This window comes from Pontibacter saemangeumensis, from assembly GCF_039541895.1.
Taxonomy (GTDB): Bacteria; Bacteroidota; Bacteroidia; order Cytophagales; family Hymenobacteraceae; genus Pontibacter; species Pontibacter saemangeumensis.
Genome location: NZ_BAABHC010000003.1, coordinates 57,074 through 172,416, shown reverse-complemented (window position 1 = coordinate 172,416; position 115,343 = coordinate 57,074). Strand labels below are relative to the sequence as shown.

Annotated in this window: 102 protein-coding genes (1 of these 102 cut by a window edge); 48 read left to right on the top strand and 54 right to left on the bottom strand. The window is 53.8% G+C overall.

All coding sequences use genetic code 11. From position 1 onward, the window contains the following. Positions 1 to 1,274: the 5' portion of a dihydroorotase gene (locus tag ABD920_RS04535; RefSeq protein ID WP_345157097.1), read on the bottom strand. Its footprint begins 61 nt before the window's first position; the window shows 1,274 of its 1,335 coding nt (coding positions 1–1,274); its start codon is at positions 1,272 to 1,274; its stop codon lies off the left edge, out of view. A gap of 164 nt (positions 1,275 to 1,438) precedes the next feature. On the opposite strand from ABD920_RS04535, the gene ABD920_RS04530 reads away from it, so the two are divergent. Together ABD920_RS04530 and ABD920_RS04525 are read left to right on the top strand one after the other, a co-directional pair. After that, positions 1,439 to 2,491 carry an AI-2E family transporter gene (locus ABD920_RS04530; protein WP_345157096.1) on the top strand — a complete coding sequence of 351 codons (1,053 nt, stop codon included), beginning with the start codon at positions 1,439 to 1,441 and terminating at the stop codon, positions 2,489 to 2,491. An 81-nt stretch (positions 2,492 to 2,572) separates the two neighbouring features. Further along, entirely contained in the window at positions 2,573 to 3,925 is a 1,353-nt protein-coding gene (locus tag ABD920_RS04525) for a DEAD/DEAH box helicase (RefSeq protein WP_345157094.1), read from the top strand. 274 nt (positions 3,926 to 4,199) lie between these two features. Here the strand turns inward: ABD920_RS04525 and ABD920_RS04520 are convergent, their stop codons facing one another. Next, the gene (locus ABD920_RS04520; protein ID WP_345157093.1) at positions 4,200 to 4,646 is read right to left on the bottom strand and encodes a small multi-drug export protein; all 447 of its coding nucleotides are present in this window, start codon (positions 4,644 to 4,646) and stop codon (positions 4,200 to 4,202) included. Between the two features lie 186 nt (positions 4,647 to 4,832). Continuing rightward, entirely contained in the window at positions 4,833 to 5,489 is a 657-nt protein-coding gene (gene upp / locus ABD920_RS04515; RefSeq protein WP_345157092.1) for a uracil phosphoribosyltransferase, read from the bottom strand. Positions 5,490 to 5,810: 321 nt separating this feature from the next. Here upp and ABD920_RS04510 point away from each other — a divergent pair, with 321 nt between their 5' ends. From ABD920_RS04510 to ABD920_RS04475, 8 genes are all read left to right on the top strand, one after another. Next, on the top strand, positions 5,811 to 7,469 hold the full coding sequence (locus ABD920_RS04510) for a hypothetical protein (protein WP_345157091.1): 1,659 nt from the start codon (positions 5,811 to 5,813) through the stop codon (positions 7,467 to 7,469). 242 nt (positions 7,470 to 7,711) lie between these two features. Next, positions 7,712 to 9,553, top strand: a complete 1,842-nt coding sequence (locus tag ABD920_RS04505) for an ABC transporter ATP-binding protein (protein ID WP_345157090.1) — start codon at positions 7,712 to 7,714, stop codon at positions 9,551 to 9,553. A gap of 122 nt (positions 9,554 to 9,675) precedes the next feature. Further along, on the top strand, positions 9,676 to 10,254 hold the full coding sequence (lpcA, locus tag ABD920_RS04500; RefSeq protein ID WP_345157089.1) for a D-sedoheptulose 7-phosphate isomerase: 579 nt from the start codon (positions 9,676 to 9,678) through the stop codon (positions 10,252 to 10,254). Between the two features lie 160 nt (positions 10,255 to 10,414). Beyond that, positions 10,415 to 11,071, top strand: coding sequence for a hypothetical protein (locus tag ABD920_RS04495; protein ID WP_345157088.1), 657 nt, complete (start codon positions 10,415 to 10,417; stop codon positions 11,069 to 11,071). A gap of 120 nt (positions 11,072 to 11,191) precedes the next feature. Further along, positions 11,192 to 12,730, top strand: coding sequence for a YifB family Mg chelatase-like AAA ATPase (locus tag ABD920_RS04490; RefSeq protein WP_345157087.1), 1,539 nt, complete (start codon positions 11,192 to 11,194; stop codon positions 12,728 to 12,730). Between the two features lie 242 nt (positions 12,731 to 12,972). After that, entirely contained in the window at positions 12,973 to 13,560 is a 588-nt protein-coding gene (locus ABD920_RS04485) for a porin family protein (RefSeq protein WP_345157086.1), read from the top strand. Between the two features lie 343 nt (positions 13,561 to 13,903). Next, complete coding sequence (locus ABD920_RS04480) at positions 13,904 to 14,566, top strand: porin family protein (protein WP_345157085.1); 663 nt, start codon at positions 13,904 to 13,906, stop codon at positions 14,564 to 14,566. A 154-nt stretch (positions 14,567 to 14,720) separates the two neighbouring features. After that, positions 14,721 to 15,371 (top strand): porin family protein, encoded by a 651-nt coding sequence (locus ABD920_RS04475; protein ID WP_345157084.1) that lies wholly within the window; start codon positions 14,721 to 14,723, stop codon positions 15,369 to 15,371. A 66-nt stretch (positions 15,372 to 15,437) separates the two neighbouring features. Here ABD920_RS04475 and ABD920_RS04470 read toward each other — a convergent pair whose 3' ends face one another. From ABD920_RS04470 to uvrA, 7 genes are all read right to left on the bottom strand, one after another. Beyond that, positions 15,438 to 16,808, bottom strand: coding sequence for a dipeptidase (locus tag ABD920_RS04470; protein ID WP_345157083.1), 1,371 nt, complete (start codon positions 16,806 to 16,808; stop codon positions 15,438 to 15,440). A gap of 105 nt (positions 16,809 to 16,913) precedes the next feature. Further along, positions 16,914 to 17,558, bottom strand: a complete 645-nt coding sequence (plsY, locus tag ABD920_RS04465; RefSeq protein ID WP_345157082.1) for a glycerol-3-phosphate 1-O-acyltransferase PlsY — start codon at positions 17,556 to 17,558, stop codon at positions 16,914 to 16,916. 164 nt (positions 17,559 to 17,722) lie between these two features. Then, the gene (locus ABD920_RS04460; RefSeq protein WP_345157081.1) at positions 17,723 to 22,489 is read right to left on the bottom strand and encodes a hypothetical protein; all 4,767 of its coding nucleotides are present in this window, start codon (positions 22,487 to 22,489) and stop codon (positions 17,723 to 17,725) included. Positions 22,490 to 22,508: 19 nt separating this feature from the next. Then, a complete protein-coding gene (gene prmA / locus ABD920_RS04455) occupies positions 22,509 to 23,339 on the bottom strand; it encodes a 50S ribosomal protein L11 methyltransferase (protein ID WP_345157079.1) in 831 nt (276 codons plus the stop codon). Between the two features lie 8 nt (positions 23,340 to 23,347). Then, complete coding sequence (locus ABD920_RS04450; RefSeq protein WP_345157078.1) at positions 23,348 to 23,725, bottom strand: 7(1) septoil knot domain-containing protein; 378 nt, start codon at positions 23,723 to 23,725, stop codon at positions 23,348 to 23,350. Positions 23,726 to 23,824: 99 nt separating this feature from the next. After that, complete coding sequence (gene tpiA, locus ABD920_RS04445; RefSeq protein ID WP_345157077.1) at positions 23,825 to 24,586, bottom strand: triose-phosphate isomerase; 762 nt, start codon at positions 24,584 to 24,586, stop codon at positions 23,825 to 23,827. Positions 24,587 to 24,902: 316 nt separating this feature from the next. Then, positions 24,903 to 27,707, bottom strand: a complete 2,805-nt coding sequence (uvrA, locus tag ABD920_RS04440; RefSeq protein WP_345157076.1) for an excinuclease ABC subunit UvrA — start codon at positions 27,705 to 27,707, stop codon at positions 24,903 to 24,905. A gap of 498 nt (positions 27,708 to 28,205) precedes the next feature. On the opposite strand from uvrA, the gene ABD920_RS04435 reads away from it, so the two are divergent. Together ABD920_RS04435 and ABD920_RS04430 are read left to right on the top strand one after the other, a co-directional pair. Next, the gene (locus ABD920_RS04435) at positions 28,206 to 29,243 is read left to right on the top strand and encodes a T9SS type A sorting domain-containing protein (protein WP_345157074.1); all 1,038 of its coding nucleotides are present in this window, start codon (positions 28,206 to 28,208) and stop codon (positions 29,241 to 29,243) included. A gap of 91 nt (positions 29,244 to 29,334) precedes the next feature. Continuing rightward, the gene (locus ABD920_RS04430; protein WP_345157073.1) at positions 29,335 to 29,475 is read left to right on the top strand and encodes a 30S ribosomal protein THX; all 141 of its coding nucleotides are present in this window, start codon (positions 29,335 to 29,337) and stop codon (positions 29,473 to 29,475) included. 69 nt (positions 29,476 to 29,544) lie between these two features. Here the strand turns inward: ABD920_RS04430 and ABD920_RS04425 are convergent, their stop codons facing one another. Continuing rightward, positions 29,545 to 30,819 carry an MFS transporter gene (locus ABD920_RS04425; RefSeq protein WP_345157071.1) on the bottom strand — a complete coding sequence of 425 codons (1,275 nt, stop codon included), beginning with the start codon at positions 30,817 to 30,819 and terminating at the stop codon, positions 29,545 to 29,547. A 325-nt stretch (positions 30,820 to 31,144) separates the two neighbouring features. Between ABD920_RS04425 and ABD920_RS04420 the strand changes: the two genes are divergently transcribed. The 10 genes from ABD920_RS04420 (at position 31,145) to ABD920_RS04375 (ending at position 38,615) form a co-directional block, all read left to right on the top strand. Continuing rightward, positions 31,145 to 31,579: a hypothetical protein gene (locus tag ABD920_RS04420; RefSeq protein WP_345157070.1), complete on the top strand. Its 435-nt coding sequence runs from the start codon at positions 31,145 to 31,147 to the stop codon at positions 31,577 to 31,579. A gap of 318 nt (positions 31,580 to 31,897) precedes the next feature. Then, positions 31,898 to 32,236, top strand: a complete 339-nt coding sequence (locus ABD920_RS04415; protein ID WP_345157069.1) for a hypothetical protein — start codon at positions 31,898 to 31,900, stop codon at positions 32,234 to 32,236. Between the two features lie 397 nt (positions 32,237 to 32,633). After that, positions 32,634 to 33,005 (top strand): group III truncated hemoglobin, encoded by a 372-nt coding sequence (locus tag ABD920_RS04410; RefSeq protein ID WP_345157067.1) that lies wholly within the window; start codon positions 32,634 to 32,636, stop codon positions 33,003 to 33,005. A 293-nt stretch (positions 33,006 to 33,298) separates the two neighbouring features. Continuing rightward, entirely contained in the window at positions 33,299 to 33,901 is a 603-nt protein-coding gene (locus ABD920_RS04405) for an RNA polymerase sigma factor (protein ID WP_345157065.1), read from the top strand. Continuing rightward, a complete protein-coding gene (locus ABD920_RS04400; RefSeq protein WP_345157063.1) occupies positions 33,876 to 34,109 on the top strand; it encodes a hypothetical protein in 234 nt (77 codons plus the stop codon). The genes ABD920_RS04405 and ABD920_RS04400 overlap by 26 nt, the downstream gene beginning before the upstream one ends. A 15-nt stretch (positions 34,110 to 34,124) precedes the next feature. Next, positions 34,125 to 34,805, top strand: a complete 681-nt coding sequence (nth, locus tag ABD920_RS04395) for an endonuclease III (protein ID WP_345157062.1) — start codon at positions 34,125 to 34,127, stop codon at positions 34,803 to 34,805. Between the two features lie 159 nt (positions 34,806 to 34,964). Next, entirely contained in the window at positions 34,965 to 35,552 is a 588-nt protein-coding gene (locus ABD920_RS04390) for an LURP-one-related family protein (protein ID WP_345157060.1), read from the top strand. Between the two features lie 282 nt (positions 35,553 to 35,834). Continuing rightward, positions 35,835 to 36,728, top strand: coding sequence for a M28 family peptidase (locus ABD920_RS04385; protein ID WP_345157058.1), 894 nt, complete (start codon positions 35,835 to 35,837; stop codon positions 36,726 to 36,728). A gap of 91 nt (positions 36,729 to 36,819) precedes the next feature. After that, positions 36,820 to 37,881, top strand: a complete 1,062-nt coding sequence (locus ABD920_RS04380) for an oxidoreductase (RefSeq protein WP_345157057.1) — start codon at positions 36,820 to 36,822, stop codon at positions 37,879 to 37,881. 62 nt (positions 37,882 to 37,943) lie between these two features. After that, positions 37,944 to 38,615 carry a metal-dependent hydrolase gene (locus ABD920_RS04375; RefSeq protein WP_345157056.1) on the top strand — a complete coding sequence of 224 codons (672 nt, stop codon included), beginning with the start codon at positions 37,944 to 37,946 and terminating at the stop codon, positions 38,613 to 38,615. Between the two features lie 118 nt (positions 38,616 to 38,733). Here ABD920_RS04375 and ABD920_RS04370 read toward each other — a convergent pair whose 3' ends face one another. The 3 genes from ABD920_RS04370 to gldB all read right to left on the bottom strand — a co-directional run bounded on the left by ABD920_RS04370 (position 38,734) and on the right by gldB (position 41,932). Further along, positions 38,734 to 39,213, bottom strand: coding sequence for a DUF4890 domain-containing protein (locus tag ABD920_RS04370; RefSeq protein ID WP_345157054.1), 480 nt, complete (start codon positions 39,211 to 39,213; stop codon positions 38,734 to 38,736). Positions 39,214 to 39,432: 219 nt separating this feature from the next. Continuing rightward, a complete protein-coding gene (locus ABD920_RS04365) occupies positions 39,433 to 40,638 on the bottom strand; it encodes a glycosyltransferase family 4 protein (RefSeq protein ID WP_345157052.1) in 1,206 nt (401 codons plus the stop codon). A gap of 289 nt (positions 40,639 to 40,927) precedes the next feature. Continuing rightward, on the bottom strand, positions 40,928 to 41,932 hold the full coding sequence (gldB, locus tag ABD920_RS04360; RefSeq protein WP_345157050.1) for a gliding motility lipoprotein GldB: 1,005 nt from the start codon (positions 41,930 to 41,932) through the stop codon (positions 40,928 to 40,930). Between the two features lie 74 nt (positions 41,933 to 42,006). Between gldB and ABD920_RS04355 the strand changes: the two genes are divergently transcribed. Continuing rightward, a complete protein-coding gene (locus ABD920_RS04355) occupies positions 42,007 to 42,678 on the top strand; it encodes a porin family protein (protein WP_345157048.1) in 672 nt (223 codons plus the stop codon). A 76-nt stretch (positions 42,679 to 42,754) separates the two neighbouring features. Here ABD920_RS04355 and ABD920_RS04350 read toward each other — a convergent pair whose 3' ends face one another. The 3 genes from ABD920_RS04350 to ABD920_RS04340 form a co-directional block, all read right to left on the bottom strand. Then, positions 42,755 to 44,350 carry an Rne/Rng family ribonuclease gene (locus ABD920_RS04350; protein ID WP_345157047.1) on the bottom strand — a complete coding sequence of 532 codons (1,596 nt, stop codon included), beginning with the start codon at positions 44,348 to 44,350 and terminating at the stop codon, positions 42,755 to 42,757. Positions 44,351 to 44,568: 218 nt separating this feature from the next. Continuing rightward, positions 44,569 to 45,438: a tetratricopeptide repeat protein gene (locus ABD920_RS04345; RefSeq protein ID WP_345157046.1), complete on the bottom strand. Its 870-nt coding sequence runs from the start codon at positions 45,436 to 45,438 to the stop codon at positions 44,569 to 44,571. Between the two features lie 60 nt (positions 45,439 to 45,498). After that, positions 45,499 to 45,819, bottom strand: a complete 321-nt coding sequence (locus ABD920_RS04340; protein WP_345157113.1) for an HU family DNA-binding protein — start codon at positions 45,817 to 45,819, stop codon at positions 45,499 to 45,501. 320 nt (positions 45,820 to 46,139) lie between these two features. Here ABD920_RS04340 and mutY point away from each other — a divergent pair, with 320 nt between their 5' ends. The 6 genes from mutY (at position 46,140) to ABD920_RS04310 (ending at position 54,083) form a co-directional block, all read left to right on the top strand. After that, on the top strand, positions 46,140 to 47,231 hold the full coding sequence (gene mutY / locus ABD920_RS04335; protein WP_345157045.1) for an A/G-specific adenine glycosylase: 1,092 nt from the start codon (positions 46,140 to 46,142) through the stop codon (positions 47,229 to 47,231). A 109-nt stretch (positions 47,232 to 47,340) separates the two neighbouring features. Next, positions 47,341 to 47,814 carry a single-stranded DNA-binding protein gene (locus ABD920_RS04330; RefSeq protein ID WP_345157042.1) on the top strand — a complete coding sequence of 158 codons (474 nt, stop codon included), beginning with the start codon at positions 47,341 to 47,343 and terminating at the stop codon, positions 47,812 to 47,814. Between the two features lie 126 nt (positions 47,815 to 47,940). Beyond that, positions 47,941 to 49,212 (top strand): gliding motility-associated protein GldE, encoded by a 1,272-nt coding sequence (gene gldE / locus ABD920_RS04325; RefSeq protein WP_345157041.1) that lies wholly within the window; start codon positions 47,941 to 47,943, stop codon positions 49,210 to 49,212. A gap of 19 nt (positions 49,213 to 49,231) precedes the next feature. Continuing rightward, the gene (gene gldD / locus ABD920_RS04320; protein ID WP_345157111.1) at positions 49,232 to 49,786 is read left to right on the top strand and encodes a gliding motility lipoprotein GldD; all 555 of its coding nucleotides are present in this window, start codon (positions 49,232 to 49,234) and stop codon (positions 49,784 to 49,786) included. 220 nt (positions 49,787 to 50,006) lie between these two features. Continuing rightward, the gene (gene recG, locus ABD920_RS04315; RefSeq protein ID WP_345157039.1) at positions 50,007 to 52,106 is read left to right on the top strand and encodes an ATP-dependent DNA helicase RecG; all 2,100 of its coding nucleotides are present in this window, start codon (positions 50,007 to 50,009) and stop codon (positions 52,104 to 52,106) included. A 513-nt stretch (positions 52,107 to 52,619) separates the two neighbouring features. Next, complete coding sequence (locus tag ABD920_RS04310) at positions 52,620 to 54,083, top strand: hypothetical protein (RefSeq protein ID WP_345157038.1); 1,464 nt, start codon at positions 52,620 to 52,622, stop codon at positions 54,081 to 54,083. Here the strand turns inward: ABD920_RS04310 and ABD920_RS04305 are convergent. The 7 genes from ABD920_RS04305 to ABD920_RS04275 all read right to left on the bottom strand — a co-directional run bounded on the left by ABD920_RS04305 (position 54,075) and on the right by ABD920_RS04275 (position 63,483). Then, positions 54,075 to 54,824 carry a glycosyltransferase family 2 protein gene (locus ABD920_RS04305; protein WP_345157037.1) on the bottom strand — a complete coding sequence of 250 codons (750 nt, stop codon included), beginning with the start codon at positions 54,822 to 54,824 and terminating at the stop codon, positions 54,075 to 54,077. The genes ABD920_RS04310 and ABD920_RS04305 overlap by 9 nt on opposite strands. Positions 54,825 to 54,993: 169 nt before the next feature. Continuing rightward, complete coding sequence (locus ABD920_RS04300; protein ID WP_345157035.1) at positions 54,994 to 56,790, bottom strand: acyl-CoA dehydrogenase family protein; 1,797 nt, start codon at positions 56,788 to 56,790, stop codon at positions 54,994 to 54,996. Between the two features lie 98 nt (positions 56,791 to 56,888). Further along, on the bottom strand, positions 56,889 to 57,236 hold the full coding sequence (locus ABD920_RS04295) for a four helix bundle protein (protein WP_345157034.1): 348 nt from the start codon (positions 57,234 to 57,236) through the stop codon (positions 56,889 to 56,891). Positions 57,237 to 57,281: 45 nt separating this feature from the next. Further along, positions 57,282 to 58,460, bottom strand: a complete 1,179-nt coding sequence (locus tag ABD920_RS04290) for a thiolase family protein (protein ID WP_345157033.1) — start codon at positions 58,458 to 58,460, stop codon at positions 57,282 to 57,284. A gap of 91 nt (positions 58,461 to 58,551) precedes the next feature. Then, positions 58,552 to 60,954, bottom strand: coding sequence for a 3-hydroxyacyl-CoA dehydrogenase/enoyl-CoA hydratase family protein (locus tag ABD920_RS04285; RefSeq protein WP_345157032.1), 2,403 nt, complete (start codon positions 60,952 to 60,954; stop codon positions 58,552 to 58,554). A 22-nt stretch (positions 60,955 to 60,976) separates the two neighbouring features. After that, positions 60,977 to 61,411, bottom strand: coding sequence for a MarR family winged helix-turn-helix transcriptional regulator (locus tag ABD920_RS04280; RefSeq protein WP_345157031.1), 435 nt, complete (start codon positions 61,409 to 61,411; stop codon positions 60,977 to 60,979). A 311-nt stretch (positions 61,412 to 61,722) separates the two neighbouring features. Next, positions 61,723 to 63,483, bottom strand: a complete 1,761-nt coding sequence (locus tag ABD920_RS04275) for an AMP-dependent synthetase/ligase (protein ID WP_345157030.1) — start codon at positions 63,481 to 63,483, stop codon at positions 61,723 to 61,725. A 247-nt stretch (positions 63,484 to 63,730) separates the two neighbouring features. Here ABD920_RS04275 and ABD920_RS04270 point away from each other — a divergent pair, with 247 nt between their 5' ends. The 4 genes from ABD920_RS04270 (at position 63,731) to murQ (ending at position 67,184) form a co-directional block, all read left to right on the top strand. Continuing rightward, positions 63,731 to 64,894, top strand: coding sequence for a formimidoylglutamase (locus tag ABD920_RS04270; protein WP_345157029.1), 1,164 nt, complete (start codon positions 63,731 to 63,733; stop codon positions 64,892 to 64,894). Positions 64,895 to 65,041: 147 nt separating this feature from the next. Next, the gene (locus ABD920_RS04265; RefSeq protein ID WP_345157027.1) at positions 65,042 to 65,302 is read left to right on the top strand and encodes a cytochrome b5 domain-containing protein; all 261 of its coding nucleotides are present in this window, start codon (positions 65,042 to 65,044) and stop codon (positions 65,300 to 65,302) included. Between the two features lie 65 nt (positions 65,303 to 65,367). Next, positions 65,368 to 66,231, top strand: coding sequence for a hypothetical protein (locus ABD920_RS04260; RefSeq protein ID WP_345157026.1), 864 nt, complete (start codon positions 65,368 to 65,370; stop codon positions 66,229 to 66,231). A gap of 134 nt (positions 66,232 to 66,365) precedes the next feature. Beyond that, on the top strand, positions 66,366 to 67,184 hold the full coding sequence (murQ, locus tag ABD920_RS04255; protein WP_345157024.1) for an N-acetylmuramic acid 6-phosphate etherase: 819 nt from the start codon (positions 66,366 to 66,368) through the stop codon (positions 67,182 to 67,184). Between the two features lie 86 nt (positions 67,185 to 67,270). On the opposite strand, the gene ABD920_RS04250 is transcribed toward murQ, so the two are convergent. Then, a complete protein-coding gene (locus ABD920_RS04250) occupies positions 67,271 to 68,374 on the bottom strand; it encodes a tetratricopeptide repeat protein (protein WP_345157023.1) in 1,104 nt (367 codons plus the stop codon). Between the two features lie 253 nt (positions 68,375 to 68,627). Here ABD920_RS04250 and ABD920_RS04245 point away from each other — a divergent pair, with 253 nt between their 5' ends. Continuing rightward, positions 68,628 to 69,197: a hypothetical protein gene (locus ABD920_RS04245; RefSeq protein ID WP_345157022.1), complete on the top strand. Its 570-nt coding sequence runs from the start codon at positions 68,628 to 68,630 to the stop codon at positions 69,195 to 69,197. Positions 69,198 to 69,285: 88 nt separating this feature from the next. Here ABD920_RS04245 and ABD920_RS04240 read toward each other — a convergent pair whose 3' ends face one another. From ABD920_RS04240 to era, 6 genes are all read right to left on the bottom strand, one after another. Then, complete coding sequence (locus tag ABD920_RS04240; protein ID WP_345157021.1) at positions 69,286 to 69,438, bottom strand: hypothetical protein; 153 nt, start codon at positions 69,436 to 69,438, stop codon at positions 69,286 to 69,288. A 189-nt stretch (positions 69,439 to 69,627) separates the two neighbouring features. Further along, positions 69,628 to 69,813 (bottom strand): hypothetical protein, encoded by a 186-nt coding sequence (locus tag ABD920_RS04235; RefSeq protein ID WP_345157019.1) that lies wholly within the window; start codon positions 69,811 to 69,813, stop codon positions 69,628 to 69,630. Between the two features lie 60 nt (positions 69,814 to 69,873). Then, on the bottom strand, positions 69,874 to 70,062 hold the full coding sequence (locus ABD920_RS04230; RefSeq protein WP_345157018.1) for a hypothetical protein: 189 nt from the start codon (positions 70,060 to 70,062) through the stop codon (positions 69,874 to 69,876). Between the two features lie 191 nt (positions 70,063 to 70,253). Further along, entirely contained in the window at positions 70,254 to 70,460 is a 207-nt protein-coding gene (locus ABD920_RS04225) for a hypothetical protein (RefSeq protein WP_345157017.1), read from the bottom strand. A 71-nt stretch (positions 70,461 to 70,531) separates the two neighbouring features. Beyond that, positions 70,532 to 71,845, bottom strand: a complete 1,314-nt coding sequence (gene der / locus ABD920_RS04220; RefSeq protein WP_345157015.1) for a ribosome biogenesis GTPase Der — start codon at positions 71,843 to 71,845, stop codon at positions 70,532 to 70,534. A gap of 68 nt (positions 71,846 to 71,913) precedes the next feature. Beyond that, a complete protein-coding gene (gene era, locus ABD920_RS04215; RefSeq protein WP_345157013.1) occupies positions 71,914 to 72,801 on the bottom strand; it encodes a GTPase Era in 888 nt (295 codons plus the stop codon). Positions 72,802 to 73,188: 387 nt separating this feature from the next. Between era and hemH the strand changes: the two genes are divergently transcribed. Then, positions 73,189 to 74,217 carry a ferrochelatase gene (gene hemH / locus ABD920_RS04210; protein ID WP_345157012.1) on the top strand — a complete coding sequence of 343 codons (1,029 nt, stop codon included), beginning with the start codon at positions 73,189 to 73,191 and terminating at the stop codon, positions 74,215 to 74,217. Positions 74,218 to 74,565: 348 nt separating this feature from the next. On the opposite strand, the gene ABD920_RS04205 is transcribed toward hemH, so the two are convergent. The 3 genes from ABD920_RS04205 to glmM form a co-directional block, all read right to left on the bottom strand. Continuing rightward, a complete protein-coding gene (locus ABD920_RS04205; protein ID WP_345157011.1) occupies positions 74,566 to 75,147 on the bottom strand; it encodes an LOG family protein in 582 nt (193 codons plus the stop codon). Between the two features lie 80 nt (positions 75,148 to 75,227). Then, positions 75,228 to 76,367, bottom strand: a complete 1,140-nt coding sequence (locus ABD920_RS04200; RefSeq protein ID WP_345157010.1) for a cysteine desulfurase family protein — start codon at positions 76,365 to 76,367, stop codon at positions 75,228 to 75,230. Positions 76,368 to 76,533: 166 nt separating this feature from the next. After that, on the bottom strand, positions 76,534 to 77,925 hold the full coding sequence (gene glmM / locus ABD920_RS04195) for a phosphoglucosamine mutase (RefSeq protein WP_345157009.1): 1,392 nt from the start codon (positions 77,923 to 77,925) through the stop codon (positions 76,534 to 76,536). Positions 77,926 to 78,612: 687 nt separating this feature from the next. Between glmM and mazG the strand changes: the two genes are divergently transcribed. The 6 genes from mazG (at position 78,613) to ABD920_RS04165 (ending at position 83,872) form a co-directional block, all read left to right on the top strand. Next, positions 78,613 to 79,422 (top strand): nucleoside triphosphate pyrophosphohydrolase, encoded by an 810-nt coding sequence (gene mazG, locus ABD920_RS04190; RefSeq protein ID WP_345157008.1) that lies wholly within the window; start codon positions 78,613 to 78,615, stop codon positions 79,420 to 79,422. 533 nt (positions 79,423 to 79,955) lie between these two features. Further along, positions 79,956 to 80,822: a MotA/TolQ/ExbB proton channel family protein gene (locus ABD920_RS04185; RefSeq protein ID WP_345157007.1), complete on the top strand. Its 867-nt coding sequence runs from the start codon at positions 79,956 to 79,958 to the stop codon at positions 80,820 to 80,822. Positions 80,823 to 80,846: 24 nt separating this feature from the next. Continuing rightward, on the top strand, positions 80,847 to 81,458 hold the full coding sequence (locus tag ABD920_RS04180; RefSeq protein WP_345157005.1) for an ExbD/TolR family protein: 612 nt from the start codon (positions 80,847 to 80,849) through the stop codon (positions 81,456 to 81,458). A gap of 22 nt (positions 81,459 to 81,480) precedes the next feature. Continuing rightward, positions 81,481 to 82,008, top strand: a complete 528-nt coding sequence (locus ABD920_RS04175; protein WP_345157004.1) for an ExbD/TolR family protein — start codon at positions 81,481 to 81,483, stop codon at positions 82,006 to 82,008. Positions 82,009 to 82,323: 315 nt separating this feature from the next. Beyond that, on the top strand, positions 82,324 to 82,836 hold the full coding sequence (locus tag ABD920_RS04170; RefSeq protein ID WP_345157002.1) for an energy transducer TonB: 513 nt from the start codon (positions 82,324 to 82,326) through the stop codon (positions 82,834 to 82,836). A gap of 196 nt (positions 82,837 to 83,032) precedes the next feature. Further along, complete coding sequence (locus ABD920_RS04165) at positions 83,033 to 83,872, top strand: energy transducer TonB (RefSeq protein WP_345157001.1); 840 nt, start codon at positions 83,033 to 83,035, stop codon at positions 83,870 to 83,872. An 8-nt stretch (positions 83,873 to 83,880) separates the two neighbouring features. Here ABD920_RS04165 and ABD920_RS04160 read toward each other — a convergent pair whose 3' ends face one another. Beyond that, a complete protein-coding gene (locus ABD920_RS04160; protein ID WP_345157000.1) occupies positions 83,881 to 84,048 on the bottom strand; it encodes a hypothetical protein in 168 nt (55 codons plus the stop codon). 203 nt (positions 84,049 to 84,251) lie between these two features. Between ABD920_RS04160 and ABD920_RS04155 the strand changes: the two genes are divergently transcribed. Continuing rightward, entirely contained in the window at positions 84,252 to 85,193 is a 942-nt protein-coding gene (locus tag ABD920_RS04155) for a PstS family phosphate ABC transporter substrate-binding protein (RefSeq protein WP_345156999.1), read from the top strand. Between the two features lie 52 nt (positions 85,194 to 85,245). Further along, on the top strand, positions 85,246 to 86,889 hold the full coding sequence (locus ABD920_RS04150) for a tetratricopeptide repeat protein (protein WP_345156998.1): 1,644 nt from the start codon (positions 85,246 to 85,248) through the stop codon (positions 86,887 to 86,889). Between the two features lie 300 nt (positions 86,890 to 87,189). Here ABD920_RS04150 and ABD920_RS04145 read toward each other — a convergent pair whose 3' ends face one another. From ABD920_RS04145 to ABD920_RS04080, 14 genes are all read right to left on the bottom strand, one after another. Then, positions 87,190 to 88,224 (bottom strand): RluA family pseudouridine synthase, encoded by a 1,035-nt coding sequence (locus ABD920_RS04145; protein ID WP_345156997.1) that lies wholly within the window; start codon positions 88,222 to 88,224, stop codon positions 87,190 to 87,192. A gap of 81 nt (positions 88,225 to 88,305) precedes the next feature. Then, the gene (locus ABD920_RS04140; RefSeq protein ID WP_345156995.1) at positions 88,306 to 88,914 is read right to left on the bottom strand and encodes an OmpH/Skp family outer membrane protein; all 609 of its coding nucleotides are present in this window, start codon (positions 88,912 to 88,914) and stop codon (positions 88,306 to 88,308) included. Positions 88,915 to 88,943: 29 nt separating this feature from the next. Beyond that, entirely contained in the window at positions 88,944 to 89,609 is a 666-nt protein-coding gene (locus ABD920_RS04135) for an OmpH/Skp family outer membrane protein (RefSeq protein ID WP_345156993.1), read from the bottom strand. 15 nt (positions 89,610 to 89,624) lie between these two features. Next, the gene (bamA, locus tag ABD920_RS04130; RefSeq protein WP_345156992.1) at positions 89,625 to 92,111 is read right to left on the bottom strand and encodes an outer membrane protein assembly factor BamA; all 2,487 of its coding nucleotides are present in this window, start codon (positions 92,109 to 92,111) and stop codon (positions 89,625 to 89,627) included. 11 nt (positions 92,112 to 92,122) lie between these two features. Further along, positions 92,123 to 92,866 carry an undecaprenyl pyrophosphate synthase gene (uppS, locus tag ABD920_RS04125; RefSeq protein WP_345156991.1) on the bottom strand — a complete coding sequence of 248 codons (744 nt, stop codon included), beginning with the start codon at positions 92,864 to 92,866 and terminating at the stop codon, positions 92,123 to 92,125. Positions 92,867 to 92,925: 59 nt separating this feature from the next. Then, positions 92,926 to 93,678, bottom strand: coding sequence for a type IX secretion system protein PorG (gene porG / locus ABD920_RS04120; RefSeq protein ID WP_345156989.1), 753 nt, complete (start codon positions 93,676 to 93,678; stop codon positions 92,926 to 92,928). Between the two features lie 87 nt (positions 93,679 to 93,765). Beyond that, the gene (locus tag ABD920_RS04115) at positions 93,766 to 94,761 is read right to left on the bottom strand and encodes a DUF6089 family protein (RefSeq protein WP_345156988.1); all 996 of its coding nucleotides are present in this window, start codon (positions 94,759 to 94,761) and stop codon (positions 93,766 to 93,768) included. 109 nt (positions 94,762 to 94,870) lie between these two features. After that, positions 94,871 to 95,764: an NAD kinase gene (locus ABD920_RS04110; RefSeq protein WP_345156986.1), complete on the bottom strand. Its 894-nt coding sequence runs from the start codon at positions 95,762 to 95,764 to the stop codon at positions 94,871 to 94,873. Positions 95,765 to 95,774: 10 nt separating this feature from the next. Next, a complete protein-coding gene (locus ABD920_RS04105) occupies positions 95,775 to 97,079 on the bottom strand; it encodes a BamA/TamA family outer membrane protein (RefSeq protein WP_345156985.1) in 1,305 nt (434 codons plus the stop codon). 96 nt (positions 97,080 to 97,175) lie between these two features. Further along, positions 97,176 to 97,841 carry a CBS domain-containing protein gene (locus ABD920_RS04100; protein WP_345156984.1) on the bottom strand — a complete coding sequence of 222 codons (666 nt, stop codon included), beginning with the start codon at positions 97,839 to 97,841 and terminating at the stop codon, positions 97,176 to 97,178. After that, the gene (locus tag ABD920_RS04095; protein WP_345156983.1) at positions 97,838 to 98,614 is read right to left on the bottom strand and encodes an alpha/beta fold hydrolase; all 777 of its coding nucleotides are present in this window, start codon (positions 98,612 to 98,614) and stop codon (positions 97,838 to 97,840) included. Before ABD920_RS04095 ends, ABD920_RS04100 begins: the two co-directional genes overlap by 4 nt. A gap of 51 nt (positions 98,615 to 98,665) precedes the next feature. Continuing rightward, entirely contained in the window at positions 98,666 to 99,235 is a 570-nt protein-coding gene (locus tag ABD920_RS04090) for an anthranilate synthase component II (protein WP_345156982.1), read from the bottom strand. Between the two features lie 204 nt (positions 99,236 to 99,439). Further along, entirely contained in the window at positions 99,440 to 99,958 is a 519-nt protein-coding gene (locus ABD920_RS04085) for a CvpA family protein (protein ID WP_345156981.1), read from the bottom strand. 129 nt (positions 99,959 to 100,087) lie between these two features. Continuing rightward, positions 100,088 to 100,549: a GatB/YqeY domain-containing protein gene (locus tag ABD920_RS04080; protein WP_345156979.1), complete on the bottom strand. Its 462-nt coding sequence runs from the start codon at positions 100,547 to 100,549 to the stop codon at positions 100,088 to 100,090. Positions 100,550 to 100,727: 178 nt separating this feature from the next. Between ABD920_RS04080 and ABD920_RS04075 the strand changes: the two genes are divergently transcribed. From ABD920_RS04075 to ABD920_RS04055, 5 genes are all read left to right on the top strand, one after another. Beyond that, complete coding sequence (locus ABD920_RS04075; protein WP_345156977.1) at positions 100,728 to 101,441, top strand: pyridoxine 5'-phosphate synthase; 714 nt, start codon at positions 100,728 to 100,730, stop codon at positions 101,439 to 101,441. Positions 101,442 to 101,444: 3 nt separating this feature from the next. After that, the gene (gene mnmH, locus ABD920_RS04070; protein WP_345156976.1) at positions 101,445 to 102,479 is read left to right on the top strand and encodes a tRNA 2-selenouridine(34) synthase MnmH; all 1,035 of its coding nucleotides are present in this window, start codon (positions 101,445 to 101,447) and stop codon (positions 102,477 to 102,479) included. Beyond that, entirely contained in the window at positions 102,476 to 103,528 is a 1,053-nt protein-coding gene (gene selD / locus ABD920_RS04065) for a selenide, water dikinase SelD (protein ID WP_345156975.1), read from the top strand. The genes mnmH and selD overlap by 4 nt, the downstream gene beginning before the upstream one ends. 92 nt (positions 103,529 to 103,620) lie before the next feature. Then, positions 103,621 to 104,388 (top strand): alpha/beta fold hydrolase, encoded by a 768-nt coding sequence (locus ABD920_RS04060; RefSeq protein ID WP_345156974.1) that lies wholly within the window; start codon positions 103,621 to 103,623, stop codon positions 104,386 to 104,388. Positions 104,389 to 104,614: 226 nt separating this feature from the next. Continuing rightward, positions 104,615 to 105,331, top strand: coding sequence for an SAM-dependent methyltransferase (locus tag ABD920_RS04055; protein WP_345156973.1), 717 nt, complete (start codon positions 104,615 to 104,617; stop codon positions 105,329 to 105,331). 231 nt (positions 105,332 to 105,562) lie between these two features. Here the strand turns inward: ABD920_RS04055 and ABD920_RS04050 are convergent, their stop codons facing one another. The 5 genes from ABD920_RS04050 to ABD920_RS04030 all read right to left on the bottom strand — a co-directional run bounded on the left by ABD920_RS04050 (position 105,563) and on the right by ABD920_RS04030 (position 115,281). Next, a complete protein-coding gene (locus tag ABD920_RS04050) occupies positions 105,563 to 107,056 on the bottom strand; it encodes a SusD/RagB family nutrient-binding outer membrane lipoprotein (RefSeq protein ID WP_345156971.1) in 1,494 nt (497 codons plus the stop codon). A gap of 32 nt (positions 107,057 to 107,088) precedes the next feature. Further along, positions 107,089 to 110,238, bottom strand: a complete 3,150-nt coding sequence (locus ABD920_RS04045) for a SusC/RagA family TonB-linked outer membrane protein (RefSeq protein WP_345157110.1) — start codon at positions 110,236 to 110,238, stop codon at positions 107,089 to 107,091. A 1,536-nt stretch (positions 110,239 to 111,774) separates the two neighbouring features. Further along, a complete protein-coding gene (locus ABD920_RS04040; RefSeq protein WP_345156970.1) occupies positions 111,775 to 112,557 on the bottom strand; it encodes a hypothetical protein in 783 nt (260 codons plus the stop codon). Positions 112,558 to 112,863: 306 nt separating this feature from the next. Beyond that, entirely contained in the window at positions 112,864 to 115,020 is a 2,157-nt protein-coding gene (gene feoB / locus ABD920_RS04035; protein WP_345156969.1) for a ferrous iron transport protein B, read from the bottom strand. Positions 115,021 to 115,029: 9 nt separating this feature from the next. Then, positions 115,030 to 115,281: a FeoA family protein gene (locus ABD920_RS04030; protein ID WP_345156966.1), complete on the bottom strand. Its 252-nt coding sequence runs from the start codon at positions 115,279 to 115,281 to the stop codon at positions 115,030 to 115,032. Positions 115,282 to 115,343: the final 62 nt, after the last annotated feature.

Genomic DNA, 115,343 nt, shown 5'->3' with positions numbered 1-115,343 from the left:
GCCAGGTGCCCCGAAACAAACGTGTGGGTGATGGTGCTGCCGAAGGTGTGGCCCTCGAACGGGGACCAGTCGCATTTGTAGTAGGTGTTCGCTTTGCTGACGGTATACGGCTTGTTCAAGTCTACCAGCACGAGGTCGGCCCAGTAGCCGGGGCGTATATAGCCCCGCTCGCGCACGTTGAACAGGATGGCCGGGGCATGGCACATTTTCTCCACCATCTTCTCCAGCGTCAGCTTGCCCTGCTTCACAAACTCCAGCATCATCTGCAGCGAGTGCTGCACCAGCGGCACCCCGGAGGGCGCTTTCTTGTATTTCGCCTGCTTCTCCTCCCACAGGTGCGGGGCGTGGTCAGTGGCGATCACATCCAACTTATCGGCCAGCAGCCCCTGCAGCAGGGCCGCTTTGTGCCGCGCCTCCTTCACGGCCGGGTTGCACTTGATCTGCGTTCCCAGCGTGTCGTAATCCTCTTTATCGAACCAGAGGTGATGCACGCAGACCTCTGCCGTAATGCGCTTCTGCTCCAGCGGGATGTCGTTACGGAACAGTTTCAGCTCTTCTTCTGTGGAAATGTGCAGGATGTGCAGGCGCGTGTTGTGCTTCTCGGCCAGTTTTACGGCCATAAACGACGACTTGAAGCAGGCGACCTCGTTGCGGATCTCGGGGTGGCACTTCACCGGGATGTCCTCGCCGTACTTCTCCTCATAGATGGCCATGTTATCGCGGATGGTCTGCTCGTCCTCGCAGTGCACCGTGATGGGCAGTTTGGCTTTGGAGAAGATCTGCTCCAGCGTCTCTTCGTTGTCCACCAGCATGTTGCCCGTAGAGGACCCCATAAATATCTTGATGCCGCAGACCGTGTTCGGGTTGGTGAGCAGCACCTCCGACAGGTTGTCGTTGGTGGCGCCCATATAGAAGGAGTAGTTGGCCAGCGATGTTTCGGCGGCGATGTCATACTTATCCTGCAGCAGTTCCTGGGTCACGGCATTGGGCACGGTGTTGGGCATCTCCATATAGGAGGTCACGCCGCCGGCCACCGCCGCCCTTGCCTCCGAGCCGATGGTGGCTTTGTGCGTCAGGCCCGGCTCCCGGAAATGCACCTGGTCATCGATCACGCCGGGCAGCAGGTGCAGGCCGGTGGCATCGATGGTTTCGTCGGCATCTGCGCTTATATCCTGTCCCACCTGCGCAATGCGCCCGTCCTGTACCAGCACGTCGGCGGTGATGCTTTTTCCTTCGTTTACAAGCTGTGCGTTCTTTATGAGGATACTTTTCATGTTGCTAAGATACGCGACGCGACGCTGAATGAATAGAAAAATTGTGCAATTTCACGATTTTTCAAACAGAGCCGTTACCACCGATGCGCGTTCCCGCGGGCGTATGGCAACAGACAAGGCAAAGCAAGAGTACATCCTTATAGACGCTACCCTTTGAAAGATATATGGAGCATCCTTTTTCCCTCCGACAGTTTAATCAGATACTCCTGGCGCTCCTGTTGTTTTTCGGCATCCTCTATCTGGGGCAGGTATTCATCGTTCCGGTGGCCATCGGCGGACTGTTTGCGATGCTGCTGGTGCCGGTTTGCAGGCAACTCGAGAAACAGGGGGTCCCGCGCACGTTGGCGGCCATCCTGTGCGTGCTCACGGTGGTTGTCGTGCTTGCCCTGCTGGTTGTGGTGCTCGTCGACCAGCTCACGGCGCTGGCAAACGACCTCCCACGCCTCGACCTTAAACTGGCGCAGCTGCTCAACGATATGCACAGGTTTATAAACGAAACGTTCGATATCTCCCAGGAAGCTCAAAACGAATACCTGCAGCAAAGCCTCCGAAGCTCCCTTCAGATCGTGGGCGTCTACCTCCGGAACCTGTTCCTCTTTGCCGGGTCTATCCTGGTCAGCTTTATCATCGTGATGACCTATACGCTGCTGTTCCTGCTCTACAGGAGAAAGCTGAAGAACTTTATCCTGCGGGTGACTATCCGGTATAACGCCAACGCCCCGGCCATCGTGGGCAAGATCACCAATGTGGCCAGTTCCTATATAGCGGGTGTTTTCCTGGTGGTCCTCATCCTCTCGGTGGTGAACACGGCCGGCCTGGCAGTGATCGGCATCGACCATGCCCTGCTGTTCGGGCTGGTGGCAGGCATCCTCAACATCATCCCCTACATCGGCTCCCTTACCGGCAGCCTGATTCCTGTCCTGTTTGCCCTGCTCACCAAAGACTCGCTCTGGACGCCGCTCGTTGTCGCCCTTTTCTTCATGCTCGTGCAGCAAATAGAGAGCTATATCCTCACCCCGAACATTACGGGCGGCGTCATAAAGCTCAACCCGATGGCGACGCTCATGGTGCTGCTGCTCGGGAGCGCTATATGGGGCATCGCAGGCATGATCCTTTTCGTGCCGTACCTGGGCATCGCCAAAGTCGTGTTCGACAACATCAACCCCTTGAAGCCGCTGGGCTATGTGCTCGGGAAGGACGAAAAGGGAGCAGGCTGAAGGCTAATCGAAAGGCCTTTGCCTCCTAACCATAAAATTACCGTACTTTTGTATGGTTACTAAAGTTAAAGGAGTACAGACATGGCAGAAGAAGCAGAGAAAGCAGTCCCCTCATTCGAAGATTTTAAGCTGAACAAGCAACTGCTGAGCGCCATTGCAGAAGCTGGCTTCGAAAAGCCGACTCCTATCCAGCAACAGGCTATCCCGCTGGCGCTGGCGGGCCAGGACATACTGGGCATTGCCCAGACAGGCACCGGCAAAACAGCCGCTTACCTCCTGCCCCTGCTCATGAAGGTTAAATACGCGCAGGGCCAGAACCCGCGCGCCCTCATTATTGCCCCTACCCGCGAGCTGGCGATGCAGATAGAGGAGCACATCGGGCTGCTGGCCAAGCACACAGACCTTCGCTTCGCTGCCATATATGGCGGCCTCGGCCCCAAAACCCAGATCGAGATTATCGGCAATGGCCTGGATATACTGGTGGCCACCCCGAAGCGCCTGATGGAACTCTACCTGAAGGGCGACCTGGTGCTGAAGGAACTGAAAACGCTGATTCTGGACGAGGCCGACAAGATGATGGACATGGGCTTTATGCCGCAGATACGCCAGATTCTGGAGGTGATCCCGCGCAAGCGCCAGAACCTGCTGTTCTCCGCTACCATGCCGGATAAGGTAACGACCCTTTCGGAGGAGTTTCTGGAGTTCCCGGTGCGGGTGGAGGTGACGCCGCAGGCCACACCAGTGGAAACCGTGAGCCAGGTGCTGTACCAGGTGCCGAACCTGCGCACGAAGATCGCCCTGCTGGAGCACCTTATCCAGGATGCGGAAAGCCTCAACCGCGTGATCATCTTCACCAGGAGCAAGAAGAACGCGGAGAGCGTATCCAAGTTCATCGAGCACCGGAACTACGGCGAGGTGCGGGCCATCCACGGCAACAAGGGCCAGAACACGCGCATCAACTCCATGGAGGCGTTTAAGGGCGGCGACGTGCGCTTTTTAGTGGCAACCGATGTGGCTGCCCGCGGCATTGATGTGACGATGGTGAGCCACGTGATCAATTTTGACGTGCCGTTTGTGTACGAGGACTATGTGCACCGCATCGGTCGCACGGGCCGTGCCGAGAACGCCGGCGCCGCCATCACCTTCGCCAACGAGGCAGAGATGTACCACATCCAAAAAATAGAGAAGCTGATCCGGATGCAGATCCCGCTGGAGCCACTGCCGGCAGAGGTGGAAGTGTTCGAGACGCCGTTTGAGGAGCAGCAGGAAATAGCCAGGGAAATCGATCACCTGAAGCGCAGCGAGAACCCCGACTTTAAAGGTGCTTTCCATGTAAAAAAAGGCATCCCGAAAGGCAAGCCAAAGAAAAGCAAAGGCGACCCGAAAGCCTCTTTCTGGAAAAAGACGAAGAAGAAGGGAAGCAAGAAGAAGTAAGCCGGCTGTCTTTATATATGCCATATAGGCTGCGCTCCTGCAAGAGAACGATGTAAGGACGGAGGTAACATGGCCGGTTCTCAACGGGTGGTCTGCCTCAGGCCAGCCTATATATAACTGGGGTGGGGATAATTCTCCTCACCTCCCTGCGGAGTTGTAAACCAGCTTTGGTTTAGCTCCAGGTCACAGACGCGAATCATAGAGCCGCTGGTTAGCGGCAACAAAAAAAGGAAGCCTATCCGCTTCCTTCCCATTCATACCAGAAAAATTCTTTTTAAAAGAACTTCGCGGCCAGGTCCCCAAACTGAAACACCATAAACGTGAGGGTGACGCCCCAGAAAAGGGAGCTCCAAAGCATGTGCACGTATATATGCTTGCGGGGGGCGCCCAACAGGGCCGCAACCAAGGTACCGAAAATAGGGGTGAACAGGATAGGCGTGAGAAAGGCGACGCCGGATACACCAAACCGGCTCCAGACCTGCACAATGCGGCGGCTCTTCTTGCAGAACACCGGCTTCTGCTGCGCCTTGCGGCGGCGGGAAAGCCATTTAGAGACCGCCTTCCCGATCAAAGAGAAGATAAGGACGCTCGTCATCATACCTGCCACCGTCAGCAGCACCGTCTCGAGGTAAGACAAGCCAAGCGAAATGCCCGTAACCGGTCCGCCAAAGAACTTCACCATGCTCACAAGGTACACTGACAGATATTTAAGTAACTCCACAAACATAGTTTAAAATTGCACTCGAAGGTAAACAATAATCACCAGCTTAATATATACGCAGGAAAAACATATATGCCATGTAATTAATCCAACAATATGATAGGATAATAAATTAAGACACAGGCATTTAGCCGTATGCATTTCTGTAGCTTGCTAAGTAACAGGCCGCTCCATGCAATAGTTCAGTTATATTTTCGGCCCGAAAGCCAGGTCGCCGGCATCCCCGAGGCCGGGAACGATATAGGAGCGCTCGTTCAGGCGCTCGTCCAGGGCCCCCAGCCAGATCAGGGCTTCCGGCATTTCCTGCTGCACATGCGCTATCCCCTCCGGGGCGGCAATGGCCGCGGCCACATGCACCTGCTTCGGCATGCCGTGGCGCACCATGCCCTGGTACGCCTTCACCAGGGAGCGGCCTGTCGCCAGCATGGGGTCCGCCAGGATCAGGATCTTGTCGTGCAGGTTGGTGGAAGCGAGGTAGTCCATGTTTATCTGCAGCTCTGTGTCCTCCTCCTCCACCCGGTACGCGCCCACAAAGGTGCTGTAGGCCCTGTCGAAATAATGCAGCATGCCGTTATACAGCGGCAGACCGGCCCGCAGGATGGTAGCCAGCACCGGCTGCTCGGCCAGCAGCATCGTCTGCATCTCGGCCAGCGGCGTGGTGAGTGTGGCCGGTGCGTAAGGCAGTGTCTTGGAGATCTCGTAGGCCAGCAGTTCTCCCAGCCGTTCCAGGTTGCGCCGGAAACGCATGCTGTCGCCGTGCACTTTTACGTCGCGCAGCTCGGCAATAAAATGGTTTGCCAGGGAAGGCGTGTCGGTGAGGATGCGGAGCTTGCTTTTTTCCATGAGCGGGAGCGTGAGTGTGTTATCGGATTAAAGATACGCAAGCCACCGGGGTTCCGCCAAAGCCTGCTTGAAATTTAGCGACCGAAGGCCCCACGGGGGCGATATACCACATGCTCTCCCGACGCAGGCGGATAGTTGTTCCAAAGGTTTATCCATAGTTGAGCTATATAGGCTGATGGGGCAGGCAAGGCCACATAGAACGGCATTAATGGTAGATGTTCCTGCTAAAGTATAAAAATAGCGGTGCTTTCCGGAACATTAAGGCAGCAAAATAGTACATTCGCACGTTCTTAGCTTCAATTCCCTAAACTGCTTATGCCCATGAGATGTGTACTTTGTGCTCTATGCCTGCTGTTGGCCACCGGTTTTACGGCACAGGCGCAGGATGTATATGTGCCCTACAACCCGGACGTGTACCACATGATAGACCGCTACCAGATAAAGTACGGGAACGAGGTGCCCGAACTGCAGACAGCCGTACGGCCCTATGGGCGGGCAGACGTAGCCGACCTGGCCGAAGTAAGTGTGCGCAATGCCCGCTCTGCCGCGGACCAGTTCAACGCGGAGTACCTGCTGCGCGATAACTGGAACTATACCACCGAGGGCAACAACAGTAGCCAGCGCCCTTTCCTCCGGTACTTCTACCGGAACAAAACCGACCTGTACCATTTCGAGAACGATCACTTTACCCTGCGCGTAAACCCGGTGCTGCACCTGGAGGTCGGGCTCGATAACCAGACCGACGGCGTACGCTACGTAAACACGCGCGGTGTGCAGCTGGAGGGCACCATTGACGAGCGCTTCGGCTACTATGCCTTTATCGGCGAGAACCAGGCGCAGTTCCCCGGGTACGTTGTTGACCGCATCGTGCGTGACCAGGTAGTGCCGCATGAGGTTTACTGGAAGCGCTTTAAGGGAGACGGGTACGACTTCATCACGGCGCGCGGCTACCTGAACTATGCGCTGAGCAAGCATGTGGAGATACAGCTCGGCCACGACCGGCACGTGATCGGCGATGGGTACCGCTCCCTCGTTTACTCCGATTACGCCCCGCCGGCTTTCTTCCTGAAGCTGAATACGCGCGTCTGGAAGCTGCATTACATGAACCTGTTCCAGGAGCTGATCTCGGAATACCGGCGCAACACCGGCGACAGGCTTCTGCCCAAGAAGTATATGGCCCTGCACCGCCTGGGCATCAACGCGACCGAAAACTTCAACGTCGGGCTGTTTGAGCAGGTGGTTTTTGCCCGTGACGAAGGCAAGTTTGAGCTGCAGTACCTCAACCCGGTTATCTTTTACAGAAGCATCGAGCAGGCGCTGGGCAGCGAAGACAACGCCATGCTGGGCGCAGACTTCCGCTGGAACATCGCGAACCGCGTGCAGCTATATGGGCAGTTGATGCTGGATGAGTTCCTGCTGAAGGAGGTGAAGGCGGGCAACGGCTGGTGGGCCAACAAGCAGGCCGGCCAGTTGGGCGCCAAGTACATCGATGCCTTTGGCCTGGGCAACCTCGACCTGCAGGGCGAGGTGAACATTATCCGGCCATATACCTACCAGCACCGGGACCAGTTCACCAACTACCAGCACTACAACCAGCCGCTGGCGCACCCGATGGGGGCGAACCTGTATGAGCTGATCGGCATTATACGCTACCAGCCCATCCCGCGCCTGAACCTGACGGCCAAAGCCATTGCCACCCGCTACGGCCAGGACACCGACAGCCTGAACTATGGCGGCAACGTGCTGCTCCCCTATACCAGCCGCGTGTCTGGCTACGGCAACGAAATCGGGCAGGGCGCTACCACCAACCAGGTGTTTGTAGACCTGACGGCCACCTTCCAGCTCCGGCACAACGTGTTCCTGGACCTGAAGCAGGTCGTGCGCCGCTCCGACTCTGAGGTTAACACCTTGGATAGTAACACCTACTTTACGTCCTTCGCCTTCCGCTGGAACATCCCGCAACGGGTGCACGAGTTTTAAATCAACCCACCTAGCATATAGAAGGAGAAGAGGCAGAGGGGAAACGTTCTGCCTCTTCTCTTTTCTGCCATTCTTCCTTTTAATAAGTATCTTTGCAGCGGCCGGAACGAAAGAATTGACAGTGCCGGCCATATATAGCATCATCAAACCAAAGCGGTGGCGCCAGTGGGTGCTGCCATAGCAGTTGCTGGCCGGCAAGCAGGGCTTTGTGCAGCAGGCACGGCGGCAATATTATATAGCGCATGAAGACGTACCTTCGCATCCTGCAGTTTGCCAAACCGTACAGCCGGTTTGTGCCGCTGTACTCCTTATATACCATACTGGGGATACTCTTCGGGCTTTTCAACTTCACGCTCATCATCCCCTTGCTGAACGTGCTGTTCGGGGAGGTGAGCCCGGAGGAAGCCGCCGCCATGACGGCCACCCGGCCGGAGTTCAGCCTGAACATCGAGTACCTGAAAGATTTCTTCAACTACTATTTCGGGCAGATCATACTGCAGGAGGGGCGCGAGGGGGCGCTGCTGTTTGTGTGCCTGCTGGTGGTGGTGTCGGTGTTTATGGCCAACCTGTTCCGTTACCTCGCCTTCCGGATTGTGGGCGCGCTGCGGGCGCACGTGGTCCGGAACATGCGCCAGACCATCTACGAGCGCATCACGGAACTGCAACTGGGCTATTTCTCGAACGAGCGCAAAGGCGACCTGATGACGCGCCTGACGGTGGACATACAGGAGGTGGAGAGCTCCGTGGTGAGCACCCTGACCACGGTGGTGCGGGAGCCTATTACCATCATCGCCTTTTTTGTGATCCTGTTCACCATGTCGGTGGAGCTCACGCTGTTCACGCTGCTGCTGCTGCCCATCTCGGGCGGCATCATCGCGGGCATCTCCAAGCGCCTGAAGCGCCGCGCCAGGCAGGGCCAGGACTCGCTCAGCTTTATCCTCACCATCATCGACGAGACACTCAGCGGCATGCGCGTGATCAAGGCTTTTAACGCGGAGCCGTTCATCCTGAACAAGTTCCACCAGCAGAACAACCGCTACGCGCGCATCCAGCGCTCCATCGCCAACAAGCGCGACCTGGCCTCGCCGCTGTCGGAGTTTATGGGCGTGACGGTGGTGGCGGGCCTTTTATATTATGGCGGCAACATGGTGCTGAACCAGCAGTCGGAACTGACTCCGGCGGAGTTTATCACGTATATCATCCTTTTCTCGCAGGTGCTGGTGCCGGCCAAGGCCATGTCGTCCTCGTTCAGCAACATCCAGCGGGGACTGGTGTCCGGCGACCGGGTGCTGCAGGTGATCGATACCAGGCCGCAGATCGTGAACAAGCCGAACGCAAAAGTGCTGCCGGCCTTCGCGGAGCAGATCGAGTTCAGGGATGTAGGCTTCGGCTACGGCGGCAAGCCGGTGCTGAAGGATATAAACTTCACGATCGAGAAAGGCAAAACCGTGGCGCTCGTCGGCCCGTCGGGAGGCGGCAAGTCCACGCTCGCCGACCTGCTGCCGCGCTTCTACGACCCCACTTCGGGCGCCATCTATATAGACGGGCACGATATCCGGGATTATACCATGGAGTCGGTGCGCGACAAGATCGGTGTGGTGACGCAGGAGTCGATCCTCTTCAACGACACTATTTTCAACAACATCGCCTTTAACAAAACCGACGCCACCGAAGAGGAAGTGATCGCGGCCGCAAAAATCGCCAACGCCCACGAGTTTATCGTCAACGCCGAGAACGGCTACCAGACCATGATCGGCGACCGCGGCGGCAAGCTTTCGGGCGGGCAGCGGCAGCGCCTGAGCATTGCCCGGGCCATCCTCAAAAACCCGCCCATCCTGATTCTGGACGAGGCGACCTCGGCCCTCGACACGGAATCGGAGAAACTGGTGCAGGAGGCCCTGACAAACCTGATGAAGAACAGAACCTCCATCGTGATTGCGCACCGCCTCAGCACCATACAGCACGCCGACGAGATACTGGTGCTGCAGCAGGGCCGCATCGTGGAGCGCGGCACGCACGAGGAGCTGCAGCAGCACAGCGGCGGCCTGTACGCCCGGCTCACCCAGATGCAGCTCACGGCATAAGGATGGCAGCGTGTGTGCACCTTATAATATATGGCACCTCCACCTAAATACACTCTTTATATATAGATCACTATATAAATACCTTAGCAGAAAAAGCGGCTGAACAGCCAACCACCGTATATATGACACCAACCTCCACCATACTAACAGAACTGAAGCAGGCGCAGGAAGTGCTGAATGCATTTTTGAGTGATGAAAAGAATATCGCCGCCGTCAGCCGGGCGGCTGATACCATGGCCGAAAGCATCCGGAATGGCGGCAAGATCCTGAGCTGCGGCAACGGCGGCTCGATGTGCGATGCCATGCACTTTGCCGAAGAACTCACCGGCCGCTACCGCAACGACCGCCGCGCGCTGCCTGCCATCGCCATCTCGGACCAAAGCCACATGAGCTGCGTGAGCAACGACTATGGCTACGATGCCGTGTTCTCCCGCTACCTGGAGGCGCTGGGCAACGCAGGGGATGTGCTGCTGGCCATCAGCACCAGCGGCAACTCGGGCAATGTGCTGAAAGCGGCGGAGACTGCCAAAGCCAAAGGCATGAAGGTAGTGGGCCTGACGGGCAAAGACGGCGGCAAACTGGCCCCGCTCTGCGACGTGGAGGTGCGCGTGCCGCACGCCGGCTACGCCGACCGGGTGCAGGAAATCCATATCAAGGTCATCCATATCCTGATCCTGCTGCTGGAGCAGAAACTGACATAGTATTGAAGACGTCGCGGTGTGCGCAGTTCCCGCGAGTGTCTGGGGCGAAGGCCGCTGCTACCAAGGCATGAGGAGACGCTTGACAACTTTATATATAGCTTCCCTAAATCACGTACCGTATAGAGGTGCAACTGATTTATAACCCCTGCGATCACTTCTCATGAAGCACTACTCCCTGTTCCTAATACTTGTCCTGATGGTATTCGCCTGCCAGTCCCGCGAGGATAGCGAGCAGGAAGCGAACAGCAGTACCGCACCGGCCACAGACACTGCAGCGGCAGCGATGCCAGCGCCCGCCACACCCGACTCCGCCTACCTGATCGTGCCCGGCGAAAGCATCGGCCGGATCAGGTTGGGGATGCCTGCGTCCGAACTCTACGCTGTCATGGGGAAGGCCGACAGCGGCGACGCCGCCATGGGCAAATCGCTGCAGTTCTGGATCAGCAAAGGCGGTGGGCAGCCACGGCAGTATGTGGCCGCCTATACCGTTAACAGCTTCGATGAAGCCGGCAGCCCCCCGATGGTGCAGCAGGTGCAGGTCACTTCGCCGCAGTTCCGCACTGGCAGCGGCCTCGGGCCGGGCAACACGCTTGCTGAGATCCGGAAAGAATTCAGCCAGGTGGAGCCGCTCGCCTACTACACCAACCAAGAGCAGCAACAGGTATATATAATTGACGAGCAGGCCCGCGGCATCGCCTTTGAGGTAACCGTGCCCGACAGCATATGCACTGCCGTGACCGTACACGCAAAAGGCACGGACGTGACCGGCACTTACCTGCCGGTGCACCCGGATATGACCCGACTGAAGCAACCCTGAACCTGCGCTTCCTACAAGATCAGTATGGTTTTCATTATTTGGAACAGGAATATGAATCAATTGCACTTATCCCTTGTTCCGACTCCAGAATTCACCTATTATACTTCCTAAAGAGAAAGTATGCTCATCAAAACCTATGGAAGTGCCGTGCAGGGCGTGAACGCCTACACCATCACCATTGAAGTAAACGTAAGCGCCGGCACCAAGTACTTCCTCGTTGGCCTACCCGACAACGCCGTGAAAGAGGGCGAGCAGCGGATCGAGTCCGCGCTGAAGCAATATGGCTATAAGATCCCGCGCCAGAAGATCGTCATCAACATGGCGCCCGCCGACATCCGGAAAGAGGGCTCTGCCTATGACCTGACCATTGCCATGGGTATTCTGGTAGCCTCGGGCCAGATGTCCGCCGACAGGGTTTCAGATTATATCATCATGGGGGAGCTGTCGCTGGACGGTTCGCTGCGCCCGGTGAAAGGGGTGCTGCCCATTGCCATACAGGCCCGTAAACAAAGCTTCAAAGGCATTATTCTGCCTGCCCAGAATGCCACCGAAGCGGCTATTGTCAATAACCTGGACGTGATTGGGGTAACCACTATTTTAGAGGCGATCGAGTTCCTGGACGGCAAGCGCGAGATTCCGCCGGTGGTGATCAACACCAGGGAGATTTTCCAGGGCACGGTGGACCTTTACGCCGCCGACTTTGCCGATGTGCAGGGGCAGGAGAACATCAAGCGGGCACTGGAGATAGCCGCGGCCGGGGGCCATAACGTCATTATGATCGGCCCGCCGGGCGCGGGCAAAACCATGCTGGCCAAGCGCCTGCCTTCTATCCTGCCGCCGCTCTCGATGCAGGAGGCCCTGGAGACAACCAAGATACACTCCGTGGCCGGCAAGCTGGGCGAGGCCGCCTCGCTGCTGACCACCCGCCCCTACCGCTCGCCGCACCACACCATATCAGACGTGGCGCTGGTAGGGGGAGGCGGCAACCCGCAGCCTGGCGAGATCTCGCTGGCGCACAACGGCGTGCTGTTTCTCGACGAGCTGCCGGAGTTTAAGCGCTCGGTGCTGGAGGTGATGCGACAGCCGCTGGAAGAGCGGCGCGTTACGATCTCCCGTGCCAAAACCTCCCTTGATTTCCCGGCCAATTTCATGCTGGTGGCTAGCATGAACCCCTGCCCCTGCGGTTATTATAATGACCCGAACAAGGAATGTGTGTGCGGCCCCGGCGTGGTGCAGCGCTACCTGAACAAAGTGAGCGGCCCGCTTCTGGACCGCATCGACCTGCATGTGGAGGTAACGCCCGTGACATTTGACCAAATTACCGCCACACGCAAAGCCGAGGGTAGCGCCACCGTGCGGGAGCGTGTGGAAGTGGCCCGCAAGCTGCAGACGGAGCGCTTTAAGGAGATGCCCCAGGTGCACTCCAACGCGATGATGCCTTCGCAGATGGTGAAGGAGGTCTGCCAGATAAACGAGGCCGGGCGCACCTTGCTGAAAACAGCCATGGAACGGCTTGGCCTCTCGGCCCGCGCCTACGACCGCATCCTGAAAGTAAGCCGCACCATAGCTGACCTGGCCGACAGCGAGACCATAAAAATTGAACATTTAGCTGAGGCCATTCAGTACCGGAGCCTTGACCGCGAAGGCTGGGCCGGTTAGGCGAACCGCTATACCTAAGGCATTATTTAACAATAATTTAACGGCAGCGGCAGCTTTCGGTAGCTGCCGCTGCCGTTGTTCCGGCAACGGTCGTTTTAGCCTCGCTACTTGCACTGGTTTATCGCAAAAAATAAGGTGAACTTCTATACTTTTCCAAACTCTCTGCGTAATAGCCTTACGTCGGGCAGCAATTCTTTTTCCTGCCGTCCCGGTTAACAGTGTTTTTCACGAACAGTCAAGCTATGAAAAAGACCCTTTTATTATTTGTTTTTGTTTTAACAACCGTAGTTGCCGCACAGGCGCAGTCGCCACGTTTTGGGGTGCGTGTGGGAGCCAATTACTCCGGCTTGTCCGGCGATGACCCTACCGCATACACAGACAGAATGTTCGGCTTCCATGCAGGTATTACCTCGCAGTTCGCTGTTAGTTCTGACAACTTCTTTGCCATCCAGCCTGAGGTGCTTTTCTCGAAGAAAGGCGCAGAGTCGAAAGACGATAACCGAAAGATAAAACTGAGCTACATCGATGTTCCTGTTCTGGCTAAGATAAACGCCGGGCCCCTGTATTTCGAGGCTGGCCCGCAGGTATCGTTCCGGATAGGCGGTGATATAGAGCAGGACGGAAATAACATTGTAGACGACCTTGATTTTTATAAATCAACAAGCTTTGGATACGCCGCCGGTGTGGGCCTGGCCTCTACGCCGCTTGGCCTGAGTGTGGGCGTTCGCTATAACGGCGATATCTCCAAGTTGAATGATACGGATAACATATCCGATAGACGCAATGATTTGTTTATGCTGACCGTGGGCTATATGTTCCCGAGCAGATAAGCAGCAGGCAGAACTAGTACAATCTAAAACTATGAAAAGAAAGCCCGGCTTAGGCCGGGCTTTCTTTTTGCCCATCAATTCAGACTCTTTGCCTCTTGTTATATACAACTGACATACATTTGTTGCTTATATATAGACACGTTCTATTTTTTGGCCTGCTTGTTGTAATACCCCTCTTGCATGCATGCACAGGCCGACCCGCTGCAAACAAGGGATTTTTTCCCTGGGTAAAGTCGTAGCGGGTTTGGCCACCCACAGTAGGTAATTCACAAAATCGTAAACCTGAAATTTCAATTTAACCCTATGCTGCCCGTTGGTAGCATATACAACAACCTTTCTACTTATGAAAAAGATATTATTCGCATTTGTTTTCGTGCTGGGCTCATTTGCAGCCGCACAGGCTCAATCTGGTATTGGTATCAGAGGTGGGGCAAACTTTTCTAACCTGGACGGCGACCTGAAGAATGAATCCAGGTACGAGAACAAGGTGGGCTTCCACGGCGGCCTGACCTTCGGCATTCCGGTTGTCGAGAACTTCTTCTTTGTTCAGCCAGAGCTGCTTTACTCCACCAAAGGCTTCAAGTACGAGGACAATGAAATTGATGTACCGGGCTTGGGCAATTTAGAAAGAGAAGGTAAGATGAATTACAATTACATTGATGTACCAGTGCTGGCTAAGATAAAAGCGGGCCCTATCTACTTCGAGGCTGGTCCTCAAGCGTCTTACCTGCTTAGTGTAAATAACAAAACAACTGAAAAGTTAGATGGAGAGCCTTACTCATCTTCTACAAAAGAACGTGACATAGACGGGCTGAAAAGGTTTGAGATCGGCTACGCAGCAGGCATCGGTTTTGCGACCAACAGCGGCATTAGCCTCGGCGTGCGCTACAACGGCAGCCTGACGGACTTTGTTGACAAGAACCCGGAGGAGTATTTTGAAGGTGACCTGACAAACGCCCGCCACTCTACCATTATGGCAACCATCGGCTTTACGTTTAACCGCTAATATCCCGCTCTATAATTTATGTATCAGACTGGCTTTGCCCCTTGGGCAGGGCCAGTTTTTTTATGCGGTTATATATAGCGCTTCACCAACCATTTGCAGCCCGCCGCAGTAAATAAGCCTGTACTTACCTACCTGAACCTCAGACCCCAATCCTATGAAAAAAGCCGTGCTTGTTCTTTCTCTTTTGCTCGCCCCACTGCTCCTGGCACAGGCCCAGTACGCCAGATTTGGCGCGAAAGGCGGCGGCGGCTTTGCTAGTCCCCACGGCGACGATGGCTCCTCTGACTACACCAATTACCTGGGCGTGTACCATATAGGTGGCATCGTGAGCTATGAGTTCGTGTCACGGATTGCGGTGCAGGCCGAACTGCTGTATGCGCAGAAAGGGTTTACCTACGAAGACTTTATATATACCCGGAATGATGATGTGAGTGGCGATTTGCGGCTGCACTACCTGGAGTTGCCCCTGCTGTTTAAACTGCAGAAAGGCGGGCTTTTTGCGGAGGCCGGCCCCTACGCCGGCTACCTGCTGTCTGCCAACGACAGGTTTGAAGTCAGCACGCAAGGCCCAGACCCTGACGTGGCCCCGCCGCCTTTCTACGACTCAGACCGCCTGCAGCGCTTCGACTACGGCTACACCGTCGGCATCGGCATTATGCTGGACAACGGCTTTTTCATGAGCTTCCGGAACACGGGCGGTTTCCGCTCCATCACCAAAGACCTGGACCAGAAAAACCTCGACTTCCGGCTGAGCATCGGTTACCTGATCGCACCGCCCAACCCGGTTGATATGATGCGGCGCTAACGCAGGAGGCCCGGCTATCTGCTATAGCGGGCCTCCAGTGTATTATAGGTATATATAGCCTTTGAATTATCGGTGCGCTTGCTGCATCGCGGCAAAGTGCTTGTAGAAAAGTGGGATTGTTTCGATGCCCTTCATATAGTTGAAAACCCCGAAGTGCTCGTTCGGCGAGTGGATGGCATCGGAGTCCAGGCCAAAGCCCATGAGCACGGAGTCCAGACCCAGCTCTGACTTGAACATCGCCACAATTGGGATAGAGCCGCCGCTGCGCACCGGAACCGGCTTTACCCCAAAGGTTTCTTCGTAGGCCCTGGATGCAGCCTGGTAGGCGACCGAGTCGGTAGGCGTCACCACCGGCTCCCCGCCGTGGTGCGGCTTCACCACCACCTTCACGCTTTTCGGGGCGATGCTCTCAAAGTGCCTCCTGAACTTCTCTGTGATTTCCCCGGAAGACTGGTTCGGGACGAGCCGCATTGATATCTTGGCGTAGGCCTTCGAGGGAATCACGGTCTTAGCGCCCTCGCCGGTATAGCCGCCCCAGATGCCGTTCACATCCAGCGTCGGGCGGATGGAGTTGCGCTCCATGGTCACATAGCCCGCCTCGCCGTGCACGTCCTCCAGGTCCAGCGCCTTCTTGTATTTCTCCAGGCTGAACGGCGCCCGCGCCATCTCTGCCCGCTCCTCCTGGCTCAGTTCCTGCACGTTGTCGTAAAAGCCCGGGATGGTGATATGGTTGTTCTCGTCGTGCAAAGAGGCGATCATCTGGCACAGGATATTGATCGGGTTGGCGACGGCCCCGCCATACAGGCCGGAGTGCAGGTCGCGGTTCGGGCCGGTTACCTCCACCTCCACATAGCTCAGGCCGCGCAGGCCGGTGGTAATAGAGGGGGTGTCGTTGCCCAGCATGCCTGTGTCCGAGATCAGGATCACATCAGCGCTCAATTTATCCCTGTTCTCCTTCACAAATCTGCCCAGGTTGGACGAGCCTACCTCCTCTTCGCCTTCAATCATAAACTTGACGTTGCAGGTCAGGTTGCCGGTCTGCACCATGGTCTCAAACGCCTTCACGTGCATATACATCTGCCCTTTGTCGTCGCAGGCGCCGCGGGCATATATCTTGCCGTCTTTGATCACGGGCTCGAAAGGCGGCGAGGTCCAGAGTTCATACGGGTCTGCCGGCTGCACGTCGTAATGGCCATATACCAGCACCGTTGGCAGGCTCGGGTCCACCATTTTCTCGCCATACACAATAGGGTAGCCCGCTGTTTCGCACAGCTCCACTTTGTCGGCGCCAGCCTCTTCGAGCCGCTCCTTCACAAACTCCGCCGTGCGCAGCACGTCATTTTTGAACATCGGGTCGGCACTCACCGACGGGATGCGCAGCATGTCGAGCAGTTCGTTTATAAAGCGGTCTTTGTTGTTGTTTATATAGTTGTTCATAGGTATATGGCTGCTTGTTGATGCAATAAAGTTAAGATAAAAAAGCCATCCGCGCGGGGCAAGATGGCTTTCGGATTTTGTATGGCATAAAGGGCATATAGGCGCTTACCGCTTGCGGCCCAGGTGTATGTTGGCCTTGCTCTCTTCGCCGGAAAGCAGGCGGTTGATGTTTTTGCGGTGCGTCAGCGCCACCACGGCGAACAGGACAAAACCGAAGATGATCAGGATAGGGTTTTCCGGGTGAAACCGGGGCAGCAGCAGCAGGATCGGAAAAGCCAGCGCGGCGATCATCGAGCCCAGCGACACGTACTTAGAAGTAAAGAGCACGATCACGAAAATGGCGATGCACATCAGCGCCACCACCGGCTCAATGGCCAGCATCATGCCCAAGAGCGTGGCCACGCCCTTGCCGCCTACAAAGCGCTCATATACCGGGAATATATGGCCAACCACACTCAACGCCCCGAAAATGAGCTGGTAGATGACCAGGTTCTCCGGTTCGATGACGTTGAAGATGATGAGAAAACCAGCCAGCGAGGTGGCGGTCCATCCCTTGAATATATCAATCAGCATAACGGCAGCCCCCGGCTTTTTGCCCAGCACCCGGAAGGTGTTGGTGGCCCCGGAGTTACCGCTGCCGTGCTGCCGGATGTCGATGCCGTAATAGGCTTTCCCGATCCAGACGGCCGTTGAGATTGAGCCAATTAAATATGCTGCTATACCGAGTACAGCTATCAGTAAGATATCCATGCATGATCTGTTTTATCCCAGGGCCCGCGCCCGGCAGTGGCTGCTTCGCCATCGCTGCTGCGGCGGCGCGCAAAAGAGCCCAAATATAGTCAATTGTTGATTTCCTGTCCAGCGCTACCCCTTCCCGCCCATTATATACGCTAACTTGATGCTTCGTGGTTATTTTACTCTATACCGGCCTCTTCCTCAGCATCTTCTTCTTCGTTGCGCTTCTTCTTTCGCTTCTTTTCTTTTTTGGGCTGGTCCTCCAGGAAATCGAAATTGCCGGTGGACTCCGGCACTATTTGCTCCGAAGCAACCTTGAAGCCGTCTTTGCCAGCTAAGTAAGCGGTGCGGAAGTGCTCCAGGAACTGGTTCTTATCAAAGGCCTCGCCGGCATATACCCCGTAGTTGCCCGTAGCCCCGCGGCTGCCTTTCGACTTGGAGTCCACTACTTTGTTGAACTTGTCGTCGGAAGAAGCCAGGGTCATGGCGTTCTCAAAAAAGCTGAAGTAATACCAGGTGTAGGGGTCCGCCTGCAGGTACAGGTTAACGGCGGGCAGCCCGTTCATATCCTGCCGCATCTCCAGGTAGCCGTCCATGCGTGCGTTTATATCTTCTTTCAGGATGTTGGAGAGGTTAATGTCGCCCACGCTGTACCAGGCGTTCTGCTCCTTGTCCCACTGCAGCTTTACCTCGCTCAGCACGAGGCTGCGCACCAGTTTCTTCGACAGCTTGGGCAGCGGCACATAGGCGGCAGCCGACTGCTGCACGTAGCGGCGCACTTCTTTGTCGCCTACAAACTCGCCCAGTTTGTACAGCATTGCGTCGTTGGCCGCCGTTGTGGAGATGCCCCCGACCGCGTTGCCCCGCAGGGTGGCCGCCATGGCAGCCAGCGCCTGCTCCGGCACCGTCATGTCGAAAACCAGGAAGGCGTCCAGGTCATATTTACTGCTGTCGGCGTTCGCATTTCCGCTGCCGGCCGCCTCCACGGTAAAGTTCTTCAGCGGCTTCAGCAGGTTTAGTTTGCCCTCGAAGTGCACTGTCCTGGTGGCTTCGTTGTAGTGCAGCACGTTGCCTTCGTAGGCGGTGCCGTAGGCCCGCGCCTCCTGGCCCAGCTTAAACTCTTTCCGCTCCTTGTTGTAAGAGAGCAGCCCGTCTACCCTGAACAGGTCCAGGTCGTCCTCCGCCTGCTTCTTCGACACGAAGGTGCTGTAGAACTTGCCCGAGCCCGCGGCGATATGAATGCCCGTGTGCAGCGGCGTGCCATCGGCTGCCTTTGGGTTGATGATCGGGATGCGGACGTTTGCGGGGTTCAGCGTGTCTTTCTTGTAAGGGAACCAGTCCGAATCAGCCGCGTTGCCGGTGAAGTTCAGCTTCAGCTCGCCCTCAAAGTCGAGGTGCTGCCTTGGTGCCCGCATCGTCACGTTGCCCCTATACAGGATGCGCGGGAAGATATAGAACGGGATGTCTTCCTCCATACGGGCGGTGGCCCTTGTATACACGGCCTTCTTCTTGCCTTCCGCGTTGCCATATATAAAGTCGGCGAACTGCAGTTGGAAGGAGTCTGCGGCGGCATTCTGGTAATCCAGCACAGCGTCGCCTTTCATCTCCAGGCGCGAGAGCACGTCAATATTGCCTTTATATAGCTTGTGGAACTGCTGCGTAGAGTCTGCGAGCACGCGCGCGTTGCGCAGCGTCTGGATAGTGGCGTCGGCGCCCACTGCCACCCGGCCGATGTCCGGCACCACGTGCATGTCGGCCACGGCTATATAAGGCACGCCGCCCGCCAGCAGGTTGTTGCTCTTCAGGTCATACTCGCCGCTGGCAGCCATGAAGCGCAACCCCTCCTGAGCGGGGTGCATGGAGTAGAACCAGTTCCGGCCCCCGTTCTCGTCAGACTTCAGGCTCACTTTCTGTTGGCTCATGTCCCAGCGGGCACTGCTCATCGACGTTTTATACTGCGCTTTCGGAAACTCCATGCTGGTCGTTCCCTTCTGCTCGCTTTCAAAATCCACGAGGCCTTTGGTCATATCATAGGCAATGGCCATATCCTGCGCCTTCACGGCCGGCCGACCTTCCACATCCGATTTCACAATCATCTGCGCATTGTTTCCAGTGAAGCTTCGCTGCTTAAACAGCAGCTTTTCCGATGTCACATTCGCCACCGGGTTGTCCAGTATTCCCGCAGCGTATAGCCCTCCCAGGGAGAGTTTGGCGACGCCCTTGAAGGTGAATTCCTCTTTATATACCTTCAGGGGCTCCTCCGCCGTCTGCAGGTACATGGTGTCGGCCAGCGGCTGCCAGTTCATCTGGAAACCGGCAAGGGTCGCCACCGGAAACTCCACCCCGTTTTGCTGCCCCTCCGCAATCCGGACCGTTTTGCCGCGCTTGGCTGTCACACCGTTTTTGTAGTAGGTATAATCCGGGGCCTCCAGCGTAGCGCCCAGGTATTGCAGGGTGCCTTTGCTCTGGATACCGGCCGAGCTTAGCATAATAGTGTCGAACACCATTCCCTTGCCTCCGTAGGCAGGCAGGCCCTTTGCCCCCGGCTGGTAGAAGAAGCCGAGCGTCTCGTCCGGCATCATGACCATCTTTGTTTTGATGGGCGGGAAAATCCCGCCGGAGTTAAAGGTGCCGTCGAAGCCGATGGAGTTGCTGCCAGAACTCAGGCTGTCCAGTTTAAACGGCGGCATTTCGAAATACACGGTGCTGTCGTAGGCGCCGCCGGCCACGTCAGGCCGGGCAAAAGCGACCCGCGCCCCGGACACCGCATCGAACTTGGGGTACTCCGCATAGAACTTCTCCCCCGACTTGTTGTTGGGCTTGTTTATATATAACGTGCCGGACATGCCTCCTGCATTGCTTGTCAGCACCTGGTCGCTCACCTTGCCGTTACGCCCCCGGTGTTTGCCCGTCACCAGCGCCACGGTGTCTATTTTGGCGAGCTCAAGGAGGAAGTCGTTGTAGTTGAACTTGAACTCAGTGCCTTTGATGGCGAGCCGGCTGGCATACACCTGGCCATCGAACTCTACGTCGCGGTTTTTCAGGATACGCACCTCGTGGCCGCGCGGCAGGATATACACACTGGCCGTATCGTTATTAAACACGATCTTCTCCACGCCCCGCACTGTCAGCTTATTGTTTTCCAGGTCGAGGGTGGCATTGCGGCCGGATGGCACCACGGATTTAATGATCAGGTGGTCATAGTCTTTCGCATCGCGGGAGGAGCCCACATAGTGCAGCGCCTTTGGCTTTAACTCGATATACCCTGAGGCCGGGTCATAGTTCATATAGCCCTGGTACGACATGGCCATGGCCGCCTCCTTGATCGCATTCTCGTTGACCTTGGTGGCCCTGGCGACGTCTGCGGCATAAAAGTCTTTCTTCTTCGCCTTCGTGGCATAGCCTACCAGGAGCTGGAGCGGGTGGAACGGCGACACGCCCACCAGGCGCTGGTAACGGCTATTGGAAAAGTACTCCGTGGACTCTACCTGCACCGGTACGAGCGTTTTCGTGTTCAGGACAGAAAACTCAATGTTCGGTTCGCTCAGCTTCCACTGCAGGCGCTCCGCCGTGAGCTCTATCTGGTGGAAATTGTCATAGAACGGCATGTCCGCATAGGGCCCCTTGTCTTTGGTCAGCGTCAGCTCCTGTGTGGCCCTGGAGTAGCGGAGTTGCATGGCCGGGTGCGTCAGCGAGTCGTTCTGCTGGTATATAGCCACGCCCGCACGGCTTGCCAGCAACAGCGAATCCTCGAAGGAGTAGCTGCGGGCCAGGGCCCTGAATTTGCGCTTCCCGTTCTGCGACACCACAATCTCGGACAGGCTGCCATCCAGCGGCTTGCTGCCGATCAGGTTGCCGACCAGCGAGAAGCCCCCCTTGTAGGCAATGTTAGTGCCCATGTTCCGGAGCTGTGCATCGCTGGTGAAGGAGGTGAACTTCGGATAGGGATAATTGCCGGTTTTGCGCTTGCTGCTGATCCACTCCAGTGCACCATCCACCGGGGTGGCCAGCACAGCCGGGAACGTGACCACGACATCGGGTGCCTTGAAACCGGCGAAAGAGGTATTGAAATTGTACTTGCGCAGCTCGGCAGAGGCGGGCTCGCCCTTTACCTGCCAGGCAAACTTACCGCCTTCGCCCACAAACAGGTTGGTTGCCAGCATCAGCTGCCCTTCCGTCTCCGCGATGGCCGCAGAGTCCCAGGGCGTCACGAAAACAAGGCTCGTTTTCTCCAGCTTCAGCACCGGTCCGCTCACGTTGGGCTGCTCAGGCACAAAAAGCCGCTTCTGGCTTTCTTTGCGCGCCTTGGCGGTTTTCTGCTTGTCTTCTTTTTTAGGCGCGGGGGTTACGGTGCCCCATCCGTCGTCCTCTGCTGCTTGTTCCCCGGTGCTCGTTTCATCGTCCCAGGAGGTGTCCTCCCAGCCGCTGCTGCCGGACGCGTCGTCGGCTTTGCTGGCGCCTTCGTAGGCAAAGCTGAATCCGCCACCCGTTGTCCGGAGGCTGTAGTAAGAGTTCTGGTAAAGCCGGTTGCTGGCCAGGAAGAGGCTGGCCGTGCTCAGGAACTGATCGAGGCGCTTGGAGTCTTCCTGCTGCACGGCCTTGTCGGTTACCTCCAGCATCTTGTCGAGCTGGTCGGGGCGCATGTGCTGGGTATTGATGCCTGCCGTCACCATGGTGTAAAACAGGCCGAAGCGCGTGCTGGCGATTCGCTTGCGGTACATGCGCTGGCTGATGTCCATCACCTGCTGCTGCTGCTTTGCAGTCAGCTTCCCGCTGCCCCAGACCTCGGCCAGGTCAGCCGAAAGCTTTTCGGCGCCCGGCACCTTGCCCGCGGCCAGCATCGCTTTCACATCGCCGATAAACTCGGCGGGCTTATCAGAGAGTTTCGACTGCGCCTGCGCTGTCAGAACCGCAAATAAAAAAAGGAAGGGTAAAAGTTGTTTCATAAGGGCAAGGGTAGATTTGTTAGCGTGCGTGGAATATGGCGGACACCCAGTTGTTCTTCACCCGGTGTGATTGGTATTGCAGCCCCAGCCCTTCTGCTTTCTGCTGGAGTATCGGTAAGTCCTCGGTATAAAAGCCGCTCAGCAGCAGCCAGCCTTCCGGCTTCAGCACCGCTTTATATGCGGGCATATCTTCTAATAGAACGTTTCTGTTGATGTTCGCCAGTATAATATCAAACGGATTTTCAGCGGCGACGGTCTCAACGCCACCGAGGCGCACGTCAATCTGGCCATAGTTGTTCAGTTCCGCGTTTTCCCGGGCGTTTTCCACCGTCCAGTCCTCAATATCCACCGCCACAAGCTCCGCTGCCCCCAGCTCGCCTGCCATGATCGCCAGGATGCCGGTACCGCAGCCCATATCCAGCACGCGCTTGCCCCGGTGGTCCACCGTCAGCTGGTTCTCGATCATGAGCGTGGTGGTTTCGTGGTGGCCCGTGCCAAACGACATCTTCGGGTTGATGACGATATCGAACTTCGCCTCCTCCGGCCTCGGGTGGAAAGAGGCCCGCACCGACACCTGCCCGCCGATAAACAGCGCCTCAAAGTTGCGCTCCCACTCCTCGTTCCAGTTCTGCCGCTCGATCTTCTGTACGGCATATGTTACCTGCACCTGCCCGGCATAGCGCTGCAGCGTTTCCTGCAGGGCCGCCTCGCTGTACTGCTCTTCCTCGATGTAGGCGCTGAAGCCGTCTTCCGTCTCCACAAAAGCGTCAAAGCCGAGCTCTCCGAGTTCGGCTGTCAGGATGTCCGCAAAGGCGGCGTCTACTTTCAAAGTTACTTCTATAAAATCCATGGTAAAAATTAATCGCGGCAGGTGGCTGAAGAACGCACATCCGTATAAAACACCGTGAAATCGGCCTGGTAGCGCTGATCCGTCACGTAAAGTATATGGTTCGCAAACGCCTTGTGCGGCGTGATAAACCAGATGCCCGGGCCATCGGCAAACAGCTTGTTGTTCTCGCGGTACACCACCAGGTTGGCAAAGGCCTCCTCCTCATTCAGGAAGACGATGGCAGACGCGGTGTTTTTGTAGCGAGGGTCGCGCTCCAGGTAAACGGCCCCGTAAACATGGCAATAGTCTTTGGCTGCGCTCACCCCGCTGACAGGTGCAGGTGCTGTTGCCGGCGTCACGAAATGCGGCAGCAGCGCCATCCAGCCCATCCACAATATCTGCATCATTATATATAGCATATTAATTTCAAAGGTAGATATAAGTTACATAAAAAAGGGTGCCAATTTCAGCAATTAGCACCCTTTTTTACACTTTATTTTTATACTTTAAAAAGACTTGATGATGGCTGTAAAGTCCCTGGACTTAAGCGAGGCACCTCCTATCAGGCCACCGTCTATGTCTTCCTGCGCGAAAAGCTCCTGCGCATTGCCCGGGTTACAGCTACCGCCATATAGAATAGTGCAATTATAGGCCGCCTCCGCATCAAACATGCGCGACAGCTGCTCGCGTATATAGGCGTGCATTTCCTGCGCCTGCTCTGAGCTGGCTGTCTTGCCCGTACCAATGGCCCAGATCGGCTCATAGGCAATCACGATCTGGTCAAACTCCTCGTTGCTCAGGAAAGAGACGCTGTCTTTCAGCTGCTGGCCCACATACTCGAAGTGGTTGTCGGCATCACGCTCTTCCAGCGGCTCGCCACAGCAGAAGATCGGCTTCAGCCCCTGGGCGATGGAAAGCTTCATCTTCTTGTACAGCGTCTGCGCGTCTTCGTGATGGTACAGGCGGCGTTCGCTGTGCCCGATGATCACGTACTCCACGCCTACCGACTTGAGCATGGCCGCCGACACCTCGCCGGTATAGGCCCCGCTTTCGTGCTCGCTCACGTTCTGGGCCGCCAGGTGCATTTTATCATTACCCTGCACCAGTTTACCCACGCTCTGCAGGTACGGGAAAGGAGGCGACACAATGACGGTCACATCGCCGCTCACTTCGTCTTTCACCATGTTATCGATCTCCGATACCAGCGAAAGCGCCTCCTCGTATGTTTTATTCATCTTCCAGTTGCCTGCAACAATCTTCTTTCTCATGTTTTATGTGTTTGTTAATGATGATCTTATATATACTCTGTTTCGTGTTTTTTGCTACTGATGTGGCAATTTAACAATTTCCGGTTTAACCCCACCCCAACCCTCCCCTAAAAACAGGGGAGGGAGTTGTAGCTGCTTTGTTGCTAATATTTTTTGGCTACAGACGAGCACATTTTCGCTTTCCGCTTGCAATGAAAACCTTAGTAAGAAAGAAGAAAAGCAGCCTCCCCTCCTGTTTTTAGGAGGGGGCGGGGGGAGGTAAAAAAGCCGCAGCAACATCCGTTACTGCGGCTTCCATATATAAACCAGTTTTCTTCTAAACTTTCCCCCGCAGAAACCGGGCGGTGTCATTATGTTCCAGCTTCACCATCTCCTCCGGGGTGCCTTCGAAGAGCAGGTGGCCGCCGTTGGTGCCGCCTTCCGGGCCGAGGTCGATGATCCAGTCGGCAGATTTGATGATATCCATGTTGTGCTCGATGATGACAACCGTGTTGCCGTTCTCGATGAGCGCGTTCATGGAGGTGAGCAGCTTGCTGATGTCGTGGAAGTGCAGGCCGGTGCTGGGCTCGTCGAAGATAAAGAGGATGTTCTCGTGGTGCGAGGTAGCGCCCTTCGTGAGGAAGGAAGCCAGCTTCACGCGCTGCGCCTCGCCCCCCGACAGGGTGTTGCTCGACTGCCCGAGCCGTATATACCCCAGGCCCACATCATCCAGCGGCTTCAGGCGCTCTGAGATTTTCGGCTGGTCCGCAAAAAAGCTGATGCTGTCGGCGATGGTCATATCCAGCACTTCGGATATGTTTTTCTCTTTGTATTGGATGTCGAGCACGTCCTGCTTGAAGCGCTGGCCGTGGCAGCTCTCGCAGGTCAGGTAGATGTCGGCCATAAACTGCATCTCGATCTTTACCTGCCCCTCGCCCTGGCATACCTCGCAGCGGCCACCCTCGATGTTGAACGAGAAGTGCGACGGCTTAAACCCGCGCGATTTCGCCAGCGGCTGATCGGCATACAGCGCCCGGATGGCGTCATAGGCCTTCACGTAGGTCACCGGATTGGAGCGCGACGACTTACCGATCGGGTTCTGGTCCACGAACTCCACGTGGTCGATCTTGCCGTAGTCGCCGGCAAGCTTGTCGAACTTACCCGTGGACTCCGAAGAGCTGCCGTGCAGTTTCTGCATGGCCGGGGCCAGTATTTTTTTCACCAGCGTCGATTTGCCGGAGCCGCTCACGCCCGTCACCACCGTCATCACGCTCAGCGGAAATTTCACGCTCAGGTTTTTCAGGTTGTTCTCGCGGGCTCCGATCACCTCAATCGCGTTGCGCCACTTGCGCCGGTGCGATGGCACCGGCACTTCCATGCGGCCGCTCAGGTATTTGGCCGTGTAGGTGTCCACGCTCCTGGTCATTTCCTCGAATGTGCCCTGGAACATCAGGTTGCCGCCACCGGATCCGGCCTCCGGGCCGATGTCGATGAGCTGGTCGGCCGCTTTCATCATCTCCTCCTCGTGCTCCACCACAATCACGGTGTTGCCCAGCTGCTGCAGCGTGCGCAGCACCCCGATCAGCTGCTCCGAGTCTTTCGGGTGCAGGCCAATACTCGGCTCATCCAGGATGTACATCGATCCCACCAAAGCACTGCCCAGCGAGGTGGCCAGGTTAATGCGCTGGCTCTCGCCACCGGACAAGGTGTTGGAAAGGCGGTTGAGTGTAAGATAGCCCAAGCCTACGCGCTCGAGGTAACTCAGGCGGTTGGCCACCTCCGTCACCAGCCGGTCGGCCACGTTCCGCTCGTGCTGCGTCAGCTCAATCCCTCTGAAAAAGGGCAGCACCTGCGTGAGCGGCATCAGCACCAGGTCTGTGATGCTCTTGCCGTTCACTTTCACGTAGCTGGCATCTTTGCGCAGGCGCGAGCCACGGCACTCCGGGCAGGTGGTGCGGCCACGGTAACGCGACAGCATCACGCGGTACTGAATTTTGTGCGTCTGCCCTTGTATATGCCTGAAAAATTCATTGAGGCCCTCGAAGTATTTGTTGCCTTTCCAGAGCAGCTCCTGCTCCGCCTCCGTCAGCTCGTTGTAGGGGCGGTGGATGGGGAAGTCGAAGCGGATGCCGTTTTTCACCAGCGGCTGCAGCCACTCGTTCATCTTATCGGAGCGCCAGGGTGCGATGGCCCCCTCATATATGGTCAGGCTCTTGTCGGGGATCACCAGGTCCGGGTCGATGCCGAGCACGCTGCCGAAGCCTTCGCAGGTCTGGCAGGCGCCGTAGGGGTTGTTGAAGCTGAAGAAGTTCACCGACGGCTCCTCGAACACCATCCCGTCCAGCTCGAACCGGTCAGAGAACACGCGCTCCTCTTCGCCATATATTACCCGGCACTCGCCGTGCCCCTCGAAGAAAGCCGTCTGCACCGAGTCGGCGATGCGGAACTGGAGGTCCTCGTCCGATTTATATATCACCGCACGGTCCACGAGTATATAGATGTGCTTGCCCAGCTTCGGCTTTTTCTGCTCCAGCAGCTCCTCGATAAAATACACCTCACCGTCGGCGTAGATGCGGGAATAGCCTTTCTGCAGCAGCAAGTCCAGTTCCTTGGCCAGCGTGCGATCCGTGTGCTGGTGCAGCGGCGCCAGGATCATCACGCGCGCCTCGTCCTCCAGCGAGAAAATAAAATCCACCACATCAGCCACCGAATCCTTCTGCACCACCTCGCCGGTTACCGGCGAATAGGTTTTGCCGATGCGGGCGTAGAGCAGCTTCAGGTAATCGTATATCTCGGTGCTGGTGCCCACCGTGGAGCGGTTGTTCTTGATGCTCACCTTCTGCTCGATGGCGATGGCCGGGCTGATGCCTTTGATATAATCCACGTCGGGCTTGTCCATGCGGCCCAGGAACTGGCGCGCGTAGGAGCTGAGGCTCTCCACGTACATGCGCTGCCCCTCGGCATATAGGGTGTCGAAGGCGAGCGAGGACTTGCCGGAGCCGGAAAGGCCCGTGATGACGATGAACTTGTTGCGGGGCAGCGCGACGCTCAGGTTTTTGAGGTTGTGCACCCGCGCCCCTTTAATGATGATGTTCTGACGGGCGTCAAGCTCGTCGAGGTTATAATCGGGAATGTTTGCCATATAGAAAGCGGCTCTCCGAAAGCTGTTCCACACATCCTTCGGAAGCCATTTTTGCTCCTTGCGTTAATTTGTAAAGATACGAATAGATAACCTCAAATTGAAGGCCTTTGTTGCACCGGCTGCTGCAGTTGAGCGTGCCATATATAACACCGGCTGTGGCAGAATCGTTACCCGCGCCTTTCTATATGCCGGCACCGGCACACGCGCCTTTTTCCATGCTCCATGACTGCTGGACTTTAATAATTAAAAATAGCAGAACAGGCATATCAACAGCTTGTTATCTACGTACAACAGCATAGAAGGCTGACATGGCCTGCCTTCGGACTACAGGCTTCCACAGCGATTCCTGCCAATTGGAGCTGCTCCCCTTACAGCTCACTCAAAACACCGCTCCCTGCTATTACAGCCTGTACGTTTCAGGCTTCTGCTACGTCACTCACCCTTCTTTCGGCGGCACCTGTGCTGCTATATAAGCTAAACTTTAACGCTATATGACCTATGAAAATATTTACGCTTTACAGGTCACTGATCTGTCTCTTCCTTCTTTCTTTTATCTCGCTGCCCAATGCCAAGGCGCAGCTTGTTGAGGAGGGCGTTTGCTCCTACGAAGACAACTGTATTTTTGCAGAATTTATAGCCGTACAGGAAGCAAGCCCCACCTCAACCAGCCTGGTTATTGTACTAAACGCTATTCTCGCCCAGGGCGGCCCCTGCAACAACATAGACGGGCTGATCTTTACTCCCGTAGGTGGAGTTCCCATCTTACGGACACGGGCGCAGCTCGCCGCCGACCCGTTTGTAGAACTCACAGTAAACAGGGCCCTGTTCACTACCACGCCCGATGTACTGATTTCCAGCTTCTTCTACATCTCCATTCCCGTTTTCAGCATTCTCATTCCGGTACCCACTGACGTTGTAGACCTGCAGGCCAGGATCGACTCAGACGACCCGTGCTTACCCATCACCCCGCTGCCGGTGGAGCTTATCAGCTTTGACGGTGCTGTGAAGAAAGAAGGCGTAGAGCTAAGCTGGAGCACCGCCAGCGAGCAGGACAACAGCCACTTTGAGATTGAGCGCAGCGCCGACGGCAAGGTGTTTGAGCAAGTAGGCAAAGTGGATGGCCACGGCAACTCCACCACAAAGATCAGCTACCGCTTCACTGACCATACCCCGCTGACCGGCCAGAGCTATTACCGGCTGAGACAGGTTGATTTCAATGGCCAGCACGAGTACTCGAAGGTAATTGCGGTGTCGGTTGGGGCGGATGGCGCGGATGCGCTGCAGGTGGTGCTCGCCCCGAACCCCTGCCCGAACGGCAACTGCCAGATCAGTATACGCAATGCCGTCGGAGCGCAGGAAACACGGCTTGAGCTGACAGATTTGTCGGGGCGGCTGCTGTACACCACCACCGTGCGGCACGCCAGCAACAGAACCACCGTACTGCCCATGCAGGCGCTGCAAGGCTATAAAGGCCTGTATATACTCTCCGCCGTATCGGGCGGCAAGGTGGTGCGCCAACGGGTAGTGCTGGAGTAAAGCCTGCGGCCCCTGCAATTAAGTTGAACCTGCCCGGGTGTGATGCTCGTATGGGGAGGTAGCAACATACACGTACTAACAGAATTATTTTATGGGAAAAGGTGATGTAAAATCAAGAAAAGGGAAAATAACAAAAGGCACGTACGGAAACAGGCGCCCACGCGCAGCCAACAAAAAAACAGGCGAGGCTGCTGCCCCTACTCCCCCTAAAAAAGCAGAGGCTGCCAAGTAACGAGCGGCAAATCACGATCGCAGCGACCCGCCCTATCATGAGATAGGGCGGGCCGCTGTGCTTTTCAGGCTATGCGAGTTCGGGTGTCGCGCCCTGGTCAAGGCTTAGCACACGCAGTTTGTCTGCTTTAACAGCGGTGACACCCACTACCACCAGCGTCATAACTCCGCCGAACAGCACCGCGGGCACCACCCCCATCAGCTTCGCTGTGAAACCCGACTCAAAGGCCCCGATCTCGTTGGAAGAGCCGACAAAGATATTATTCACCGACGACACGCGCCCTTTCATATACTCCGGCGTGAGGGTGTGGATAAGGGTGGAGCGGATGATGACGCTGATGCTATCGAAGGCGCCGCTCAGCGCCAGCAGCACCAGCGAAAACCAGAAGTTAGTGGAGAGCCCGAACAGCACGATACACACGCCGAAGCCCGCCACGCACCACAGCATTTTCTTGCCGGCGTTTGCCGCAATGGGGTGATAAGCCATGATAACAGCCATCAGCACAGAGCCAACGGCTGGCGCAGCCCGAAGAAAGCCAAGCCCCTCGGGCCCCGTCTGCAGAATATCGGAGGCGAAGATGGGAAGCAGCGCCACTGCCCCGCCGAACAGCACTGCGAAAAGATCGAGGGAGATGGCGCTCAGGATGACCTGGTTTCCGAACACGAACCGGATGCCGGAGCGCAGGCTTTCGGTCATGTTTTGCGGGTTGGTGTTTTCCGGCAGCGGCTTGGAGCCGATAAAGGCAAAGGCGGTGAGCGAGAGCAGCACAAGCGTGGCATCGGCAGCGTAGGCCGCCGTGCTGCCGGCGAAGCCGTATAGCAACCCGCCGATCGCGGGTCCGGTGAGCGAGGCCGCCTGCCAGGTGGTGCTGCTCCAGGTGATGGCGTTGGCGTAAAGCTGCTTGTTCACGACCAGCTGCGGCATGAATGCAAACAGCGCCGGCCCCATGAAACCCCGGGCGATGCCGCTCACGAAAATAACCCCGTATATAGGCAGCACCCCGTACCGCGCCAGCACCTGGCTTGCGTCCAGCGTGAAGAACAGCAGCGCGGCAGAACAGAGCAACAGCACCGTCACCACCACCATGATAATCCTCTTGCGCGAAACCATATCGGCCAGGTAACCGGCGTAAAGCGACACCACGATAGAGGGTATGGCCTCGGCCAGCCCCATCAGCCCCAGCGAGAGCGGGTCCTGCGTGATATCATATATCTGCCACCCCACGATCACGGCTTGGATTTGCATCGCCAGCGTAATGCACAGCCGGGCTGTGACGTACAGCCGGAACTCCGGCAACCGGAGCACGGCATATGGGTCGTGTGTGGCTCTGAACGCCTCTTTCATGCTGCCTCAGCTGTATAAGGGTACGCTGCAAAGCTACAGCAAACCCGTTAAAAAACAGCTGCCGCAACGCCCGGATCGCACGCATTTATATATGCCCGTTTCGCTGGCCGTTTTTCATTGCCTGACGTATAAGAAATGCCTGCAAGACCCAAGCAGTCTGCACGTTAACAAGGTCCCAGAGCCATTCTTCTCTGGCAAAAGGCACTCACGAAGCGAAGTACTTTATCTTTATATAGCTCTTTCCGGCGTTCGATTTTATTCTGGCGACACCTCCAGAGCGAGCCTGGTAGTGCATGAGTTTGAACGACGCTTAAACTTACCGCCTATGACTGCCCCCGAGAAAGTAACGCTGCCCTTCCTGCAGGCTGACTTTCAGAAAGACCTGCAGGTGCTCTTCTGCCGCTGGCGCACGCCTGTCACCTTGGTCCAGTTTATGGAAGGCTACACGGCCGTGCTGCAGCTGGCCGGTCAGAAAGGGGCGCGCTTTTGGCTCCACGACCTGCGTCTCCGCAATCTCAGCGGGGCAGACGAGCAGCAATGGTTCTCGGCCATATTCATACCTGCCCTGAAGCAAACGCTGGGAAGCACGAATTTTAGCGCGTACCTGATGTCGCCGCTGCAGTATGAGCAACTTATAGCAGGTGCTGGCCCCGAGGCGGCAGGAAACACCTGCAGCAATTGCCTGGCCCTGCACTACTTCACCAACGAGCACGATGCCCTCGAGTGGCTGCACCTCTGCCGTCACCGCGTAGCCGTTTAGCACCAGGCCCGCCCGCTCCGCACCACCGTGTGCTCAAAGCAGAGGCATCAAAATAAGGCCTGAACGAAACAAGCTATGCCTTAATTCAGTATAAACATTTTACGATAAACTTTCCTTATACATTGTTTTAAATAGCACCCAGCTATAGATAATCAGGTGAAGGGCAGCCTATCCATTATCATAAGGTTATAAAAGCTGCGTTATCATTAACATTCTGTAAACTACCATATCTTAAGCGAACGCATGTACTGCGAATGCGTAGCTTTACCCTGGTAGGCGGCCCTGAATATTTTTTCACAACCCTTAATTATTTTGCACATGGAAGTACTTGATATCCGAAGCTTGCTGGAAAACATCGAACGAAAGGTGTGCCAGCAGGAGATTACGACTGACGCTGATGTAACGAAGCTGATAAATACGGAAATAGCGAAAGCCCTTAACCTGAAATATAAAAAGGAGAAGGAGACACAGGAGGACGCGCTGAAGCATGTGTCCTGCACCACAGTAACCTGCTACCTCGAGCACCTGAAAAACGTGGAGGAGAAACTTAAGATGCCAACACATATCTCCGCGCAGTGCTCGCTGGTGGAAGAGCGGGAGATCAACCGCCGCCTTTTGCTCATTCTGAACCGTATTAAAGGCTACAGCCGAAAGTAAGCCCCCGGGCATTTTTGATTTTTCAACCATATATCCTTCGGTAAGATCCCCATCTCTTTCGAAGGATTTTTTATGCCCATCCGTTTCTGGAAGAAGGCAAGAACTCCATATAACGTTATCTCACCTTCTGTAGCCTGCTTCTTTATATATTCCCATATATACCCAGCCACCGTTGCAGAAACGTCGCCTCCCCTGCCGCACTAAAATTCGCCGCACGGTGACTCAGGTCATTTTTCAAGTTACAGGATCTCCCTAATCTTGCAGGATGCTGGTACCGCGCCTTAATATGACCGCTCCGGCCCAAAAACTTTTAGGAGCGGGTAATGCGGGAGCGGGCGAAACCTACGCGAAGCGACAGGTTTTAAATTCGTCCGGATAAAACAGGAGAGGAACAGAGATGAAAAAAGACATAGAAACCGAGGAAGACATTAAGCTGCTGGTTGACACTTTTTACGACAACGTGAACCAGGATGAACTGCTTTCGCCCGTTTTCAACGATTTTGCCCAGGTAGACTGGCAGCACCACCTGCCCGTGATGTACAAGTTCTGGAGCACGGTGCTTTTCGGCAGCATGGCGTACAAGGGCCAGCCCTTCCCGAAGCATATGCGCCTCCCCGTAGAAAAGGAGCATTTCAGCCGATGGATCGCGCTTTTCACCCAAACCATCGGCGACCTTTTTGAAGGGCCTAAAGCCACGGAGGCAAAACAGAAGGCAACGAACATCGCCTATATTTTCCAGATGAAGCTAGGCCTGATCGGGCAATCTTAAGCTGCCGTCTCTACGTAGATACCGGCACCACCCACATTGGTGGGAAACGCTGCTTACAATGGCACGGCGCTTGTTACAGAAAACAGGGAAAAACCTTGCATAAACCGGCCTAACGACAGGGGTGTGGGTGGCGGTATAAAAGCAAAATATTTTTTTCGGCAATAGCAGGACCGGTGCTTGCACAATCAAAACGCATTCTATATATTTGATTTACTCATCACAAAAAATTTGTTCTAACTAGTAAACGCTACAATATGATATAAAGCTCTACGTTAACCTAATGTAGCTTTAACATGAATACATCCACCCTTATAAGCGATTCTGCTTTAGTTTCGCTTTATATCGCAGGCAAAGAGAGTGCGTTTGAACAACTAGTAAACAGGCACAAGAACAAAGTCTACACAACGATCTTTTTAATAGTTAAGGATTCTTATACAGCCGAGGACCTGTTGCAGGATACGTTTATCAAAGCGATCCACACCATGAAAGGCGGCCGGTATAATGAGGAAGGCAAGTTCTCCTCCTGGATCTGCCGTATTGCCCATAACCTGGCAATCGACCATTTCCGTAAAGAGAAACGCAGCCCGATGATCACGCTGGAGGACGGCAGCAATGTGTTCAACAACATGTCTTTTTCGGAGGACTCTGCGGAGTCTGTCCAGATAAAAGAGGACACGCATGCCCGCTTGCGCGAGCTTATCCAAACGTTGCCCCAAACGCAACGGGAAGTGCTTATGATGCGGCATTACGCGGAAATGAGCTTCCAGGAGATAGCGGACGCTACTGGTGTGAGCATCAACACTGCCCTGGGCCGTATGCGCTACGCGCTGATAAACCTGCGGAAGAAGATGCAAAACAACAATATAGCATATGATAAAAACCTCTACTCAGAATGAGCTTATCCAGTATGTATACAACGAATTGGCCGATGACGCCTTCGAGCAGCTGGAAGTAGCTTTGGTGCAGGACAAAGAGCTGGCAGCCAGCTGTTCCGAACTGCTCCTGATGCAACAGCTCCTGGATGATGCCGCCAAAGCGCCGCGCCAGCAGGCCATCGACAACATTTTAAATTACTCAAAAAGCTTAAGTTTGCAGTCTAACTGACTGCAAACTTTTTTTATGCGAAGGAAGGAACGCTACACGCGCCTGATCGAGTACTTTACGGAGCATTTCCCGGAGCCGGAAACGGAGCTGGCGTACCAAAACCCGTATGAGTTGATCCTGGCCGTGGTGCTGAGCGCGCAGTGCACCGATAAGCGCGTGAACATGGTGACGCCCGCCCTTTTTGAGGCCTACCCTACCCCGGCGCACCTGGCAACGGCCGCCCCCGAGGAAATCCTGCCCTATATCAAAAGCATCTCGTACCCCAACAACAAGGCAAAGCACCTGGCCGGGCTCGGGAAAATGCTGGTGGAAAACTTCAACGCGGAGGTGCCCAGCACCGTGGAGGAACTGGTGAAACTGCCGGGCGTGGGCCGCAAAACCGCCAACGTCATCGTCTCCGTTATCTGGAACCAGCCCGCCATGGCCGTAGACACGCACGTGTTCCGGGTAAGCAAGCGCCTGGGATTGGTAACAAAGGCCTCCAAAACGCCTGTGGACGTAGAGAAGCAACTGGTGGCGAACCTGCCCACCGAACTGGTGTCCAAGGCGCACCACTGGCTTATTCTGCATGGCCGCTATATCTGCCTGGCCCGCCGCCCCAAATGCGAAGCATGCCCCCTCTCCCACTTCTGCGCCTTTTTCCAGAAGAATTTCCCCAACATCCCCGACGATCCGGAGAATAAGCTGGGCGGGTAAATCGTAGTCTCTCTTTCCTCATGTAAGAATATCTTCCAGCATGTTTATTCATTCAGGCTTAGTGGTGTGTTATATATATTAGAAAATCTTTATATTTAGCTTTTAACAAGTACCGGCTATGCCGGAAAACTGAAGCTAACGAAACAAACCTTTCGCACGATGCACCCTGTACTGAACAGAAACCTATTCTTCGTAAAAGAACACACCGGCATGTTCAAGGCCGCCAACAACTTCGATATATATGACCCGGAAAACCAGCAGATGCTGATGACATGCCGGGAAGAGAAGCTGGGTATCTTTACGCGCATCCTCCGTTTCACCGATTACAAAAGGATGACGCCTTTCAACATTGTGGTTAGTAACACCAGCGGCGAGAAAGTGCTGACGGTGAAACGAGGCGCGTCTTTCTTTTTGTCGAAAGTGGAGGTGCTGGATGAGCACGACAACGTGGTAGGCAAGCTGAAGCAAAAGCTTTTCTCATTTGGCGGCAAGTTCAGCGTGTTAGACGCGAACGAGAATTTCCTGTTCTCCCTGAAAGGCAAGTGGACCAGCTGGGATTTTAAGTTTATGAAAGACGAGCTGGAGTTTGCGCGCGTCACCAAAAAGTGGGCCGGCATCGGCAAAGAGTTCTTCACCTCCGCAGACAATTATATACTGAAGGTGGAAGAACAGGTGCCGCAGGACAACAACATCCGGGTGCTGCTGCTGGGTGCCGTGCTGTGCATTGATATGGTGCTGAAAGAGTAGTTTATATATGCCACACGCTGTTCTGACTGATGCTACATAGAATCTATATATGTAAGCGTATTTATGATGAGCACAAAGCAGCCTGCTGTGGACCAAGCGTTCCGGCAGGCTGCTCTTGTTTTGAGGAAACTGCGCCTTGCCTGCTGTTGCACGTGTAAAGCGGCTCCCTTCTTTTCTATATATGCTATCGATATAAATTAGCAGGAGGCGACAGCGCAACCCAATTGCACGTAAGGTCTGTAAGGAATGGTCCATATTTCACTTTATCAAAGCGAAAAGGCGATGGCATTACAACCTGACATACAGCGTCTTTATCAGGATGTGGCCTTTCTGATGTCCATCCAACCCGCCCGCAACTACCGGAACAGGCAATCCCTGGAGGTAGCCTCGCGCCATATATATGACGAGCTGCACAAACTGGATTTCGACCAGATCGAATACCAGGAGTTCACGGTGCGGGGCGGGGAAAAGTACCGGAATGTGTCAGCTATATACAGAGGCACGCGTCAGGACAGGATCATCATCGGGGCGCATTACGACGTGTGCGGCGACCAGCCGGGAGCCGACGACAACGCCAGCGCCGTGGCTGGCCTGCTGGAAACCGCCCGGCTTCTATATGCCTACCAGCAGCGGGAAAAGCTGAATTATACACTCGAGTTTGTCGCCTACTGCCTGGAGGAGCCGCCTTTTTTCGGGTCCGATGAGATGGGCAGCGCCGTGCACGCACGCCGGATGGTGCAGGAGAAAGTTCCGGTGTTATATATGATCGCGTACGAAATGATCGGTTACTTCAGCGACGCCCCTGACTCGCAGCACTTCCCTGACCCTTCCCTGAAAAAGTTTTTCCCGACCACGGGCAACTTCGCCGTGGTAGCAGGCAGCAGCTCGCAGAAAAAAGTAGCCGACACGCTGGCCGCGCGCATGCAGAAGCACTGCAACATTCCTGTGTTTCCGGTGGCATTCCCGGTGACGGATGGCCTGGCAAACCTGTCGGACCACCGGAGTTACGCCAGACTTGGCTTCCCTGCGGTGATGGTGAACGACACGTCTTTTTTGCGGAACCCGCACTACCACATGCCAACCGATACCATCGACACACTTGACTTTGAGAGAATGGGCGAAGTGGTGAAAGGCGTGACGGGCATGCTGGTTTCGCTGAGTGAGGAGAGGCGCTAAGGCAGCTTTACGGCCCCATAAGCTGCAATCGCCCGAAATTCTGCTTAACTTACCCCACAGCAAGACATTATATACTGAGAACCTTCTTCTTATGAGCAAAACCATAAACGTTGGCCTGCTGGGCTTCGGCATGTCCGGCAGCGTGTTCCATGCCCCCTTTATCACCCATGTGCCGGGCCTGCACCTCTCCAAGATCAGGGAGACCCGACCTGAAAACATCGCTGTGGCCCAGGCGCGCTACCCGGAGGCCGGGATCGTGCAGGATGCCAGGGCTATTTTTGAGGACACGGCCATTGACCTCGTGGTGCTGGCCACGCCCAACGTCTCGCACCTGCCCCTGGCAAAAGCAGCGCTCGAGGCCGGCAAGCACGTGGTGGTGGAGAAGCCGTTCACCGTTACCTCCGCCGACGCAGACGAACTGATGGAGCTGGCCAAAAGCAAGGGCAAACTTCTGACGGTTTACCAGAACCGCCGCTGGGACAGCGACTTCAAAACAATAAAGAAAATCTTAGCGGGCAACCTGCTGGGCAACGTCGTGGAGTATGAGGCGCACTTCGACCGGTTCCGGAATTTCCTGAAGCCCAACACCTGGAAGGAAGAAGACGCCCCCGGCTCCGGCATTCTCTACGACCTGGGCTCGCACCTGATCGACCAGGCGCTTTGCCTTTTTGGCACGCCCGAAGCGGTATCCGCTGACCTGCGCACGCAACGCCGGCACAGCCAGATCACAGACAGCTTTCACCTCCTGCTGCACTACCCTGCGCTGCGCGTGATCCTGAGATCCGGCATGCTGGTGCGCGAGCAGGGGCCGCGCTACAAGATCTATGGCGACAAAGGCTCGTTCCTGAAATATGGCCTGGATGTGCAGGAGGCGGCTCTGAAAGAAGGCAACGCGCCGAAAGGGGCAACAGATTGGGGCAAAGAGCCGGAGGATATATGGGGCAGGCTCAACACGGAGCTGAACGGGCAGCACATCATGGGTAAAGTAGAGAGCGAAGCAGGTGACTATACCGGGTTCTACCAGAATGTGTACGGTGCCCTCACGGGCGATGAAGAGCTGGAGGTAACGCCCGAGCAGGCGCGCAACGTCATCAGGGTGATAGAGTTAGCCATGCAGAGCGATGCAGAAAAAAGAACGCTGAAGTATATATAGGTTATGAGGGCATTTTTTACATTTGCTTTCCTGATGCGCCACCTCAACTCCTATATAAAACTATGTTCATCGGTCATTTTGCTGCTGGCTTTGCAGGCAAAGCCGTAGCGCCCAAAGCCTCGCTGGGCACGATGTTCCTGGCCGCCCAGTTCCTGGACCTGCTCTGGCCCACGCTGCTCCTCCTGAACCTGGAGCATGCTGCCATCGCGCCCAACCCGGACAACATCACGCCGCTCGATTTCACCCACTACCCCATTTCGCATAGCCTGCTGCTGGTTTTGGGCTGGGGGCTGCTGTTCGGGTTGGTGTACTGGCTGCTCCAGAAAGACAGAAAAACGGCACTTGTGCTGGGCCTGCTGGTAATCAGCCACTGGTTCCTCGACCTGGTGGTGCATGTGCCGGACCTGCCGCTGTGGCCGGGCAACTCGCCTGTGGTGGGCCTCGGCCTCTGGCATTCGCTCCCCGGCACGCTGCTGGTGGAAGGGCTTTTATTTATCGGCGGCATATGGCTGTATCTCAGGGCCAGGCCTGCCGTTTCGAAAGCGAAAACGTATGCGCTGTGGGCGCTGGTTGTTTTCCTGGTGCTGGTATATGCGGCCAACGTGTTTGGGCCTCCGCCAACCGACATCACGGCTGTAGCATGGGCCGGGCAACTGCAATGGATTCTGGTGCTTTGGGGCTATTGGGCCGACCGTAAAAAAGCCGCCCCCGCTCTGACACCGGAAGCCATATAAGCTATAGCATAAAGGCCCGTGCTATATATAAACCGGGACAGGCCGGATATAAAAGCGCCGCCAAGCTGTAAGATTTACAGCTTGGCGGCGCTTTTATATATCATGGTTCCTGCTACACTTAGCTTCGCTCCTGCTGGTGCTGGCGGTTTTGTCTGTTTCTATGGCCATCATGGCCTTTTCTTTCCTGATGCTGCACCCGCATTTCCTTGCGCTGCTCCTGGTACTTGGCGTATTGCTTTTTGGTGAGGATGTCCTTCAGTTCTGCATCCCACTTCTCCCGGGAAGCTTTCATCTCCCGGCGCTGGTTTCTGTCGCGCTTTTCTCCTTCATTATGATGCGCGCGCATGGCCTCCCGTTCCTGCATCTGCTTAAGATGGAGCGCCTGTAGTTTCCTGGTCTGGGATTTATTCAGTCCAAGTTCCTGGCTCATTTTCTCTGTCCGGAGGGTAGCACGCTCTTCCGGGGTCCGGTTGCCTTTCCTGTCCTTACCGTCCCGCTGTTCGGTATGGTGGCTTCTTTCCTTTTTTGGTGCCTGCTGTGCCACAGCGCTGCCAGCAACCAGTATACCTAACGCAAGCACTACAAATGCCTTTTTCATCTTCTTTGTCTTTTAAGGGTGAAGGATTGATTTTGCGCAAAAGACCGGGTCCGGAGATTTGCTTCCTTATCTTTCTATCTATAACCAAAGCATGTGCCACATTTCTGAAGCGCGGGGCAACGTCCGTAAAGAAAAAGGAAGAAAGGGCAGAGGAAACATAAATGATGATTCACCCTCTATATGATGAAGGATAAAGAAGCAGGAACGCTACTTCACCCGCTACGGCAGCTTAAGCGCCACCCGCTGCAGCACTTCCTCCACGCCTAACACCAACTGCTGCCGGTCAAACAATTTCCGGGAAATGGTTTGTCCCTGCACACCTGCCTCCTTCAGTGCCCCGGGTCGCGCCAGCACCGTCTTTAGTACCTGCGCCATAGCTTCCGGCTGCTCTGCCGGCGTGTACCAGCCGCACCCATGCTGCTCTACAAAGGTTTTCGTCCAGCCGGGGTTTGTCACCAGCACGGGCGTGCCACAGGCGAGGCTGTCATATAGCTTTGCGGGGGAGTTGCTCGCCAGCACGGGCAGGTTGTTGAACGACACGACAGACAGCGAGGCGAGTTTGAAAAGTTGGAAGATCTCTGCCCGCGGCTGCGGGGGCAGCAGCAGCAGGTTGGGCACCCGCTGCGCCAGCTGGTGCAGTTGCGGCTCGTAGTACCCGCTGCCGGTAAAGATGAACTGAATAGCGGGGTTGGCGGCCATCTGCTCCACCACCTGCAGCAGCGTCGGGATGTCGTTGGCGCGGCCGTAGGTGCCGGCGTACAGCACCACCTGCTTCCCCTGCAACCCATGCTTCTGCCGCAGCGCCTCCACTTCCGCTGCCTGCACCGCGTCCACGAGTTGCAGATCGGTGCCGTTGTAGTTGGTGGTGATCTTGTCTGGGCTGATGCCCATGCTGCGCACGTAGGCGGTCATATCCGGGGAGAGGGTGATGATATGGCTGGCGCTGTGGTAAAGCCTTTTTTCCAGCTTATATAGCCGCTGCTTCAGCCACCGGCCCTTCACGGCCCCCATGGCAATCGGGAAGCTGGGCCACAGGTCCTGCACCTCAAACACCCACGGTACCCCCCGCAGGCGCGCCACCCGCGCGGCAATCCAGGGCGTGGTGAGGGGGGTGGAAACGGCCCAGATCACGTCCGGCTTCTGCAACCGCATAGCTGCCTTGAAAGCTCTGCCGGCAAACCCCGCAAAGGAACGCAGCCGCCGGGTAATGCCCATTTTATTCGCGTATGGCACCCGGCACTCGTAAAGCTCCACCCCCGCCGGCACCCAGGGATAGTTGGCCGTGATGCGCGTGCGCCGCCACCCGTCGCTTGCCACCAGGCTCACCCGATGCCGCTTCGCCAGTTCTTCCAGAAAGGAGTAATGGCGGCAGGTGGCAGGGCAATCCGGGCTCTGGTGGTGCTGGTTTAAAACGGCGATGTGCATGCGTTGATTGATGGTTGCTGCTCGGTGATTGATGGTTGGTGGCGGTTAGTTGTCAGTTATTGGTTGCGTAGAATCTCCCGACTGGTTCAGGGTTATATATAAACATGTATCTCTGTATCGATAAATTTAAAGCATATATGGAGAACCCGGTAAGCATATATACCTGCTGGAAATTATATATGAACTTCTGCTCTATCCATAGATGCATATGACTCTCATGATCTTCTCTCAAGTATCAATCAACAACCATCAATTAACAATTAAGAATTAACAATCAACGATTAATAACCTACTTCCGCCGCTCCGGCTTGTATTTCGACTCGTTGAAGATTTTGCTGTAGTCGGTTTCGGCCATCAGTTCGGGCAGTGTTACATCCGGGTTACGTTCCATATACTCCTGCACGATCTGCCAGCCTACCCAGGCGCCGATGCGGCCAGGGGCCGTGGCATCTATTTCAGGGGTGTTGGGGCGCTCGCCTATATACTTGTTCACCACGAACGGGCTTTTCTCGTACAGCAGGCTCTTCTCAATAAAATGCGCCCAGATGCGGCCTTCGTTCCGGTTTACGTCCGCAACCTGCTGCGCCGAATAGCTGATGATGGCAGAATCGGGTGTGCAGGGCAGCACCGCCTTCACAAAATAGTAGGCTTTGCCAATGTTCAGCATCTCCGCCAGCAGGGTTCTCTCGGCGGGGTTGGTTTTGTTGAAGCGGTCCGAGAGCAGGAGCATGGCCGCCGGCACCATTTTCTCGCGCTCGTAGCGGTTCTGGATATACTCATATACCTGCGGGCGGTAGCTGGCGTTTTCACCGATAAAATAATCGAGCCCGAAGACCAGCAGGCTGTCGGATATATAAATATCGTTGCCCAGGCTCCCAAGCCCCGTCACGAATGTTTTCACCTCCGGTACCCGGAACTCCGGGTAATTGTACTTCACCACCTTGAACGCCGTCTCCAGTTGCTGCTCCTCTTCGTCCATGTCCCCGAAGCGCTGCCCGGCCTGCTGCGCCAGGGTGTCCAGCGAGGGGTTCGAGGCTATCTCGTACAGCGACGAGACGATACGCGCATCCGTGGAATCACGCTTCAACTGAAGGTAGCTGCTGGCGAAGAATGGGTTCTCTTTCAGGAAGCGAGCGATGTCCTGTTCGGAGGCCGCTGCGAAAAAGGGTTTCTCCATCCGCTCTATCTCAACATTTACAGGCACTTCGGCAATTTCTTCGGGGAGTTCGCAGCCTTTGTCTTTGCAGCCGAAAGAGAGCAGAAGTGTTGTTAGTAATAGAAATCTGTAATACATTGTTGCGTATCTTTGTACAAAAATAGGGTGTTCCGTCGTATTAGGGTAACACAACGCATAATTAAACTACACTTATGAAGAAACTTACACTCCTGATGCTGTTTTTAGTCGCTGGCTTCTCCGCGATGGCGCAGGTTGAGATCGGGCTGATGCTATCGCCTACCATCACCGGTAATCGTTTTATAGCCGAGGACAGGTACAATTTTGAGAAAGAGAGCAGCTCCCTCCGGCTCGGCGTGGGCGTGGTGGCGGATTACTTTTTCTCCCAGAACTATGCCTTCAGCACCGGTTTGATCTACCGTAGCAAAGGCAGCGAGATCTCCTACAACTATACCCGCGAGGATGGCTCCGGGGCAACGATTTCCACCAGTGGCAAAGACGACATCTCCCTGCAGTACATCGAGCTTCCGGTTACCCTGAAACTCTTTACCAACGAAGTGGCCCCCGGCACTATTGCCTATTTCCAGGTGGGAGGCTCGCTTAACACCAAGGTGGCCGCACAGGTAAACAACAAGAAAGTGATAGACGGCGACAGAGTAGGGAAACGGTTCAATATTTTTGAGGCTGATGCGATCCTGGGCGGAGGCGTTGAGTTCCAGATGGGCGAGAGCACCAAAATTTTCGGGGGCATCACCTACCACCGCGGCCTCACCGACATTGACGACTATTACGAAAAGCAGCTGGGCGACAACAACATAGCCCTGAAAAACAACGGCGTTTCCATTGATGTGGGGGTGAAGTTTTAAGAGCTTCCCGTCTGCACCGTTTATATATAAAAAAGCCGCCCCGAAAGATTCGGGGCGGCTTTTTTATATATAGATGTTACTCTTCTTCTGGTGCTACCACGCTCACATCGGATAGTGCTGCGCGTAACTCGATCTCCTCTCCCCTGTCGTCCATCACTTTAAAGTCCATGATGCCGAGGGAGGTGTCTTTTACCAAGGTTATCCACTTAAAGTACTTGAAGAACCACTTCATCTGCTTCGAGGCGATCCCCTTCGTATAGTAGGTATATAGGAAAGGGTGCAGGTAAAGCGTCAGGCTCTTGTGGTTGTGGCTGGTCAGCAGGTCGTCTACCGCTGCGTCAATTTCGTCTGTCACCAGTATGCTGGCGGTGATCTTACCGGTGCCGTTGCAGGTAGGGCAAACCTCCCCGGTAATAATGTTTTGCTCTGGCCTTACGCGCTGCCGCGTTACCTGCAGCAGGCCAAACTTCGAGATGGGCAGAATGGTTGATCTGGAGCGGTCGCGCTTCATTTCCTCCTTCACCACCTCATATACTTTCTGGCGGTTTTCCGGCGACTTCATGTCGATGAAGTCAATCACAATGATACCACCTATATCCCGGAGGCGCAGCTGGCGGGCCACTTCTTTGGCCGCCATCATGTTCACGTTCAGCGCGGTGGCCTCCTGATCGGTTTCGGTATTGGATTTGTTCCCACTGTTCACATCAATCACATGCAGCGCTTCGGTGTGCTCGATCACCAGGTATCCGCCGCCTGGTATGGTCACTGTTTTGCCGAAAGCAGCCTTCAGCTGTTTCTCGATGTTGAAGTGTTCAAAGGTCTTTGTCTTACCAGTGTAATGCTTCAGAATGTTTAACCGGTCTGGGGCAATACTGCTGATGTATGCTTTGATGTCGTCATAGAGGGTCGTATCGTCCACTACTATGCTGTCAAAGCTCTCGTTTAATAAATCCCTCAAGATGGAGGAAGAACGGTTCAGTTCGCCAATGACCTTGTCATTGGGCTTGGCTACGCGGAGGGTTTTAAAGCCCTCATCCCAGTTCGCAATCATGTTGCGCATGTCCTTGTCGAGTTCCGCCACATCGCGGCCCTCGGCCACGGTCCTGATAATGACGCCAAAGTTCTCTGGCTTGATGGAACTGATCAGGCGCTTCAGGCGCGTGCGCTCTTCTTTGCTGACGATCTTCTTGGATACACTTACCGTGTTTGAAAACGGCACGAGCACCAGGTAGCGGCCAGCCAGCGATATTTCGCAGGAGAGGCGCGGGCCTTTGGTAGATATGGGCTCTTTAACGATTTGCACCAACAGCTGCTGTCCTTTTTTGAGGACGTCAGCCATCTTGCCGAGCTTATCTATTTCAGGCTCAAATTTAAACTGGTTTAGCTTCGGTGAAGCGTTCTTCTGTGTCTGCGCTGCTTTAACGTATTTGTTAAGCGTCTTTACATTCGCTCCCAGGTCGTGGTAATGCAGAAATGCATCCTTGTGGTAGCCAATGTCGATAAAAGCAGCGTTTAGGCCAGGCATCACTTTCTTTACAGTGCCCAGGAAAATATCACCAACTATATAGTCCGTGTCTTTCGACTCGAAGTGATACTCCACCAGGCGCTTGTCCTGCAAAAGCGCGATGCGTTCCCCATCCTGAGTAGAATTGATAATCAGTTCGTTACTCAATTTCTCTCAAATGGTTATTTAGGATGTATAAGACCAAAGCCCACATTTGCATAGCAAAGTGGGCCCTACTAAACGCGGAAGAAATTACTTCTTCTTATGTCTGTTTTTTCTTAAGCGCTTCTTTCTTTTGTGAGTAGCGATCTTATGTCTTTTTCTTTTCTTTCCGCAAGGCATAGTCTTGTTTTTTCGTTATATAAATAATTTTTTTTATTCGTTCGTTAGTTCAGCTTTGCCAGCTCCTCGTCTACCGAGGCGGCAAGTGCCGGGTCGTTGCTCATGGTCTTCACCTTGTTGAACAGGGCTTTCGCCTCTTCCCCTTTCCCTGTGTTTGCCAACGACAGCGCTAAATAGAAGGTTCCTTCCACGTGCTTCGGGTTCACCTCCACCAGCTTCCGGAAACGCTCCTCGGCCTTGTCGAACTGCCCGGACTGTATGGACAGGATCCCCAGGTTGAACAGCGCCTTCTCGTGGTTCGGGTTAGAGGCAATTACCTCGCGCAGCAGCGTAATACCCTGCATCGGGTTGGTGCTGGCAATGTACGTCATGGCCACGTTGGTTTTGGCATCCAGCTCCGAAGGGTTGTTCTTCAGCACCTGCTCATACATGGCACGGGCTTTGGCGCCGAGTTCCGCAGCGCGCTCCTGCGTGGTGGCGAAGGTGAATGCCTCGTAATAGGCATCGCCCGCTTTTTTATAGCTCTTCTCGCCACCGCGTGCTTTCGCGGCCTCCTCAAAGTAATACCCGGCGCTGTCGTACTGGCTGGCAGTGGCATAGGCTTCGGCCAGTTCAGAGGCCAGCAGCGTGCGGGCCTGCGTGTCGGAGGCCTTGTTGTACCTGGCGCGCGTTGTTGACAGTTCCATCAGTTGCTCCGGCGTAGCGGCCGCATGGGCCCCTTCCGTTGCGCCCGCCTCCGCCCCGTGGTCGTGGCCGTCATCCGGGGAGTGGCCCTCTGCAGAGGCGCCTGCCGCGGTATCGCCTTTGGCAAAGCCACCCTTATCCTCTTCGTTCACAACCACTTTTGGCAAAAAGAACATAACAGCTACCAAAGCGATGGCTGCAACAACTATCAATATCTGTGACCGTGACATTCTTTTTACCAAAGGGCTGTGTTCTAAATTAAGGATTCAGAACAGCAAAGATACAAAAAATTAAGAATGCGTGAGCTCTTGTATCTTTTTGCTGTTTTTGATCTTCTGGATAAAGGTCTTCGATGGCTTGAAGCTTGGAATAAAGTGCTCATCGATGATAATAGACGTATTCTTTGAGATGTTACGGGCTACTTTCTTCGCGCGCTTCTTGTTCACAAAGCTACCAAAACCTCTCACGTAGATGTTGTTACCATCGGCCATAGAGTCCTTCACCACTTTGAAGAACGCCTCTACTGTTGCCTGCACATCTGCCTTGTCGATCCCTGTTTTATCAGCAACCTCTGATATTACTTCTGCTTTAGTCACTTGCTTAGTTTTTATAAATTTAATAATAAGTTAACTCTCAACTGTTTACTATCAGCAAAGTCGCTCATTTACTGATTTTCGGGGCACAAAGGTAGTTTTACTTTTCGACAAGTAAAAGCATTCCCTATAAATTATTAGCGCCTCATATGCACCGCTTTAGCCCCGTAATTACCTGCAATATAGCTTCCGTGGCCCTGATACCCGCCCCCTTAACGCGGGCAGACAGAAATATATTTTAACGGGTGTCTACTTATATCGGTGTTGCACCACCGTTAAACATTCGCTTTCTTTGGATTGTTTCATTACCTCCACACTATCTCGCATATAACTTTACCATGGCCACTCCTGAGCAGGCACACTTTGCCGGCACCCTCCTACGCTGGTATGGGCAGCACAAGCGCGCCCTGCCGTGGCGCGACACCACCAACCCGTATCATATATGGCTGTCAGAGGTGATCCTGCAGCAGACGCGCGTGGCGCAGGGCCTGCCCTACTACCTTAAGTTTGTGGAAATGTACCCGACCGTGCAGCAACTGGCCGCCGCCCCCGAAGACGAGGTGCTGCGCCTGTGGCAGGGGCTGGGATACTACTCCAGGGCCCGCAACATGCACCACACGGCTAAAATCGTGACGGACTTGTATGGGGGCAGGTTCCCGGACAACTACGCGGAACTGCTCCACCTGAAGGGCGTCGGGAGCTATACTGCGGCGGCCATCGCGGCCTTTGCCTTCAAGGAGCGGGTGGCGGTGCTGGACGGCAACGTGTTCCGGGTGCTGGCCCGCGTGTTTGGCCTCTCGGATGACATTGCCGCCCCGGCCTCCCGCAAAGTGTTCCAGCAGTTGGCGGACACCTTGGTGCCGCCCGACGCGCCGGATATATACAACCAGGCCATCATGGAGTTTGGCGCCATCCAGTGCACGCCCGTCATGCCCGACTGCCTGTTCTGCCCGCTGCAGCAAAGCTGCTTTGCCTTCAACCACGGCATGGTGCAGGAGCTGCCCGTAAAGGCGAAGGCAAAGGCGGCACGGCCCCGCTATTTCCATTATATCGTGCTGGAACACGAAGGGCGGTTTTACCTGCGCAAGCGGCTGGAGGGGGATATATGGCAGGGCTTATATGACTTTTACCTCTACGAGAGCCCCGACAAGAATCTGCCCATGGAAGCGCTGCTGCCGGAGTTGCAGCAGGCGGGCCTGGAGGTGGACCTGTCGCAGCTCCAGGCCCCGCAAAAAGAGTATAAGCACGTACTGAGCCACCAAAAAATCACGGCCCGCTTCTATCGCATCAAGCTCAAAAAACGTTTAAAGGATGAAGTGCTGCAGGAAACAAGGCTGGCGCCTTTTACCGTGCACGAAATTGAGGAACTGCCCAAGCCAATCCTGATAAATAGTTATTTGAAAGATGCGAAGATTTTAGTATATTTATAGACTGAAACTTTTTATGCAGGAAAAAGCATTATCTGTTTCAGTAAGCCATTTTGCCTCCGGCTAGGTTGCCGGAGTAGCCCTATTAACTTTAATATTATCGTAAAAAGACATGGCAAGTGTAAACAAAGTAATCCTGATCGGAAACCTGGGCAAAGACCCGGAAGTACGTCACCTGGAAGGCGGCATCGCAGTAGCCCGTTTCCCCATCGCCACCTCAGAGTCTTTCAAGGACAAAAGCGGCCAGAAGCAGGAAAGAACCGAATGGCACAACATTGTGGTGTGGCGCGGCCTGGCCGAAGTGGCGGAGAAGTACCTCAAGAAAGGCAATTCCGTTTATATAGAAGGCCGCCTCAGAACAAATAATTACCAGGACAAGGACGGCATCCAGCGCTACAGCACCGAGATCGTTGCCGACAACATGACCATGCTGGGTGGCCGCAACGAGAGCAGCGGCGGCGCGGGCGGCGGCAATTACCAGGAATCTGCAGCTCCGTCTTCTGCCGCCACGAGCAGCGGCCCCGCGGGCAACACCGGCAAATCTTCCGCGTTTCACAACGATGAGCCGGACGACCTGCCGTTCTAACCCCATGTTTCACTAAATGAATCAGTTTTGGAAAGTTTAGATTCCGGAGACCCCCTGAGTTACAGTTTACTACAGATACTACAAAGTTCGCTTACTCAGCTCAGGTTTGAATACATCGCCGCCATAATGGTCGGTTTTCTGTTACTGCTGCTCTCTGCCCTCACTTCGGGGGCAGAGGCAGCATTTTTTACTCTCTCAGAGCGGGAACTGGAGAAATGCAAGAATAGCCGTTTGCCTTCAGAGCAACGCGTATACCACCTCCTGCAAGACCCGCGCAAGCTGCTCACCACCATCTTAATACTGAACAACGGCATCAATGTCGGCATCATCACGCTGTTTGCGTATGTGGCCTGGCAGGTGTTCGGCACCATGGCTTTGCCTGCGGGCGTAATGGTGGCCTGCATGCTGTTTGCCACGTTCTTCATTGTTTTTTGCGGGGAGGTGCTGCCGAAAGTATATGTCCAGAAAAGGCGGCTTGATATCACCCGGCGGGCGGCAGCCGTACTGGACCGCCTCGAGAAACCGCTCAGCCCACTCTCCTGGCTGCTGATGGCCATCAGCAGCTATATAGAGAAACATTATATGATCAAGGGGTACAACCACACCATCGAGGACCTGCACCACAGCCTCGACATGGCCCTGACAAACGAGGAGACCTCGCCGGAGGAGCGCCGCATCCTGCGCGGCGTGGTGAACTTCGGCTCCATTACGGTGAAGCAGATCATGCGGCCGCGCATGGACGTGGTGGCATTCAGCACCAAAATGACGCTGCCTGAACTGCTGCCCCTGATCGTGCAGTGGGGCTACTCGCGCGTACCGGTCTATACCGAAAGCAACGACAAAATAGAGGGCATCCTCTACGTGAAGGACTTGCTCCCCCACCTCGACAAAGGAGCGGATTTTAATTGGCAGCAGCTGGTGCGCCCGCCATTCTTTGTGCAGGAAACGAGGCGTATCTCTGACCTGTTCCAGGACTTCAAGGAGAAGCATGTGCACATGGCCATCGTCGTGAACGAGTACGGCACCACAAGCGGCCTGCTGACGCTGGAGGATATTGTGGAGGAAATCGTGGGCGAGATCAACGATGAATATGACGACGACGAGGATATCATCTATACCCAACTCGACGAAAATACCTTTATATTTGACGGCAAGACCTCGCTGCATGACTTTTGCAAGATAGCAGAAGTGCCTTTCGATGCTTTTAACGAAGTGAAGGGCGAGAGCGAGACGGTGGCCGGGCTGATCCTGACGCTGTTCTCCCGCATTCCGCGCGTGGGCGAGGATGTATCCTACGGCCGCTTTCATTTTACCGTGGAGTCGGCGGACTTTAAGCGCGTGAAAAGAGTAAAGATAAATGTCGCAAGCAAAAAAGAGCACTACCAGAAGGTTAGCTAAGTCACAGGTGTTTTTAGGCATGTTCCTGGCGACGGCCCTGGTAGCCTGCGAAGCAGAGTACACCCCCAAACCCAAAGGATACAACCGAATCGACCTGCCGCAAACAGCTTACCAGCCGCTGCAGGACATACACCCCTATACCTTCGAGTTTTCGCAGTATGCCAAAGTGCGCCCCGATTCCTCTGGCTTGGCGCAGCCGCACTGGATCAACATTATATACCCCAGCTTAGGGGCCAACGTGCAGCTCACCTACAAGAGCATCACCGGAGAGAAGATGCTGAACGACCTGGTGGAGGACGCGCGGAAGCTGACGGCCAAGCACCAGATAAAGGCCTATGCCATCGAGGAGTCGGAGATACAGACGCCGGCCGGCGATGTGGCCTCGGTGTTTGAGTTGGAGGGCGAAGTGCCCAGCCAGTTCCAGTTCTACGTGACCGACTCTACGGAGCACTTCCTGCGCGGGGCCTTGTACTTCCAGACAGCTACCCAAAACGACTCCCTGGCGCCTGTCATCGAGTACGTGAAAAAGGACATCGTACACCTGCTCAACACGCTGAAGTGGCAGGAGAAGTAGTAATACATTAATTTATATATCTGCCGTTGTTGGTGTTTTCACCAACAACAAGACTGCTGAAAAACAAAAGTTGTTGGTGAAAACAACGGCAAGAAGGCAGGAAAGTCCCTAGTTTATATATAACACATAAAGCCCCGGCAGCAGGCACACCTGTCGGGGCTTTTGCTTATTTTTGTATTATCTACTTGCCAGACCTTATACCCAAAGCGCGCCAAAGGCATTGAGTAATTTCTTCCATACCAAAATTGAGTTCCTGAAGGGCGTGGGGCCGATGCGGGCGGAGCTGCTGCAGAAAGAGCTGCAGATCTTCACCTACGGCGACCTCATCCAGCACTACCCGTTCCGCTACCTCGACCGCACACAGTTCTACAAGATTGCGGAGCTGGACGAGAGCCTGCCTTACGTGCAGGTGCGCGGCCGCATACGCGGCAAGGAAGTGCTGGGCGAAGGAAGAAAGATGCGCCTGGCGGCCACGCTGGTGGATGAGAGCGGCGACCAGATGGAGCTGGTGTGGTTTAAGGGGGTGAAGTGGATGCAGAAAACGCTGAAGAACCACACCGACTATATCGTGTTCGGCAAACCGACCGAGTTCAACGGCAGGTTCAGCATGGCGCATCCCGAGCTGGAGGAACTGGCCGAGGAGAAACAGACCACGTCGTTCCTGCAGCCCGTCTACCACTCCACCGAAAAGCTGAAGGCCCACCGCATCGACAGCAAGGTGATCAGCAAGATGATGGAGCACCTGCTGAAGGTGGCGCTGCCCAACGTGCAGGAGTCGCTTTCGGAGGAGCTGATCGACCACTACCGCCTGATGGACAAGCGCAATGCGCTGCTCAACATCCACTTCCCGGAGTCGGCGGAGAAATATAAGGCGGCGGTGTTCCGGCTGAAGTTCGAGGAGCTTTTTTATATACAGCTGCGCCTGTTCCGGCAGAAGCTCGTGCGCAAAGCCGACCTGCAGGGGCAGGTGTTCCACCAGGTGCCCACGCTCAACGAGTTCTACAAAAACCACCTCACCTTCGACCTCACCAATGCCCAGAAGCGGGTGGTGAAGGAGATATACAAAGACCTGAATGCCGGAAAGCAGATGAACCGCCTGCTGCAGGGCGATGTGGGCTCCGGTAAAACCATTGTGGCCTTCATCACCATGCTGATCGCGGCAGACAACGGGGCGCAGTCGGTGCTGATGGCCCCGACCGAGATACTGGCCGACCAGCATTATGTGGGCCTGAAGAAGTTCGCCGATAGCCTGGGCATTAACCTGGGCAAGCTCACCGGCTCCTCCAAAGCCAGTGAGCGCAAGGTACTGCACGAGCAGCTGCGTTCCGGCGACATGAAGATGATCGTGGGCACGCATGCGCTGCTCGAGGACGTGGTGCAGTTCCAGAACCTGGGCCTCTGCATCGTGGATGAGCAGCACCGTTTCGGCGTGGAGCAGCGCTCGAAGCTGTGGCGCAAGAACCCGCGCATCATCCCGCACGTGCTCGTGATGACGGCCACGCCCATCCCCCGCACCCTGGCCATGACGCTGTATGGCGATTTGGATGTGTCGGTGATCGACGAGCTGCCGGCGGGGCGGAAAGAGATCGTGACCGTTCACCGCTTCGATTCGCACCGGCTGCGCGTGTTCCAGTTCATCCGCGACGAAATCAAGCTGGGCAGGCAGGTATATATCGTCTACCCGCTCATAGAGGAGTCGGAGCAGATGGAGAACTACAAGGACCTGATGGACGGCTATGAGAGTGTGAAGCGGGCGTTCCAGGAATACAAAGTGAGCATGGTGCATGGCAAGATGAAATCGCAGGACAAGGACTACGAGATGCAGCGCTTCGTGAAGCACGAAACACACATCATGGTGGCCACCACGGTGATCGAGGTGGGCGTGAACGTGCCGAATGCCTCGGTGATGGTGATTGAGAGCGCCGAGCGCTTCGGGCTGTCGCAGCTGCACCAGCTGCGCGGGCGCGTGGGCCGGGGCGCCGAGCAGAGCTACTGCATCCTGATGACGGGCTATAAGCTGAGCAAAGACAGCAAGACACGACTGGAGACGATGGTGCGCACCAACAACGGCTTCGAGATCGCCGACATCGACCTGAAGCTGCGTGGCCCCGGCGACCTGATGGGCACGCAGCAGAGCGGCGTGCTCGACCTGCTGATCTCGGACCTGGCCAAAGACGCGCCCATCCTGCAGGAGGCGCGGGCAGCGGCGCAGCGCGTGCTGGAGGCGGACCCGCAGCTGGACCAACCGCAGAACCAGGCCATGCGGCGCCATATACAATCGCTGAGCGCCAATACCGTTAACTGGAGCCGCATCAGCTAGCTTGTCGCTATCACGCTGAATTTCAGCTTATTTATATATAGCCTGGGTAGATTCTGGGGATGCTTCCGCTGTTTCTTCCGGCGTTACACTCTGCCGTTTGTAAATGGCTAAAGCAGATGGGGTCGGATTTATTTCCTTCCGCGTTGAAGTTATATCACTAGTTTCCTTGGTATACTTACTGATGAGGAGCAGCGCAAGGAAAGCAATGATCTTGAGTAGAAACTTCATAGTAGATCCGGGTATGATAGGCTGTACTAACTAAGCGGCCACAAGTTACGACAGTTGCCTGGGTATTAAGTGAATGAGCAGTTTAAGATTTTGTTACCCTATAATTACTTGGTTAATGAACATGCGCAATCTATATATCTTTGTACCTTAAGCCGTCGTTATACCGGTGTGCAACCGGCCGCTGCGCGCTTGTTCCACGAGAAACAATTGTACTAAATCTCCCCTGAAACTCTGTCGCAGCACTTCTTCTCAGAACCCTAAACACAAACTCACCCGATCAAAGCCGTGAAAAGACTTTTCCTCCTCCCGCTTTTACTACTGTGCCTCTGTCAGCCTGCAACAGTGCTTGCCCAGTCCAGAACAAAGGCATCTGTGGCATTCGATTATATGCCCGACCAGAGCAAGCAGCGCTATAGCCAGCGCGTGCCCCGCAAAACAATACCGGTGGGGAGCGATGCGTTCGTCCTGCTGAGCCGGAGCGCAGCAGATGCCTATACCGTCGAGAAGTACAACCGGGCCCTGAAGCGCTTATGGACTGCTGAGGTGAAGCTGACCGGCGCTGAGACGATAGAAGGCTTCGTCGCCGGCCCTGAAGCAGCCATTGTGGTAACGCACCGTGCTGACAACGGTGCAGGCATGCAGCAGCTATATGGCCACCGCATTAACCTGGGCACCGGCAAAAAGGAGGCTGGGGCGCTGTTGCTGGAGGCCCCGGCCAAAGACCGGCGTGCGACAGTAGCTGCCTCTGCCGATGGCAACAGGCTGCTTGCCTACCGCTACCACACCGATGCCAGCCACCAGATCGAACACATCAGCGGCAGCCTGTATGACGGCAGCCTTCAAAAGCTACAGGACACCCAGTACGACCTGCAGGATGTGCCTGCCATTCTTTCGGCGGATGTGCAGGTAGGCAACGGCGGTGAGCAGTACATCAGCCTGCTGTCAGACAACATGAAGCGCCTCACCGCGCGGCAGTACACCCCCGGCAGCAAAGAGGCGAAGGTGATGTCGGTGCTGGTGGGTGGTACGTTTGATGGCCGGAAAGTATATATCATCGACTCCAAGTTTGAGCTGATGCCAAACGGAACGCTATATGGGGCTGTGATGACGGCTGATGAGGCTTCGGGCAAATACTATAGCCTGAAAGCGGTGAAGTTCGATTTTGAAGCGGGGGACATGGTGTTTGCCGAAGAGTTTAAGTTCACGCCCGGTTACCTGGCAGAAGTCAACACCCTGGACAAGCGCGGCGGCGACAAGCCAACGCGGCTGGAGGATATATACCTGACGGACCTGGTGCTGACGCCGGAGCAAAGGCTGGTGGTGATCGCCGAGAAGAAATATACGGCCGGCGGTAAAGACGCGCCTTACTTTGCCAACGAACTGCACCTGTTCACCTACGACGAGTATATGGGCGCTGCCTGGAACTCGGTGCTGATGAAGCACCAGCAGGCCCCGGCTGACGAGGCTTTCTCCAGTATATCATTCAGCTCCTACCTCGACGGCAACACCCTGCACCTGCTGACGCTGGAAGAACTGAACGGGAAAAATGACCTGTACCTGCGCCAGATCAACACGAAAACAGGTGAGGCGACGGCTCCAAAGGCAGTGCGCCTTAACGTGGCGGATGATAAGGACCTGGCGTATGTGAAAGACTTCACCGCCTGGCTGTCAGAAAAGGATATTGTTGCGGTGGTGCGGCCCAGCCGGAAAGCAGACAGCCTGCGGCTTAGCCGCATCCAGCTAAAATAGGGACATATCCTCCAGCAGCCCTTCCCTATAGGCTACGTCGGGCATACTGTTGGTGTGATGCGGCTTGTGCTTCAGCCTTTTGGTAAAAGAAGCCAGTTGGAGCATCATATGTGAAAAACCGACAAAGGAGACAATCTCAACATACATCCTGAACTCTCTTTTGGAGCCGTCCAGCACCCCCAGTTTATCCACTTTGTAGGTGTTCATGGCAGACCAGGGCATCCAGCGCACCACTTTTTTATGGCGCAGCATGTAGCGGTTAATCCCTACCTCCAGCTGATATCGCTTCACCCGCTGCTTCATTACCTGCTGCAGGTCCGTCTTTCTGATAAGCCTTTCCCCGGACAGCAGGATGTCGCTGCGGTACCACCGCACAAACCAGGGCGAGTTAATGCGGCGCAGGATGATCATGTCTATTGCCGGCTGCGTGTCGAATGCCTCGATGGCCGCCCCGATCTCCTCTTCCCGGAGCTCCTGCAGGTCGGCATCCATCAGCAGGATCACCTCGTTCTTCACAAACTTTAGCGCATGGGCGATGGCTGCCGTCTTCCCCTGGTTCTGCGGCAGCTGCACCAGCTGCACCTGCGGCCAGTGTTGCCTTATATAGGTTGCGGTGCCGTCCGTAGAGCCATCGTCCACGCATAGCACCTGTTTGATTGGTCTTATTTTCGTGATCACATGCAGCACATGCGCAATGCGCTCCCTCTCATTATAAAAAGGAATCAGACATGTTACATTCATAGCTTCGTTTAAAGGCTTAGGGTGCTTACCTCCTTTACGAAAACCGCACCTCCAAATCTCATTTATAGTTAAAAATAATTTGACAGACGAACGATACACAACCTGCATAAGGCTAAAAAGGCTGTTACCAGAAGTAACAGCCTTTTCATGCGTTTAAAGTAGTCAGAAATTAGTAAATGTACTCGTTTGCCTCGATCAAAGCAGCGGCAATGCGGCGGCGCGCTTCTTTTGTGTTGAAGAGGTCTTTCTTAGTGAAGCGCTTGAGGCCCATGAACAGGAGGCGCTGCTCGTCTCCTTCTGCCATGGCGGCGATCGCCTCCTTTCCGGCTTTGAAGGCGATATCCACGGCATCGGTCACCACCACCCGGGTTATATCAATCTCGTTGGCCACAGACGCTTCGCCTTTCAGCCCCACCAGTTTCTCCACGCGCAGCAGCGTCGACTCGGCCACATAGGTCTTGATGGCCATGTCTGCCACGTTCATCAGCACTTCCTGCTCTTTGGCCAGCGAGTTCATGTACTTCTGCACCGCCGTGCCGGCCACCAGCAAAATAGCCTTCTTCAGGTTCCGAATGGCTTTATGCTCCGCCGCGAACAAGCCTTCCTCCTCGGCACCGAAGTCAGGGATGGCCATCAGCTCCTGCTGCACCGCCTGCGCGGGCCCCATCAGGTCCAGCTCGCCTTTCATCGCTTTCTTCAGGATCATATCTACTGCCAGCATGCGGTTGATCTCGTTGGTGCCTTCGAAAATGCGGTTGATGCGGGAGTCCCGGTAAGCGCGGTCCATGGGGTAGTCGGCAGAGAAGCCGTAGCCCCCGTATATCTGCACGCCTTCGTCCACCACATAATCCAGCACCTCGGAGCCTTCCACTTTCAGGATGGCGCACTCCACGGCAAACTCGCGGGCGGCGCCCAGCAGCGCCTCATTCTCGTCTTTGCCCTGCGCCATCAACTCCTGCTCCATGCGGTATATATCCATACCGGCCCGGTACAGCGCAGCCTCCACGGCATAGATGCGGATGGCCTGCTCCGCCAGCTTATGCCGGATCGCACCGAATTTAGAGATCGGCAGGTCGAACTGAACGCGCTCATTGGCATACTTCACCGACAGGTCGGCTACGCTTTTAGAAGCCCCGAGGGTAGCAGCCGCCAGCTTGATACGGCCGATATTGAGGATGTTAAAAGCGATTAAATGGCCCTTCCCGATCTCACCCAGCACATTTTCTTTCGGCACCTGGCAGTCAGAGAAAAACACCTGCCGGGTAGAGGACCCTTTGATGCCCATTTTATGCTCCTCGTTTCCGAGGCTCAGGCCCGGGTAGTCTTTCTCCACAATAAAGCCCGTGAACTTGTCGCCGTCCACCTGCGCGAACACGATAAACACATCCGCAAAGCCTGCGTTCGTGATCCACATTTTCTGCCCGTTCAGGACATAATGCGTACCCGCCGCGTTCAGCACCGCTTTGGTTTTGGCCGCCAGCGCATCCGAGCCCGAGCCCGGCTCCGTCAGGCAGTAAGACGACATCCACTCGCCGCTCACCAGCTTGGGAACATACTTCTGCTTCTGCTCCTCTGTACCGAAGTACAGGATCGGCAATGTGCCGATGCCCGTGTGGGCCGCAAAAGCAACCGGGAACGAATGGCCGCCCCCCACTGCCTCTGTTACCAGCAGCGACGTGTTGAAATCCATGTCCAGGCCGCCGTATTGCTCCGGGATGGACACCGCGAACAGCCCTAGCTCCCCTGCTTTTTTCATTAGGTTTTCCATCAGGCCTTCCTCATGGTTATCCAGCCGATCCAGCAGCGGGTACACCTCCTCGCGCACAAAATCACGGCAGGTCTGCGCCATCATCTCCTGCTCCTCATTAAACTCGGCAGGTATAAATACATCCTGCGGGCTGGTTTCCTTTATCAGGAACTCACCGCCTTTGATGGCAGCGGTTTTATTTTCTGTTGTATTTGCCATTTTCTTGTCTTTTATCTTTATCGTATCACGACACACGTATCAGGTAGCACGACTTTTTTATTCTTGTATTAATCAGCACATACCGTATGGTGCGATCTCTATAATTTGTTAATTAATCCATTCAACATTTTCTGCACGTCTGCTATCTGTTGCATGAGCTTTAGGTTATCGTCCTCGTTTACAAATCCGAAGGCTTCTGCTAAAATCATTTGTGTCTCAATTTCAAAAGCGGAGCCCAGAGCTATTTTCAGAAACTGTGCAAATTCTTTATTCGACCCTCTGCCAGAACCTTCTGCAATATTAGAGGGAACGGACACAGCCGCACGATTAACCTGGGATTTCAGTCCATACTTTTCGTCAGGCGGAAATTGAGCAGAGGTTTTATATACCAGCTTTGCCAACTCAATCGCCTCTTTCCACACTCTCAGTTCTTTGAAGTTATGCATGAGAAAAGTCGTGCTGCGTGATACGTGTGTCGTGATACAAAAACGCTATTTCAAAAATTCATATATCCCCGCCACACCCTGGCCGCCGCCGACGCAGGCCGTCACGATGCCGTGTTTCTTGCCCAGGCGGCGAAGCTCGCTAAACTGCTGCACGCTGAGCTTGGCACCGGAGCAGCCCAACGGGTGCCCTAACGCGATAGCGCCTCCGCTGATGTTCAGCTTGTCCGGATCAAAGTCGAGGTGGCGCATCACGGCGATGGACTGCGCGGCAAAGGCCTCGTTCATCTCGATCAGGTCGATGTCGTTCAGGGTCATGCCTGCCTGCTTTAGCACCTTCGGCACGGCGGCAATCGGCCCCATGCCCATGATGCGCGGGTCCACGCCGCCGGTGGCATATGCCACGAGGCGCGCAATGGGCTCCAGGTTTAGCTCTTTCACCATGCGCTCGCTCATCACGATCACAAAGGCAGCGCCGTCGGAGGTCTGGGAGGAGTTACCCGCTGTTACCGTGCCGCCTGCCGCAAACACCGGCTTCAGCCTGGCCAGTTTCTCCAGCGAGGTATCCGCGCGCGGGCCTTCGTCAGTGTCTACTACATAGCTTCTGGTTTTCTTTTTCCCATTCTCGTCCAGATAAGTTTCCTCCACCGTGATCGGCACGATCTGCTCTTTAAAGTAGCCTTTTTCGATGGCATTCAGGGCTTTCTGGTGCGACTTCAGCGCAAACTCGTCCTGGTCTTCACGTGAAACATTGTAATCGCTGGCCACCGCCTCTGCGGTAAGGCCCATGCTCAGGTACCAGTCCGGGTTGTTCCTGGCGATCTTGTAGTTCGGCGCGGTTTTCCAGCCGGCCGTCGGCACCATTGACATCGATTCCGTGCCCCCCGCCACAATGCACTCGGCCATACCGGCCTGTATCCGATTGGCGGCGATGGCGATGGTTTCGAGTCCGGAGCCGCAGTAGCGGTTCACCGTCATGCCGCTCACCGACATCGGCAGTGCCAGCAGCGAGATCATACGCCCGATCTGCAGGCCCTGCTCGGCCTCCGGCACGGCGTTGCCCACAATCAGGTCGTCCACGCGCTCCGGGTCCAGGGCGGGCACTGTGCTGATAAGATGCTTGATGACTTCTGCCGCCAGGTCATCGGGCCTCATGAACCGGAAAACGCCACGGGGCGCCTTGCCTACTGCGCTGCGAAACCCGGCTACGATATATGCATTGTTCATATTTTCTAATTGCTAAACTGTTAAATGGTTGCTTGTTGATTCCTCTTTTTGTTTCTCAAGAGTACCATCATGACCCATTATTCATTAGTCCTTAATTTCTCAGCGGCTTGCCTGTAGTCAGGATGCTCTGGATGCGCTCCAGCGTCTTGCGCTCGCCTGTCAGCGACAGGAAGGTCTCGCGCTCCAGGTCCAGCAGGTACTGCTCGCTCACCTCTGTTGGGGCAGACAGGTCGCCGCCGCACATGACGTAAGCCAGCTTCTCCGAAATTTTCTTGTCGTGCTCAGAGATATAGCGGCCCGTGTACATGGCATTGGCACCGGTCAGGAACATGCCTAACGCACCTTTCCCCTGTACCTTGACATCCGTGCGCTGCACTGGCTTGGTATAGCCGTTCTCAGCCAGCAGTATCGCCTGTGCCTTGGCATCGGCCAGCAGGCGGTTGCTGTTGATGGTGATGCCCGCGCTCTTGTGCAGGTAACCCAGGTCAATGGCTTCTTTGGCCGAGGTAGAGACTTTGGCCATCCCAATGGTCAGGAACACGTTTTTCAGGTCGTTGTACTCAATGTCGCCTTCGGTATAAAGATCGGTAGCCCGCAGCGTCATTTCCTTTGTGCCGCCGCCGCCCGGGATCAGGCCCACGCCAAATTCCACCAGTCCCATATAGGTTTCGGCGGCGGCCTGCACGTGGTCGCAGTGCAGATTCAGTTCGCAGCCGCCGCCGAGCGCAAGGCCGTGCGGCGCGCCCACTACCGGTATCGCTGAGTAACGCATGCGCATCATGGTGTCCTGGAACTGCTTGATCATGAAATTGATCTCGTCATACTCCTGCTCCAGCGCAGACATATAGATCAGCGCCAGGTTGGCGCCTGCCGAGAAGTTGGCCCCGTCGTTGCCGACCACCATGCCACGGAAATCCTTCTCCGCCAGCTCGATCCCTTTGTTCAGGCCGGCAATCACGTCGCCGCCCAGCGTGTTCATCTTGCTGTGGAACTCCACGTTCAGGATGCCGTCCCCCAGGTCAATCAGGCTGGCGCCGCTGTTTTTCCACACTGTCCTGCTTCCGCGCAGGTTATCCAGTATGATAAAGTTCTCGGCCCCCGGTATGGTTTTGTAATCTTTTGTCTGGATGTCGTAGTAGCGTCGCTTGCCGTTCTCCACGATATAAAAGGACTCCTTCTGATGCTCCAGCATGTCCGTCACCCATGGCGCCGGCTCATACCCTGCCTCTATCATGCGCTGCACGCCCTCACGGGCACCGATGGCGTCCCAGTACTCGAACGGCCCCAACTCCCAGCCAAAGCCGGCACGCAGGGCATCGTCTATCCTATATAGCTCGTCAGAGATCTCCGGGATGCGGTTGCTTACATACTGGAACAGGCCGAACAGCGTCTCGTTAAAGAACTGTGCGGCTTTGTCGGTCTGGGCGGAGAAGGCTTTGACGCGCTTTCTCAAATCATCAATGGGCTTCAGCGCCTCCAGGCTCTGGAACTTCACCTTCTGCTTCGGCCCGTACGCCATGGTGTTAAGGTCCAGCGTCAGGATTTCGGTTTTGCCCTTCGCGTCTTTTGTCTTTTTGTAGAAGCCCTGGCCAGTCTTATCGCCCAGCCACTTCTGCTCCACCATCTGCTGCACATACCCTGGTATCTGGAACAGGTCTCTCGACTCGTCCTTCTCCCCCGCCTGGTACAGGCCGTTGGCTACGTTCACGGTGGTGTCGAGCCCCACCACATCCAGCGTCCGGAAGGTGGCCGACTTCGGGCGGCCGACCATCGGGCCGGTTATTCTGTCAACCTCATCTATCGTCAAACCGGTTTTCTCCATGGCCTTCAGCGTTTGCATGATGCCATATATACCCACGCGGTTCGCGATGAATGCCGGCGTGTCTTTGGCAAGCACGGTGGTCTTGCCCAGATATAAATCGCCGTAGTGCATCAGGAAGTCAACCACTTCCCTGTCTGTTTCCGGGGTCGGGATGATCTCGAGCAGTTTGAGGTAGCGCGGCGGGTTAAAGAAGTGCGTGCCGCAGAAATGCTTCCTGAAGTCGTCGGAGCGCCCGTCCAGCATCAGGTGGATCGGGATGCCCGAGGTGTTGGAGGAGATAAGCGTGCCCGGCTTACGGTGCTGCTCCACCTGGTCGTACACCAGTTTCTTTATCTTCAGGTTCTCCACCACCACTTCAATAGTCCAGTCGGCGGTGGCGATGTCCTTCATGTTGTCGTCGAAGTTGCCTGTTTTGATGAGGCGGGCATCGGACTTGCGGTACAGCGGCGACGGATTGGCATTGATGGCTGCCTGCAGGTGGCCGTCCACAAGGCGGTTGCGCACGGCTTTGCTCTCCAGCGTCAGGCCCTTCTTCTCTTCCTCCGGGGTCAGCTCCTTCGGTACGATGTCGAGCAGCAGCACCTGCACGCCGATGTTGGCGAAGTGGCAGGCAATCCTGGAGCCCATCACGCCCGAGCCCAGCACCGCTACTTTATTGATTATCCTTTTCATAGAATGGAATTTTGTCTGGGATTTAAAAGATCTCCTTATTCTCTATCATGCCCATGATGCGGCCGCACACTTTAAAGAAAACGTCCAGTTCTTCCTGCGGCACCTCCTGGCGCACCTTGTTGTTGAAGTGCTTCACCGTTTGCCGCGATATCTCCTTTTTCTCCAGGCCCTTCTCTGTCAGAAAGATGCGCACGAGGCGCTTGTCCCGCTCATCCGACACTTTGTGTATAAGCCCATGCTCCTCCATGCTTTTGAGGATGCGGGTCAGGCTACGGGCCTCCAGACCAAGCAGCGGCGCTATTTTGGTGGCGGGCGTGCCTGTTTCCTGGTTGATGTTCAGCAAGACAAACCCGATGGAAGTGGTGATGTCGGCTTTGGCAGCCTCAATATTATACATACGCGAGATGGCATGCCAACATACCTTAAAGTTGTAATCGACTGTTTCTTCTGGCTTCATGGAGTGTCAGTGATGTATACCAAATATACAAAAATATGTTATGCTTGCATACTACTTTCGAAAAACTTTAGCTGCATGCATAAATTTTACTACGTTGGTTTCGTGAAAGGATATAGGTAAATGGCCATGAAATAGTATTCCATATAAGCTAAAAATCACCTGCCAGTCAGGCAGGTGATTTTTAGCTTATATGGAATCTCGTAGCCTTCTTGCTTAAGTGGCGAAGAATTGCTCAAACGCACGCAGGAACAGCGCATGCTCCGGGGCCGCTTCTCCAGTTTCAATGTCAAGAGTTATAGATAAATTACATATTAAAACATGCTTTCGATCAGCGCCTTGTGGTTCTCCGTAATTGCCTTGCGCTTTACCTTCAGGGTTGGGGTCAGTTCGCCGGATTCTACGGTCCACATGTTTGGCACCAGCTTAAACTTTTTAATGGTTTCGAACTGCGCCAGCCCTTGGTTGGTTTTCTCCACCTCCCGCTTGAACTTTTCCTGCACCTCCGGGTGGGCGAGCATTTCCTCGTTGGTGGTATAGGGGATGCCTTTGTGGGAGCACCAGTCCTGTAGGCCCGGGAACGAAGGCACGATGAGCGCCGCCGCGTACTTCTGCCCGGAGCCGACCACCATCACCTGCTCTATCACCACCGACTCTTTCAGTTTGTTCTCGATGGGCTGCGGCGCCACGTACTTGCCACCCGAGGTTTTGAACATCTCCTTCTTCCGGTCCGTTATTTTCAGGTATTTACCCTCTACCATCTCCCCAATGTCGCCGGTGTGGAACCAGCCGTCCTTGTCGATCACCTCGTCCGTCAGGTCCGGCTTTTTGTAGTAGCCTTTCATCACGTGCGGCCCGCGGGTCAGGATCTCCCCGTCCTCGGGTGCTATTTTCACCTCTACCCCGTCAATAGGCGCGCCTACCGTCCCGATCATGTTGTCCTCCGGCTCAAACCGGTTCACCGCGATCACGGGGGAAGTTTCTGTCAGGCCGTAGCCCTCCATCACGCGTATGTTGGCCGCCCAGAATACCCGCGCCAGCCGCGGCTGCAGGGCCGCCCCCCCAGAAACGATCACTTTGATGTTGCCCCCCAGCGCCTCCCGCCACTTACTGAAGATAATCTTGTTTGCCATTGCCAGTTGCTGGTTATAGAACCAGCCCTGGTCTTTCTGCGTGTCGTATTTCAGGCCGAGTTCCAGCGCCCAGAAGAAAAGCCTGCGCTTCACACCCGTCAGTTCCATGCCGGTGGCCACGATCTTGTCATACACCTTCTCCAGCAGGCGCGGCACCGTGGTGAATATATGCGGCTTCACCTCCTTCAGGTTGTCAGACACCCGCTCAATGCTCTCGGCATAGTAGATAGAGACCCCGATCCTGAAGTACAGGTACAGCAGCATGCGCTCGAACACGTGGCAAAGCGGCAGGAAACTCAGCGCCCGGTGCGTGTGGTTCACAGGCACGATCGGTAGCACGCCCAGCACATTGCTCACCAGGTTGTGATGCGTCAGCATCACGCCCTTGGGGTTGCCCGTGGTGCCGGAAGTATAGATGATCGTGAGCACATCCTCCGGCTTCACGGCCGCCTTCAACGGCTCCAGCCGCTGCACATCGTCGCCCTTGCCCAGTTCCAGCATTTCTTTCCAGTACCTGGCGCCCTTCACCTCATCAAAGGTGTAGATCTCAAGCAGGCCGGGCATGCCTTCCGTGGCCGCCACCACCCGGTTATACAGCGAGGCATCGGCCACGAAAATAGCTTTCACCTCAGCGTCATTCAGGATGTAGCGGTAATCCTCCACCGTGATGGTGGGGTACAGCGGCACACTGATGGCGCCAATCTGCTGAATCCCGAAGTCAACAAACACCCACTCCGGGCGGTTGAAGGAGATAATAGCGACCTTGTCGTCCTTCCCTATCCCGAGCTTCAGCAGGCCGAGACTCACCTGGTCGGCATAGTCGTGCACGTCTTTTGTGCTGTGCTTTTGCCAGGTGCCGTTCACTTTGGCAGCCAGGCAGTCGGGCTTTGGGTTGTGCTGCTGCTGGAAGGGTAAAAGGTCAAAAGTTCGGGTAATGTTCATGGCGTGGTGGTTTGGCAGATCAGTTATATATAAAAGCGCCGGCTATGGGCAGAAAATGCGCCTCGGCACCTCAAATGTGCGTGTTATATATGCATTTTAACTATTTTTTTGAATTCTGCCACGCTTCCCGGCACAAATATTTCCTGCCAATTATATTTACGGACATCAATTTTATTTCCCGATGTGGGCGCCGCCGCCCTGCCTGAAACCAAATTTTAAGTATTTTTGGTTTTTCCGGATAAACGCTATGAACCTGTCTATCTTTTTTGAGCCACTGAACGAAGACGTATATGCCGCGTTGAACAAGCCGCGCACGCTGGGCTTTTACACCAGCCGCTTCGTGAGCAAGTTCCCCGACTGGCGAAGCGCCGACATCGCACTGCTCGGCGTGAACGAGACAAGGGGCTGCAAAGAGGAGGCGCCAGCGCCTGCCGCAGCCAGTTCGGCGGCACGCGCGGTGCGCCAGCGCCTGTACAGCCTGACAAAGGGCGCAGGCCGCTGCCGGCTGGTGGACTTAGGCAACCTGCGCCCCGGCATCACGCTGGAGGACACGTACCTGCGGCTGCGGGAGATTGTGGAAGTGATGATCTCGCATAACACCATTCCCATCATCATCGGCGGCTCGCAGGACCTGGAGTACGGACAGTACCTGGGCTACGAGCACCTGGAGCGCGTGGTGAACATGGTGACCATCGACAGCAGCGTGGACATGACAGAGGACCCCGAGGCCACCCCCAACAAGAAGCAGCTGCGCCGGATCCTGATGCACGAGCCAAATTACCTGTTCAGCCTGGGCCAGATCGGTTACCAGTCGTACCTGGTGGAGCCGGAGGTGATGGCGACGCTGGAGAAACTGCACTTCGAGGCCTACCGGGTGGGCGAGGTGCACCACAAGGTGCAGGAGATGGAGCCGGTGGTGCGCGTCGCCGACCTGCTCTCGTTCGACATATCGGCCATCCGCCACCAGGACGCGCCCGGCTACCAGCCGGCCAACCCCTTCGGGCTTACCGGCGAGGAGGCCTGCCAGCTTTGCTGGTACGCCGGCCTGAACGATAACCTGACATCGCTGGGCATATATGAATATGACCCTGCACTGGACAAGCGCAGCCTGACGGCCATGACCATCGCCACTATGATCTGGTACTTTGTGGAAGGCTTCTATCACCGGAAAAACGAGCTGGACTTCAGCAGCAAGCAGTTCACCAAATACGCCGTGACGTTCAACACGGACAACCCCGACCGGATGATCTTTTACAAGAGCAGGAACGGCGAGAAATGGTGGCTGGAGGTGGAGCCGCTCAGCAGCGAAAAAGCAAGCCGCATCGTGCCCTGCAGCTACGAAGACTACCTGCAGGCCATAGAGGGTGAGGTGCCCAACCGCTGGATTATGACGCAGGCGCGGATCGGATGATTCGGAAATATGAGGATATGGGAAGATTAAAACGCAGGAAGAGGGACAGGCGGAGAGCGCAGGAATGACTGGGCGTGTGCCATTGGCTGCACGCTAAGCGGCTTCTTCCCTGACACGGTTCTTTCTCTTCAAATACCTCTCTTATATATGGCTCTGCCCGAATACACCTTACAGCAACTGGCTTCGCGCAACGGACAGGACCGGGCCGAGATATGGGTGGCGTACAAGGGCGTGATATATGATGTGCTAAAGTCGAGGCTGTGGCGCAACGGCAGGCACTACGAGCACTGGGCTGGCCAGGACCTGACGGAGGAACTGAGCGACGCGCCGCACACACATCATGTTTTCGACAAGTTCGAGGTGATCGGGTTTGTGAAAAATTCCGTTTACAGGAGGAAAGAACCGTAGGCAAAGCCAGTTCATAAAATTTGCTACCTTAGGAGATAAATTAATTAAATAACAAATATACAATCATGATATTAATAGCTGACAGCGGCTCAACCAAAACAGACTGGCGCATGATAGACGCCACAGGCGTTCATGAACAGGTGTACACGGCAGGCATTAACCCGCAGTATATAGATGCCGTTCAGATATACAGCATATTTGAGGCGGAGCTGCTCCCGAAACTCCAGGAGAAGAGCCCCACCATCATTTATTACTACGGCGCAGGCTGCAGCTCACCAGACCGTAACCTGCGTGTGGAGCAGGCCCTGAGAAAGGCGTTCCCGGCCAGCGAGGTGCACGTAGACCATGACTTGCTGGCGGCGGCGCGCGCCCTGTGCGGGCACCAGCCAGGGGTTGCCTGTATCCTGGGCACCGGCTCTAACTCATGCCTCTACGACGGCAAAAACATTGTGGACAACGTGCCCTCGCTGGGCTTCCTGATGGGGGACGAAGGCAGCGGCGCCTACCTGGGCAAGATGCTGATCAGGGCGTACCTGTACCGCGAGCTGCCGGAGGAACTGGCCACCTCCCTCAAGAACCGCTACAACCTGACGAAAGACGGCATTTTGGATGCAGTTTATTACTCTGACATGCCAAGCACGTACCTGGCCACATTTGCCAAGTTCATGAGCGAAAAGCGCAAAGACCCGGTGATCCATGCCATGATTTACCAGAACTTCGATGAGTTCTTTGAGCGCCACGTGTGCAAATACAAAGGCTTTACAGAGGTGCCTGTCAATTTTGTGGGCTCCATCGCGTACCACTTCTCCGACACGCTGCACCAGGTGGCCCAGAAATACGGCGCGCATATAGGCACCATCATCACCAGCCCGAGCGAAGGCCTGATCGCCTACCACCTAGAGCTTATGGCGCAGGGTCAGGGCAAGTAAGCGCCTTGAAACAGGACTGCGGATGAAAGACAAAGGACATTGGTTTTGTGGCTATATATCTTTAAAGCCTTTTGCTTTTGTTTTTCATCCCGATTCCCTCATTCTTAACTCTCCATTCTAAACTCATAACTAACTTGTCTACTACCGAATCAGCATCGAATTATAATAGCCTGGAGCAGATGAGCGTGCAGGAGCTTTTGCAGAACATCAACCGCGAAGACCAGACCGTTCCGCAGGCAGTAGCCCAAGCCATCCCGCAGCTGGAGGCGCTGGTAGAGGCCACCGTGGAAAGGCTGGCGCAAGGCGGAAGGCTGTTCTATATCGGGGCGGGCACGAGCGGCCGCCTGGGCGTAGTAGATGCCTCCGAGTGCCCACCCACCTACGGTGTGCCGCACGGCATGGTGGTGGGCCTGATAGCGGGCGGCGACGGCGCCATCCGCAAGGCAGTGGAGTTTGCGGAGGATGACCCCGACCAGGCGTGGAAAGACCTGCAGGCGCATAACATATCAGACAGTGACATTGTGGTGGGCATTGCCGCATCGGGCAGAACGCCCTACGTTATCGGGGGGCTGAAGGCCTGCCGCCGGCACGGCATTGCCACTGGCTGCGTCGTTTGCAACCCAGACAGCCCCGTAGCCGCCGAGGCCGACTTCCCGGTAGAGGTGTTGACCGGCCCGGAGTTCGTGACGGGCAGCACCCGCATGAAAGCCGGCACAGGCCAAAAGCTGGCGCTGAACATGCTCACAACGGCCACCATGGTGCGGCTCGGCCATGTAAAAGGCAACAAAATGGTAGACATGCAGCTCTCGAACCATAAGCTGGTGGACAGGGGTACCCGCATGGTGATGGAGGAGCTTAACCTGCCTTACAACGAGGCTGGCGCCATGCTCAAGAAGTTTGGCAGCGTGCGCGCCGCCATAGAGGCTTTCCGGGGCAGCAGCGAAGCGGAATAACACGCAGCCTGCAGTTCATATATAAAAAGGCGGCCGGAATCTCATTTCCGGCCGCCTTTTTATATATGAACTGCAGGCCATGCGGCCTACTCTGGCTCTGCGGCGGTCAGGCCTTCCAACAGCACCGAGGCAGCCTCCCTGCTGGGCACTTTGTACTCGACCACCGACCAGTCATAATTCAGCTTGAACACATTGTTGCCGAGGCCGAAAAGCACTTTCTTTTTATAATCATCCAGCGGCTCCAGCCCCAACGGGGCGCGTCTTTTGTTGATGCGCTCCAACTCTTCCTCGCTCATTTTCTCAACCAGGTAGCGCTGCGGCTTTTCCTGTTCTTTGCACCTGGTGCAGTTCACGGTAACAAAGGCCTTGGAGCCGTACAGGCCCTTGCCGGCCTGCTGGTCCAGGAGGTAGGCGACCGGCTGCGGGGCCAGGCGCCCCTCCTTCACTGCTTTGGTGAGGATCTCGGTGAAATCATATCCTTTGCGGGCCTTTGTCTGGCGCTGTATCACGATGCTGAAGCGGGGCAGCTGCTCCAGAGTATCGGCCACCCCGATCAGTTGCTCCCCCGGGTAGCCGTACTCCTCGATCCAGGCCAGCAGGTTCTCCACATTGGCAGTCTCTATTTTGCGGATGGTGTCGCCGTGCACGCGCAGGCCGCCTTCCGCCAGCCTGAAATAAGCATCGCGGGCATATAGCTCGTCCAGGTCAGCGCGCAGCTCCTTGTTCAGGGTTTCCTCAAACTTGCTGCGGTTCTTCGGGTATTGGCGCTCAAATTTTTTCCACGCCTTGGTGGTGCGCAGCGAGTCGAACACCTGCTGCCGTTCCAGGTAAGGCAGGCTCACCCCTTTCAGCACCAGCTGCTCCAGGTAGCCGAAGGCCTGCTTTTCATCCTGCAGCTGCACCGCGCTGACGGCGGCATTGTAGTAGTCGCGGGCAAACGGAGTCGGGACCGAGGCAAACGCCTGCTTGTAGGCGGACAGTGCGTCCGCATACTCCCCCCGCACAATGTTCAGCTCTGCCACGTTGATCAGGGGGTGGTATACCTCCGCATAATCCGGCATTACTTCAAACTCCGGCACTTTGGTGCTGGTACAACCACCAAGGCCGAGCACCAGCAGCAGGCAGAGCAGCGGGCTATAGATAAGGGCGGGGAAAGCACAGGCTTTGCTGTTGATTGGGTTTGGGAGCATGGCAAACAAATTGTGTTAACGGATTTACAAGTATAACATTCTTATTCTAAATCGCACATTGCCTTAAAACAGTTCCTGCCCCGGCGGGCTATGTGCCGTTTTGGGGTATATATGGCAATGGGCGCTCTGTTTATGCAGCCAAAAGATGACCCAGCGCTGCAAAAGAGCTGCAAAAGCCTCAACTTTGCGACACCCTTTGTAGTAAATGGAACCATAGCGCCTGTTTTACCAGCTTTATCACCCTCGATTTGTTATGCATACCATAGAACCATTTTACAACTGGCTGGACAGCTATTCGGCTGCCGAGGATCCGCGGTCGCCGCTTTACGGCACTGAGAGCAACCTCCTGCAGTACACCAACACCATTTACGGGTACTACATCCACCCGCAGTGGGACGACATGGAATCGGAAACGCTCTTCCTGAAGATCCTCTTTACCGATTATGACCTCGGGTTTACCATCATTGAGTTTATCGGGGAGTGGAATGATACGCTTCACAACGACATCATGCAGTTGAAGCGCAACATCATCGACCCGCTGGTGCACGAGGGCATCCACCGCTTCATCATCATCGGCGAGAACGTGTTTAACTTCCATGGCTCCGACGACTCTTACTACGAGGAATGGTTCGAGGATATAGAGGACGGCTGGATCGCCGCCCTGGGCTTTCAGGACTTTGTGACGAGCGAGATGAAGAACTACAGCCTGGACTATTACATCAACTACGGCGGCACCCTGGACGAGATCCCGTGGCGCACTTTTACGCCGAAGCGCCTATTTGCCCTCGTCAACAGCATGATCCAGAAGCGGCTGGGGCCGTGAAGCCTATATAAGTTGAGTGTCCTATATACAAGAAGGGACCTGCCGCGGCAGGTCCCTTCTTGTATATAGGATAAATATGAGCTACCGGTTAGCGGTCAACTGCGTCTTCTACTTCTTCTTCAACCTCCTCTGCTGCGTCCTCTACTTCTTCTGCGCCCTCTTCTACGGCGTTTTCAGTGGATGCGCACGAGGCAAACGTTAACAGCCCTGTGGCCATCAGCATATACATTACCTTTTTCATAGTCTTTTTTTGTTAGTGTGTTGTTGATTATCAAACCGGCCGCGGCCTTTGCCCGGGGCAGGTTCCTGAGGCTTATACGCACAACAGCCGTATTAAGTCGTATAACTTTTCATATTACGCGCATATAGCCCGAAAACAGAAGCGGCTGCCCAAGGGCAGCCGCTTCTGTTTTCGTTCGCACGGGTGCAGTTACTCCACCCCTTCTTCTACCTCCTCGGCGCCTTCCTCTATTCCTTCTTCCATGTCCTCGGCACCTTCCTCCATATCCTCTCCTACTTCTTCGGTGGCTTCTTCCGTTCTGTTTTCCGTGTTAGAATCGCATGAGGCGAAGGTAAATAAACCCGCGGCCAGCAGCATGTATATTGGCTTCTTCATAAGTATCTGTTTGAGTTGATTATATCGTTTTATATATAGCTAAGAAACTGGGCCTGCCGCCTACTCGATCACGGCAGTGGTGTCCATCTCCTCTTCCATGTCTTCCATCTCGTCTGTTCTTTCCTCCGCCTGGTCTTCTAATTCCTCGGTCTGGTCTTCCATTTCATCCGCTCTTTCTTCAGCGGGAGAATCGCAGGAGGCGAAGGCAAACAGGCTGCCCAGCGCAAATACATAAAGTACCTTTTTCATGGTTTTATAAATTTAGTGGTTGATTAAATCGTAATGTCGCCCTCTCCACACTGCGTGTATGAGGATTACCACAACGAATACGACAGTTCCTGCATATAGTTCTGAAAATATATATAAAAGCAGAAAGGCACCCTTGGGAGGTGCCTTTCTGTTGCCCCGGCTGCTGTGCCAGGTGGTTTTCCGGTTGCTGATTAAAGCGAAGAAGCCGAATCAATGGGTGCCGCAGCTGAATCAACTGGCGCAACCTCTGTCTCAGTCACTTCTTCCTCTACTACCGGAGTTTCCTCTACTGTAGTTTCTTCAACTGTCTCTACTTCAGAAGCAGTTTCGGTTGCATTGCTGCAAGACGCGAAAGTGAACAGACCAGCAACGAAAAGTAAACCAAATACTTTTTTCATGATATTTTTCCTATGTTAGAAATGAAGCCGCAAATATACCGCTATATCTCTATCTCCAATCCTTCCGGGAATTATTTTTTACGGAATACCAGGTTGATCGGAACGCCCTCAAACCCGAAGTGGTCGCGCAGCCTGTTCTCCAGGTAACGCGCATACGACTCCTTGATGTACTGCGGCAGGTTGCAGAAAAAGGCGAAGGTCGGGTTGTGCGTCGGCAGCTGCGTGATATACTTGATCTTCACCAGTTTGCCTTTGATGGCCGGTGGCGGATAGCGCTCGATGTCGGGCAGCAGCAGGTCGTTGAGCTTGGACGTGGAGATTTTCCGCGTCTTGTTCTCATACACCTCCATGGCCTTCTCCACCGCCTTCAGGATACGCTGCTTGGTCGTCACCGAAGTGAAGATAACCGGCACGTACTTGATCGGCGCGATGCGGTCCAGGATCTCCTCCTCAAACTTTTTGGTGGAGTGCGTGTCTTTCTCGATCAGGTCCCACTTGTTCACCAGGATCACGATGCCTTTGCGGTTCTTCTCGGCCAGCGTGATGATGTTCACGTCCTGCGACTCGATGCCGCGCGTGGCGTCCAGCATCACGATGCACACATCGGCATCCTCCAAAGCACGCACCGAGCGCATCACCGAGTAAAACTCAATGTCCTCGCTCACCTTGCTCTTTCGGCGCAGCCCGGCGGTGTCCACGATGATGAACTCCTTGCCGAACGCGTTGTAGCGCGAGTGGATGGCGTCGCGGGTGGTGCCGGCGCGGTCGGTCACTATGTTCCGGTCTTCGCCCAGCAGCAGGTTCACGAACGATGATTTGCCCACGTTCGGGCGGCCCAACACGGCCAGCTTCGGGATACCCGCATCCGGGTCTTCCACGCCCTCGTCTTCGAAGTGCTTCACCACCTCGTCCAGCAGTTCGCCGGTGCCGGAGCCGTTCTGCGACGAAACCGGGAAAATCTCCTCGCCTACTCCCAGCGAGTAAAACTCGCCCATCTGGTTGGCGCGGGCCGTGGTGTCGGCTTTGTTGGCCACGATATAAATCGGTTTGTCGGTGCGGCGCAGCACGTTGGCGAATTCCTCGTCCAGGCCTGTCAGGCCGGCGTCCACGTCCACCATAAACAGGATCACGGTCGCCTCCTTGATGGCGATCTCGACCTGCTTGTTAATCTCTTCCTCGAAAATATCCTCGGAGCCGTGCACGTAGCCCCCCGTGTCGATCACGGTGAAATACTTGCCCGTCCACTGGCCGTGGCCGTAGCTCCTGTCGCGGGTAACGCCGCTCTCGTTGTCCATGATGGCCTTGCGGTGGCCGATCAGGCGGTTAAAAAGGGTGGACTTGCCCACGTTGGGGCGGCCCACAATCGCAATGATGTTTGCTGACATCGTAAAAAAATAAAAAGTTAAAGTGCCCCCGGGGCACCTTGCCCCGAAGCTTTAATACATGCGCCTACTTACTCGCTGTAGCCGAAGCGCCGAAGCAGCTTCTGGTCTGTCCGCCAGTTTTCGTTCACGCGCACATATAAATCAAGAAAAATCTTTTTCTGGAAGAACTCCTCCATGTCGAGGCGGGCCTGCGTGCCCACTTTCTTCAGCGCCTCGCCTTTGTGGCCGATCACGATGCCTTTCTGGCTTTTGCGCTCCACGCTGATCTCGGCCCGGATGCGGATAATGTCCTCCTCCTCTCTAAACTCCTCCACCACCACTTCGCAGCTGTAAGGGATTTCCTTTTTGTAGTTGAGGAAGATCTTCTCCCGGATCATCTCCGACACGAAGAAGCGCTCCGGCTTGTCGGTCAGCTCGTCTTTCGGGAAGTAGGGCGGGTGCGCGGGCAGGTAATGCAGCAGGCGGTCGAACAGGTGCTCGGTATTGGTGCCGTGCAGGGCTGAGATCGGCAGCACCTCTGTCGGGCTCATTTTCTCCTGCCAATAGATGATCTTGTCCTTCACGTCCTGCACCTTGGCCTGGTCTATCTTGTTGACCAGCACCAGCACGGGCACCTCCGCATTTCGGAGGCGGCTGATGACTTCCTCCTCGTCGTGCTTCTCATATATATCCGTCACGAACAGGATCACGTCGGCGTCCTCGAGCGAGGTGCGCACAAATCCCATCATCGACTCGTGCAGGGCGTACTGCGGCTTGATGATGCCGGGCGTGTCGGAATACACGATCTGGAAATCGTCTCCGTTCAGGATCCCCATGATGCGGTGCCGCGTCGTCTGCGCCTTGGAGGTGATGATGGAGAGCTTCTCGCCCACCAGCGCGTTCATCAGCGTGGATTTGCCCACGTTCGGCTTGCCCACGATACTAACAAAACCGGCTTTATGTGCTACTTCGGACATACACTTTGAAATTGAGGTTGCAAAAGTACTTCTTTTTTACGAGACGGCGGCGTAATGTGTAAATTATTGTGAATGAGGCGGTGAGAGCATCGGCTTATATATAGCTGTTGCCCCTTTGCTTAGCAGACACTTGCCGGAAGACCTCGCAGCGTGCGCAGCTCCTGCGAGCGTCCGGCGGGAAAAGCTGCGGCGCTGTGGCACCAAACGCTCGCGAGACCTGCGGACACCGAAAAGCCAAAAATGTCAAAAGGAGTAAAATAGCCTGAACAATTTATGCACCCGCCGCTTTCATATCCACTACCCCGGAGATGAGACCATGATATTTCTCATCTAAAAGAAAGTTTTATACTTTGTATCTTTGCAGCAGATAAGCATTTATACTTTTCAATGAGTAAGAAAGCAACTGGAAAAATCGGCGTGCTGCTGGTTAATTTAGGCACACCGGACACGCCGAACACACCTGACGTCAGAAAGTACCTGCGCGAGTTCCTGCTGGACAAGCGCGTGATCGATATCCCCGCCATTCCGCGCTATGCCCTGATCAACGGTGTGATTGCCCCGTTCAGGGCGCCGAAGTCCGCCAAGGTGTACAAGCAACTGTGGACCGAGCGCGGTTCCCCGCTGCTGTACCACGGCCTCGACCTGCAGAAGAAACTGCAGGCTGCCCTCGGCGACGGCTACCATGTGGCGTTCGGCATGCGGTACCAGAGCCCGAGCATTGGGCGTGCGCTGGAGGAACTGCGCGAGCAGAGCGTAGACCGCATCATCGTGCTGCCACTCTTTCCGCAGTATGCCTCCGCCTCCACCGGCTCGGTGCAGGACAAAGTGATGGAGATTGTGAAAGACTGGTGGGTGATCCCGAGCATTAACTTCATCTCCAGCTTCTGCGACGACCCGGGCTTCATCAAGTCGTTTGCCCAGCTGGGCAGGCAGCATATGGCCCAGGATACCTACGACCATGTAGTGTTCAGCTACCACGGCCTGCCGGAGCGCCAGGTGCTGAAAGGCAGCGACAAAGGCTACTGCCAGTTGGGCGCCTGCTGCAACACCTACAACAAGCGCAACAAGTACTGCTACCGTGCCGCCTGCTTTGCTACCTCCAGATTGCTGGCCGCGGAATTAGGCCTCAGCGAAGACCAGTACACGGTTTCGTTCCAGTCGCGGCTGTTGAAAGACCCGTGGCTGCAGCCTTATACCGACGAGGTGCTGAAAACGCTGCCCGCCAAAGGCATCAAGAAAGTGCTGGCCTACAGCCCCGCTTTCGTAGCCGACTGCCTGGAGACGACAATCGAGGTGGGCGACGAGTTCAAGCATATGTTCTTAGAGGCCGGCGGCGAGAAATGGCAGTTGGTAGAAAGCCTGAACTCTGAGCCTATGTGGGTGGAGGCCGTGAAAGAGATGGTGCTGCAGTACTGAGTTTGTTTCAGATAGAACTTATATATATAAACGCCGCTGATGCATCTACATCAGCGGCGTTTATATATATGGACTTTATATGTCGCAAGTTTAGCGCAGCGTAACTTGTGACTGATATTGACGCAAGTTTTCAACTTGCCTTCTGCGATAGCAGAAGAATGCCTTTACTGAACTTTGCTTACCAAAGGCTACTTAATTGCAGACCTTGCTTTTGCAAAGCAAAGAAGTTGAAAACTTCAGCTATATACCGTCACAAGTTACGCTTCGCTAAACTTGCGACATCTGATTTTTTGAGGAGCCATATATGAAAGTCGCTCAAAATCATTTCAGGCAAGCACCAACAGTCCGCTATATACGCTTAAAATCCACCCCTGGCGCTGAGGCAGCGTCGGCGGAGGCCCTGAGCTTCTGCAGCAGCAGCGCGGCGTCCTCCGCCACGATCAGGCTGTCGCGGTAGGCTGGCTTGATGAAACCCTCGGACACGCTGTGGTCGATCATCTCCAGGAACCTGTTATAGTAGCCGTTCACGTTGTAGAACGCCACCGGCTTCCGGATAATGCCCAGCTGGTTCCAGGTGATGATCTCGTTTATTTCGTCGAGGGTGCCGAAGCCGCCGGGCATGGCTATAAACGCGTCTGACCTGGCGGCCATCAGCGCCTTGCGCTCGTGCATGGTCTGCACCACGTGCTGCTCCGAAAGGCCCATATGGGCTACTTCGCGGTCTATGAGGCTCTGCGGAATCACGCCGATGGCGGTGCCGCCGCCTGCCAGCACCGCATCAGCGATCGTGCCCATCAGACCTACTTTTCCGCCGCCGAACACAAGCGTTAGATGCTGCTCCGCCATCAGGGCACCCAGCGCAGCGGCTGCCTGCATATATAGTTCGCCTTTGCCCTGGTTGGCCCCGCAGAAAACCCCAATGCTGTTCATATATAAGTTGCGTTGATTAGATTTAAAATGAAAGGCTCCAGCATTGCTGCTGAAGCCTCGTCTTATGATGCGGCTCTATATTAAACCGGCACCTTTTTATATAGCTTTGCCAGTGTCCCGGCAGCGTAGTCAATCTCTTCCGACGTGTTGTACTTGCTGAACGAGAACCGGACAGAGCCGCGTGCCGGGTCGCAGGCCAGTGCGCGCAGCACATGCGAGCCGGTGTTGGCCCCGCTGCTGCAGGCGCTGCCGCCCGACACCGAAACCTTGTTAATATCCAGGCTGAAGAGCAGCATCTCGTTGATGTCGGAGGCCGGCAGGCTCACGTTCAGCACGGTATATAAACTCTTGTCGCCGTACGCTGACATGCCGTTGAAGCTCACGTCCTCCAGCTGCTCCTTCAGTTTTGAGATCATCCTGTCTTTCAGCCCTTGGATGTGGCGCGCGTGCTCTCCCATGTCGCGGTACGCGATTTCCATAGCCTTCGCCAGACCGATGATGCCATATACGTTTTCGGTGCCGCCGCGCATGTTGCGCTCCTGCGCGCCGCCCTGTATATAGGGCTTTATCTTCACGCCCGCATCACAATACAGAAAGCCCACCCCCTTCGGCCCGTGAAACTTGTGCGCGGAGCCCACAATCAGGTTGGCGCCCAGCGTCTGCAGGTCGTGGGTGTAATGGCATATCGTCTGCACCGTATCCGAGTGGAAAATAGCGTTGTGCGCCTTGCAGATGCGCCCGATTTCCTCCACGTCGTTCAGGTTGCCGATCTCATTGTTGGCGTGCATCACCGACACCAGCGTCTGCGGCTGATCGGCCAACAGCTCCTCAAGGTGCGCCAGGTCCAGGTTGCCGCGCTCGTCGTGGCGCAGGTAACTCACCTGCACGCCCTCCTTCTCCAGCAGCTCCATGGTGTGCAGCACCGCGTGGTGCTCCAGTTCGGAGGTGATGGCGTGCTTTATGCCCAAGGTGCGGCAGGTGCTGATGATAGCGGTGTTGTCTGCCTCCGTGCCGCCTGAGGTGAAGAAAATCTCGGCAGGAGATGTGTTCAGCAGCGTGGCCACCGTTCGCCGCGCCTTTTCGATCGCCGCCCGCACCTCGCGCCCATGCGAGTGGATAGAGGATGGGTTGCCATAGTGCTCCAGCATATAGGGAGCCATGGCATCAAAAACCTCTTTGTCCAGAGGCGTTGTGGCGGCATTATCTAAATAAACACGCATACTAGTATTTCTATTTACTGATTCTATTTAAAACAACTGTCGCAGCACAAAAAAAAGTTGCGCCAGCAGGAGGAATCATTCCAGCCCCGGTGGCGCAACTTCAGTTGCTATAGATTATATATGCTACAACAACACATTCTATTTAAGCGACAGCAGCACATTTGCCTTATACTTTTTCTGAGATGATCTCTTTGATGTCGCCAATGATCTTGTTGGCCAGGTGCTCTGCCGTCACGTTGCTGTCTGACTCGGCATAGATCCGGATGATGGCCTCGGTGTTGGATTTGCGCAGGTGCACCCATTCCTTGCCGAACTCGATCTTCACGCCGTCGATGGTGTTGATTGGCTGCTTGGCATAACGCTCCTGCATCTGCACCAGCACCTCGTCCACATTCACTTCCGGTGTCAGTTCGATTTTGTTCTTTGAGATATAATAATTCGGGTACGAGGCGCGCAGTTGCGTCATGCTCATGTCAGACTTGGCCAGGTGCGTCAGGAACAGCGCGATACCCACCAGGGCATCGCGGCCGTAGTGCAGCTCCGGGTATATAACCCCCCCGTTGCCCTCTCCGCCGATGATAGCGTTCTGCGCCTTCATCATATTTACCACGTTTACCTCGCCCACGGCTGCGGCATGATACTCGCCGCCCGCTTTCTCGGTTACGTCGCGCAGCGCCCTTGTAGAGGACAGGTTCGACACGGTGTTGCCTACCTGGTTCTTCAGCACATAATCTGCAACGGCCACCAGGGTGTATTCCTCCCCGAACATGCTTCCGTCCTCGTTTATGAGGGCAAGGCGATCGACATCCGGGTCCACCACAATGCCCAGGTCAAACTTGCCTTTCTCGATCACGCGCGCAATCTCACGCAGGTTCTCGGGTAGCGGCTCCGGGTTGTGGGCAAAGTTGCCGTCCGGCTCGCAGAACAGTTTTTCTATTTTCGTTACACCGAGCGCCTCCAGCAGCATCGGTACTGCAAAGCCGCCGCTGGAGTTAACGGCATCCACGGCCACGCTGAAGTTTCTTGCTTTGATGGCCTCCACATCCACCAACGGCAGATCCAGTATGGCCTTTATGTGCTTCTTAAGAGCCGATTCGCTTTGCCTGTACTTGCCCAGTTCACCAACCTCCGCGAACTCAAAGCTCTCCTGCTCGGCAATGCCCAGCACCAGCTTTCCCTCCTCATCAGATATAAACTCGCCGTGCTGGTTCAGCAATTTTAAGGCATTCCACTGCTTTGGGTTGTGGCTGGCCGTGAGGATTATGCCGCCGCCCGCTTTTTTGGCGGGCACCACCATCTCTACCGTGGGGGTGGTAGAGAGGCCCACATCGATCACATCAATGCCGAGGCCCTGCAGCGTGGCGCAAACCAGCTTGTTCACCATCTCGCCGGAAAGGCGGGCATCGCGGCCTACTATAATGGTGTTGATGCCGGTAGTCTGTTGTACCCACGTGCCGAAAGCAGCGGCGAACTTCACAACGTCAACGGGCGTGAGCCCTTCGCCCGCCCGCCCGCCTATCGTTCCGCGTATTCCTGAAATTGATTTTATTAATGCCACCTGTTAAATTTTTTGATCAGGCAAAAGTAGCAATCTAACTTATACTTTCAGAATTTTTAACCCCTTAATACAGCACCAACACCTCGCGGAGCCAGGGATTTGCCCCTTGCCACCGGGCACATATTCCCCCGGCAGGCAAACGAGGCCTGGAGCGCAGCAAGCAGCCGTAAGGGCGGCGGCAGAAACAGAGCGGTTAAGCAGATAGGTATGGGAAAACCCTACCCCCGGCTTACACCCGCTCATTCACCTTCAGCCTGTCTACCTCCAGTTCGTTCAGATGCAGCCCCCCGGTAGCTAATGCACCGCTGGGCCATGGCGCCCACACGTCCCGCTGCCAGCGCCGGCGCTTTGCGGGAAGGCAACCCGCGTCTGCACCTTAGGCGGGCGGGCAAGTATTTTGCCGGGTTTTTACAAGTTTATCGATCAGGCCGTTTCTGTATATATAAATTTTACCTTTTAAATAGCTGAAGTGCGCTTCAAAACTTAAATTTATACGTACTCTTATTAGGCTATATAGAACTTTGCTTTATTTCATAGCCGCTTTAAAACCGCTTTTCCTGATGGATGCGCAAAAGATCAAGAGCTATAGGTGCACTCTATACCCTAACTCCCAGCGGCTGCCAGAAACACCCCGGCTGAAAGCACGACGTTGAAAGACAGTGCGTATTATTTCTTATATTTGGAGTTATGAGCACGAATAATTTCGACGATAGCCCACGCGGCAGGCAGTTGCAGGCCTTTAACCGCCTGCTGGATGTGATGGACGACCTGCGCGAGAAATGCCCCTGGGACCGGAAGCAAACGATCGAGAGCCTGCGCCACCTCACCATCGAGGAAACCTACGAACTCTCCGACGCCATCCTGAAGGCTGACATGCCGGAGATTAAAAAAGAGTTGGGTGACGTGATGCTGCACCTGGTATTTTACGCCAAGATCGCGTCCGAGCAAAAAGCCTTTGACCTGGCCGATGTGCTGAATGCGCAATGCGAGAAGCTTATTTTCAGGCACCCGCATATATATGGCGACACAAAAGCGGACACAGAGGAGGAGGTAAAGCGAAATTGGGAGCAATTGAAGCTCAAAGAGGGGAACAAATCTGTGCTCGGAGGCGTACCCTCCTCATTACCCGCACTCGTGAAGGCCATGCGCATTCAGGAAAAAGCCCGCGGGGCCGGATTCGACTGGGACGACAAATCGCAGGTGTGGGAGAAAGTGCAGGAGGAACTGGGCGAATTCGAGGCGGAGTTTAACACAGCAGACACCTCCGCCATAGACCACGAAAAGGCGAACGCCGAATTCGGCGATTTGCTGTTCTCCCTGATTAATTTTGCCCGCTTCGCCGGCATAAACCCGGAAGAGGCTTTAGAGCGCACCAACCTGAAGTTCATTGACCGTTTTGGGTATCTGGAGACTGAAGCGGCAAATGACGGCAGAACATTACAGGACATGACCCTGACAGAAATGGACGTTTATTGGAACAAGGCAAAAAAACGTTAGGCGTTCGCCTATTTTATGAACTTAAATGGTTATGTTTAACCCACTTTTTTCTGTAGAAGAAGAACAGCATGCGGTAAATTTCTTCAGGAAATGCGGAAAAGATGCAACCATTTTCCGGGTAAGCTGTGTTTGCCAAATTATATTACATTGCCTATCAGCAGTTTAATACTCTCAGCAAACCAGTCCTTGTGCAGGTTTCAGGAAGTAATTACTTACTTTTAAGAGATTACGGAGAGGAAAGTGCTGCTCGCATAACTGATGTTGGTACTTTGACCCAATTAGCTGTTAAACATCTTTTTTTGATCGGAAGCGACAGGAATATTAGGAACTTTAAATGAGAAAAGCTTAAATTAGGGTGCTAAAGAGACAATAGTCTATCCTTATTGCAAAATTTTAAGCCCATATAGTTTGAAAATTTGAGAAAATGCAGAAATTGCAAATTCAACTAGTAACTAAAAGCAAAACCATTACATTTCACATTCACCAAACAATTTATTACAACACAAACAGCTAAACTTTAAACTTTTAAAAAAATGGAAAAAAAGACTGCAGTAGCGAGCAAGAACCCTAACGTTGAGAAAGCGCCAAGCCCGATTGGTGGCATATTTGCAACTATTGTTATTCCAATTGCTATCATCGTATGTGTGCTTATCTATATGTTTGTATTAGGTAACCCTGCTAACTTCGAAGGTGGCGACCCAGACAGCCATCCGCTTCCAGGCAATTACCTTGGCATTGTTTACAAAGGCGGTTGGGTAGTTCCTATCCTGATGGCGCTTAACCTGATGGTGTTTATCTTCGCTATTGAGCGCGCCCTGACAATCAGCAAAGCAAAAGGAAGCAAGAGCATTGCCGCTTTCGTAAGAATCATCTCCGCTAAGCTGAACCAGCGTGACATCAACGGCGCTATTGCTGCCTGCGATGCTCAGAAAGGTTCTGTTGCCAACGTGGTAAAAGCCGGTCTGCTGAAGTACAAGGAGATGCAGAACGAGCCTGAACTGCTGAAAGCAGAGAAAGTTGCCGCCATTCAGAAGGAAATCGAGGAGTCCACTTCACTGGAGCTCCCAATGCTGGAGAAAAACCTGGTGATCATCTCCACAATCGCCTCTATCTCAACACTGGTTGGTCTGATCGGTACGGTACTCGGTATGATTAAGGCGTTCGCGGCCCTTGCACAGGGTGGTGCCCCGGATGCGGTAGGTTTGGCGAACGGTATCTCTGAGGCCTTGATCAACACGGCACTCGGTATCACTGGTTCTGCCATCGCGATCATCGCGTACAACTATTTCACAAGCAAGATCGATGAGCTTACTTACGGTATTGATGAGGCAGGTTTCAGCATCATCTCAACGTTCGCATCTCAGCACGACACTGCTCCTGTGAAGACACAAACAGTATAGTTAAACCGTATTTAACAAAATAACATGCCTAAAGTTAAAGTAAAAAGGACTAACCCCTCGTTGGACATGACGCCAATGGTGGACTTATTCTTCTTGCTGGTGACTTTCTTTATGCTGACTGCAACCGCCAGACAGGAGGAGGCCCTTGTGGTGGATACCCCTTCGTCTGTGTCGGAGCTTAAGCTACCCGACACAAACGTGATAACCATAACGGTCGGAAGCGATGACCGGGTGTTTTTCGGGGTGGATGGCCAGCATACGAAGGAAGCATTACTTGAGAAGATAGCAGGCAAGTACGGCGTTGGTTTCACCGAAGAAGAGAAAAAAACCTTTTCCCTTTTGAACAACTTTGGTGTACCGGTTAGCCAGCTGAAGTCTTTCTTATCCATGCAGTCCAGCGAGCGCGAGAATGTGAACCAGCCGGGTATTCCAATTGACTCGACCCAAAACGAGTTGGGAGACTGGGTACTGCAGACACGCCTCACAAACCCTAAAGTGGTGATCGCTATAAAGGGTGACAATGATGCAAACTACTCCACGGTTCAGCGGGTGATCGACATCCTGCAGGACAGGAAAGTAAACAGGTTTAACCTGGTGACTGACATGGAAGCAATGCCAGGTAGTAGTAGTGAATAATTAAGAAAAGGAGAAAAAGACTATGGCAGAAATCCAAGAAAAAGGCGACTCCGGTAAAGGCGGTGGTAAGAAACGCGCCAAAAAGTCGTCGACCAAAGTCGACATGACACCGCTGGTAGACCTTGCCGCCCTTCTGATCACGTTCTTCATGCTTACCACGACTTTCAACAAGCCGAACACCATGGAAATTAACATGCCCGTGGATCCGGAAAATGAAGAAGAGCAGATTGCTCTGAAAGCGAGTAATGCCATGACGATTATACTGGGCGAGAACGATAACCTGTATTATTACTTCGGCCTGGCAGCAGACAACCCGGAGGTAATTGAGTCGGACTACTCGGCAAACGGCATCAGGAAAGTGCTGGTATCACCGCAGGTGAAAGGCAATGAGAAGATGACTGTGATGATCAAGGCCATGGATGCCTCGCGCTACAAAAACGTGGTGGACATTCTGGATGAGCTGAAGATTACGGACACCCGGAAGTTTGCGCTCGTTGAGTACAGCGACGCAGACAAGGAATTATTTGCACAACAACAAATAGGACAATAGCATATGGACAGTAACTTAGCAGCGAAAGCATCGCTTGATGACATCGTCTTTGAAGGACGAAACAAAGCATACGGTGCCTACCTACTTCGCAGACTGTATAATAGCCATATCACCAAAGCCGCTATCATCGCCACTATTCTATTCTTTTTGTTTATCAGCATTCCGTTGATCTCCAAAATGATAGCAGGCGAAGAAGAGGCCGTAGTGACTGAGCGAATTATAACAGAGGTAGATCTGGCCCCGCCGCCACCAATTGATGAGGCAACACCGCCGCCACCGCCGCCGCCACCGGACCTTCCGCCACCGCCGCCGCCCGTGCGTGCTACTGTAAAGTACACGCCACCGGTAGTTAAGCGTGACAACGAAGTGGTCGAAGAAGAGGAGATTCCGGATGTGGAAGTGCTCGAAGAGATTGATGCAGGTGTGGAAACTGTAGAAGGAAGCAAAGACGCTCCACCTGATCTCGGCGACATTGACGGTACAAGTGATGTAGTAGCAGAAGTGGTTGAGGAGAAGCCTTACACTTACGTAGAGCAGATGCCGACTTTCCCCGGTGGCGAATCAGAGATGATGAAGTACCTGGGTAAGAACATCCGCTACCCTGCCGCTGCACAGCGTGCCGGCATCGAGGGTATCGTAGTACTGTCTTTCGTAGTAAGCAAGACAGGCGAGATATCTGAAATCCAGGTGCTGAAGAGCCTTGGAGGAGGTACCGACGAAGAAGCAGTGCGCGTTGTGAAAACAATGCCGAAGTGGACTCCTGGTAAGCAGAACGGCCGGGCAGTGCCCGTGCGTTACACCCTTCCGGTGCGTTACACGATTAAATAACCGCCTTCAACAGGCAAAGGCAAAAAAGCCCGGTCAGAATATGGCCGGGCTTTTTTTGTGTCCTGGGCTGAAATAAAAGCTCAGCATGCATACCTCTTATATATAAAAAGCGTATAATATCAGATCATATAGAACTATTCCGAAACTATAAACAAAAAATGCCTCACAGATAATGTAACACTAAAACCGAAAGCCCATGAAAAAGAGCTATTACTTAAGCATGACCTTTAACAACATTATTTTTAAAGGACGTAACCAAGCATATGGCGCCTATGCCTTGCGAAGGATCTACAGTAAGCATATGGCACTTGCTGCCATTCTGGCAACAGCAATTTTTTCGGGGGCACTGGTCGGTCCAGTAGTGGAAAACATGCTTTTCGCGAAACAGGAGAAATATGTAAAGCCGGTATATGAGGTATATGAACCGATTGTGATTGAGCTGCCGCCTTTGCCCGAAACGCCCGTGCAGCCGAAGAAGGAAGCAGCACCGGCAATGGTTCCGGCAGAGAAACAGGTAAAAACGGAGAAGTTCGTAAAACCCAACGTGGTAGAGGAAAATGCGCTGGTAAAAACAGAGACAGTGCCGGACCAAAAATTACTCAGCAAAGTGAACATCGGCAGCAATACTATGGCGGGGGAATTACCTGAGTTCCCGGCAGCAGGGCCGGTTGACATGCCTGCAGGCCGAAGCAACGGGACAGGAGACGTGGCCACACCTCCTGCCGAATTCATTCATGCGGAAGAAATGCCGGAGTTCGTAGGGGGCGAAAAGGCGTTATTTGAATACTTGGGCAAAAGGATGCGCTACCCAAAAGAGGCACAACGCGCGCGAGTGGAAGGCATTGTAGTGGTCACGTTTGTGGTGGCAACAGATGGAGCCATTACAAAAGCTGAAATAGTAAAGGGCCTGGGGTATGGGACTGATGAAGAAGCGCTTCGCGTGATCAACAGCATGCCCCACTGGCAGCCTGGCAGGCAAAACGGAAGAGCCGTACCAGTACGGTACACTCTCCCGATCAGGTTTAACCTACAATAAGTTTAAGTTTAGCAACTGACAGCAGGAGCAGCAAACAGAGTTTTGTTAGCTTCTGCTTTCTTTTTATAGCCAATTGATTTATTTTTAGGGGTTAAAACAATAAATAAGCCTGTAGCAACGTACAACATGCTGAGACCAAAAAGAGATAAGAGCAATCCGCAGATTAGCTTTTTCACAAAGTTTGCCCGCATATTCACGATGCTGATGACGCTGGTCTACATTGGGTTGGGTTTATTAATCATGTTTGCAGCAGACAGCCTGAGGCTTAGTATCAGCAATGAAATCAGATATGCCTTAGGAGGAATCCTGATCTTATATGGCGTCGTAAGATTTGTAAGAGCCTATCAGAGAAACAAACGCAACATAGAAGACAACGGATATGAAGATTAAAAAGAGCTGGCTAGCACTGTTTGCGGGTATATGGGGACTGTACGCCTGCAATGACTCAGGAACGCCCCTGAGCACGCCTACATCAGGCAGCACGAACATCAGCATCGACGAATCTTTCCAGCCGATTATGGAGTCTGTCGTAGACACGTTTGAGGGCATATATGACAGGGCAGACATAGAAGCAGCCTATAAGTCGGAAGGCGAAGTTATCAAGGATTTCCTCAACGACAGCACACGGGTCGTTGTCCTGTCACGGGAACTGACCCCTGAAGAGGCAGCGGTATTTGAGAAGAAAAAGATGATCCCGCGCACCACTAAAATTGCCATAGACGCGGTAGCGCTGATTACGAACCCCAACAACCCGGACACTCTTCTGACGATGGAGGAGGTAAGGAGTGTGTTTAACGGGAAAACTACCTCCTGGAAAGCACTGGAGGAAAGCTCAGGATTAGGAGATATAACAATAGTGTTCGATAATAACAACTCAAGCACCGCCCGTTACGTACGAGATTCTCTGACGACAAACCAAACACTGCCCAAGAACACCTTTGCCGCCAAATCCCATCAGGCACTGATAGATTATGTAGCCCAGAACGAGAATGCAATCGGTGTGATTGGGGTTAACTGGATCAGCGATCTTGATGATTCTACAGCCATAAACTTTTTAAACAAAATAAATGTTCTCGGCATCAGCGAAGAGAGCAACCCGGTGACAACTGAAAGCTTTTACCAGCCCTACCAGGCATATATAGCACAGGGCGTATATCCCTTGCGCCGCTTCCTGTACGTGATCAGCACAGAAGGCCGCGCAGGACTTGGCACAGGATTTGCCTCTTTTCTGGGAGGTGATCAGGGGCAGCGCATTATCCTGAAGTCAGGACTTGTACCTGCCACTATGCCAGTACGGATTATCGGACTAGGCAACCAGTAACTCACACAGTACGCGTAGAATCTAACTTATAAACAACTAAACTTAAATACTGATGACAAATAATTGGAAGTATATTGCCCTTATGGCGGCGGCCTTCCCTGCTACAGCAGCTTTCGCGCAATCAGGGGGAGACGCTGGCAGAAGAGCTGTTGACCTGGAGCGTTACGAGGAAGCGAAATCAATTTACAAGAAGCAGCTTGGCAGCAAAGATGCGGACAATGCTTATTTCACTTTAGGTGATATCTATCTGCGTACTGATAAGCCAGACTCAGCCGCATATTATTTTAATCAGGGAATAGCTCAGAATAAGCGGTCTTACATCAACCATGTCGGCCTCGGCAAACTTGCGCTGATTCAGGGCGACAAAGCGAAAGCGGAGAAGAGTTTTGAAGAAGCCTTAAACGGCAGAGGCAAAAAAGATCCGTTTGTGCTGGCCATGATAGGCGAGGCCTATGTGAATGCACCGAATGCGACGGATGCGGAAATCAACAAGGGGATTGACTACCTGAAGCAGTCGCTGGAGCGGGATAGCAAAAACGCTTTAGCTAACGTCATTTTAGGTGATGCTTACCTGAAACTGAAAAAAGGTGGAGAGGCCATGTCGAGCTACGACAGGGCAATACAGCTCAATGATCAAAACCCGCTTGCCTACTACAAAAGAGGCCAGCTCTATACCAGCTCGCGTAACTACAACGAGGCAGAGCAGGCATTTCTGAAAGCCATCGAAATCGATCCTAACTTCGCGCCGGCTTACAGCGACTTAGGTGAGCTCTACTACTTTGCCGGCCAGTATGACAAAGCTTTATCTACCTTCCAGAAGTATGTAGATATGGCTGAGGATACTCCTGAGACCAAGGCCAAGTATGCCTCTTTCCTGTTCCTGACAAAGAACTACGACAAGACCCTGCAGGTAGCAGAGCAAGTGCTGCAGCAGCAACCGGACAATACGGTAATGAACCGTTTGAGAGCGTACTCTTACTTAGAGCTAGGCCAGCCGGACAAGGCGCTTCAGGCGATGGAGTCGTATATGCAGAAGGTGGACTCTACCAAGCTTATTGCGGAAGACTACGAATACTACGGCCGCATTCTGAACAAGAACAAGCAGCCAGCCAAAGCCATCGAAAACCTGGAGAAAGCCCTGCAGATGAACCAGGCAAACGTAGAGCTTTATTCTGAACTGGCAAATGCGTATGCACAGAATAACCAGTACGACAAGGCTATCGAAGTATATGACCGCAAGCGTACCAACGTAGAGCCAAGCAACGCTGACTACTATTACATGGGTAACATCTATATGATGGCCGGTGAAGAGAAAGCAGCAGCAGGCGATGCGCAGGCAGCCAATGCCCATTTCAAGAAGGCGGATGAAACTTATGCCAAGGTAACGGAGGCGAACCCGACTTATGCTTACGGCCACCTTTGGAGAGCCCGTGCGCAGGCGAGCCAGGACCCTGAAACCACAGAAGGGTTGGCAAAACCACATTATGAGGAGTTTATCAAGATAGCCGGTGCAGAGAAGGACAAGTACAAGCCGGACCTGATTGAGGCAAACTCATACCTTGGTTACTACTACTACCTGAAAGGTGAAAGAGACAACGCCGTGAAGTACTGGCAGGAAGTTAAGACCCTGGATCCAGCAAACCCACAGGCAACAGCCGCTTTGAATGAGATCAACAAAACAGCTAAGAAGAAATAAGTAGCTGCTTTTACATAAGCAAAAAGCCTGCTCCATCTGGAGCAGGCTTTTTGCTTATATGCCTTTTGGAAGTATCTCCTTCAGCTTATACCAGTTCCTATATACTTTCTTCCATCGCCACAGTAAAGAGAACCGCTCACTTCAAATGCGAACGGATGAAGCTATATATGGGGGAAGTTAAGGCACCCTGAAATTATATATGGGTTTATCCCTGACAGGATAGTGGGCATTCCTTTCTCAGAAAGGCCACGCTCAAGAAAAATCCATAACAACATCAAACAGAAGGTATATCCTTTTAGGTTACTGCTCTTCATATAGCTCCCACTTTGCTAAAACAGCGGCGAAGTCTTCGGGCAGCTCAGAATCAAACTGCAGATGCTGCTTGGTAGCAGGATGCTTAAATCCCAGCGACTTCGCGTGCAGCGCTTGGCGCGGCATCAGTTTAAAGGCATTCTCAACAAAGGACTTGTAAGAGCCGCTCGAGGTACCGCTCAGAATCTTATCACCGCCGTACGTTGCATCCGAAAAAAGCGGGTGACCGATATATTTCATATGCGCACGTATCTGGTGCGTGCGGCCCGTCTCCAGGTTGCACTGCACCAACGACACATGTTTAAAGCTGCGCAGGACCTTATAATGTGTTACAGCGTGCTTGCCATACGAGCCGTCCGGATAGACGGTCATCACCTTCCTGTCTTTCACGCTGCGCCCTACGTGCCCTGTAATGGTGCCCTGCGGCTCCTTCGGCACGCCCCACACCAGCGCGTAATACGTGCGCTCGATGGTATGGTCAAAAAACTGCTTCGCCAGGTACGCCATGCTGTAGTCGGTTTTGGCTATGACCAACAACCCGGACGTATCTTTGTCAATGCGGTGCACCAGGCCCGGCCTGCCCTCTCCGTTGCGGCTAGTCGGCAGGTTCCGGAGGTAATATGTGAGCGCATTCACAAGTGTGCCGGTCCAATTATTGTAGGCAGGGTGCACCACCATACCTGCCAACTTATTCACCAGCAGCAACTCCTCATCCTCATATATAATATCCAGCGGTATATCCTCCGGCACTACATCTGTGTCGCGCGGAGGCTCAGCCAACGTAATGGTGATGATGTCCTGCGGCTTCACTTTATAGCTGACTTTCGCAGGCTTGTGGTTCACCTGCACCGACTCTGACCGGATGGCGCCCTGCAGTTTGTTGCGCGTCACGTTGGGCAGGCGGTCCATCAGGAACTTGTCGAGGCGCAGCAGTGCCTGCCCATTGTCCACCACTATCCGGTGGTGCTCATACAGCTCATCGGAATCCTCTGCGCTTTCTTCCGGTTCAATATAATATGCCAATGATATAGGGTATATAAGGGTACAAAAAAGAAAGCCGAAGTATACACATCGGCTTTCCCTTACTACATAAAGAATGTAAGCTTATTTGTTCTTCTTCTTTGTGGTTGTTTTTGCAGGCGTTGTAGTGGCAGCTGGCTTCGAGGCAGCAGGCTCAGGTGTCTGCTGTGCCTTGGCTGGGTCTACACCAAGTTTCTTTAAAACAATCGGGGAGATATCGCCATCCTCAGGTCCGGCAAGCAGCGCCTGGTTGCTGATGATGTACGTATAGCCGTTCTCTACGCGCACCTCTTTGATCGCCTTGTCGATTTTAGCGATCACAGGGTCTACCAGAGACTTCTCCTTTTGCTGCAATGACGCCTGCGCGCTACGCTGAAACTCCTGGATAGAGTTGTTCAGGTTCATCAGCTCTTTCTCTTTGTCGTCACGCACTACTTTATCCATGGTAGCGGCGCCTTTCTCGTATGCCTGCAGCTTCGCCTCGTAATCGGCATATTTCGTTTTCAGCTGAGCCTCAAGCTGGGTGCTGTGTGTCTTAAGCTCAGATTCGATTTGCTTGCTCTCAGGCATTTGCAGCAGAATGTACTCTACATTTGTATAACCAATCTTAAGCGGCTGGTCGTTGCTCTGAGCGAAGGTCGCAAAGCTGATCAGTAAGAACGCTGCTACTAATGTTTTAATCTTGTTCATCATTGGTTGGTCGATTAATAATTATGTTAGGTTTAGTTGTTAGACTTCTTTCTGGTTGATCTTGCAGGCTGCTGCGGCACAGGCTGGCTTTCCTGCTGTTGTTCTTCCGCGCCTACATCCGGTAGATTGTCCGGAGCGTCCACCGCGCTGTCGGCAGGCGTCTGCCCCTGCTGGTTCTGCCGCTCCGAGGCCAGCCCCAGCGCTTCCAGCACGTATTCTGTATAGTCATGCACCGGGTTAGTGTAAATCATCACCAGGTCGCCAGACTTATCGAACATGATCTGGACGCCTCTCGCTTTGGACACTTTCTCGACAGCTTCGAAAACTTCGTCCTGTATCGGGCGCATCAGCTCCTGCCGGCGCTTAAACATCATGCCTTCATACCCAAACACCTTCTGCTGATAATCACGCAGTTCAGCGTCTTTTTTGGTTATCTCAGCCTGCCGCTTTTTCTTCATCTGCTCTGTCAGCAGCACCTCCTCGGCCCTGAAATCCTGTTTCAGTTTATCCGACTCCTGCTGCAACAGCTCAATTTCCTTTTGCCATGCAGTAGCATAGGTATCCATCTCCTGCTGCACTTTATTGAAGTCCGGCATTTTGCTCAGGATGAAGTTTGAGTCAATATAGCCAATCTTCTGAGCATGCGAAACAGATGCCAGCAAAAAGCCTGCTACAAAGATGAACAAAAACTTCCTCATACAAATTCCTTCCCGTTAACGTATCTGCTGCCCGATCACGAAGTGAAACATACCCCGCTTGTCATCCAGGCCGCCTGGCAGCGTGTCTAGTCTCCAGGCATAGTCAAACCCGAGCAAGCCAAACGCAGACATAAATATCCTCGCACCAACACCCGCAGAGCGGTACAGTTTGAATGGGTTGTACTGGTCGTACGAGCCAAAGTTGTTTCCTGCCTCCACAAACGCAAGGCCATATATAGTGGCGGCCGGGTTTGGAGAAATCAGCTGCCGGGCTTCCAACACAAACTTGTTGTAAGCAATACCGCCCGCCTGGCCCAGGTAAGATTCAGTTGAACTCACAACATCGCCTTCCTCATAGCCGCGCAGGCCGATGTATTCAGTCCCGACAAAGAAGTTTCCGCCTCCCAAACCGGTACCGCCCAGTTTAAATCGTTCAAATGGGCCAACAGAACTTTCGTTGCTGTAGGTTCCCAGGAAACCAAAGTGCGCCCGGGTGTTCAATACCAAATTCCCTGCCAGATTTATGAAGTAGGAGGCATCAAACATCCATTTGTTGAATTCTATATACTCAAACTTGTCTTTCCGGTCAGACAGCAGTGAGTAAGGCGGCGTCATGTTCAGGCTTAGCGTAAACGATGAACCTCTTCTCGGGAATGTCGGGTTATCGATGCTCGAGCGCCCCAAGGTGTTTGTGAAAGAGATACTGTTTGATACTCCATCGCTGTAGCCCGGGGCAATCTGGTATTCGTTTAGGTTGTAGCGGTTATAGGACAGGGAGTGGTTCATATAGAAGAAGTTGTCCGGCCAGTTCAGCCTTCTTCCCAGGCTCACAGACGCCCCGTCTACGTTCAGGCTGGCAGCATCTGCATCCGTGGATAGCGAGAACCTGCGCACTGTCTTGAATAAGCTCACGGTTAAAGAGTTTGCCTTGCGGCCTCCCAGCCAGGGCTCCGTAAACGACAGCGAGTAAGACTGGTAAAGCCTGCCGTTTGCCTGTATGTTCAGGGCCAGGCGCTGCCCGTCTCCGGTCGGAACCGGCCGCCACTCCGAAAGATCGAACATCTTGCGGGTAGAGAAGTTGTTCAGCGTAAGCCCCACCGTACCTACCGGGCCCAATATACCGCCCCAGCCACCGGATAAGCTGATCTGGTCGTTCGGGCGCTCTACCACACTGTAATTTATATCTACTGTACCTTCTGCCTCGTTCGGAATCGGGTTCAGGCCTATTGTCTCGGGGTCGAAATAACCCAGGGCAGCCAGTTCGTTTCTTGTTCTGATCAGGTCGTCGCGGCTATATTTCTGGCCCGGCAGCGTGCGTATCTCCCGCAGGATCACATGGTCGCTGGTTTTGTCGTTGCCCGTTATCGTGATTTTGTTGATGGTGGCCTGCGGCCCTTCCGTCACACGCATCTCCAGGTCAATCGAGTCGCCCTCTACCCGCACTTCTACCGGCTCAATCCTGGAGAACAGGTAGCCGTCGTTCTGGTAAAGCGCAGACACGTCCACCCCGCCAGTCGGGTTATAGTTGATGCGCTTATCAAGTTCCTCTTGGTTGTAAACGTCCCCCTTCTCAATGCCCAGCACCCTGGCCAGGTACTCATCCTTGTACAGGTAGTTGCCCTCCCAGGTGATGTTCCGGAAGTAGTAGCGCTTGCCTTCGTCGATCACAATGCGGATTCCCAGCCTGTCTTCGCTGATTCGGTAAACAGAGTCTGACACAATGGTGGCGTCGCGGTAACCTTCTGTGTTGTAAAAGTCAATCAGGTTTTGCTTATCCGTCTCGTACTCCGTCTGGTTGTATTTAGAGGACGTAAAAAACTTGTACCATCTTTTCTCCTTTGTTTTCTTGAGCTGCTTGCGCAGCTTTTTGTCTTTAAACGCTTCATTACCGACAAACTCAATCTCAGCGATTTTCACCTTGTTGCCTTTATCCACGTTGATGTTGAGCATCACGCTGTTGGGAAGTGTAGAGTCCGGCCGCTGCGTAATGTTTATTTTGGCATTCAGGAAGCTTTTCTCAAGGTAGTAGTTGCGGATCACGTTGCGCGTGCTGTTCAGCACGGCGTCCGTCACGATACGGCCCCGCTGCAACGGCACTTTCTCCCGAAGGGCATCGGCCTGTGTTTTATTGATGCCGGAAAAACGGTAATCCGACAGGCGCGGGCGCTCTTTCAGGTCAAAGGTGAGGAAAATCAGGTCGCCTTCAGTGCGGGCAAGCACTTCCACATCCCCCAGGATACCCTGTTGCCAAAGCTTCTGGATGGCGCGGCTGATGTCCTCCCCCGGTACGGTGATCTCGTCTCCTTCTTTAAGGCCGATTACTGATATAAGCGCTATGGGCTCCAGGAATTTCGCTCCGGTAACGGAAATGCCGCCAATGCGGTACTGCTTTGGCTGCGCGTAGTCAATCGGGGAATTCTGAGCAGGATTGTTCAGCACTTGAGAAGAGGCCGCACCTGCTGTCAGCAGCAGCAGAACGAGCACCCAGATACATCTTGTCATTAGTGTTTTTATCACTTTATTATTTGTTCGCTTGTCTTCCCAAAACGCCGTTCGCGGCGCTGGAAAGAAATTATTGCCTCATAGAGCTGCTCTCTTCTAAAATCAGGCCAGAGCAACTCCGTGATGTAAAGTTCAGTATAAGCTAATTGCCATAGCAGGAAATTGCTGATGCGCTGCTCGCCGCTGGTGCGGATAAGCAGCTCCGGGTCCGGAATGCCCGCCGTCGAGAGATGCGCTGCTATGGCAGCCTCATTGATAGCATCGGGTTGCAGCTTTCCCTGCTCCACTTCTCTGGCAAGCTTGCGCATGGCCTGGGTTATATCCCAGCGTCCACTGTAGCTCAGCGCCAGCACCAGCGTCATGCGTGTGTTCTGTTTGGTAAGCTCTATGGCCTCCAGCAGCTCGCGCTGGCAGGCTTTTGGCAAGCTGTCCGTATTGCCCACTGTCTGCAGCCGGATGTTGTTCTTGTTGAGAGTAGCGGTTTCTTTGCGAATGGTGGATACCAGCAGCGTCATCAAAGCCGACACTTCCTCCATTGGCCGCGACCAGTTCTCTGTGGAAAATGCATATAGGGTCAGGTACTCCACACCCAGCTCAGCCGCCCCCTCCACCGTGTCACGCACCGCTTTGATCGCATTCTGATGGCCAAATATCCGCAGCCCACCCCTTTGCTTCGCCCAACGCCCGTTACCGTCCATGATAACGGCTATGTGCCTGGGTAAATTGCCTAAGTTTACGTTCTCCCTAAGATTCATTTAAACACAATTTCCCCGCAAGTTACAAAAAGCATCACAAATTTGTGAAACATTGCAACTTAATCTAAGAGGCCGGGATTTTTCTTGTAAACAGGAGGGCAGTTTGTGCGGTAGAAGGTGTAGGAAATACTGACGCCGTTGTAGTAATACCAGTCTTTGTCATGGGGATTCGCAAGGTACACCTCATCATCCTCGGACAGGTAATCAAACCTGTCAGTGAACAACTTCCGGGCCCCGAACTCCAGACCAAGGTTCCAGTGCCTGCTCAGGGCATACTTTACCCCCACGCCAAAAGGCACGGATACCGCGACGTTCGTTTCGAAAGGCTTGATGCGGTCTCCGTTGGCACCAGGCAGAAGCGGCTCGTGCAGTTCCAGTTTAATGTTATAAACAAGACCTGCTACGCCAACGAATACATAAGGCGACACTCGCGGCTTTTGCTTCATGTCGTAATAATCGAGGAAGTTGTACTCCATCACCCCGGACACCTCTAAAAGGCTGAGATAGATCTCTCCCTCCCGGTAAGTATGATACGGACGGTCATCCGCATATACCTCATCACTAAAAGTGTTGTTTTCCGCTATGCGGTGGCTGCCCATCAGCCCGCCCCGAAGCGTGATGGCATTGGACATATCCCGGCGGTAAAACACGGTGAGCGCCGGCTGGTTGTTCAGAAACCGGTAATTCGGAGAAATTTCCCCCTTGTAATTCGCTCCTCCTATTCCAATTCCTATTTCTGAAGTAGTAACTGGGGCGATGCCCTGTGCGAACAAAGTGCTGCTAAAAAAAACACTCCCTATTTGTAGCGTCAAACAAATAAGGAGTGCTTTTTTGAAATTCTTTAATGCCATGTAAGTTTAAGCGGGGTTCAGTTGAACAACGCAGCGCTGCCCGTTCTATTATCTGAACTTCGGACTTCTGACGCGCGGTGTTAAAATATAGTTAAGCGTTATACCTGTGGTAATATACCAGTCATCATCCGAGTTATTGCCTCTCTTCTTGTTAGCAAATGTGCCATAACCAGGCACATGGGTATATACGGTGCCACTTGGGTCCGGAACAGCAGCGAACTCTGTCTCACTGCTTCTGTCTGACAGGATAACTGCCGCAGTCGGGTTTTCGCCGCTACCGTTCAATATATCCGCCTTATCAGCCCAGGCAGAGCTGGCGTCGTCCAGGTAATCTGTAAATGTTTTTCTCCAGCCAATCTCCAGGTTCAGGTCCCAGTTTCTGTCAAGCTTGTAACGAACACCCAAACCGAATGGAATAGAAATCTGCACACGCTTGTACGGCTCCGGATAGTCATTACCGCCATCCGCGTACTGCCCCTCCGTCCCTAATGGTTGCAATTCATACCACCCGGTCGGAATATCATTGGCAGGATTGAGTCCCTCACGTGAGCCATTCTCATAGTATGCCTTCGGATTATGATGGAAAACAGCGATACCGGCAAATGCATAGGGCACAAAGTCAGGGCGGCGGCGATAGTTATTGCGGTTCTCGAACAGGTCCACAATGGCCACGGCACTCACTTCTTTTATATCGTTGCGGAAGGAGAGGTTTCTCTTGAAACGCCCGGCGTTCTCACCTTCGTCTATGGAGGCGCTCAGTCTGTCGTCTCCCATGATACGCGCCCAGTTAAAGGCAACTCTCCCTGACACGCGCGGAAAGTAACGGTATGTATAGCTTAGGCCAACGTTGGGGCGGGTGGACTTGAAGCGAAAACTCGTAAAATCGGGCTCAGGCACAATGTCTCCAAAATAATTGGCGGCGCCTAAGGTGAGGCCAAGGGAGCCATATCGCTTGCGTTGCGTAAAGCGTTGCGCATCGGCATCAATTGCTGCAAGCGTAATCGTGAAAATAAGCAACAGAACAAGGGTACAAAATCTTTTCATAATGAAAAAGTATCTAATATATAGCGTTTCAATGGGTAACAACCTCCCCAACTTAAGTTGAGACAAAAATAGTGATAAAACTGAATTTCGGAAATGATATTGCAAATATTTAATATTGCTTTGGAACATCATTCCGCTTATCTAACCCCCAGTTGAGCTTACTGCGCAAAGTGGACAGAAAATTTACGTGGTGGAGCTTAACAAGCCGGGCCGCAAAATTTTCCCGGCGCACAGCTAACTGCACATTCATGTCTACGGCGGTAGAGCGGGAATCGAGGGAGGCAAGGTAGCCGCTGCTGCGCCCCTCCACCTCAAAAGATATCACGCTCCTGTCCGACACGATCATGGGCCGGACATTTAAATTGTGCGGGCATACAGGTGAGATGATAAAATTATTCGTCTGGGGTAGCACCAACGGCCCTCCGCAACTAAGCGAATAACCGGTAGAACCTGTCGGCGTCGCCACCACCAGCCCATCGGCCCAGTAGGAGTTCAGATATTCCCCGTCTATATACGTGTGCACCACTATCATGGCTGAGGTGTCGCGTTTTAATACGCTAAACTCATTTAATCCGAAGTTAATGCCCCCAAATACCTCCTGATCGGAGTCTACCCGTATCAGTGCGCGGTCATCTAAGGTGTAGTGGCCCTTGTATAAAGCATCGATGGCCACATGGATGCTTTCGTAGGGGATGGTGGCCAGAAAGCCAAGCCTCCCCGTGTTGATACCAAGGATCGGGATCTGCTGCTGCCCCACGTAGGTCACCGTATCCAGCAGGGTGCCGTCTCCGCCAATGCTCAGCACCACGTCCACATCCTCCAACTTGTCGCCCCTGCCAAAGGTCTGGATGCCCGTAGGGAGGTTAAGGGTGTTCTGCAGAAACAGCTGAAACTGCTCCACCAGAAAAAGCTCCGCCTTCCGCCGCTGCAACTCGTCGAAGAGCACCTGGATGAAAGGGGCAATGGTATCGCTGAAAGGTTTTCCGAGTATGGCTATTCTCATAGTGCTTGCGTTAAAATGGAAAACTACTGCTAAAATAGAACCCTCTGTCTCCTTCTTTATTAAGTGTGTACTCCAGGCGCAGCACAATGTCGTAAAACGTGACAGCGTGCAGGCCCAGCCCTCCCCCCACCAGCAGGCGATTTGTGAGCGGGTTGCTTTCCTCGAACGTTTGGTCCGAAACGTACCCAGCATCCGTAAATGCATTGAGGTACATCGACAAAGGTATGGTATTAAATTTTGGGTTCCGGATAAATTTAAGTTTTATACCTTCAATGTCCAGCAGCCGGCGCGTCAGCCCCTGCTTAAAGAGCCCATAATGCTGGCCGCCTACCACATATAACTCATAGCCTCTAACAAAGGAACGGAAGCCAAGCGCAATGTTGTCGGCAAACGCATGCTCCTGCGCCAGCCGCAGTTGCGTCTCCCCTCCTATCATATAGGAGTACTTTTCTGAAAGGTTGCTGTAGTGCACGTACTTGGCCCGCAGGGTGGTGAAGGGCATGCCCGCCCGCTGCAGGAAAAAAGTCTGTGCAGCCCCGATCTCAAAATAACTCCCTGAAAGCGGGTAGGCAAAGTAGTTCCGCAGATTGATCACCTTGTAAAGTTCCGCCCGCAGGTAACGCCGCTCATCAGTGGCATTGCGGTAATACGCCGGGTTCAGCTGTGCCACCGGGTCCGATATGCGCTCGTGGTGGTATGAAAGGCGTAGCCCCTCCTGCCGCTGCACGCTCCGCCGGTGTAGCAGGCCGGCAGACAAAGCCGTGCGCCGGATCGCCTGCCCTTCCTCCTGCTCATAAAAGTACTGCCTGTTGCTGAGGTTGGTATAACTCACAGTGCGGCTACGGTAATCGGCCACCCCTATTTCGGCACCGATGTTATGTCTCCGGCTGATATTGGGCACCCGGTAAGAGAACTCGAGGCGCTTGTTAAACCCCTGCTGCACCCGCACCCGCACTTCCTCATTACGCCCCCGGAAGTTACGCCGCACCAGGCTCAGGCCGTAGTCTATGCGGCTCCAGTCCTTCTTCTCCAGCCAGGCGTTAAAATTTCGGTCCGCAAAGTCCAGAATCAGGACAGGGTATATATAAAACCGTTCCTGCACCTCGTACTGCACCTTCACCTGGCCCGCCTCGCAGATATAGGCATAGGTTACCCGGTGAAACAGCCGCAGGTTGAACAGCCGCTCCCGGTTCTCCTCCAGCAGCGGCTCCAGCGCATGGGAATTTATTGTGTCGCCGGGGGCAAAGGTCAACTCCTGTCGTACTACATGCTCCTTTGTGATCTCATTTCCTGCAAAGGAGATTTCGGCTATCACAACACGCGGTTCCTCACAGGTCTGGGCTTGTGTGGGGACGGTTGCAAGGAGTAAGAAAAAGAAGAGAAGGCTACGCAGTTGCATCACCGCGCAGATCTAAATATCGAGGTACTTGAGCAGCATGTCCAGCCGGTCGCGGCCCACGTCGTTGTCGCTGCTATCGTTAAACTGGGCAGTGATGCGGTACTCGAAGCGCTCGAGCGTGGCGATGATGCGGGACGGGTCGGTGGTGTTCAGTTTCAGTGTAAGCTTGATATTGTAAGGGTCCATTTCATCCGGCGACACATAGGCGCTCAAGATCTTCACGTTCTCCTCCTCGATCAGGCGGCTGATCTGGCTCAGGGAATAATCCCGTTCCGGCATCGAGAGCACCAGGATGCTGCCCTGCCCCTGCAGCGCCGACATCTGCCCGAAGGCCGCGATGGTGTCATTGATGGTGATGATGCCGATGTACTCCTGCTCCTCGTCCAGCACGGGCACCACCTGGATCTTGTTTTTGATGGCCGCCTCCATCACATCATAAAAGTGCTGGCGCTGCAACACGTGCACGTCCTGGTGCTCCAGCTCCAGCTCCTTCAAGGCCTGGCTGCGGTCAGTCAACTCGATGAGACGATGCTCGGTGGCCAGGCCCATATACTTGCGGTTGCTGACCACGGGCAACTCGTTTACGCGGAACTCATCCATCCAACGCAAAGCCTTCTCGACGGTGTCGTAGAGCTTCAGCGGCGGAATCATTTGGTTGATGAGTTCTTCTGCGATCATGTGGCTGGCGCGGTTATAGGGGTTCTGGCTAAATACTTTTCTAAAATACTGTTAAACTTCTCCGGATGTTCCATCATGGGGGCATGCCCGCACTTATCAATGAAATATAACTCAGAATTCTGAATAAGCCTATTAAATTCGTGGCCAACAAGCGGAGGCGTGATCGTGTCGTTCAGTCCCCATATTAACAGCGTGGGCACCTTAATGTTTGTAATGTCCTTTGCCATGTTGTGGCGCTGCGCCGACTTGGCAATGGCGATGATACGAAGGCACTTGGCATTGCTGTTGGTGATGGAGAAAACCTCATCCACCAGCTCTTTCGTAGCCGTTTTGGGGTTGTAAAAGGTATACCCGACGCGCTCCTCCACATACTGATAATTGCCGCGCTTCGGAAAGGAGCCGCCCATGGAGTCCTCGAACAGGCCCGAGCTTCCCGTCAGCACCAGCCGCTGCACCATGGCCGCGTTCTGCAGGGCATATACCAGCGCCACATGCCCTCCCAGCGAGTTGCCCAGCAAAGTCAGGTCTTTCAGCTTCTTCAGTTTCACAAAATCCTCTACAAACGACACCAGCCCCGGCACCCCGGCCTTGTGCAGCGCCATTTCATATATAGGCATCAGCGGAATCACAACCCGGTAGTTTCGGGAGAAATGCGCTACCACACCGTTCCAGTTGCTCAGCGCCCCGAACAGCCCGTGCAGCAACAGCAATACTTCACCTTCTCCTTCGTCTATATATTGGAAATCCCCTTCCTGCCTGATTTGTAAATCCATGTAGCGTCAAATCTTATTGAAAGAAACGTATTCTTGCGGTATACGGTCAATTTACGGTGCAATATTAGCAATAGTAAGCCAATTTCGGAGCATGTGCAAACCATATGTCGTTAATGCTGCCTCCGGGTGAAACTGCAGCGCATACAGCGGCAGTGCCTTGTGCCGGAACGCCATCAACTCCCCTTCCTGCGTGTGCGCCAGCGGCAGAATGCTTTCCGGCGTGTGCCGCAGCACCAGGGAATGGTAACGCACGACAGGCATCTTTTGTGGCAACCCCTCAAAAATCGGGTCAGGCGCACATATGATTTCGGATATTTTACCGTGCATGGGCTTCAGGCCCTTTTCCAGCGTGGCCCCGAAAAACTCTCCCAGCGCCTGGTGGCCCAGGCATATGCCCAGCATCGGCACCTGCGCATGATAGTGATGGATAACCTCCAGCATCGACCCTGCTCCCTGCGGTGTGCCCGGTCCCGGCGAAAGCACGATGGCCTCTACTGGCAAACGCTGTATGTCCTGCAGGGGCACATCGTTCCGCGCCACGTTCGCCGTCACTCCCAGTTGCCCGAAGTAATCCACCAGGTTGTAGGTGAACGAGTCGAAATTGTCGAGCAGGAGCAACATGGGGAGAGTTTAGGAGTTAGAGAGTTTGGGGGTTAGAAAGTTAAAGAGATTAGAAAGATTGAGAGTTATATAATTTATGGGCGGTAGCTATATATATAATAGTACCTGTCAAATAGAGTTAGTTTCAGTAGAGCTGAGATTGTCCTTAATTGATGGCTTCTTCTTCACAAGCCCTCTTTAACCTAACCCACTAACTTTCTAACTCTAAAAATGATGCTTCAGCGAGGTAATCAGGGCCTTTACGAAGGGGAGCACGTAGCTCAGGATGTCCAGCGCATAGGGGGTGCTTTTGAGCACCACGGGGTACACCATCGATGCCGTGGCTGTCTCGGACGACACGCTGATGCCGGCCATATCAGACACGTACAGCAGCAGGCTCAGCGCCAGGCACCACTTCAGCGCGCCCAGCACGGCCCCCAGGAAATTGTCGAAGAACCCGAACGGGGTGAAGTCGATGACCTTCTTGAGCAGCAGCCCCCCAAGGTGGATGAGCAGGATAATGCCCACGAACACGATCAGGAACGTGACATAGGGGAGCAAACCATGCGCATCGCCCACGAAGCCTTCCATCATGGGCAGGGCGGTGTCCAGCAGTTTGAGGCCGCCCAGGATGGCCAGCACCAGCGCCACCAACGATACAAGTTCCAGCAGGAGGCCTTTCCGGAAGCCCTGAAAAGCGCCATAGGCAATCGGGATTGCCAGGAAAAAATCGAACGTACTCATGATAAATGAAAAGCGACAGGATGAAGGCACAAGATACTATAATCCCGCACTCGCCGCCATTATATCCTGATTACTTTAAAGGCCTTCCGGCTAGTGCTGTCAAACAGCTTGTGCCGGAAGGCTCTCAATTTAAAAATCGGTGTTGTTCAGCAGGCTGCCGACAGCGCTGGAAATGGCCCTTCCGTCTGCCTGACCGGCCAGCTCTTTGGAGGCCACGCCCATTACTTTGCCCATATCGGACGGACCGGTGGCCCCCACACGCTGTATAATCTCCAGCAACCGTGTGCGCAGGTCGCCCTCGTCCAACTGCTGCGGCAGGTACTCCTCTATCACAGCCAGTTCGGCCAGTTCCACTTCCTCTAAATCGGTGCGGCCCTGCTCCGCGTAAAGAATGGCTGACTCGCGGCGCTGCTTGGCGGCTTTCGTCAGCAGCTTCATTTCGGTGTCGGTGGAGATACCCTCGGTGCCGCCTTTCTCTGTTTCGGCGAGCAGTATTTGTGACTTGATGCTGCGAAGCGCCTGCAAACGCCCTTTTTCTTTGGCCAGCATGGCTTGCTTAATGTCCGCATCGATGCGTTCTTTTAAAGTCATAGTTTTTTATTGATGATGAGTGATAGGTTATGATTCGCTGCGGTTTACGCCGCACGTGCTCCCGTATACGGGACTGTGCCCGCAGCCACAGGCAAGCATCTTAAACAAAATTCCGTTAATTTAGTCATTCGTATACACAAGGCAGGAAAACAGCCCCTGCGGCACAATTTATATATCCATGACGAAACTGAGTGTAAATATAAACAAAATAGCCACGCTACGGAACGCCCGCGGCGGCGACAGGCCAAATGTGGTGCAAGTCGCCAAAGACTGCGAGCGGTTCGGGGCGCAGGGCATCACCGTGCACCCGCGCCCCGACGAGCGCCATATCCGCTACCGCGATGTGTATGACCTGAAAGAGATCGTGACCACGGAGTTCAACATCGAGGGAAATCCCACCCCCGACTTTATCAAGCTGGTGAAGGACGTGAAGCCAGAGCAGGTAACGCTGGTGCCGGATGCACCCGACGCCATCACCTCCAACGCCGGCTGGGACACTATCAGGCACAAGGATTTCCTGACGCAGACCATCCTGGAGCTGAAGGAGCACGGCACGCGCGTCTCCATCTTCGTGGACCCGAAAGAGGAAATGGTGGAGGGCGCCGCACTGGTGGAAACCGATCGGATTGAGTTATATACCGAGGCCTACGCCAAAGGCTATCACGCCAACCGCGAGCAGGCCATCGCGCCCTATATCAAAGCCGCCCACAAGGCGCAGGCGCTCGGGCTGGGCATCAACGCCGGCCACGACCTGGACCTCGACAACCTGAAATACCTGAAAAACAACCTGCCGGGGCTGGCAGAGGTAAGCATTGGCCACGCCCTGATCTGCGATGCGCTGTATTTTGGGCTGGAGAACACCATCCAGCTGTACCTGCGCCAGTTAAAATAGCCCATGGTGAACACGATATCCATCGAGGAATTTGTACAGAAGGCGGCCACGTTGCCGGTGCTCGACGTGCGGGCACCCAAAGAATACGAGGTGGGCCATATCCCGCAGGCGCACTCGTTCCCCATTTTTGATGATGCCCAGCGGGCCGTGATCGGCACCGCCTACAAGCAGCAGGGCCACGACCCGGCAGTGCTCCTGGGCCTCGATTTGTTCGGGCCGAAGATGTCGGGGTTTGTGAAGCAGGCGGGCAAGCTGGCGAAAGACAAGGAACTGCTGGTGCACTGCTGGCGCGGCGGCATGCGCAGCAGCGCCATGGCGTGGCTGCTTAACTTCTCCGGCTACAACGTGCACCTGCTGCAGGGCGGCTACAAAGCTTACCGCCACCTGATGCAGGAGCAGTTCCAGAAGCCGTGGCCCCTACTGGTGATCGGCGGCCTGACCGGCAGCGGTAAAACAGATCTGCTCCCGCACCTGCAGCAACTGGGGCAGCAAATAGTTGATTTGGAAGAACTGGCGAACCACAAGGGCTCCGCATTCGGGAGCATCGGGATGCCGCCACAGCCCAGCACAGAGCACTTCGAGAACTTACTGGGCATGGAGCTGTTGAAGCTGAACGAGCGGCAGGCACTATGGCTGGAGGATGAGAGCATCACGATCGGCCGCGTGGTGATGCCCAAGCCTCTCTACGACCGGATGCAGGAATCGCCGACGGTTGTGCTGGAGCTGCCGAAGCAACTGCGCGTGCAGAAACTGGCCGAGGAATACTGCCGCACCGACAAGGCGCTGCTGGAGGCCTCCATCCTGAAGATCAAGAAAAGGCTGGGCGGCCTGGCCACCAAAGAGGCGCTGGAGGCCATTGCTTCCGGCGATATGGAGAAAATGGTGGAGATCGCCCTCACCTATTACGACAAAGCCTATACCTATGAGTTGGCAAGGAAGCAGCAGGTGCTGCCCCTTCCGCTGGACGGCATCGACCCGGCGGAAAATGCGCAGCGGGTACTGGCCTTTGCCCAACAGCATAACTTACTTTATATATGAACGAGACAGCAGAACAACCCATACGCCTTACCCAGTACAGCCACGGCGCCGGCTGCGGCTGCAAAATCGCGCCGAAAGTGCTCGACGCCATCCTGCACACCGACATCACGTACCCGGAGAACAAGAACCTGCTGGTCGGCAACAGCTCCCGCGACGATGCCGCGGTATATGACATCGGCAACGGCCGCGCCGCCATCAGCACCACCGACTTTTTCATGCCGATCGTGGACGACGCCTACGACTTCGGCCGCATTGCCTCCGCCAACGCTATTTCGGATGTATATGCCATGGGCGGCACGCCCATGATGGCGATTGCCGTGCTGGGCTGGCCCATCGATAAGCTGGCCCCGGAGGTGGCCAAGCGCGTGATCGAGGGCAGCCGCAGCATCTGCCACGAAGCCGGCATCCCGCTGGCGGGCGGCCACAGCATCGACAGCCCCGAGCCCATTTTCGGGCTGGCGGTAACGGGCATGGTGGACATCGTAAACCTGAAGCAGAACGACACCGCCACCGCCGGCTGCGAGCTTTACCTCACCAAACCGCTGGGTGTGGGCATGCTGACGACCGCCCAAAAAAAAGGCATCCTGAAGCCGGAACATGCCCAGCTTGCGCCGCAGCAGATGATGCAGCTGAACAAAATCGGCGCCGACCTCGGGCGGCTGCCACAGGTGAAAGCCATGACCGACGTGACCGGCTTCGGCCTGCTGGGCCACCTCTCCGAGATGTGCGAAGGCAGCCGCCTGGCGGCGGATATATACTTCGACAAAGTGCCTGCGCTGCCAGAGGCGCTGGAGTATATGGCGCAAAAAGCCATACCAGGCGGCACGCACCGCAACTTCGACAGCTACGGCCATAAGATAGCCGACCTCACGCCGGAGCAGAAACACCTGCTCTGCGACCCACAGACCAGCGGCGGCCTTTTGGTGGCCGTTGACCCGGCAGGCCGGGAGGAGGTGCTGACTGTGTTTGAGCAGTATGGCCTGCACCTGCAGCCCTTCGGCGTGCTGAAGGAGCGGGACGCGGCGGAGAAACTGATACAAGTGCTGTAAGGGATGCTGGAGTTTTGGGTGCATAAAGTTCGTCGCCTCCCGCCCTCTCTCCGTAAGCACAGTTTATATATAGATTACCGACACCAGACCATATGAAACTACACTATAAAGAAATGGGCCACGGACAGCCGCTGCTGATCCTGCATGGCCTTTTTGGCACCCTGGACAACTGGCAAACGCTGGCAAACCGCTTCGCGGAGCACTACAACGTTTTCCTGGTGGACCTCCGCAACCACGGCCGCTCCCCACACGCCGACGAGCAGGACTACGACCTGATGGCCGCCGATGTGCTGGAACTGGTGGATGCGCTGCAAATACCCACCCCGGCCATCATGGGCCATTCGATGGGCGGGAAAGTGGCGATGAAATACGCGCTTAACTACCCTACCCGTATCACAAAACTCATCGTGGTAGACATCGCGCCGAAGGCTTACCCGCCGCACCACGACGAGATCATAGATGCCTTGCAAGCTGTGAAGTTGGAAGGGGTGACGAGCCGGAGCGACATCGACGCCCAGCTCTCCGAGCATATAAAGGAAGAGTACGTGCGACTGTTCCTGATGAAGAACCTGTACCGCAAGGAGGACAAGTCGTTTGCCTGGCGCATGAACATTGACGCCCTCGCCAACAACTACGACAACATCAGCGCCGCCATTACCGCTGATGTCCCTTTCAAGAAGAGCACGCTTTTCATCAAGGGCGGCAAGTCGAACTACATAAAGCCGGAGGACGTGTATGGCAGCATCGAGCGCCTGTTCACGTTGGTGGAGGTAGAGACCATACCAGAGGCGGGCCATTGGGTACACGCCCAAGCCCCGGACAAGGTATATGACCTGGTGACGACCTTTCTGGAGCACTAAGGGGTTTAGAATAGGGTGCTGCTGGAACGGCCACAACGTGGCTTCTATATATACCTTTTATATATAGCTTTGGGATGGCGTTCAGCTTCAGCCGCTTACTTTCCGCAGCGCTATATATAGAGCACAGGCTGCTGCTATTACAGTACCTGGCTTATCAAGAGCTGCCTCAGGGATGCCCGGGGCAGCTTTTTACTTTTCTCTAAGTTATCTTTTATAAACTTGCAGCATGATCAAACCCGGTACTTTATATCTCATTCCCACCGTTCTGGCTGATGGCACCGCAGACAAGGTGATATCCCCGCAAGTGTTGGAGACCGTGCGGCACCTACAGTATTTTATCGTGGAAAACCTGCGCACCGCTCGTCGCTTTGTGAAAAGCATCTGCCCGGAGCTGGTGATAGAGGAGCTAACCTTTGTGCAGGTGGACAAAGATGCCACCCCGGCGCAGGTGCAGGCGTCGCTGAAGCCGCTGCTGGACGAGGGGAAAGACGCGGGCATTATATCGGAGGCAGGCTGCCCCGGTGTGGCAGACCCCGGCGCGGAGGTGGTGAAGCTTGCGCATCAGAAAAACATCCGGGTCGTGCCCTTTGCCGGCCCGTCGGCCATCCTGCTGAGCCTGATGGCCAGTGGCTTCAACGGGCAGCGGTTCGCTTTCCACGGCTACCTCCCCATCGAGAAGCGGGACCGCACACAAACGCTGCGCCACCTGGAGAAGGAGATGCAGCAGCACAGCCAGACGCAGATCTTCATGGAGACGCCTTACCGCAACAACAAGCTGCTCGAGGACCTGGTGCAGACGCTTCACCCGGAAACAAGGCTGTGCATCGCCGCCAACATCACCTCTCCTGAGCACGAGTTCATCCAGACCAAAACCATACAGCAGTGGCGAGGCAAGCTCCCGGATATACACAAGCAACCGGCGGTATTTCTGATCTATAAGTAGACCCGCAGGAGGTCTATTGTTGCTAATTTTATTTTGGCCCTATATCTCCTGCAGCCTGGTATCAGTACTCTATATATAGGTCGTGTATTATCCAACCTGAAAAATAATCACAGCTTCCATTCCATATTCAGCCATAAAATAAATGGCTCCCGGTAACCGGGAGCCATTTATTTTACTTAAGCGGGACTAATTTCTTAGCCGCCAGCCATTATATGATGTTGATATCACAAACTAGTCTACATCCCACCATGGCTTGGCACCAAGGCTGTTTGTACCACCTACCGCTTGCACGGCGGCGTTGTAGTTACTTTCGTTGAGTGATGCCTCGGTAACTGGGTAGCTCATACGGAACGGAACTAGGGTAACATCGGGGTCAACTGAACCGCCGGCTGGAGCTACAAAGATTTCCTCTCCTGTATAAGGGTCTTCGAAGTCCAGTCGAAGGCGCTCTAACCAAGCCTGAATGCCCTGACCGTACATCGCGATCCATTTCTGAGAACCGATAGCGTCTTTGGCAGTTTCCAGGTCACCACCCACATAAGGCACTTCCGCCAGGTAGGCCTGGTACTGTGCATCACTCAGTCCGGCTGCCTCAAAAGAAGCCTCGATACCAGCATTGTAGTGTTCTTCGGCAGTACCATCTACACCAGCTATTCCGCGGGCTGCTATTTCAGCCAGCATGAACTCAACCTCTGCGTAATCAAGTATCACGGTAGGAGCAGTCTCGCCGATAGCGTAATCGCTAGGCAAGCTTACTACTTTTGGATCTCCGTTAGAGTTGCCGTCACCTGCTTCAAGGCCGTATACTTCACCTACATAGCTGTCTGTAGTCCCTAACAACGGATCGGCGTACACCATCAGGCGAGGGTCGTCATACTTTTGCAGATACTCCACAAACGGCTCAGACATAGAGAAGTCAATTCTTGTTTTGAAAGCCTCTGCCAGTGGGTTGTTGTTTGGTGCTCCCGGTATCCAACGGAACAAGGCACTTTCTGCATTAGAAGAGATAAGCCCCCCGTTGCTTGGGTCAAGTGACTTTGCGATCGCTTCAGTTGCTGCACCTGGGTTTGCATCTATCATGCGTAACGCGATGCGCAAGCGAAGAGAGTTTGCAAACTTTTTCCACATCGCCACATCACCGCCATATACCAGGTCGCCGTTGCCAAAGCCAGGGTTGGCCTCATCCAAAATGGCGACTTGTGCATCAAGCGTGCTTAGCAGACCCAGGTACACCTCTTCACCGGTGTCATACTTAGGCGTCGCGATCTCATCATTCAGGGCCTCTGAGTAAGGAATAGGACCGCCATATATATCCGTGAGGTAGTGGTAAGTAAGCACCTTGAAAATCTCCGCGATGGCAATACGGTTCTCGTAACCTACCACCTGGTTCTCTGCCTCAATCGCTTGGGCGGCAACAAGTTCTCTCAGTACATCTGCATAGAAAGTGTTCCACATGGTCTGGTTTACGCCCTCCCGTATTTGGTAGCGGCTTTCATCAGTGTACTGGGTTGAGGACCAGTACTGGGCATAGTACATACCCATCCGGCCGTTGTTCCACTCATCCCCGATGTTATCGGCAAAGTTGTATTGCGCGGTTGCCAATAGTTGCGCCGATGTCGCGTTTGCAGGCTGGTTCGGGCTCACGTTCATCTCCTCGAAGTCTTCGGTACATGACACCGTAGTGAGAAGTGCCGCCCCGAAAAGTAGCTTGTTATATAATTTCATATATATTCTATTTTAAAACTTTGGTTAATTAATTACAGTCCCAGCGTTAATGTAAATCCATAAGAACGAACGGACGGTAAGGCACCACCTTCAATACCCTGCACGTTGGTGATAGAGTTCGTGATGTTAGATGGGTCTACGTGCTTAGAATTAGAGTCAATCAACCACAGGTTTCTGCCTACAAATGCTAATCTCACGCTGTTGAAAGGCGTTTTGCCTGTCAGGCTGGTTGGCAGGCTGTAGCCTAAACTGGCCTCACGCAGGTACACATAGCTGGCGTCAACTATATCAACAGCATGTACTCTGTAGCCTCCGTTGGCATAGAAATAAGTTTCTGCATCGATGGCATTGGTGTTAGGTGTGCCATCTTCCAGAACGCCCGGTGCCACGATGCCCTCCTCACGAATGTTTCCTTCAGCAGTCTCTTCCAGCATACCGGAATAACGACCCCACATCTGCGTAGTTGAGAAGAAGTCGCCACCTTTCTGGAAGTCAATAAGAGCGGAAAGCGTCAGGCCTTTGTAACGAAAAGAGTTGGTTACGCCGCCGGTAAAGTCTGGCAATATAGAGCCTATCACACCTTGCTCCGCAGAGCGGGCATAAGTACCATTCTCCAGCACAATCTTCTCCCCTGCATCATTGTATCTGAAGTCGTAACCGATGATTGAGCCAAACGACTCTCCCTCACGTGCCTCAAGACGAACGGCAAAAGGAGCATTTGTGATAACCATGGTATTCTGATCTTCTGTAAGCTCAATAATTTTGTTTTGGTTCTTCGCCCAGTTCACATTGATATCCCAGCTAAAATCGCTTGTTTTTACTGGTGTACCATACAGGTTCACTTCAAAACCTTTGTTCTCTACCTCACCCGCGTTGATGTAACGGAAAGTATATCCGGTGGCAGCAGAAAGGCTAAGCGGGATAATCTGGTTTTCTGTGATTCTGTTGTAATAAGTAGCGTTCAGGCCTAATCTATCGTCGAATACGCGCCACTCAGTACCAAACTCATATTCTGTAGAGATCTCTGGCTTCAGTTCTGCATTAGGCAATGTATTTGGCACAGATACTCTTGAGTCGGATCCGAATGGCTGACGTAGCTGGTAAGTGAGGATAGTGTTATAAGGATCCGTGTCGTTACCAACCTGCGCGACCGCTGCACGCACTTTTGCCATGTTCAGCCAAGGAGCGTCGATCAGCTCTGTAAACACATAAGAAAGTGATGCTGCAGGATAGAAATAGGAGTTCTCACCTTCTGGCAAAGTTGAAGACCAGTCGTTACGGGCGCTCAGGTCTAAGAACACCTGATCTTGGAAACCTAAGGAAGCACTGGCAAACACCGAGTTGATCTGCTTCTCTGTTTTTATGTCAGTTATATCTGGGCGACCGATAGAAGCACCAAGGTTATATACCTCTGAGCTCAAACCATCCACTGTAGAACCGGAGAAGATGTCGCGCTTACGGGTCATTCTGTTACCTCCAACAAACGCGTTCAACGAGAAGCTCTCTGAAAGATCTTTATTGAAGTTCAATAAACCCTGGATGTTGTTCTCCATGAAGTCTATCTTATATAGGGTATAGTCAGATATCTCCTGCGAACCTGGAGCAATACGTTCCTCCTGTGTCTCAGAATACGTATCTGTTGACACGCGTACATCTGCGCTCAGGTAATCAGTAAGCTTGTAGTTAGCGTTCACGTTTCCGAATATGCGGTCCCTGCTATCGCTCTGGTAGTTTCTGTAGCGCACCCAGTAAGGGTTGTTAGAATACTTCGGAGCCGGGTTGTCCCAGGCTGTACGGTTCCAGGTCAGTTGCGTACCGTCAGGGAGCATGTAGTTTTTCGCTCTGTCTGTATCCAGTTGTCTCTGGCCCCACTGAGTGAACTGCTGCAGTACGTTGCTGCCATCGTAACCAGTACCTGGTCGGCCTACTGCCTCGTGTGTGATGTAGTTAGCGCTGGCAGACACATTCAGTTTCTCTGACAGGTTATAAGCACCGTTAAAGCTGATGTTGTGGCGTGTCAGCTCTGAGTTAGGAAGGATAGAGCTCTGATCGAGGTTGGAGTAGGATAAACGGAAAGAACCTTTTTCATTAGATCCGTCCACGGCAACAGAGTTTGTCAGCGTAGTTCCTGTCTCGAAGAAGTCCCGGATGTTATCCGGCTTTGCTTCCCATCTGGCAAGTTCACCAAAGTTAGGGTTGCCCAGTTCCTGGTCCCAGCTCCAGTAAGGGCGGTATAGCTGTCCTTCAAAGGCAGGTCCCCAAGACTCATCCACATCATAATCCGGAATCAGGTCGTAGCTTCCCTTTCCATCGTTGTCGTTGTAGGCACCGTCTCTTCCTTCAGGGAAAGCCTCAGGGTTCTCATCCTTGTAGATTTTCGAGAGTTCGTAACCACCGCCATACTTGTTCTGGTACTTAGGCAGGACTGAAACTTTGTCTAAGGTCAGACCAAGGGTGTAAGTAACACCCAAGCCACCTTTAGTATTACCCTTTTTCGTAGTGATTACAATCACACCGTTGGCACCGCGGCTACCGTAAAGTGATGTAGCGGCCGCACCTTTCAGCACCGTAACCTCTGCAATATCGTTTGGGTTGATGTCCTGAATGGCACTACCGTAATCGTAACCACCGGCACCACGCTGCTGATCAGTAGAGTTAGTGTTAGAGTTCTCGATCGGCACACCATCCACCACGAAAAGGGCGTTGTTGTTGCCGCTGATAGAGCTGACACCTCTCATAGTAACTCTTGCAGAACCACCCATGGCACCGGAGTTGGTACCTACCTGCACACCGGCAACTCTACCGGAAAGGGAGTTTACTATGTTTGTTTCGCGCACCTGGTTTAGTTCTTCGCCGCTAACTGTCTGAGAAGAATAACCAATTGATTTCTCTTCTCTGGCAATACCGAGGGCAGTTACTACCACCTCGCTTAGTTGCTCAGCGTCTGTAGCCAAGGTCACATCTATGTTACTGGCATTGCCTACAGGGCGTTCTACTGTAGTGTAGCCAATAAAGCGGAATTCCAAAGTACTGCTCGCATCAGGAACATTAATAGAGTATTCACCGCTAACACCAGTCGTGGCACCTACTGTAGTTCCTTTTACAATAACAGCAACTCCAGGAAGCCCCTGCCCAGTCGCCTGGTCAGTTACTGTACCCGTTACTGTTCTGCTCTGAGCCATCGCCTGCTGTAGCAGGACGGAGATCAGAAAGAAGCACAACATTAAAGCTTTTCTCATTGTGTTGTTTGTTTAAGTGAGTGTTTGATAAAAATTTAACATGTATAATAATTCAAGTGAAAAAGACCTTTGGCAGGCCCGACCTGGGAGTGATTAACAAAAATCCGTAGTTTTCAGTGTGACTATATGGCACCCCATATCTGGACTTCAGTACCTGACTATGCCATAATGCTAAACTGGCGGAGTTATAAATTGCACCGCGCCGGGAAGCAGTCGGCCTTGCAGGATATTGGCTACAGGAGGGGGAGAACCAAGGCACTGCGAGTGTCCTTGGCCATAACGGTAACAGGAATGTGTGCCCGTAGCCAGTCACAAAGGACGCCTTTTAAAAAAGAGCTTTTTATAACTGTAAATAGATAAAGTTGACTTTGATATGTAGTTTTTAAAAGTAATTTTCTCCTCATATACTTACGCCTTAGCCAAAATTTACATCAAGTTTATTTAAATTAGTTGATATTAACAAATAATTAATGTGCTTATGCATACCTTTTTTATTCGTTTTACTCCCTTTCAGCGTCTCAACATTTTATGAAACAGATATTTACTTTTTCATAGATTTCAACAGATTTTTTAACCTTAATCATTAATGCAAAAGAATCTTCCTTACCTAAATACTTCTGCAAAAAAACAACGCTTTTATTGCCACCATTCTATAAGCAATCTTTTGTTATGACTGCTGAGGTTTGGTACTTAAAATTTAGGCGGCAAAATATTTTTTCTCACAGGCACATAGATAAAACCCCTGTGAGTCCGAATGTTTCTGCCTTTGTTTCAATTATACAAAGCAATAACAATAGTGTAGAATTACCAAGGGTAAACTCATCACATATTCATATGCTTTTGAGGATAATAACATTAGTTATAGACAGTGACATAACTTCATGCAGAAGAAAAACCAGCTTCTTATTACTTTGACCAGTTATAGGCTGGCTTTCCAGCAATAGTTTATGTCATGCACTATAATAAATTATAGAAAACTAAAGCCTATGTCTAAAGGCTACAACCACATCAGTATAGTCCAAAAATTAAGTCATAAATTTCAACACCAAGAATTAAGAGCGCTTCATATATTATATTATATTATATTATATCCTTGATTTGATAAAATCTTAGAATCGATAAGCACCTGTGATTTATAAATACGCATCATTTTAATTATATGTTAATTAAATTAACAATTATATCACTTAAGTATTGACTAATTATCAATATTTAAGTGATATAATTGATTTATCAAATAGTTGCTATAATGGCACTGCGTTTAGGTTTCATGAAGACAGCGTTTATTATATATAAAATCTAGCCTCGTCCTGCTTTGCTTACCAATGCAAAGGGTAGTGATACCTAACAAGTATTTATTGTATGCTATATATATGATTATGAAGTAGTTTAAAGCCTTACAGGCAGTTGATATGAATTTCAATTATATGTGCCAGTATAGAAAGCATCACCACCTATATAGGCGCGAATTTCTTTGCTTTAAAGCGCATTGTAGTAAGAAACGAGCTTCACGAGATCTTCCTGCTGCTTGAACTTAATGTTGTTTTCCTTCACAAATTTTTCAACTTGCTGCTGTTTGTCAAAAAACTGAAAGTTATCCTTCTTATTGTTGCTGATTTCATAGAGTTCTTTCTCAGCAGCGCGCCTCACAAAAAAAGCTTCTTTCTTGACGATGCGGTCCTTCTTTACCCCGGCATTTAGCGCCACATTGTAGTTGGCCCTAAGCACAGAGGTCTCCACCTGGCGGTATAAGTTTACCGGTCCCTCTACAAGAACTTCCAAAAAACCGGGATACGGGGTTCTCCCATCGGTGAAGCCAGCGTTAACAGAATTCAAATAGATTTTTTTCCCTGCCAGCGGGTCGTCAATCTCAAACGCCAGCACAGACACCCCGCTGATGGCATCAAAGTTTTCCGGACCTTCTGCAGAGGCAGAGTCGTTGCGCAGCAGGAACTGATTCTGCTCTATATCATACTTCATGTGCTGGTTTTCAAGTTTCCGGTTGAACGTGAGGTACAGGTTTGCCTTCTCCCAATCCTCATTCAGGAAAGTGTTTCCGATGACCATTGGCTCATTTAAGTCTACTTCATCTGCCGGAACAGAACGAAATTGACCAAGGCCATCCCCAACAAAACCTCGCAACTCCCCTATATAGGTAGGAAGTTGTTTTGTAGCCGAGGAAGCCGCCTGCGCTGCGGCGCTGTCTGTCGCCCCGAAGAGACAGCATAATAAGAAAAGGGAAGGAAGAATACACGTTTTCATAATCGTACTTGCTTTAGAGAAATAAGATGAAATATATTAATTCTTTACCAGATTTGCCTGGGTTTATTCTATCCATGAGGTGAAGCGGAAAGCAAAATAGACAGGTTAGATTTAAAGAGTTTCGATTAATTCCGATTCTATCCGGCGCATATCTGCAATGAAGCATTGGTACATATATAGTATATACGGTCATTAAAAATAAACATAAACAAAAGCAAGACAGCAGTTTATATGATTTCCTTACACAAGAAAGCCCCTGCTGTGATGCGCAGCAGGGGCTTTCTTGTTGGGATCAAGATTGTCGGGTCAGCTAAGGACTTGGTAGGTGATAAAGGCCATCACGTACGCAAGGCCGCTCATATACAGTAGCTGCGCCAGTGGCCATGTCCAGCTTTTGGTTTCGCGGCGCACGATGGCCAGCGTGCTCACACACTGCATTGCGAATAAATAGAAAATCATCAGGGAGAAACCTCGGGCCGGCGTGAAGAACGGATCTCCGTTCGCATCCTTCTCCGCCATCAGCTTGTCTTTGATCGTGCTCACGTTCTCCTCCTCCCCAATGCTATATATAGTAGAGATGGTCCCGACAAACACCTCGCGGGCCGCGAAAGAAGTCAGCAGCGCAATCCCGATTTTCCAGTCGTAGCCCAGCGGCCGGATAACGGGCTCTATCGTGCGCCCGACAACACCGGCATAAGACGACTCCAGTTGATGCGAGGCAATCAGGTTCTCTGTCTGCACTTCGGTCAGGTTTTGGGCCTGCGCCTCCTCAAGCGCCCGCTCACGCGCCTGCTCGAAGTTATCGCCGGGGCCGTAGGAGGCCATCACCCACAGGATAATGGAAACGGCTACAATCACTTTCCCCGCCTCAAACACAAACGCTTTGGATTTCTCCACAATCGTGAGCCCCACATTCTTCCAGCGCGGCATCTTATATACCGGGAACTCCATGATGAAGTAACTGCGCTCGCGGGCCTTCAGGATAGTTTTAAGCAGCAGGGCTGAGAAAATGGCCGCCAGGAACCCGATCACATATAAGCTCATCAGCACCAGGCCCTGCAGGTTGAGGAAACCAAGGTAGTACTTCTCCGGCACCACCAGCGCGATTAGCACGGTATATACCGGGATGCGGGCCGAGCAGCTCATCAGCGGTGTCACGAAGATCGTGATCATGCGGTCTTTCCAGTTCTCTATCGTGCGGGCCGACATCACAGCGGGCACGGCACAGGCCACACCGGAAATAAGCGGCACCACGCTTTTGCCGTTCAGACCGAACTTGCGCATGATCTTGTCCATCATAAACGTGACCCGGGCCATATACCCCGTTTCCTCCAGGATGGCGATAAAGGCAAAGAGAATGGCGATCTGCGGCACGAAGATGAGCACGCCGCCCAAACCGGCGATCACGCCTTCGGTCAGCAGGTTCACCAGCGGCCCCTCGAAGTTCTCCTGGATCAGGCTGTTCAGGCTGGCAATACCCTGGTCGATGAGGTCCATGGGGTAGCTGGCCCAGGCAAAGATGGCCTGGAAGATAAGGAACAGGATGGTGAAGAAAATCAGGTAGCCAAAGATCTTGTGCGTCAGGATCTGGTCGAGGCGGTTGCTGAACTTCTCGTCCTTGTCGGCCTTCTCCACACGCACCACATCGAGCAGCATCTCGTTGATGCGGGTGTAACGAGCAACGGTTTCGTTGGCCTGCAACGTGATGGAGTGGAAGTCGGACTGCTGCAGCTGCTCGTCGAACCACGCCACATCCTCCTCCTTCAGAAACTTCAGGCTCTTGTAGTGGTGCGCGTACTGCAGCGCCAGGTACTCGTTGTTCAGCCCGAACCGTGCCTTTACCTGCTGCAGCATCGGCTTCAGCTCCGCCGGCACCTCGTAGAAAGTCGCCTTCGTCGGCTCCAGCTGCTGCGTCATCACAATCTTGAGCGCCGCAATGCCGACGCCTTTGCGGGCGTTCATCGGGATAACCGGCACGCCAAGCTCCCTGTGCAGGGCGGGTATATCTATCTTCACGCCCTCCTGCTCGGCCACGTCCACCATGTTCAGGGCCAGCACCGACGGAATCCGCAGGTCCACGAGCTGCGAAAACAGCAGCAGGTTGCGCTTCAGGTTAGACGCATCGGCGGTAACGATCACAAGGTCGGGGTAGTGTTTGGAGGCCGGGTCATAGAGCAGGTCGATGATTACGCGCTCGTCCAGGGATTTGGGGTAGAGGCTGTACGTTCCTGGCAGGTCGATGATCTGCGCCTTCAGCTTTGGCGTGAGCTGGCTGTAGCCTGTCTTTTTATCTACCGTAACACCCGGGAAATTGCCCACCTTCTGGTTGAGGCCCGTCAGCTGGTTAAACAGCGATGTTTTCCCTGAGTTAGGATTGCCGATGAGGGCAATTTTAGGCACAAATGGCTGTACAGAAGGCCTCTCGACCTGCGGCACCTCAGGTTGGGTAGTTACGACAGTCATGGAATTGGTTTACTGCTTGAGCAATATAGTCTCGGCTTCGTCTAAGCGCAGGGAGAGGGTATAGTCATTCACGATGATCGTGATGGGGTCACCCAAAGGCGCACGGCTGTTCAATTTCACCTGCGTGCCCGGTATACATCCCATCTCAAGCAGCTTCAGCCCCATTTCCGGGTCTTTGAGGCAACAGATTATGCCCTGCTCCCCTATTTTCAGGTCGCGCACACTTTTTTGCCCCAGCTGCTCTTCTGCTTTTTTTCGCACCTCTAACTGTTTTTATTTAGACTGTTTATAAACAACTGCAAGTTACGAGGTGTTCGACTTTA

Bases quoted from the DNA above. Each gene is read 5' to 3' on its own strand.
- ABD920_RS04095 (WP_345156983.1), bottom strand. From the start codon at position 98,614: ATGGATTTACAAATCAGGCAGGAAGGGGATTTCCAATATATAGACGAA.
- ABD920_RS04110 (WP_345156986.1), bottom strand. From the start codon at position 95,764: ATGAGAATAGCCATACTCGGAAAACCTTTCAGCGATACCATTGCCCCT.
- ABD920_RS04435 (WP_345157074.1), top strand. From the start codon at position 28,206: ATGAAAATATTTACGCTTTACAGGTCACTGATCTGTCTCTTCCTTCTT.
- bamA (WP_345156992.1), bottom strand. From the start codon at position 92,111: ATGACAAGATGTATCTGGGTGCTCGTTCTGCTGCTGCTGACAGCAGGT.
- ABD920_RS04490 (WP_345157087.1), top strand. From the start codon at position 11,192: ATGCTCATCAAAACCTATGGAAGTGCCGTGCAGGGCGTGAACGCCTAC.
- der (WP_345157015.1), bottom strand. From the start codon at position 71,845: ATGTCAGCAAACATCATTGCGATTGTGGGCCGCCCCAACGTGGGCAAG.
- ABD920_RS04280 (WP_345157031.1), bottom strand. From the start codon at position 61,411: ATGAAGCCAGAAGAAACAGTCGATTACAACTTTAAGGTATGTTGGCAT.
- ABD920_RS04250 (WP_345157023.1), bottom strand. From the start codon at position 68,374: ATGCTCCCAAACCCAATCAACAGCAAAGCCTGTGCTTTCCCCGCCCTT.
- era (WP_345157013.1), bottom strand. From the start codon at position 72,801: ATGTCCGAAGTAGCACATAAAGCCGGTTTTGTTAGTATCGTGGGCAAG.
- ABD920_RS04115 (WP_345156988.1), bottom strand. From the start codon at position 94,761: ATGAAAAGATTTTGTACCCTTGTTCTGTTGCTTATTTTCACGATTACG.
- ABD920_RS04355 (WP_345157048.1), top strand. From the start codon at position 42,007: ATGAAGAAACTTACACTCCTGATGCTGTTTTTAGTCGCTGGCTTCTCC.
- ABD920_RS04225 (WP_345157017.1), bottom strand. From the start codon at position 70,460: ATGAAAAAAGTATTTGGTTTACTTTTCGTTGCTGGTCTGTTCACTTTC.
- uvrA (WP_345157076.1), bottom strand. From the start codon at position 27,707: ATGGCAAACATTCCCGATTATAACCTCGACGAGCTTGACGCCCGTCAG.
- hemH (WP_345157012.1), top strand. From the start codon at position 73,189: ATGAGTAAGAAAGCAACTGGAAAAATCGGCGTGCTGCTGGTTAATTTA.
- ABD920_RS04180 (WP_345157005.1), top strand. From the start codon at position 80,847: ATGCCTAAAGTTAAAGTAAAAAGGACTAACCCCTCGTTGGACATGACG.
- ABD920_RS04530 (WP_345157096.1), top strand. From the start codon at position 1,439: ATGGAGCATCCTTTTTCCCTCCGACAGTTTAATCAGATACTCCTGGCG.
- ABD920_RS04205 (WP_345157011.1), bottom strand. From the start codon at position 75,147: ATGAACAGCATTGGGGTTTTCTGCGGGGCCAACCAGGGCAAAGGCGAA.
- ABD920_RS04290 (WP_345157033.1), bottom strand. From the start codon at position 58,460: ATGAACAATGCATATATCGTAGCCGGGTTTCGCAGCGCAGTAGGCAAG.
- ABD920_RS04055 (WP_345156973.1), top strand. From the start codon at position 104,615: ATGATCAAACCCGGTACTTTATATCTCATTCCCACCGTTCTGGCTGAT.
- ABD920_RS04230 (WP_345157018.1), bottom strand. From the start codon at position 70,062: ATGAAAAAGGTACTTTATGTATTTGCGCTGGGCAGCCTGTTTGCCTTC.
- ABD920_RS04365 (WP_345157052.1), bottom strand. From the start codon at position 40,638: ATGCACATCGCCGTTTTAAACCAGCACCACCAGAGCCCGGATTGCCCT.
- ABD920_RS04175 (WP_345157004.1), top strand. From the start codon at position 81,481: ATGGCAGAAATCCAAGAAAAAGGCGACTCCGGTAAAGGCGGTGGTAAG.
- gldE (WP_345157041.1), top strand. From the start codon at position 47,941: ATGGTCGGTTTTCTGTTACTGCTGCTCTCTGCCCTCACTTCGGGGGCA.
- ABD920_RS04330 (WP_345157042.1), top strand. From the start codon at position 47,341: ATGGCAAGTGTAAACAAAGTAATCCTGATCGGAAACCTGGGCAAAGAC.
- ABD920_RS04480 (WP_345157085.1), top strand. From the start codon at position 13,904: ATGAAAAAGATATTATTCGCATTTGTTTTCGTGCTGGGCTCATTTGCA.
- ABD920_RS04270 (WP_345157029.1), top strand. From the start codon at position 63,731: ATGAACCTGTCTATCTTTTTTGAGCCACTGAACGAAGACGTATATGCC.
- mazG (WP_345157008.1), top strand. From the start codon at position 78,613: ATGAGCACGAATAATTTCGACGATAGCCCACGCGGCAGGCAGTTGCAG.
- ABD920_RS04450 (WP_345157078.1), bottom strand. From the start codon at position 23,725: ATGATGCAGATATTGTGGATGGGCTGGATGGCGCTGCTGCCGCATTTC.
- ABD920_RS04410 (WP_345157067.1), top strand. From the start codon at position 32,634: ATGAAAAAAGACATAGAAACCGAGGAAGACATTAAGCTGCTGGTTGAC.
- ABD920_RS04380 (WP_345157057.1), top strand. From the start codon at position 36,820: ATGAGCAAAACCATAAACGTTGGCCTGCTGGGCTTCGGCATGTCCGGC.
- mutY (WP_345157045.1), top strand. From the start codon at position 46,140: ATGGCCACTCCTGAGCAGGCACACTTTGCCGGCACCCTCCTACGCTGG.
- gldD (WP_345157111.1), top strand. From the start codon at position 49,232: ATGTTCCTGGCGACGGCCCTGGTAGCCTGCGAAGCAGAGTACACCCCC.
- ABD920_RS04050 (WP_345156971.1), bottom strand. From the start codon at position 107,056: ATGAAATTATATAACAAGCTACTTTTCGGGGCGGCACTTCTCACTACG.
- plsY (WP_345157082.1), bottom strand. From the start codon at position 17,558: ATGGATATCTTACTGATAGCTGTACTCGGTATAGCAGCATATTTAATT.
- ABD920_RS04045 (WP_345157110.1), bottom strand. From the start codon at position 110,238: ATGGCTCAGAGCAGAACAGTAACGGGTACAGTAACTGACCAGGCGACT.
- ABD920_RS04165 (WP_345157001.1), top strand. From the start codon at position 83,033: ATGAAAAAGAGCTATTACTTAAGCATGACCTTTAACAACATTATTTTT.
- ABD920_RS04140 (WP_345156995.1), bottom strand. From the start codon at position 88,914: ATGATGAACAAGATTAAAACATTAGTAGCAGCGTTCTTACTGATCAGC.
- ABD920_RS04425 (WP_345157071.1), bottom strand. From the start codon at position 30,819: ATGAAAGAGGCGTTCAGAGCCACACACGACCCATATGCCGTGCTCCGG.
- ABD920_RS04525 (WP_345157094.1), top strand. From the start codon at position 2,573: ATGGCAGAAGAAGCAGAGAAAGCAGTCCCCTCATTCGAAGATTTTAAG.
- ABD920_RS04265 (WP_345157027.1), top strand. From the start codon at position 65,042: ATGGCTCTGCCCGAATACACCTTACAGCAACTGGCTTCGCGCAACGGA.
- ABD920_RS04150 (WP_345156998.1), top strand. From the start codon at position 85,246: ATGACAAATAATTGGAAGTATATTGCCCTTATGGCGGCGGCCTTCCCT.
- ABD920_RS04060 (WP_345156974.1), top strand. From the start codon at position 103,621: ATGAAACTACACTATAAAGAAATGGGCCACGGACAGCCGCTGCTGATC.
- ABD920_RS04305 (WP_345157037.1), bottom strand. From the start codon at position 54,824: ATGAATGTAACATGTCTGATTCCTTTTTATAATGAGAGGGAGCGCATT.
- ABD920_RS04085 (WP_345156981.1), bottom strand. From the start codon at position 99,958: ATGAGTACGTTCGATTTTTTCCTGGCAATCCCGATTGCCTATGGCGCT.
- ABD920_RS04470 (WP_345157083.1), bottom strand. From the start codon at position 16,808: ATGAACAACTATATAAACAACAACAAAGACCGCTTTATAAACGAACTG.
- ABD920_RS04075 (WP_345156977.1), top strand. From the start codon at position 100,728: ATGACGAAACTGAGTGTAAATATAAACAAAATAGCCACGCTACGGAAC.
- feoB (WP_345156969.1), bottom strand. From the start codon at position 115,020: ATGACTGTCGTAACTACCCAACCTGAGGTGCCGCAGGTCGAGAGGCCT.
- nth (WP_345157062.1), top strand. From the start codon at position 34,125: ATGCGAAGGAAGGAACGCTACACGCGCCTGATCGAGTACTTTACGGAG.
- ABD920_RS04420 (WP_345157070.1), top strand. From the start codon at position 31,145: ATGACTGCCCCCGAGAAAGTAACGCTGCCCTTCCTGCAGGCTGACTTT.
- ABD920_RS04155 (WP_345156999.1), top strand. From the start codon at position 84,252: ATGAAGATTAAAAAGAGCTGGCTAGCACTGTTTGCGGGTATATGGGGA.
- lpcA (WP_345157089.1), top strand. From the start codon at position 9,676: ATGACACCAACCTCCACCATACTAACAGAACTGAAGCAGGCGCAGGAA.
- ABD920_RS04245 (WP_345157022.1), top strand. From the start codon at position 68,628: ATGCATACCATAGAACCATTTTACAACTGGCTGGACAGCTATTCGGCT.
- ABD920_RS04135 (WP_345156993.1), bottom strand. From the start codon at position 89,609: ATGAGGAAGTTTTTGTTCATCTTTGTAGCAGGCTTTTTGCTGGCATCT.
- ABD920_RS04240 (WP_345157021.1), bottom strand. From the start codon at position 69,438: ATGAAAAAGGTAATGTATATGCTGATGGCCACAGGGCTGTTAACGTTT.
- ABD920_RS04090 (WP_345156982.1), bottom strand. From the start codon at position 99,235: ATGTTGCTCCTGCTCGACAATTTCGACTCGTTCACCTACAACCTGGTG.
- ABD920_RS04200 (WP_345157010.1), bottom strand. From the start codon at position 76,367: ATGCGTGTTTATTTAGATAATGCCGCCACAACGCCTCTGGACAAAGAG.
- ABD920_RS04040 (WP_345156970.1), bottom strand. From the start codon at position 112,557: ATGAAAACGTGTATTCTTCCTTCCCTTTTCTTATTATGCTGTCTCTTC.
- selD (WP_345156975.1), top strand. From the start codon at position 102,476: ATGAACGAGACAGCAGAACAACCCATACGCCTTACCCAGTACAGCCAC.
- ABD920_RS04345 (WP_345157046.1), bottom strand. From the start codon at position 45,438: ATGTCACGGTCACAGATATTGATAGTTGTTGCAGCCATCGCTTTGGTA.
- ABD920_RS04285 (WP_345157032.1), bottom strand. From the start codon at position 60,954: ATGAAAAGGATAATCAATAAAGTAGCGGTGCTGGGCTCGGGCGTGATG.
- ABD920_RS04430 (WP_345157073.1), top strand. From the start codon at position 29,335: ATGGGAAAAGGTGATGTAAAATCAAGAAAAGGGAAAATAACAAAAGGC.
- ABD920_RS04405 (WP_345157065.1), top strand. From the start codon at position 33,299: ATGAATACATCCACCCTTATAAGCGATTCTGCTTTAGTTTCGCTTTAT.
- ABD920_RS04300 (WP_345157035.1), bottom strand. From the start codon at position 56,790: ATGGCAAATACAACAGAAAATAAAACCGCTGCCATCAAAGGCGGTGAG.
- tpiA (WP_345157077.1), bottom strand. From the start codon at position 24,586: ATGAGAAAGAAGATTGTTGCAGGCAACTGGAAGATGAATAAAACATAC.
- ABD920_RS04475 (WP_345157084.1), top strand. From the start codon at position 14,721: ATGAAAAAAGCCGTGCTTGTTCTTTCTCTTTTGCTCGCCCCACTGCTC.
- upp (WP_345157092.1), bottom strand. From the start codon at position 5,489: ATGGAAAAAAGCAAGCTCCGCATCCTCACCGACACGCCTTCCCTGGCA.
- ABD920_RS04415 (WP_345157069.1), top strand. From the start codon at position 31,898: ATGGAAGTACTTGATATCCGAAGCTTGCTGGAAAACATCGAACGAAAG.
- ABD920_RS04235 (WP_345157019.1), bottom strand. From the start codon at position 69,813: ATGAAGAAGCCAATATACATGCTGCTGGCCGCGGGTTTATTTACCTTC.
- ABD920_RS04400 (WP_345157063.1), top strand. From the start codon at position 33,876: ATGATAAAAACCTCTACTCAGAATGAGCTTATCCAGTATGTATACAAC.
- ABD920_RS04390 (WP_345157060.1), top strand. From the start codon at position 34,965: ATGCACCCTGTACTGAACAGAAACCTATTCTTCGTAAAAGAACACACC.
- ABD920_RS04100 (WP_345156984.1), bottom strand. From the start codon at position 97,841: ATGATCGCAGAAGAACTCATCAACCAAATGATTCCGCCGCTGAAGCTC.
- prmA (WP_345157079.1), bottom strand. From the start codon at position 23,339: ATGGATTTTATAGAAGTAACTTTGAAAGTAGACGCCGCCTTTGCGGAC.
- mnmH (WP_345156976.1), top strand. From the start codon at position 101,445: ATGGTGAACACGATATCCATCGAGGAATTTGTACAGAAGGCGGCCACG.
- uppS (WP_345156991.1), bottom strand. From the start codon at position 92,866: ATGAATCTTAGGGAGAACGTAAACTTAGGCAATTTACCCAGGCACATA.
- ABD920_RS04505 (WP_345157090.1), top strand. From the start codon at position 7,712: ATGAAGACGTACCTTCGCATCCTGCAGTTTGCCAAACCGTACAGCCGG.
- ABD920_RS04375 (WP_345157056.1), top strand. From the start codon at position 37,944: ATGTTCATCGGTCATTTTGCTGCTGGCTTTGCAGGCAAAGCCGTAGCG.
- ABD920_RS04080 (WP_345156979.1), bottom strand. From the start codon at position 100,549: ATGACTTTAAAAGAACGCATCGATGCGGACATTAAGCAAGCCATGCTG.
- ABD920_RS04260 (WP_345157026.1), top strand. From the start codon at position 65,368: ATGATATTAATAGCTGACAGCGGCTCAACCAAAACAGACTGGCGCATG.
- ABD920_RS04495 (WP_345157088.1), top strand. From the start codon at position 10,415: ATGAAGCACTACTCCCTGTTCCTAATACTTGTCCTGATGGTATTCGCC.
- gldB (WP_345157050.1), bottom strand. From the start codon at position 41,932: ATGTATTACAGATTTCTATTACTAACAACACTTCTGCTCTCTTTCGGC.
- ABD920_RS04295 (WP_345157034.1), bottom strand. From the start codon at position 57,236: ATGCATAACTTCAAAGAACTGAGAGTGTGGAAAGAGGCGATTGAGTTG.
- ABD920_RS04485 (WP_345157086.1), top strand. From the start codon at position 12,973: ATGAAAAAGACCCTTTTATTATTTGTTTTTGTTTTAACAACCGTAGTT.
- ABD920_RS04185 (WP_345157007.1), top strand. From the start codon at position 79,956: ATGGAAAAAAAGACTGCAGTAGCGAGCAAGAACCCTAACGTTGAGAAA.
- ABD920_RS04510 (WP_345157091.1), top strand. From the start codon at position 5,811: ATGAGATGTGTACTTTGTGCTCTATGCCTGCTGTTGGCCACCGGTTTT.
- ABD920_RS04275 (WP_345157030.1), bottom strand. From the start codon at position 63,483: ATGAACATTACCCGAACTTTTGACCTTTTACCCTTCCAGCAGCAGCAC.
- ABD920_RS04460 (WP_345157081.1), bottom strand. From the start codon at position 22,489: ATGAAACAACTTTTACCCTTCCTTTTTTTATTTGCGGTTCTGACAGCG.
- ABD920_RS04370 (WP_345157054.1), bottom strand. From the start codon at position 39,213: ATGAAAAAGGCATTTGTAGTGCTTGCGTTAGGTATACTGGTTGCTGGC.
- ABD920_RS04385 (WP_345157058.1), top strand. From the start codon at position 35,835: ATGGCATTACAACCTGACATACAGCGTCTTTATCAGGATGTGGCCTTT.